This window comes from Pedobacter sp. R20-19, assembly GCF_000708265.2.
Taxonomy (GTDB): Bacteria; Bacteroidota; Bacteroidia; order Sphingobacteriales; family Sphingobacteriaceae; genus Pedobacter.
The window spans coordinates 57,672-173,014 of the sequence record NZ_JCKI01000008.1; the positions used below are offsets into that span (position 1 = coordinate 57,672).

Here is a 115,343-nt window from a genome sequence, read left to right on the forward strand (position 1 = left end):
AGAAACGGCAATTCCTAATTATGCGGATGAAGATCATATTCGGAGCAGCGAAGATTTTATCACGCTACAAAACTTTTTAGGTAAATACAAAAACGGCACATTAATTACTGGTATAGAAAGCATTAAAGTTTATGCCACAAAAAAAACGATTACATCAAAATATGATGAACGCCAGGGGCTGTATTTCGACAATTTCAATACAGCTATGCAGGTAGAAAACTCAGCAAATGTTCAGTTTTATCATAAATCGAAATTGGTTCCGGGTGTAGAGAAAATGCCTTTCCCGAAATTATTTTCCTTCCTTGATGGTGTTTTTGCTCAATTAGGCGGAACAGTTGGCGGATGGGGTTGGCAAGAAAAACCTAGTGTATTATATGCACAAAGTGGAATCGGCGCAGCACCTGTAGTATGCTATGAAAGCTTGTGGGGTGATTGGATAGGACAGCAAGTTAAGGAGGGGGCACAATTTATTGCAATCATCACCAATGATGGTTGGTGGGGTAACACTTCGGGAAAAGACCAACATGCCATGTATGCCAAACTTCGGGCCATTGAAACACATCGCGATATTGCAAGATCTGCCAACACCGGGATTTCCTGCTTCATTAATCAACGTGGCGATGTAACCCAAAGCACCAAATGGTGGACAAGAACAGCACTAAAAGGCAATATCTACCTGAATGATGAAATTACGTTTTATGTAAAAAGTGGTGATATTATTGCAAAAATTTTAAGTTTTATGGCAATTTTATTGGTATTGATTATACCATATAAAAAATGGGTAAAGAAATAATAATTCTTTGTATAGTTGTTTTATGCTTTGACTGTTCAACTGAAAATACACAAATACATTAGGATAGTTTGTCGGTTATTCCACCCATGCAAATAACTAATGATTCTTATTAAAAACATATGCAGTACCATAAAAACTTTACCAGATTTTCCCTTATCGTTTTCCTAATCTTAAATATTGCAGTAGATCAGATTTCAAAATTCATTGTAAGATTGGAGATTTCTGATTACGAACACATTGCATTGATAAAAAATATTTTTACGCTTACAAGGGTTGAAAACAGTGGTGCTTTTTTAAGTTTAGGCGATAACATGCCTTATATTTTCAGGCTAATTATCTTAACAGGATTGCCGCTTTTATTTCTGGGTTATGGCTTATACTATCTATTTTCAAAACCTAACCTGCCAGGTAGTATGCAAATTGCATTATGTTTTTTAATCGGTGGCGGCATTGGTAATTTATACGACCGGATTGTACATGGATCAGTTACTGATTTTATGCATTTGGATTTTCATATTTTTCAAACAGGCGTATTTAATTTCGCCGATATTTTCATCATGATTGGCGTAGGGATTTTACTTTTACTATCCATTACTGCAAATATGATCAAAAAGAAAACTGAATAGTTTAGGAGTTTTTATCGTTTGGCTTTAAATACATCAGAAATATCGCAGTAAAATTAATATATACAGCTTTGTATTTTTTATACTATATTTACGATAGTAATACACGTCATTACGATAAACTAAAAGCTAAACTATGAAGACTCTAATTAAAAACCTCGCATCAATTGCGATACTCTCTATTTTCATTATTTCCTGTTCTAAAAAGAATGAAATGCCTCAAGATCCTCAAACTGAAACCACTCAACCGAATAAGGTTTTGGCCTACATTAAAAAGCTTGGATTTTCAGATGCACAAATTGTGGATAAAGGAGACAATTATATTGTTGACGGAGATATGGTATTCAGCAAAAACATGGAAGTTCCTGCAGATAAGGGAAATCAGATAACCGAGCAGTATTATAATGGATATATTGTAACTAACAGTAGAAATATACGTGTTAAAATCGATCCTTCAATAACCAGTATGACCAGTGAAATCAATGGTGCAATTAATCAATGGAATACAGTACCCAACGCTAATCTTAGATTTGTAATTACCACAGGTAGCGTTTACGATATTCTGATTAAAGTAGATAATACCATTGGAAGTTCTACATGCGGACAGGCTTATCTGTCAACATCTAACGGCTTGGCAGGCAATACCGTTTGGATTAATCAGGCATTGATTCAAAACAATTCAGCTGCACAACGTCAGAGAACAATAGCACATGAATTTGGGCATACCATTTCCTTCAGACATACCAACCAATCTACAACAGTTAATGTACCTGGAGTTGGAGGAACAGATGCTCAATCATTAATGAATGGCGGACAATGTGGAAGTGGCGCTACTGTTTTATCAACAAAAGATAAACAGGCTACGGCAGCATTATACCCATTGTAATTAAAAAATCAGATAAGTAACCTAAAAGATCGTAATGACATGGAAGCTGTTTCTTTGAGACAGCTTTTTCTTTTAAGAATATGATTACCTCGGGGCTTGAAGCTGAATTAACTTCAGGTTTCTTAACATAGAATTGTCACCCTTAAACAAACATATATTTATATTTAGGTGTTAAACAATCTAGAAATAATCAAAAAAAACCAATCATGAAAAGAAATGCAACAGCCGTATGGCAAGGTTCAATAAAAGAAGGAGCTGGTCACATTACCACACAGAGTACCACGCTAAATAATACGCAATATTCATTCAACTCACGCTTCGCTGAAGGTGTTGGTACTAATCCAGAAGAGTTAATAGCTGCAGCGCACTCAGGTTGTTTCACCATGAAACTATCAGCCAATCTAGCCGAAGCTGGATTTACAGCAGATAAGCTGGAAACTAAATGCGACATCAATTTAGATCCTTCAAAAGGTGAAATTGTTGAATCTCACCTAACTTTAACCGCAACTGTTCCAGGTTTATCTCAGGAAAAATTTGATGAATTGGTTGCCGATGCAGAGAAAAACTGCCCGATATCAAAGTTGCTTAACACATCAATTAAAGTTGATGCAACATTAGCTTAAATTTCCATAAAACGTTGACAACTTTAATAAGCTTTATGCCCAAAAAGTTGTCAAAGTTTTTAGTTATATGCTAACATACTTATATGCGTATGTTTTATATTACAGCATGTATTTTCCAACGATTGGCATTCTTCTTCCCATTCCAAACGCTTTTGATGAAACCCTTAAAATTGGTGGCGTTTGGTAGCGTTTAAATTCTGCTATATTAACCATCTTCAAGATCCGTTGAACTAAAGCCTCATCAAAACCCTGTGCAATGATAGACTTCGAGCCTTGTTTCTCTTCAATGTGGTGATACAAAATTTTATCTAAAACATCATATTCAGGCAATGAATCTGAATCTTTTTGATCTGGACGAAGTTCTGCAGATGGTGGCTTAACAATAGTATTCACGGGTATCAATTCTCTTTCCTTATTGATGTATTTTGCCAGTTCAAAAACCTGGGTTTTATAAACATCGCCAATTACGCCTATTGCACCGCACATATCGCCATATAAGGTACCATAACCTACCGCACATTCACTTTTATTGGAAGTGTTTAGCAAAATATAACCAAATTTATTGCTCATAGCCATTACAATGGTACCACGGGTTCTGGCCTGGATATTTTCTTCTGTCAGATTAAAAGGCAAGCCCTTAAATGCTGGTGATAAAACAGAATCAAATGCACTTGCTACTTCCTTAATCGGGATGATTTCATGCATACAGCCAAAATTATTCACCAAATCAATTGCATCCTGAACAGAATGATCAGAAGAAAATTTAGATGGCATTAAAACAGCCATTACATTTTCTGCCCCTAATGCACGGCAAGCCAGCGCACAAACTACAGCAGAATCAATTCCGCCAGATAAGCCCAGTACAGCTTTGGTAAAACCGGATTTTTTAAAATAATCCTGAATACCAAGCACCAATGCATCATGTATTTGCTCGATATCCGTTAAACGTTCCGGCTGCGGATATTTATTGCGGACGTTTTCAATTTCTTCCAGATCGAAAACCTGAAGATCTTCTTCAAAGTATTTCATTTCTGCCTTTATCGCACCATCTGCATCAAAAACGAGAGAGCCTCCGTCGAAAATAATTTCTGTTTGTGCCCCTACCTGATTCACATAAAAAACAGGAAGATGATACTTTTTTGCATTATCAGACAGTACTTTTATGCGCTCATCATCATGGGTATATGAAAAAGGTGAGGCTGCAATATTAATCATTACATCGGGTTCCTCTTTAATCAACTCATCCATTGGGTTTGAAACATACAGTGGATTATCATTGATATTCCAAAGGTCTTCACAAATAGTTAAAGCAATTTTCTTTCCGTTAAAATCGATACAATTAAAAGTTCTTGATGGTTCGAAATATCGGTACTCATCAAAAATATCATAGGTAGGTAACAATGCCTTTTTTGCAATCGCTTTAACTTGCCCTTTTTCGATAAAATAAGCTGCATTATACAAATCCTTTCCTTGTAAAATATGATTTTTAACAGGTAGGCCTACAATACAGGCAATTCTTGTACAATGTGTCGCAATTTCTAATGCTGCCGCCTCACACAAGGATATAAATTCATCAAATTCTAAAAAGTCTCTTGGTGGATAGCCACAGATTGCAAGTTCTGCAAATACAACAAGATCAGCTCCTTTATCTTCTGCGAGTTTAATATGATCTATGATTTTTTGCGTGTTCGCCTCAAAGTTTCCAATGTGATAATTAAGTTGAGCTAATGCTATTTTCATATTTGTTTTGTCAGGTAGCGGGTATTAGAAAATGATCTATTAATTAAAAGAATACACCAAAGTTTAAGGCCAGATAATGATTTCTTACATCCCTATTTTTATCAGTAGTAATATTAGTAAAACCATTATTAAAGGTTAAACCGGCAACAATGCTTGTATTTTCTGAAATATCAAATTCACCACCTCCACCAATTACCAGCCCTGCACGATAAAATTTAGTATCATCTGTAATTTTAACATTATCTAATTTAATGGTGCTACTGACAGCATCCTGTTTAGCACTAAGCAAAAATGAATTCGACAGACCAAATTGCCCATAATATCTCCGGCCATTATCTTTTACCGTTTTTAATTTTATGGTTAATGGCAACTCCAGGTATTGAACTTTATATTTCAAGTCATATGCCACAGGAATGCTTTTGTTGGCGCCAAGATCTAGGCTTTTGATATATGTAGGATCAACCTCTGTACTTTTTCCATTCATGGAAGTAATGGTTAATGCCGTAGAAAAGCTGTAATTAGGTGCAAAGTTAAAGTCACCTATCAATCCATAAGAGAACCCTAAAGCTATCCCATCGCTTTTGCCTTGTTCAGGCTTAACCCAGCCAATGGTTGGTGATGCCGTTAAACCTAAGCGGAAGCCATAACTGGTTAGTTGTGGAAGTTTTGGGATTTGTGCAAAGGCACTAATACTAAAAAGAGATAAAATAAAAATCGTTGATATTTTTTTCATGCTGATGTGTTTATATTTGTTGAACATGATTGATAACGTAAAACACAGACAAATTTATCTAATTTTTCTCTTTGCTATCGCATTTATTTCTTGCAAACAAGATAACAGGCCGGATGTGAGTCATATAAACCTGGATATTAAAATTGATCGTTTCGATAAATCCTTGTATGCAGATAAATCAAAAAATCCGTCGGAGGTTAATATGCAGATGGCAAAAAGTTACGGTTTGTTTTATGATGATTATATCCACCGCATGATTGGCTCTCCGGAATACAGCAATGATGAAGTACTAAAAACTTTATTTAAAGATCAGGCTTATAAGGATTTAACTAAAGATGTTGACAGTGTTTTCCCTAACCTGAAATTACAGGAAGCTGGTTTAACAGAAACATTTAAATACATTAAATACTACTATCCGAAGGCTAAAATTCCAAAATTCATTTCATTTGTATCTGGCTTTGCCTATCAAATGCCTGTGGGCGACGACTATCTTGGAATTGGTTTAGATATGTTTTTAGGGAAAGACAGTAAGTTTTATAAAGCTATTGTTCAAAGTGTTCCGCTGTATCTGTCCAGACGTTTTACACCTGAATATATTGTACCTCGTGTTGCCGAAACCTATGCGCATGAAGAACTTTTTGAGGAGCCAGATGAAAACCATACGCTGCTCTCAAAAATGATCTTCCAGGGAAAAATTCTCTATTTTCTTGATCAGGTTTTGCCAGAAAGCACCTCAGATTCTATTAAAATTGGATATAGTAACGAACAGCTAGAATGGGCCAAGCAATTTGAGGGCGACATCTGGGCATATTTTTTAGAGAATAATTATCTTTATGAAACCGACTATCAGAAAATTCAGGTCTTTTTATCCGAAGGGCCATTTACGCCTGGTTTAGGTGAAAATAGAAATTCGGCTCCAAAATTAGGCACTTGGACAGGCTGGCAGATTGTACGAAAATACATGGAGGAAAATCCAAACGTTACTTTACAACAATTAATGGCTGATCAGGATGCACAGAAAATTCTTAATCAGTCGAAATATAAACCCAAGCAGAAATAGCATGCTAAGTTGGTGAAACAATAAACATTTTAAATAAAGCTAGATGCTTATCGCAACAATTATTCAATTTAGCCATCTAACTATCTATTAATCTTATCATTTTATGAAAGTCGGCATTGTTTTATCAGGAGGAGGAATAAGAGGTATTGCTCATTTAGGTGTTTTAAAGGCCTTTAGCAACTTGGGGATTACCTTTAGCCACATTAGCGGAACAAGTGCTGGTGCAATTGCAGGTGCATTCTTTGCTGCAGGAATTGACCCTGAAGAGGGATTAAGTATTTTTCTTAAAACTAAATTATGGCGCTTTGTAAGGCCTGCTGTTGGCTCTCTGGGTTTAATTAATATCGAAAATACAGCTATGATTTTGAAGGAATACTTTCCTGAAAATACCATTGAAAAACTAAAAATACCATTAACTATTGCAGCTGTAAATTTTAGTGAGGGCCGTTTGGTTTATTTTACCAAAGGACCATTAATTAGGGCAATACATGCATCAAGCTGTATTCCTGGTATTTTTAAACCGATTATGATTGATGGGCAAATGTACGTTGATGGCGGCATTTTAAATAATTTCCCTGTTGAACCTTTAATGGAAGATTGTGATTTTATTATCGGTTCATCATGTAATCACCTCAAGCCGGTAGATAAAATTACGGGGATCACCAATTTAATGGGACGGGCTGGAATTATGTCTATTAACCATGATATGGAAAGAAAAGCAAAGTTTTGCAATGTCTTGATCGAGCCGAAAGGCTTAGGTGCTATTAGTACTTTTGATATGAAACGTGCTGAAGATATTTATTGGTTAGCGCATGAAGAAGCTTTGATAACCATCAAAAACAACCCGATAATTTCTCAACTAATCACAAAATAAATTGGCCATCATTTATAAATGAAACAGCTCTACTAAAGTTAATCTGATAGAGCTGTTTAATCTCTATGCATTTAAAGCGATTAGCTTTTCACCTACTAATACAGGGATTGCCTCACAAATATTCATTTGTAAACAGAAAACAACATCTTCTTCTATATTAAGCTGAGCCAGGCGATTGCTATGAGATGATTTGTGTAAGTATTTCCTTAAATCATCTTTTGCTAAAGCATACAAATCTTCAGCGGCTACACTAGAATCATCAAAGTGATTAAAATGCTGGCGGAGTTGACCTACCACCGCCCCAGCAAATAAAGTATCTTCTAGATTAAACTGATCCTTCCAGCCAGCACATAATAACAACACATTTTTATCCTGACTTTTTAAATAGGTGCAAAGTGAATCCAGATTAAGGAATGAACCAATTACAACCTGATAGGCACGTTTTTGTGCCAGGTAAAGTGCTTTGGTTCCATTAGTTGTCGTCAATACAACCGTTTTGCCTCCTACTTTTTCTTTTGTATAAGAAAAAGGTGAGTTCCCGAAATCATAGCCTGTTACCACTTCCCCATTCCGTTCTGCAGCTAGCAAATAACCTTTATTGGCATAAGTTAAACAATCTTCCACATTGGCTACCGGAATAATGGCTTCGGCACCATTGCTTATACCGTAAGTTATAGATGATGTAGCTCTTAAAATATCAATTACCACAACAATACTTTCTTCAATATCGTATAAATCGATTAAGGCCGGTGTTAAACAAACTTCTATTTTTTTAGACATATTCTGAGTATCGAGTCTTAAGTATCAAGTATCAAGATGATTGTCTCGATACTTGATACTCACTTCTTGCATCTATTTATAAAAAGGAAACTTAACCACTTGAGCTTTGATTGGCGTATTCCTGATGTTGATAAAAATCTCTGTTCCTTCTTTTGAAAAATCTTTTGTAACGTAGCCCATGCCTATTGCCTTTTGCAAAGAAGGTGCTTGCGTTCCGGAAGTCACTTTACCAATAATATTTCCTTCAGCATCGGCTATTTCATAATCATGACGTGGAATACCACGGTCGATCATTTCAAAACCTACCAGTTTCTTTTGAATACCTGCCTCTTTCTGTGCTTGCAAAGCTTCAGAATTGGTAAAAGATTTAGAGAATTTAGTAATCCAGCCCAAACCGGCTTCAATTGGCGAAGTGGTATCATCGATATCATTTCCATATAAGCAGAAACCCATTTCTAACCTTAAAGTATCACGTGCACCTAAACCAATTGGTTTGATGTTGTATGATTGGCCAGCTTCAAAAATAGCATCCCAGATTTTGTCTGCATGTTCGTTTTCAAAGTAAATTTCAAAACCACCAGCGCCTGTATAACCCGTTGCTGAGATCACTACATTATCAACACCTGCAAATGTTCCCTTAACGAAAGTATAATACTCCATTGATGCTAAATCTACATCCGTTAAAGTTTGTAATGCATCAGCAGCTTTCGGGCCCTGAATAGCCAGTAAAGAGGTTTGATCAGATATATTATGCATTTCAACACCATTGGTATTAAACTGCTGAATCCAGTTCCAATCCTTTTCTATATTTGATGCATTTACCACCAGCATATAGGTTTTTTCATCTATACGATAAACTAAAAGATCATCAACAATTCCACCATCACGGTTAGGTAAACATGAGTATTGAACTTTTCCATCATATAATTTTGAGGCATCATTACTGGTTACCCGTTGAATTAAGTCTAAAGCATTTTCACCTTTTAAAATGAATTCACCCATGTGGCTTACATCGAAAACACCAACTCCGTTACGCACAGTTGCGTGTTCTGCGTTAATGCCTTCGTAAGTAACAGGCATATTATAGCCTGCGAATGGAACCATTTTAGCGCCTAAAGCGATATGTTTTTCTGTTAATGCCGTATTGTTCATGCTTAATCTTTATTTGCCGCAAAAGTACTAAGAAAACACCAATGTTTAATGTCTAATTTAGGGAGATGGATAGCTGCTGTTATAGATGAATTTACCCATGGAACAAGTTGTAAAGAGCAAACCAGCTGGTTATTTAAAAACTTAGTACAAAAACAATCTTCAAAATAAAATCAGATTGCTAAACATGTAAATTTCTTATGTAAATTCAACATCAATATAAGCGCCTATTATTATGAGTACTGGAACAAAATTAACACCAGAGGAAACGGTAACACTGATCAATATATTAAAAAACCGTTTCACTGCAAACATGAACCGCCATGCGGATTTAAAATGGGCTGATATAGAAAACAGATTAAGTAAAAATCTACAAAAGTTATGGTCGCTGAATATGATGGAAGAAACGGGCGGTGAACCAGATGTGGTTTTGTTCGATACCGCCTCAGATGAATACCATTTTATGGATTGCTCGCCTGAAAGTCCAAAAGGACGCAGAAGCCTATGTTATGACCGTGAAGCACTGGATGCCAGAAAAGAAAACAAGCCGCAAAACAATGCGGTTGATTTAGCTTTAGAAATAGGAATTGAACTTTTAACGGAAGAACAATATCGATATTTACAAACACTTGGCAAATTTGATAAGAAAACATCAAGCTGGATTAAAACGCCAGAACAGATCAGGATACTTGGTGGTGCAATTTTTGCAGATTTTAGATATGATACTGTGTTTGTTTACCACAATGGTGCACAATCTTATTATGCCACCAGAGCATTTCGAGGTTTAATTAAAATTTAACGAAATTTAAGATATGCCTTTACGTACTGATTAACTCTTTATAAATTTCCATCATTTTTGATGAAATTAAATAAACGCCATGATCAGTTTCTACCGTTTTACGGGCATTTTCACCAATTTCCATCCAACGCTTAGGGTTAATGATACATTGTAGAATAGAACGATAAAATTCGTCTGCAGAATCTGCAATCAGAATATCATATCCATGCTTATAGTTTATACCCTCTGCTGCGGTTGTGGTAGCTATAATGCATTTTTTCATCGCCATGCCTTCAATAATTTTCACACGCATTCCTGTTCCGGAAATTAAGGGTACAATCATAATCGCCTTCGAATTCATAAAATCCACGGCATCAAATACTTCGCCTTCTACAATCAGGTTTTCAGAATCATATTCAAAGAAATGCCTTTGCATATTTTTTCCGGCAATATAAAAGCGTAAATCCTTATTTAACTTTTCAATATCAGGCCAGATATCATCAAGAAACCACTCTAAACCTTCCTGATTTGGCCGCCAATCCATTGCGCCAAGGTGAAATAATGTCGGAAAGCTTGTCTTTGTTTTATCAACCTTATACCGATCCAAATCAATGGCCACAGGAAAAACAGTCATAGGTACTTCGCAGCCGAACCGAAGAATACTCTGCCTGTCGGGCTCACTGATCGCAAAAATCTGATGAAAGCGATTTATTTGGTCCGTTTCATAAGCCTTTAACCGCTGTGAAAGGAAGGCAAGATATTTTCTGCGCAATAAAAAAGTTTCAGAATGAGCTAAACGCTCCCACAAAGTAAACTCAATATTATGGGCCCTGTAAATAAGTTTCGCGGCACTGTTTGCTTTAACAATATCCAGATACGGAACTACAAAAAGGCCTTCAAACTGAATGATATCAAAAACATTTTCACGAAGAATATTTTCGAGTTGACGGCCAGCCTCATCACTATAAAACCTGGAAACGTTATAAGATTGATTGGTAAAAATATTAAAAAAGGCAGACCAGACATTTACATCTGTATCTAAATCAACTGTATGATGCTTGATCTTTTCAAAAACGGGATCATAAATATCCTCAATATCAATCTTTCCTTTTGATGGATTTAAACTAAACAAAGTAATCTCTGCACCAAGATGTAGCAGACCTTTTATGGTATTGTAAACCACAATTGGATAACCACTATTTGGCGGAAAAGGAACCCGCTTAGTTATTAGTAAAATCTTCACAATGCTGTGAAAATACTAAATTTTAAACGTTTTTTGAAAACAAATCTAATTGCGGATCGCGAACATTAAATGTTTTGCGGTGAAAAGGAGAAAGCCCAATTTCCATTACTGCCTTTCGGTGTGCAATGGTAGGGTAGCCTTTATTTTTTTGCCAGTTGTAATGCGGATAATCAACATGTAAATTGGTCATAAATTCATCGCGATGCGTTTTTGCCAATATAGAAGCCGCTGCAATATTTAAATATTTACCATCGCCTTTTATTATGCAGCAATGTGGAATTTGAGGATAAGCTTTAAAACGGTTTCCATCAATAACCAGGTATTGTGGTGGCGTATGTAATTTCCCTATGGCGCGGTGCATTGCTAAAAAAGATGCATTCAGTATATTAATCTGATCAATCTCTTCATGATCACAAGAAGCGACTGCCCAAGCCAAGGCTTCCCTTTCAATAATTGGGCGTAACAAATCACGTTGATTGTGGCTTAACTGCTTAGAATCATTTAACCCTTCCAAACAAAAACCTTTCGGGAGAATAACTGCTGCGGCAAATACCGGACCAGCTAAGCAACCTCTACCGGCTTCATCACACCCCGCTTCTAAAAATTCTTCCTGATAGCAACTTAATAACATCTACTGTGATTATTATGATTTAATGAGTACTATGATTAAACAACACCTACTATGATTAGTATGATTTAATGAATACTATGATTAAATAATACCTATTATGATTAGTATGATTCAATTAGCAATATTATAGATCTCAATTATTATACAAAGATAACTCCTAAAGATAAATACCTGTAATATTTTATCTAATTTGTAGTTGACTATACTTTAAAAGTGATGATTGATACTCAATATGCTGAAAGCGAATTGACTGGAAGAATAATCGGTTGTGCAATGGAAGTATAAAGCTTTGGGTAATGGCTTTCAGGAAAAGATTTATCAGAAAGCTTTTGCAATAGAATTAAATAATCAGCGTATAAATTTTGTACAAGAACATGAAATGAGCATATACTATAAAGGCCACTTTCTCGGTAAACGGAGGGTTGATATGTTCATTGAAAATAAAATTATGGTTGAATTAAAGGCCGTAATTTTACTGGATGATGCTCACTTAGCGCAAGCAATAAATTACTTAGAAGCATCCGGTTTTAAAATTGGCTTGTTAATTAATTTCGGTAGCAGGAGTTTGCAGTTTAAACGGGTGATGAAACCAGGTACAAAACTATAATTTAGAAAGCTATATGATATAAACTAATAGAATTATTGAATCATAGTAATCTAATAAAAAAAAATTGGAATCTATCCTATCCTCAAAAATCATAGCCAATCATTTAATCATGAAAATCATAGTCTTACACTGTAACATTCTGCCCTTTCACATCAAAAGCATCTCTTAAGCCAATGGCTAAAACATTAAAGGCATAAACCGTAAGCATGATGGCTAAGCCTGGCAAAACAGCTAAATAGGCTGCATCCATAATAATATAACCATAATGTTCTTTAATCATGCCACCCCAGCTCGGCATTGGCGGCTGTGCACCAAAACCTAAAAAGCTTAAGCCGGTTTCAAGTAAAATTGCTGATGCAAAATTTGATGAGGCTACTACAAGAATTGGTCCGGCAATATTGGGTAAAATATGTTTAATAATTGTTCTGCCTGTACTAAAGCCAAGGGCCCTGGCAGCCTCTACAAACTCTACCTCTTTTAAGGCCATTACCTGACCACGAACAAGCCTGGCCACATCTACCCAGGTGGATAAACCAACGGCAATAAAAATCTGCCAGAAACCTTTCCCTAAAGCAAAAGAAATAGCAATAACCAACAATAATGAAGGCAAAGACCAAACCACATTCATGAACCAGCTAATGGAATCATCAACTTTACCCCCAAAGTAACCAGCAATGGCACCTAAACTTATTCCGATAAAAAGAGAGATAAATACGGCCATCAACCCTACAGATAAAGAGACCCGAATCCCTAAAATTAACCGACTTAATAAATCACGACCATATATATCTGTACCCAATAAAAAGGTTTGCTCATAGATATGGTGCTTTTCAAAAACTTGTTTAACAGTTTCCAACTTATCTAATGATGAACAATCATGGCAAAGTTCATTCAATTGATAAATTGATTCTTTACTGGTTTCTTCCTTTCCAATATACTCATGAACCAAAACCTGATTCTTGATAATTTTGTAAGATGTTATCGGGATGCTTTTAAATTGTGGCTTTTGCCCATAAAGCATTTTTTGTAAAAAATTAACTTTTTCTACATTTGGATATTTTTGGATAATCAGAAAGGTGAATTTACTTCCCGGAGGCACTTTGCTGATTTGAACCATTTGCGTATTGGCATCGGGAGAATCAACTGGTGTAATGAGGTATCCTAAAATGCCCATCGCCATTAATAATAGAATAAAGATCAATCCTGCGAATGCAAACTTATTCCGTTTAAATTTTAACCAGACTTTTCTCGAGGGGCTGTTATCCATTACCTAACCATTCTACCTTTCCAATTGTATTTACCACTATTTCCTGCAATGCCGATATAAACCATATAAAAAATATGTACAACAGTTAAAATCGGCGTTAACAAAAGCAGGCTCCGTCTCCTTGCGAAGCCAGTAACATCCCATAAAAATAAGCTTTCTAAAACCAATTTAATGACCAACTGAGAACAGGTGATTAATAAAAGTTCTGGAATAAATAAGCCTGCAATAAAATTCGCTAAAATACTTACGTTAAAAACCCATACAAAAACGCCTAAAACAATAATGGCTTTATTTTTATACCGGGTACTTTTTGATGCCCATCTTTTCCGCTGTTGTAGAAACGAGTAGAGATTCTCCTTTGCATGGGTATACACAATCGCATCTCTGTTTTTCAAAAAGCCTATTCGATCTGGATATTTTGCAGCAATTTTATGAAGCAACAGTTCATCATCACCAGATGCCAGATCATCGATTCCCTGAAAACCACCAACCTCATAAAAACTTTTTTTCTCATATGCTAAATTAGCACCATTACATGTTGACGGCTGCTTATTCCCTATTGTTGATGCGCCTAAGCCAATCAAGTAAAGAAACTCCAGAGATTGCAACCGTTCAAAGAAGCTTTTTTCTTCAAAATAGGCCACCGGAGAAGAGATCATTTTATAATGCTTCGTTTCGTAATAATTTACAATAGTAGCCAACCAGTTTTCGCCCATCCGGCAATCTGCATCGGTAGTAATAATAAAATCGCCTGAACAGGTACCTATAGCAGTTTGAATAGCTTTTTTCTTGTAAGAATTAAGTGCCCGGTTTTCATTAAGCATGATTAATCTCACTCCCTGATCTGCATAGCTTAAAACAATCTCTGCTGTTCGATCGGTTGAATGATCATCAATAAAAATAATTTCTGTTAAATGTTTAGGATAACGTTGTGCAACCAGGTCTTCAATTGTTCTGGTGATATTTTGTTCTTCATCTCGTGCAGCAACAATAATCGACACCTTTGTTTTAGGGGTGCTTTTATTCGGACGAAAATTGACTAATTCATGCCAGCCTCTTAAAAAGGTGAGTACAAGAAAACCATAAACCAAGGTTAATATAGCGGATAATAGATTAGTGAGATTTAGAAATTCCAAAAAAATTGAGTTTAAAAACGAAATATGTGCCTAATATAGCAGGAATAATAATATTTATCAGCCAAATACTTGCTGTGCAAGCAATCACTGCCACGTGTTGATCTGTAATGTGCTTAAATAATTCTACCGCAGTAATACTTCTGATCCCCACATCAAAGAGATCCAAAGAAGGTAATGCAGATTGAATAAAGAACAACAAACAAGTCATCATTACAATATCCAGATAATGTAAGCCAGGAATAAGCCACGCAAAGAGAATAAAATATTGTGAGCTAAAAACCGCATAACGTGCCAGACAAAAAAGTATTATTTTAAAAAGCTCTGCCTTTCTGTACCGACCTAAAATACTATAGAACTTTTTATATTTCCTGGTAAATTTAAAGGATAACAATATTCCATTTAACCAATGAATATTGAAATAAAAGACGATAAAAAACAGGCAAAAAACTGAAGCGAGTACAACAAAGGCTGTGAAAACCAAGTAATCTATCGGCACAAACTGATAAACGAAAAAGCACGCTGCAATAGCACCAAAAACATTGGTAAGTACCAATTGACCGATATTTCCAACTGTCATAGCTACAATACCCACAATCCGTCTTTTTGGAGAAAGAAAGAAAACACGTCCCCCATATTCTCCTAAACGATTTGGCGTAAATATAGCCAGTGTTAAACCACAGAATACTGATTCTATTGCTCGATAAAAACTAATCCTTTCAATATGATTCATCAGTCTTTTCCACTTGGCCGCTTCCAATAACCAATTCACCAGCATCAGCAATAATACCAAGCCAATGATAACAATGATTTCTATCTGCGAGATACCAGTTAAAAGTGTTTTAAAATTGCTTAGGTTTTTATTGGCCACGAGCTTATGGTAAATAAACCAGAAAGCAAAAACAACAATGGCCGCTTTAATTACAATAGATAATGTTTTTTTATTCTTGTCTGTCAAGATTATCATTTTAGTTTGCAAATATGCTTAATATTGCTGTAATGTTGAATGAAAAAAAGGAACGGGTAATTATGGGCATAGATCCCGGCACGGCGGTGATGGGTTATGGGATCATTTTAGAAAAAGGAAATAAAACAGAATTAATCAGCATGGGTGTTGTAAAAATGACACATCTTGATGATCCATTTCTTAAGCTTCAGCGCATTTTCGAAAAAACCGTTGTACTGATTGATCAATATAAGCCAGATGTTTTAGCTATAGAGGCACCATTCTATGGCAAAAATATACAAGTGCTTTTAAAACTCGGCCGGGCGCAGGGAACAGCCATTGCAGCAGCACTCTCCAGAAATATTTCGGTTACCGAATATTCGCCACGAAAAATTAAACAATCCATTACCGGAAGTGGTAACGCAAGCAAAGAGCAAGTAGCAGCCATGTTACAGCGCTTACTTAACTTTAAAGAAACACCAGAATTTTTAGATGCTACAGATGGGTTAGCCGTAGCTGTTTGTCATTCATTTCAAAAAATTTCTACAGGTGGAAAATCTAAAACCTATTCAGGCTGGGAATCTTTTGTAACGGATAATAAAACAAAAGTGAAGGGTTTAGCTGTAAAAACAAAGAAGTAAATTCTTTATCGGTCGACGTAGTTTCTTAGTTGTTCTAAAGATTTTAATTTGTCGATTATACTCCCAACAGAAAGCTAACTGCCCCCACTAAATTGGAGAGGGCAGTTAGCTGTATATAATACTGATTGGTCTTCCAAAGAAACTATGCTATAATATCAACCGATCCATAAAAAAGCAATAAAAAGATTATTGAGCAAGCTGCTTGTTAAATTAAGCGAGTTTAATTTCTCAACTTTGGTGATTAACCAAACTTCTGGTGGCATTTGCGATCTTAATTTTATCCTTTCTAATAAAATGTCTGATGAGGAAAAATGCGCCAATTCCTAATAAAATTAATGCCCAAACATTAGCCAAACCAATAATTAGCTCTTTAAAGATCGTCCATCCATTGATGATACCCATCCATAATCGATTTCCAAAAGCTGGCTTGTAATCATAAATATCATCATTAGCCACAATGGTTGTTTTAATGGTATTGTCCTGATAAAATTTAAGTGTTATGGTGCTATACTTCACCCGATTATCTATAGATAGGTTTTGCATTTTTTTATCTACATAATCATCTTTAAAATTAAGGGAAGTTTCTACATTTGAGCTTTTCTTGCCTGCAATATTATTCATCTGACTTGCAGCTTCTATCCTATTGTTTGCCTTCATTCTATTCCCCAAATAGGTCAAACTCTGGTCATCCAGCTTTAAATATTGGTTATCAACAAATACAGCCATTTTCGCAACTGTGTTGGTAAACTCATCTAATTTTTCGGATGGAACTTTTGCAACAAGATACCCTTCTGTACGATATGAGGTAATTTCTTTAAGGGAATCAACAGATTGTTTGATTTTTTGAGATTCCTGAATAATGCTTTCAATTGAAAACTCAGCAACTGTGCCACCTTGTGCTGTAATGGTTTGACTTAACTGCTCTTTGGTATTTTGAACGTTTTTTACACGAAAACGCATATCAGCAGTTTTGATAATTTTAGGTTCGGCTAACGTAGCTACTGTATCAGTTGCTATTATTAATTCTTTAGCTTCAGCACTTTCATTGTTTTTATTTGCGTTGTTGCAGCCGAATATTGTTAAAATAATGGCAATAGCAATTATATTCCTTTTCATGATTTTTTGGTTCTAATAAATTAATCATTTTAAATATTTGCTTCAAATGGCCATTTAAAGTTTCGACGTTTTTGGTTAGTCAGTTACATCGTATTTTCTCTTTATACAAAAAATAGATTAAGGTAACCCAACTGGTAAAAGCGTTTATTTACTGATGATTTTTTTAAGAAAATTCCATAAAGCTATTGAAACTACATTTCGGTTTTCAAATTAATTGTTAATCAAACCCTTTTCAACAAAAAAGCCAATTATGTATTTAACATAATTGGCTCTTGTATTTAGAGAGAAAATATTTTATGCGTCTAATATTTTGAATACACCTTTAATGGCAATAATTGCACCAATAAACAAGATAATCCATGAAACCAAAGATAAAACCCAAGAGTCGAAAGCGAAACGTAAGTAAGTACCTAATATGGCAACAAGTACACCAAAAATCATTAGTTTATAAATTCCCGGCTGATTTGCCGTTTTCATACTCTCTGTATTATGCTTTAATTCGTTGTTCTCCATAATGTTTATTTCTATGATGCAGCAAAAGTAATATATATTGCCGAATAAATTATAATTTTAATAACTTTTTAATCGTTCTAAACGTTGTTTTGCTTTATCCTGATCACTTGATTTTTCTCCCTGATAGAGCGGCTTTTCCCAATCGCCATACATTGGATTTGGCAATACAATATATTTAACTCCAAATAAGGTTTGATTTGCGTCAACCTGCTCAATGATACTTTTATTTTCCCGGTAAAAAACATTACTGAAATCACTTAAATTATCACCACACAGCATTAAAATATTATGGGTATCTGCAATTTTTTGTCTACGCGGTTCTTTATCTGATGTTCCTTTCGAAACCACTAAATGGGCATCATTGGCATAAGGAAAACCAAAGGTCTGAAGGTTTTTTAATGTAGCAGCATAATCCTTTTCATTGCGGTTACTGACATAAAAAGTTTCGATATTTTTTGATGCGGCGAATTTTAAGAAAGCCAATGCGCCTGGAACAGTATCGGCACGAGCCAAGCTTGTCCATTCGGTCCAATCTGCTGCATTATAACTCAGACCTTTTTTAATTTCATGCCCTTGAAAGGCAGAATTATCCAAAACCGTTTCATCAATATCAACAATAATGCAGTTTGGCTTTTTACTGGTATCAGCCCATAAAGCTTCTTTTAATGATAGGCGAGCAAAATTATAAGCTTGAAAGCATAGTGCCCTATACTCACCTGAAGTTTGTTGCCAAAGCACGGCATTGGTATAATCTCTGGCAGGGTTTTGAGCATTTGCTAAAAATGGAATCAACGCGAGCAATGTAAATATGTATTTTTTCATTTTTTTTAATTAAATAACAAATGTATTAACTCCTTTTTAAGCATAGTGAATTTATTATGATTTAAATCAATTCGTTATCAACCCTTTACACTTAAGACACAAATTAATTACACGAATAAGCAAGCTTTTAATTTTTTAACATAGAGGTTTTACTATTTTTAAACACACACAAATAAAATCATTAATATGAAAATCAAAAATTTACTTGGACTTGCTATGGCCTTAATGTGCCTTATTGCCTGCAAGAAAGAAAACCCCGTAAAAGAGCCAACTGAACCTCCAACCGTTCAGAAACCAGACCCTTTAGAATTATTGAAAGATTCAATATCATACATCATTGATGGGAATCAAATGATACAAATGGAAAGTATAAACAAGGGATTAATTAACGCAGAGCCAAATAAAAAATTAGATTCTTTAGTTAAGCAAAAAGAATACACATCAGGAGACAGAGACTCTGTTATGTTTGGAAGATTTTTTAAATTTTCAGATCAGAACAGAAGTGGAATCACAATATCTTTCTTAAAAAAATACCATAAAAATCAAGCCCAGCCAGCCAATAATCAAACTTCTTTGTTTATGCCTGTGAATAAACTTGAATTATTTACTGTAGGCGAACGTAAATTTGCATTGGATTTTCAAAGAAACAATTCACAAAATGGAATCGTTTTAGAATTACAGGGGGATAATTATGGATTCCAAACAAATGGATATCCAAGTTTAGTTTACCATGCGCTTTTAAAACCAGAACTACAAAGTCAATCTAAATTTGAGATAACCAATTTGCAAAAGCTAAAATCGGGCAAATATATCCTTGAAGCAAAATTTAATGCGTCAGTATATTGGGGAGACGGTACTCACCCTAGAAAAATAGATAACGGTTATATTAGGATAAAGATCAATCCAGAAAGCATTTATTTTTAAATTAATAAAGCCCGTTTCAACGTTGAAATGGGTTTTATTGTTGAGCAATCTAATTGTTTAAAAAACCTCCTCTATCTACTTTAGACAAGATCAATGTTTCCGCTTCTGGATAAGCCTGAGTAAATGTAGTTGGTATTTTATTTTTACTTCTTTCATTCCATTTAAATTCAACAGCCAAAAGTTGATTAGCGCTTTTTTCAATGTAATCTATTTCCTGCTGTTGTGTTGTGCGCCAAAAAAAGCAATCAGCCTCCATTTGATTTTGGTGTAAAAATTTAATGCGTTCTGCAATCATGTAATTTTCAAATAAGGCACCCACGTCGTTTCTATTGGTTAATGGATTGAAATTTCTGGTAATGGCATTTACGATTCCAGTATCATAGAAATAAATTTTCTTATTTTTTTTAATCTCATTACGTACGTTACCTGAAAAGGCAGGCAAAGTAAAAACTACAAAAGATTTTTCGAGCAGACTAATATATTTATCAACTGTTTTCTGATCGGCTTTAACCAATTGAGCCAATTCTGAAAAATTAACTTCGCTTCCTATTTGCAAGGCCAAAGCCTTTACAATTTTCTCGAAAAGCAGTGGCTTTTTTACCTCTTCGAGTGCAAATAAATCTTTATATAAATAACTATCTGCCAATAACTTTAAATGTTCTTCAGCATTTTTAGGATCATTAATGACTTCGGGATAAGACCCATAAATTAAACGCTGCTCTATTGATCGCTCTTCTGTGATGAAATCTGTAGCATTTACCAATTCTGCATAGGAAAAAGGCAATAGCATCATTTCATATTTACGCCCCGTTAAAGGCTCATTAATTTTACCTGATAATTCAAAGGCTGATGAACCAGTAGCAATTACCTGAACACCTTTAAAACGATCTACAATAATCTTTATGAGTAACCCAACATCATTTATGCGCTGGGCTTCATCTAAAAAAAGTACTTCATAATCTCCAAGCATTTTTGCAATCTGGCTTGCATTGGGTTTAGCCAATGTTTCTCTAACATCCGCATCATCGCCATTTAGATATAATGTTCTTTTATTTACTCTTGCTAATAACTGTTCTACAAAAGTGGTTTTTCCAGTTTGCCTCGGTCCAAAAATGATAAAGGCTTTGCCTTTAAAAAGTCTGTCGATGGCATAATTTAATTGGCTCCTTACAATCATGTTTAATAGGTATTATACAAATATATAATAATTCTGGATTACAATCCATAAAAAACATAATAATTTTGGATTAAAATCCATAAAAAATATAATAATTTTGGATTATAATAAATTTAAATATTAAAAAAGCTCATTTCAATTAAGAAATGAGCTTTGTATTTAATCCCTGGATAAACTCAGGATGACAATTTAGATTATCCGTTCAATGCTGCTGCACCGCTTACAATCTCAGTTAATTCAGTTGTAATGGCTGCCTGACGGGCTTGGTTATAAGAAAGTTTTAAGGCTTTCAATAATTCACCTGCATTTTCTGTTGCTTTATCCATTGAAGTCATACGTGCGCCATGCTCAGATGCATGAGAATCCAATACTGCTTTGTACAATTGTATTTTAATTGATTTAGGAATCAATTGCTCAACGATTTCTTCTTGAGAAGGCTCTAGAATATAATCAACGTTAGAAGCTTTGGTAAGCTCTTTAGCGGGCTCCTCAGCCTTTGGTAAAGGAAGTAATTGCTCTGTTGTGATAAATTGCACTGCAGCATTTCTAAAACGGTTATAAACTACCTCAACCTTATCGAAATCGCCTTTAATAAAACCAGCCATAATCAAATCAGTAATTTTGGTAACATTTTCGAATGTTAAGGCTGCATATACTTCATTATTGTTTCCAATAACGTTGTATTTACGTTTCTCATAAAAATCCTGAGTTTTCTTACCAATAGAAATAATACTTACATTACCGTTTTTCAATTGCTCACTATATTTTTCAGCAATTAAATTATTGGCCGCTTTAATCACGTTCATGTTAAATGCACCTGCCAAACCACGGTTGGAAGATACAGTTACAATTAAAACTTTATTGGGCTCACGCTCCTGAATAAAAGGTGATGAAGATCCTTCTAAACTTGCTGAAAGATTTTCTAAAATCTCTTTAAGTTTAGTTGCATAAGGACGTAAAGCGATAATTGCATTAGTAGCACGCTTCAACTTCGCAGCCGAAACCATTTTCATAGCTTTCGTAATTTGCTGTGTTGATTGTACCGATGCAATACGGTTTCTTACTTCTTTTAAATTAGCCATTTTTTATTTCGTGAGTATCAAGAATCGAGTATCAAGTATTAAGATAAAGTTCACACTTAATCTTAATACTTGATACTAACTACTTTGATACTTATTAATATTTACTTGAAATTTCTTTTGCTACTGTATCTAAAACGCCAGTGATGTTATCATCAAATTTACCAGCTTTTAGTGCTGCTAAAGTATCTGCATGACGCATTTCAAGTTGAGTTAAAAATTCAGTTTCAAATTCTTTAACCTTGTTAACTGGTACATTACGCATTAAGTTTTTGGTACCAGCATAAACAATTGCAACTTGCTTTTCTACGCTGAATGGAGAAAACTGTGCTTGTTTTAGCATTTCTACGTTACGTGCACCTTTATCTAAAACAGATTTTGTTGCAGCATCTAAGTCAGATCCAAATTTAGAGAAAGCCTCTAATTCGCGGTATTGAGCCTGGTCTAACTTTAGAGTACCTGCTACTTTTTTCATCGACTTAATCTGAGCATTACCACCTACACGTGATACCGAAATACCTACGTTAATTGCCGGACGAATACCAGAGTTGAATAAATTCGACTCTAAGAAAATCTGACCATCAGTAATTGAAATTACGTTAGTTGGAATATATGCAGAAACATCACCTGCCTGAGTTTCGATAATTGGTAAAGCTGTTAATGAACCACCACCTTTAACGATATGTTTAATCGATTCTGGTAAATCATTCATGTTTTTAGCGATATCATCATTCGCATTGATTTTAGCAGCTCTTTCTAACAAACGACTGTGTAAGTAGAAAACATCACCTGGATATGCCTCACGGCCCGGTGGACGACGAAGTAATAAAGATACTTCACGATAAGCTACAGCTTGTTTAGATAAATCATCATAAACAATTAAAGCTGGTCTACCTGTATCACGGAAAAATTCACCAATTGCAGCACCTGCGAAAGGAGCATAGAATTGCATTGGAGCAGGATCTGCAGCCGAAGCAGCAACTACTACAGTATATGGTAAAGCACCGTTTTCTTCTAGTGTACGTACAATGTTAGCAACGGTAGAGTTTTTCTGACCAATAGCTACATAAATACAGAACACAGGCTGGCCTGCTTCATAAAATTCTTTCTGGTTAATAATGGTATCAATACAAACAGCAGTTTTACCAATCTGACGGTCACCAATAACCAACTCACGTTGACCACGACCGATTGGAATCATGGCATCAATAGCTTTGATACCAGTTTGTAAAGGCTCATTTACCGGCTGACGATAAATTACACCTGGTGCTTTACGCTCTAAAGGCATTTCGTAAGTTTCACCTAAGATTGGACCTTTACCATCTAAAGGTTCTCCTAATGTGTTCACTACGCGGCCAAGCATACCTTCACCAACTTTAATAGAGGCAATTTTTTTGGTACGTTTAATGGTATCACCTTCTTTGATTTCGTCTGAAGCACCCAAAAGCACCACACCCACGTTGTCTTCTTCAAGGTTTAATACAATGCCTTGGAGGCCGTTGGCAAATTCAACCAACTCTCCCGATTGAACTTTAGTTAAACCGTAAACACGGGCAATACCGTCGCCCACTTGCAACACGGTACCAACTTCTTCCAGTTCGGTTTCTGATTTGAAGCCCGCCAATTGCTGTCTGATAATTGCCGATACTTCGTCTGGTCTTACCTCTACCATAATTTTACTTTATCTCTTTTTGTAAATGTTTAGTGCTTGGCGCATGGCGGTTGGCGTTCAATGCCACACGCTTAGCGCATCCTTATTTATTATAGCCATTAATAATTAGTTATTATACTGCTTACCTGGCAAATTATGTTCTGTTTTTCCGGTTTGGCTTGCTATTAACGCTTAATGCACTAATGCGCCAATTCTTTTTTAAGCTTATTTAAACTGCTGGCAATACTGGCATCAAATTGCTTATCTCCAACTTTTAAAATGAAGCCACCAATTAATTTATCATTAACTTTTTCATTAAAGATAACTTCTTTAGCACCAAGTTCTCTTTTTACGGTAGCAACAATTTCTTCTTTTGCTTCATTACTCAATGGCGTGGCGCTAATTACATCAGCAGTAACGATTCCTTTAATTAGGTTATATTGTTGAACAAATTGCTTGGCTGTAGCAAATAGTATAGATGAACGACCTTTGCTCACTACAACTTTGAAAAAAGTAAGGGTTAACTTGCTCACCTTATCTGTAAAGATACCATTCAAAATACCTATTTTTTTATCAAGAGGTACAATTGGGTTTTTAAGTATCGCTTCCAGTTCAGGGGTTTCATCAACCACTTTTTCAAACAAAACCATATCATTATAAGATTCAGCTAAAGCGTTGTTTTCAACGGATAGATCGATTAATGATTTGGCATACCTGCCTGCAACTTTAATTTCTGACATATTTTTAGGTGTGAGACGTGAGATGTGAGATGGAAGACGTGAGACAAATCTCAAATCTAATATCTAATGTCTCCAATCTATTTTCTCAAAACTAGTTTAATTCAACGTCCTTTAACAAATTAGCTACCAAAGCTTCTTGCTTCGCTTTATCATCTAATTGATTACGCAGTATACGTTCGGCAATTTCTAATGATAATGTAGAAACCTGACCTTTAACTTCTGCTAAAGCAACTTTCTTTTGGTTTTCAATTTCGATTTTAGCTTTTTCAATCAATTTAGCACCTTCTATCTGAGCTTGTTTTTTAGCTTCGTTTAGAATACTATCTTTAAGCGTTTTAGCTTCCTTCAAAATTTCATCACGTTCAGCACGTGCCTGTTGCATTAAATCTTGATTCTGCGCAGTCAAACGCGTCATTTCCTGCTTAGCCAATTCAGCCTTGTTAAGGGCTTCATCAATACTCTGCTCACGATCGTGGATGGCACCTAAAATAGGTTTCCATGCCAGTTTTCTAAGTAATACTAATAAGCAGATGAATGCAAGTGCCGTCCAGAAAACTAATCCAATGCTTGGGGTTACTAATTCCATTTTATATATTTTTTTACTTAATTTCTTATTAAAACCGGGAAAATAACCAATCGTTAAATTCCCGGTTTATAATTCTGAATTGCTATTATACGCCTAAGCCTAATAAAGCAACTACTACACCGAATAAAGCAGCACCCTCAATAAGGGCTGCAGCGATAATCATTGCAGTTTGAATTTTTGATGCAGCCTCTGGTTGACGAGCAATACCTTCCATTGCTTTACCACCTACATGACCGATACCGATACCTGCACCAATTACTGCTAAACCGGCACCAATTGCCGCGATTGAACCTACCATAACTAATTTAATTATATAATTTGTAAAAAATAGTTTTCCGTTAATGATGCTCTTCTACCGCCATTCCGATAAACAAAGCAGATAATAATGTAAAAATAAAGGCTTGTAAAAATGCTACCAGTAATTCAAGCACATCCATAAATAAAACGAATGCTACTGAAACTGGCGCAATAGCCAATGTTTTAAAAATAAATATTAATGATATTAAACTTAATACGATAATGTGACCTGCGGTAATATTGGCGAACAAACGAACCATTAAAGCGAATGGCTTTGAGATAATACCAATTAACTCCACCGGAATCATAATTGGATATAACCACCAAGGCACATCTGGGGTAAGAATGTGTTTCCAATAATATTTATTACCATTTAAGTTTACCACTAACATGGTTGCAGTAGCCATTACAAATGTTAAAGCAATATTACCGGTTACATTTGCACTTCCTGGAAATATTGGAACTAAACCTAATAAATTGTTAAATAAAATAAAAAAGAATATCGTTAATAAATACGGCATGAACTTAGCATAAGTATGGCCAATATTTGGCTTGGCGATATCATCTCTAACGAAGATAATTACTGGCTCAAAAAACGATTGTAAACCTTTAGGTGCTTTACCAACACGTTTCTTATAACCAGCCGCAACAGCTGAAAAAACAATCACAATTAAAGCTATGGCAATAAACATGGCAGCAACGTTTTTAGTAATCGAAAAATCAATTACGGTATCTGATGCCGCTTCATCAATTTGACCATCAGCGCCAACTACTTTAATGTTCTTGTTGAACATATCTTTAGTCATGCTTTGTTTCAAACCAGTAACCAGGCGATATTTATTATATTTACCTTGATAATCATGCTCTCCATGATGAAAATTAGCTGAAGAGAAAACTTCCAAACCACCTGATGTATATAAAATAACCGGAAGAGGAATAGAAGTATGTCCCCATAAATGCCACACATGCGAATCAGCAATGTGTTCCATAATCACTTTAGTCGGCTCAAATTTCTCTTCTCCATGCTCAGTCGCACCGTGTTCACCTGAAACAGCATGAGCTGATTCTGCAACAACACTATCAGGAGAAACAGCACTTTCAACTTGAGCAAAAGTATCATTTCTGATAGATAAAAACGCGATTAAAAGCGTAAAAACAAAGATTACCTTCTTAACTTTCAACACAAAAACTTGGTTACAATCCATTTATTGGCAGTTTTTTACTTTAAATTTTGGTGGCGCAAGTTACGTAACAAACAGTATATTTCAAAGGCAGTAAACAATAAATACACAGAAAAAAAATTAAGTGCAAAAAGCAACCCTTGTCCCTTTGCTTTTATACTGTAAACCAGCACAAAAGCCATACAAAAAATCATCTTTACAGCAATCGATCCCATTATTGCCATTACTCCAACCTCAGGATCCCTTTTTATTCCAATATCCACCAACATGTATGCGATGTAGGTAATCCCAGCCATGAAACCGAATAACACCCAAAAATTCTTTACAAATAGTTGTTGTGCCGGAAATATGAATGGCAAAAATGCTACAATAGCGATTAAGATACCAACAAAAATGAAATAGATGCTTGTAAATTTGGTTAGCGTCAATGGAACAATTTCTTTACGAATAAAAACTTTTGCAAACATAAGGTTTTTGGCATCAAGTATCTAGTCTGCAGGAGAATTATTGTTGGATTTGTTTATGGATTAACTTACAGAAATTGCTCTATTGTGGATGATTAAATTGTTATCAACCTGCTAAATTTGTAACCAGAATATATTGTTTAATTTCTTGTTTTCACACCAGAATCGAAAACTTAAAAAAATAACTACTTCATTATTAAATAGTTAATTGTTTAAAGAAATTTATTAATTCTTCTACCTATCTCGTCACTTGTTTAATAGCCTGATAAAGGGCAATGCCAACACCTACAAGTGCAAAAGCTGCTGTAATGATTTTGCTTTTACTGTTTCGGTGTTCATCAATCTTATAACCAATAAAAGTTAATAACCCTATTGTGGCAATCATCTGGAAGCCTATAGCCGAATATTTTGCTGCTGCATTAACCTTTTGACCTGGATTTTCTTCTTTAGGATTTTCCATTATTTAATAAGATAATTAAATTAACTTTGAATAATTAAAATTTGTTGCCAAATAAATATTTTTCTATATATATTGTTTACGATATCAACTTAAAGAGATTTAGCATAATTGAAAAAAAACGCAAACAAAAACTTAAATCCCTTCATCCTACTTTTTAGCTCACTTCTTATTTATGGCTGTGTTGCAAATAAAGATACCACAATAGACCGCAAGTTTCAAAACTTAACGGCAAGGTATAACTATATCTATAATTCAAAAGTTTTGCTTAATGAACATAATGAAAGTTTATTACAAAATTATACCGATAATTACGAAAAAATCCTACCTGTTTATCTTGATCCAGAGCCACAGGTAAATTTAGTGCTTACACCGGGCGTTGCCAACAAACAGCTCGACGAAGTAATTACAAAAGGTCAAACGATCATCAATGATAAAAGTTTTAGTAATTATATTGATGATGCCTACATGCTTTTGGGTAAAGCAAACTACCTTAAAGGAAACTATTTCATCGCATCAGAATATTTTGATTACACGGCTAAAACATACAGCAATGATCTGAAAACTTTCATCATGGCCATGAATTGGAAAGCGCGTAGCCAGATGGAACTTAATAATATGGTATTTGCAGATAAAATTCTGGACACCATGTTGCGTGCCGAAGACTTACTAAAAAAAGATCTGGCAGAGCCTTTGGCCACGACTGCCCAAATGAGGATTTACCAGAAAAGAAATAAAGAGGCGATTTTACTTCTTGAAAACGCAGTTAGAATTGGAGATGATAAACAATTGCGCATTCGCTGGAGATACATTTTAGCGCAGCTGCAGGAACAGGAAAACGATCTCCAAAATGCTTTCACCAATTATACCAAAGTTGAAAATAGCAATGCCCCTTTTGAAATGTACTTCCATGCCAATCTTCAGCGCATCAAGTTAAAGGCGTTAATTAGTGGTTATAAAGTTGATGAAGATGCCGCATTACTAGCGCTATTAAAAGATGATAAAAACTTTGACTACACCGATCAAATATATTATCAGGTTGGAGAGCTATTTTCAAAAGAAGGCAACTTCACTAAAGCAGAAGAAAATTATTTAAAGTCGATACAGAAAAGCACTAAAAATCAAACGCAAAAAGCGTTATCATATTTAAAGGTTGCAGATTTAAATTTTAAAAAGTTCAACAACTACATTAAAGCCAAGCTTTATTATGATAGTACAGTAACCATATTGCCTAAAAACTTCCTTGATTACGACAACATTGTTAAAAAAGCAAATAATTTACAGTATCTGACTGATCGATTCACCATTATCTCCAGAGAGGATACTGCACAAGCCTTTGCTAAACTTCCTTTGAATGAAAGGGAGGCTAGAGTGAAAGCGCATTTCACTAAAAAAGTAGAAGTAGCCACAGCATCAACAACTGGTAATCAATTTTTAGACAATCCGGATTTCCCTAATCAGTCTTTAAATTCGGCCATAAGTAGCACTGGAAATACTTTTTATTTCAATAACAATGCAGCCATCAGTAATGGTTTTTCAGATTTTAAAAAACGTTGGGGAAACAGGCAGCTGGAAGATAACTGGAGACAAAGCACCCGATCATCAGCTCAGGAAAATAACCAGGTAATGTCTGGTGGTAAAGTTGCCAATGAAATTACGCCAGCAAATGAAGCCAACACGCAAACCGATCAGGACCAAACTTCTTTAGAAAAACAGTTCCTGAGTGCTTTACCAACCACTCCTGAACTTATGCTGGCTTCAGATCAAAAAATAATTGATGCCTATTTTGAAATCGCCAGCTTTTATCAGCAAGAATTAAATGATAAAGCAGAAGCAAATAAAATTTATTTAATCTTACTAGCCAGATATCCGGAAAATAATCACCTGGCTGCCATTTATTATAGTTTATACCTTAATTTCCGTGGGATTGATGAAAACAAATCCAATGAATACAAACAATTGGTGCTGACTAAATATCCACAAACCAATTTTGCTAAGATTCTTCTTGATCCTTCCTATTCTGCTAAACAAAGCGAACTTGAAAATATTTCCATTAACAATTACAATGTTACGTTCGATGCTTATGCAAGAAAAGATTATCCAACGGTGATCAATCAGGCAAACGTTAACATTTCAGCATCACCAGAGAATGGACTGGCACCACAATATGCTTACCTTAAAGCAATTGCCATTGGACGAACATCAAAGTTAGATGCTTTATTGAAGGAGTTTAATTCGATCAATACGAATTATCCGAACGATATGATCATTACCCCACTGGTACGTGATCACTTAAAATATATTGAAGCAAACCTGGAAGAATTTAAACAAAGACCAGTGGCATTAATCGATTTTGATTCTAAAGAACCGCGTTTTGTGAGTCAGGCCAAACCTATTGCCGTTCCAGCCAAGCCGTTAAATACAGATGTAAATGCTGCCATACCAGCTATAGAGAAGCCAAAGGTTAATGATGCCGAAAAAACAACGGAAGTCAAACCTGCTGATGTAAATAAGCCGGCAAGTATCTTCAGTGATGCAAAATCTGAAGAATATTATTATGTGATTGATGTGGCAGATGCCACTTTAACGCTTAGCTCTTCACGCTTTGGAATAGGCCAATTTAACCGGGGTAATTATCCCGACAATGATTTGGCGCATAAATTGATTGAGTTGGATAACGATCAGTTAATCTATGTGACTAGCTTTATTGATTTGGAAGACGCCAAACTATATGAATCAAGCATTTCAGGCCAATTGAAGAACATTATGAAAGTTCCGGCCAGTCTTTATAAAGGATTCATTATCAGCAAGGAAAATTTCGAAAAGCTTACCAATAGGCAACGTATCAGTGAATATCTGGAGTTTTTAAAAGACAGTTATAAATAGAACCTTTCAGCTTAATAATAAGCAGAAGGTTCATTTCTTTAAAAATTAATAAATTTGCAGCTTAAAATCGGCCTGGCATCAAGTCTGTTTTGAACTAATTATAACACAAAATGAATAAATCCCTTTCTGAACAAGAAACAAAAAAATATAGTTTAATCATCTGGAAAATACTCATCACAGGAATAGCCCTATTTGCTATTTTTATTTCCATGATTGGTTTAGGTCTTTTCGGTGAACTACCTTCTTTCCGAGATATTGAGCATCCAAAAAGCAATCAGGCATCAGAAATTATTGCTGAAGACGGCCGTCCACTCGGAACTTATTTCGTACAAAACCGATCAAATGTTACCTATAAAGACATTTCTGAAAACGTAATTAATGGATTGATCGCTACAGAAGATACGCGTTTTAAAGAACACTCCGGAATTGACTTTAAACGTACATTCACCATTATTGGTTATAACCTCATTGGCAAAAAACAAGGTGCTAGTACCATCACTCAACAGTTAGCAAAAAACCTTTTTCCGAGAGAGTCTAACCTTAACTTTTTTTCATTGGTACTCACCAAATTTAAGGAGTGGATTGTTGCTGTTAAACTGGAGAGAAATTACACCAAAGAAGAGATTATCACCATGTATTTAAATACAGTTGATTTTGGTAACCAGGCCTATGGAATAAAATCAGCTGCGAGAGTTTATTTTAACACTACCCCTGATAAACTGACTTTAACTCAAGCTGCTACCCTTGTTGGGATGCAAAAGGGAATTACGATGTACTCTCCTACCCGGCATCCGGAGCGATCAAGAGATCGTAGAAATACCGTAATGGCCATGATGGTGAAATCAGAATTATTGACTCAGCAGGAATTTGAAGAACAAAAAGATAAACCTCTGGGCTTAAAATTTAACGCAGCCACTGTTAACGATGGCATTGCACCTTATTTCAGGTCCGTTTTAAAAAATGATATTAAAAACATCTTTCAGGAGCAAGGCATTACCAAGCCTGATGGATCAGCATATGATTTGGATCGCGATGGATTAAAGATTTATACCACGATTAATTACGATATGCAAAAATATGCTGAAGAGGCACAAAAAGAATACATGAAAGTTTTGCAGGCACAGTTTTTAGCAAGTTGGAAAGGTAGAAATCCTTTTAAAGGCAAAGATTTACAAATTCAGCAAGGTATCAAGAGGTCTGACCGATATAAATCTTTAAAGCTGGAAGGTAAATCTGATGACGAAATTAAGGATGACTTCAACACCAAAACAGAGATGACCATCTTTACCTGGAAAGGTAATGTAGATACGGTAATGAAGCCAATTGACTCTGTTCGTTATTATAAAATGTTATTGCGTAATGCCATGATGACCATGGATCCAACCAATGGCCATGTTAAAGCCTGGGTTGGTGGAATTAATTATGAGCACTTTAAGTATGATCAGGTTAAAATGGGAACAAGGCAGGTAGGCTCTACCGCTAAACCATTTACTTATGCAGTGGCTATTGAAAACGGATATTCGCCATGTTTTACAGTTGCAAACGTTCCGGTAACTATTGATGGTTATGGCGAACCCTGGACACCAAAATCTTCAGGAAAACCACTTGCAGGTACCATTACACTCCAAAAAGCATTGGCGTTTTCTCAAAACTATGTTACTGCATACTTAATGAAACAGGTTGGTCCGGTTGCGGTTTCTACTTTAGCCACCAAAATGGGCATTCCGAATGTTCCGGCTTATCCTTCCATTGCATTGGGAACCTTCGATTCATCGATTTATAATATGGTTGGCGCTTATGGCGCATTTGCAAATAAAGGCGTGTATACCAAACCTATTTATCTGCTTAAAATTGAAGATAAGAATGGCGTAGTTTTATTTTCGCAAAAAGAAATACCTAAGCCTATTATGAGTGAAGAGGTAGCTTATGTGATGACGAGAATGCTTAAAGGTGTTGTTTCTGGCGGTACAGGTTCCAGGTTAAACTATAAATATAAAGTTAATGCACCAATAGGCGGAAAAACAGGCACCACACAAAACAACTCAGATGGTTGGTTTATGGCCATTACGCCTCAGCTGGTAACTGGTGTTTGGACAGGCTGTGAAGACCGTGCCTTTCACTTTATTAGTACCAGCCAGGGTGAAGGTGCCAATACAGCACTACCAATTTTTGCAGGCTTTATCAAACGGGTTTACGCCAATCCTGCTTTAAAAATAAGTCATGCAGATTTTGATGTACCTAAATCGGGTGTTTCTATTACTTATGATTGTAACCAGTATCAGCAACAACAGGAAGAAACAAACCCTGAACTGGATGAAAAATTAGGTTTTTAACGCCTCACTGTGTATGCGTTTAAAGTATTAATAAATGCTATAATTGCCGAACAAAATTAATTCCTAATCCGTTTTTAGGTAAAGTTTTCCCTTTAACTCTATTATTGAAAGCATGAGCAGTTTCGACCATAAAACAGCATTAATGGCTATTCCTCATAAACCAGGTGTTTACCAATACTGGGATGTGGATGGGAAGTTAATGTACATTGGTAAAGCAAAAGATCTCCGAAACCGTGTTGGCTCCTACTTTAATAGCGACAAGCAACAGTTTAACGGGAAAACGAGGGTGTTGGTTTCTAAAATCAGGAAGATCACCTTTACCATTGTTGATACTGAAATTGATGCCTGGTTATTGGAAAACAGCTTAATTAAAAAGCATCAGCCAAAATTTAATATCAATTTAAAGGATGACAAGACTTATCCATGGATTATTGTTAAAAACGAACCATATCCTAGAATCTACTGGACTAGAAAAGTAATCAAGGATGGGTCTACCTATTTTGGACCTTACGGATCAATTGGAATGATGCATACCATTTTAGATCTGATTAAAGAAACCTATCCGCTAAGAACATGTACCCTGCCTTTAAACGATAAAAATATTGCTGAGGGAAAATTTAAAGTTTGTTTAGAATACCAGATCGGGAATTGTAAAGGACCTTGTCAGGCTTATCAAACAGAATCTGATTATGATAAAAACATTGGTGAGATTAAAGAAATTCTGAATGGAAAAATAGGCAATGTGATCCGTGATGTTAAAGGAATTATTAAATCTGCATCTGAAGATTTAAATTTCGAACTAGCACATCAATACTCCAGGAGGCTACAAGTTTTAGAAAAATACCAAAGTAAATCGACCGTTGTAAACAGTGCCATTACCAATGTGGATGTAGTGAGTATTGCTTCCGATGAACGATATGCTTTTGTCAATTATCTGAAGGTAATGAATGGGACTATTATTCAAACCCAAACCATTGAAATTAAGAAATTGCTGGATGAAAGCGATGATGAATTATTAATTACGGCGATGCTGGAATTCAGGACAAAGTTTAACAGCACATCCAAAGAAATCATTGTCCCGTTTGAGCTTTCATTAGAGGATGAAAACTTAAAATTTACGGTACCCAAGCTGGGAGAAAAAAAGAAGTTGTTGGAACTTTCTCAAAAGAATGTGCTGTTCTTCAAAAAGGAAAAGCTAAATCAATATGAAAAGCTAAATCCGGATTTAAGGACTGACCGTATTCTCACCACCATGCAAAATGATTTACGGTTAACCCAACTACCAAAACATATTGAGTGTTTTGATAATTCCAACTTCCAGGGCAAATATCCGGTTTCTGCAATTGTGGTATTTAAAGATGCCAAACCATCCAAAAAAGATTACCGCCATTTTAACGTGAAAACGGTTGAAGGTCCAAATGATTTTGCAACGATGGAAGAGGCCGTTTTTAGGCGTTACAGAAGAATGTTGGAAGAAGATCAACCCTTGCCACAATTAATCATCATTGATGGTGGTAAAGGCCAGCTCTCATCTGCTGTAAAAAGCCTTAAATTGTTAGGAATAGAAAATAAAGTTACCGTGATCGGTATCGCTAAAAGACTAGAGGAATTATTCTATCCTGGAGATTCCTATCCCTTATATTTAGATAAAAAATCGGAAACCTTAAAAGTTATTCAACAGCTTCGTGATGAAGCACACAGGTTTGGCATCACCTTTCACCGCAAGAAACGGGATCAGGGCACTTTGAAAACAGAACTCGAGCAGATTGATGGTATCGGCAAGACAACCGCAGATAGGTTATTAACTCATTTCAAATCAGTAAAAAAAATAAGAGAGGCTACAGAAAAAGAGCTGTCAGAAATTCTGAATAAAAAGCAAGTTATTACTTTGTTAAATCACTTTAAGGAAGCATAAATTTAAACTGTAAACCACAATGTCTCTGAGCTAAAGATTAACACAATCTTAATCTTACCTTGGTTTCACTTCCATATTTTTTCTTTAAATTAGGCTTGTTAATATCAGTAAACATCATCCCTAATTTTACATGAATAACAACATCCTGGCTATAATGACCAAACTTTTATTGGGTGCATTATACTTTACTGAAACGGAAAGTCCTTTTACAGTGGCCGACTGGGGCAAAATTCCTCCTACAGAATTATTATCAAAAGTTGCCACACATTACCATGCTGATCTTGCTAACTTAAAAGAGGTTCAACCAACTGATTTTTTCGACCATTTAATTTCTAAGGTGGATCCATCTGATGCACCCATGGTTGAAAATGCAAAAAAAATTCAGACCATCTATACCCTCTTAGAACAAAATCTATCCAGCCTTAAAGTAATCAGAATAGAAGGCGCCAGCAGAATTCCTGTTTTAATTACCGGCTATTTGCCAGATGGCACTTGCGTGGTCATTGAAACCCTCGCAGTAGAAACCTAAGAAATCAATTCCATCCAAAACATATCCCAAACAAAATGAAAGCACTAAAAAAATTAAGCTTAATGGCCGTATTGTGCCTTGGCCTGGCTGCCTGTAAAAAAGAAAATCAAATTCAGCCAGAAACAACTCTATTTGAACAAAAATTAAACAACAAAGCAGCTACAGGCAGTGCTCAGGCAATTGCTACTGGTTTTCCGGAAGATTTTGAATCCGGTTCAAAAACAAGCTACACAACAGCATCAATCACTTTAAGTAGCGGAAGCTGGAGCCTTAATGATGCCTTAATCGGTAACCTGGCTGCAGACGCAAAGAATGGTAGTCAATCAGTTCGCATCCGGAATACTGGCATACTAAGTATGAATTTCGATGTAAATGGTGCTGATGTAGTGAGTGTTGCCCATGCTAAATATGGTACAGATGCAACCAGTACCTGGCAGCTTTGGTATTCAACAAACAGTGGTTCCAGTTGGCAACAATCTGGCAGCACAGTTACCAGTAGTGCCACAACACTGTCTACGATAACCTTTAACACGGCAATCTCTGGTAATGTCCGTTTTCAAATTCGTAAAATTAGCGGAGGTACAGCACGCATTAACATAGATGATTTCAGTATTTCCACTGGTGGCGGCACAACTACCCCCCCTACTACTACAACCCCTGGAGATAATAGCCATCTTTTACTGGGAAATCCAAGCAATGCGGTTGCCAGTACCTCTTACCCTGAGAATTATTTAATGGAACGCACTTATTATACCAGTTCTTACAGCAAAAGCAGGGCTACACCAAACTGGGTGAGCTGGCATATCGGGTCATCTGATTTGGGTTCCGCATCTCGTCAGGATGATTTCCGCGCTGATAACACTTTACCCTCAGGCTGGTACCAGGTATCAAACAGCAGCTATTCAGGTTCTGGTTTTGATCGTGGCCATAACTGTCCTTCGGCAGATAGAACATCTTCAGTTACCGCAAATTCTTCTACTTTTTTAATGAGCAATATGATGCCACAGGCACCTAATAATAACCAGGGTCCATGGGCTGATCTGGAAAATTATACCCGTTCATTGGTAACAGCAGGCAATGAGGTTTATGTTATTTGTGGTTCTTACGGATCAGGCGGTACAGGAAGCAATGGCGGAACTACTTATACCATTGATAATGGACGGGTTAATGTGCCTTCCAACACCTGGAAAGTTATTGTAGTATTACCGAATGGCAACAATGATTTAAACCGAATAACGTCTGCCACAAGGGTAATTACCGTAAATATGCCAAATACAAATGGCTTAAATACAAACTGGAAAACTTATCGTACAAGTGTTAATTCGATAGAAACTGCAACAGGTTATGATCTTTTATCAAATGTGCCTGTGGCTATCCAAAATGCAATTGAATCTATAACTGATAATCAATAGCAATCTTTAAGGATCAGAAAAATGAAAGCATATCAATTATGCAAACAAATAAATTCATTTCTATTCACTGAGTTTTATCTCAAAACGAGATAAGAGTGCAACAAAAAAGGCTTCGAAAATTTCCGAAGCCTTTTTTGTTTAGTATTCCCAAAGTCCCTGTTCGTAATCCAGAACAGACTTTTTAATTCTTTCAGACTCGTATAACCTTTGTTTCGGATCTGCAATAATATCTCTGAGCTTGTTATCGCCAGGATTAGATTCTTTAACAATGTAACTGCTAAATAAACGGCGAATAAAAAAATCATCAAAACTTAAGGTAGAAGCATCATTGTTGGTGTTTACCAAACGTTTCTTGGTTAAAATTTCTCTTGCTTCAGGATAATAAATCCAGAATACTGGTTGCCATTGTTTGGAAGATTCAATGAATTTCATTGGAGCAATACCCACAATACGAGGCTCGAAAATAGAACGCTTCACATCGAAAATCCAATCTTCTTTGATTCTAAACTTTAAAAAAGATTCAGGATTAAGATCATTAGCAACTGTGGTAACTGTACCTGCCTTTGAATCCGTAACCTCTACAGTTCCCGCGGCCTGCATCATTGCTGAATCTGCTGCTAAAGGATTTGTAAAGGCATCATCCTCATTATTTACGCTGTCAAAAGGAGAATAGGCTGTAAGCTCTTCTGCTTTAACTGCAGCAATGATCACATCTATTAACCGTGATTTTGGGGATCTTAATGCAGAATTTACGGTATCACGTAAATCAATTTCTCTCCAGATGCGTTTAGCATAAAAAACATCCTCTTCACGTACATCAGCTAAAGGCACCATTTCCGTACTGTCTATATCCTTACGGGCATAAAAACCATCTTTAGGTGGAACCTTTAGTTTTTTCTTTGCCGTTTTTACAGGTGCTTTTACTGTATCTGCTACATTTACAGCAGCTACAGGAGCAGCTTTTTTTGGCGCTAGTTTAGTTGGTTTCTTTTGTGCAAAAGCCAGTGTTGTAAACAGCGCAAAAACAGCAATAATTAAAATCCTTTTCATCTTATTCTTATTTAACCGTAAATGCCAATGAAGGTAACACATTCTGACGACCATCTGGACCTACAGAAACAATATCTTCAAAAAATACTCTTGTTCCTGGTGTAATAGAATTTATTGCAGCTCTAACCGGACCAGCAAAACTTCCGCCACTGCCTGAAATTGTAATCGCATCCGAACGTGGTTTAATAATTGTTAACTTATAACGTTGAATTTTAAACTTCACATCAAAAGGAAAATCATCAAGGTCTGCTTCAATTTCGCTTTCACTTTTCAACTGAACTGATGCCACATCACCACCCGATCTTCCACCAACTTTTGCAATTGGTTTTGGAATGGCCTTAACTCTGAATTTTTGAGAACCCAGACTAACGGTCTTACCTGCATTAGAAGCACTTACATTAATTGAAACTTCCTGACCAACCTGGCTACCCGCAAGATTAACGTTATAATTTCCGTTTGAACCAGACATTGAACCAGATGAGATCGATGCCTTAATACTTTCTAAAGGGAAACCTGCTGCCGAAACCGTAAATGGATTCGGAATACCAGCATAAATCACATTCATTTTTGTAGATGATACCGTTGCAGATGGTTTCGCTACCTGATATTTTTGAGGTTGCGTTTTGTATTCTTTCACTTGTCCATCAGTTTGACGAACACGAACCGTACCCACCCACGTAAATTCACCAACACTTCCTGTTCCACCTGAATAAGTTCCTTTTCCTTCTTTAACAGACAATTTGTTTCCATTTACAGTGATATCTGGTGTAGACCTGGAATCACTGGCAGTTAAAAACACTTCAGCTGTATAAGGTTGCCCCTGGATAACATATGAGGTTGGTGCCACGGCAACTGCTGCGAACTGATCAAGATTAACCTGAGCCTTATCCATATTTCCGAATAACTTTTTAACCACTTCAGCTTCCGCATTTTTAGTATCAGCCTGAAGTTTAGTTAAAACAGTCATTGCTGCTGTTAAAGGTGTACCTTCTCCAAAATAAGTGGCCTGCCAGTTACCCTTTCTTTTTCTTTCCGGATCTTTTGCTTCCAGTGAAAAAGCAACATTGGCTCTATCAGCCGGATCAAGCAAAGAGATTAATTTCTCACGTGTAGCATTAATTTTTGCTTTTAATTTATCCGCTTCACCCTTATTGATCATGATATCCTGAGCAATATCCAGGTTATCTCTGTTAACAAGGTCACCGGTTTCTGGATTAATACCATCACCAGCTACTGTAAATTGTTTTTTAATTCCTTCAATATAATTATTCAACTCATCTGCAGCAACCTTAGCTTGTTGAGCCTTTTCATAAATAGGCTGTGCACGTGCTGGCTCTTCTTTCAATTTTGAATTTTCAAAAGCTGAGAAAAGTTGATTAATACTAGAGTTTACATTGTTTTTTGACGTGTCCAAACTATCATTGATATTTTTGAATGCATCTAAAACAGTATCTGATACGTTTAAGGCCAGCATAGCCAACAATACCAAATACATGATATTGATCATCCGCTGCCTGGTTGTTTCTTTTCCGCCTGCCATATTGGTGTAGCTTTTTCTTTAAGATTAAAAACTAAACAAATTATAGACGTGGGCCATTCATAGCCGATAGCATATTGCCATAAATTGCATTTAATGATGACAGGTTTTTAGCCAGCTTGTTCACTTCTTCTTTGAACTGTTTAGAATCTTCCATTGATTCATTAAAGTTCTGCATGGTTAGTGATAAGTTGGAATAAAATTTATTCATTGATTTTAAATGAGCGCTAGAATCCTGTAATTCTAATTCATAAACGGCATTTAAAGCTGATAAATTTTTAGATAAGTTATTTACCTGTTCATGATAAGCCTGAGAATCTACATTACTCTCGCCCATTGCTTTCAAGTTAGCCGTAGCTTTTTCGAAAGATGCACTTAAGTTGTCGAAACCAGCAGAAGCTGTTTTTACTTTGCTTGTAAATTCATTCGTTGCGGTAGAGGCATCAGCAACATTGGATATTGCGGCCACCTTATCCCCAAATGTACGCAAACCATTACCTAAGCTTTCGATTAATTCAGGTCCAACTTTAGCATCAGATAACATTTTATCTAGCGCAGCAGTATTTGCTGGACCAGAAACTGTAGCTACTGGCCTGGCCGATGCTTTTGGCAATTCTCCAGTAAAATCTGTTCTTAACTCTGGATAAACCCTTTCCCACGCTGGTTCTGGCTCTGGTGGAAAAAACCCTGTTAAAAAGAATAAAATTGCTTCAATACCTAGCCCTATTCCAATCATGTAACTACCGAAGATTCCACCGATGTGCAAAATCTTAAATAATGCGCCAACGATTACAATACTTGCTCCCCATGAAATCGCTACGTGTAACCACCCCGGTTGTTTTTTTGCTGCCATAAAATTGATGTTTTTCTTTAAGTATTAGTTTGTTTGGTTTAGTTTCTTAAATCGGTACCAGGGTAAGATGAAACGCATCTGAAACCGATATATGATCGTTGTGTATCCTGATATTCATAAGTAGATACTGCATTTTGAAGAAAATAGCCTGTATCTTTCCATGAACCACCTTTTACTACTTTTCTTTTCAGGTATTTACTATCATTAGGTCCCGCAACATAGGTAAAGTTCGGGTTTAAATCATGTAAAAGCGGTGCGGCACTCTTGTTGTAAGCTGTTAGTGTCCATTCGGAAACATTTCCAGACATATTATATAGGCCATAATCATTTGGGAAATAAGATTTTACGCCTACAGTGTAAATACCACCATCACTAGAATAATCTCCACGTCCGGGTTTAAAATTGGCCTGCAAGCATCCTTTAGTATTTCTGATATAAGGGCCTCCCCAAGGATATTTTGTTTTAGTATTTCCACCTCTTGCAGCATATTCAAATTCCGTTTCTGCAGGTAATCTATAATCAGATCTTGATCCGGCAGGCATTTTCCTAGATTGCGCAACACCATCGTATAACCTTGTTCTCCAGTGAGAAAAGGCTTTAGCCTGTTCCCAGCTTACCCCAACTACCGGATAATCATCATATGAAGGATGGTTATAATAACCACGTACCATCGGATCGTTTTGAGAATAAGAATAATCTGTTTTCCAAACCATGGTATCAGGATAAATGGCAATGTTATAACGATCAATATAATCCTGACGTTTGCTATTTGGATTTTTATGTCCTAAAGCGGCCTTATCCATATTTAGTTCCGCATAGTTGTATTCAAATTTACGGACATCAAATTCTTTTCTTCCAGGTAATGCATCTAAACCGGAATAATACATTCCATCTAACTGAGCAGTTTCTGCACCAGCACCTTTACCTTTATTACGCCAAATATTAGCTCCATTTACGCCAACAGCCTTCCAATTGATATATTTCTCGCCACCAAGCGCATCAGCTGCACCTTTTCCTTTTGGATTCATCATGAATTTTTGAGGATTTCCCATCATCGAAATGGCAATAGAATCTCTTACCCAGTTGGTAAACTGACGATACTCTGCATTAGAAATTTCGGTTTGATCCATAAAGAATGCACTTATCGTTGTCATTCTGCTTGGCCCATTCTGAGAAAAAGTAATATCTTCATCCGAACCTCCAAGTGGGGTATGGCCTGGTGGGATATAAACCATTCCCAAAGGAATTCGGTTATTTTTAAATTTTCGGTTGTAAGCGCCCACTAACTCGCCCTGGCCTCCATGACCACAACTCGCAAGAAACACTGTTACACCAACAATGGCCAGAAGGTAGATTTTCTTCATACTTTTTATAGCGTGCAGAGCACAATTAGGAGCAATTTTATCAAAAATCACTACAATAATCAACAAATGCAAATATTTAGTTAAATAGTTTATACTAAAGTTTACAACCCAATAAATTGTGCTTAAAACCTTATTATACCTACTAGGATAGAGATGTAACTTTTGCTATAACTGAAAAGTTATATATTTATTGTGAGAACTTTAAAAAAAATAAATTTTCTTATTTATTAGATGTTTTAATATAGTTTTCGATAGCCATGGTCATGGATGGAACACCAGGAGTAGGCGCCGCAATATCAACAATTAAACCCATATCTACACAAGCTTTACTCGTATTTATTCCGAAAGCTGCGATCCGGGTATTATTTTGTTTAAAATCCGGGAAATTTTTAAACAATGACTGAATACTTGATGGACTGAAAAAAGCAATCACATCATAGAAAACTTCAGCCAAATCTGATAAATCACTTACCACTGTTTTGAAAAGAACCGCAGGTGTAAAATCATAACCACTTTTTTCTAAAAACTTCATAGTATCTTCCGTAGCAACATCAGAACACGGATACAAAAACTTTTCATTGGCATGTTTTTTCAAAACCTCTGCCAAGTCTGCAGCAGTTTGTTTACCAAAGAATATTTTTCGCTTTCTGTATTGAATGTATTTTTGAAGATATAACGCAATCGTTTCAGAAAGACAGAAATATTTTAAATCAACAGGAACATCATAACGCATTTCTTCACAAATTCTGAAGAAGTGATCTGCTGCATTTCGGCTGGTAAAAATTACTGCAGTAAAATCGCCCAAATTGATTTTATCTTTTCTAAAGTCTCTGGCTGGCACGCCTTCAACATGTATAAAAGACCTGAAATCAACTTTTAGATTGTGTTTTTTAGCCAAATCATAATAAGGAGATTTTTCTGATTCAGGTTTTGGTAGTGTAACCAAAATACTTTTCACTTTGCGAATTCTAGAGTCGTTCTTTTCTTGCATTTTCGTTGTTCGTGCTACAATCCTATCGTCTTAATTAGTATTAAAATAGGACATATTTCGAGGGCGCAAAAGTACAGAATTAAATGCATTTTAGAAAACTTATTATTAGAAAGTATGGTAACCCCTGCCCTAAGCAACTGAAATGCAAAGATTACGCCTAAAAGCAAAAAAGCCAATGCAATATAAACTACTCCATATTTTAGTGGCGATAATGCAAAGGCTACAACCAAAGGAATGAACAATAAAGATGCATTAAAATAACTGAGATACAGAATAGAGATATATTCACCAACGGGTTTTTGAACATTAAAGAGGTAACCTATAAATCGTAATATCAATAGTTTTAAAGCGTAAAACACAATAATGGTAATCGATATAGTGAAAAAAAACTTAAATCCATGTTTGGCCTGATACATATCATAATATTGCGCCACCAGGAAAAAGAACATCCCTAAAATGAACCCAAACTGAATAAATAATAGCAAGAACGGCCATGAACTGAAAAGGTTATCTTCTTTGTTGATATTATTCAGTATCCGGTTGCTAAAAAATGATTGTACAATAGCTGAAAGCTGCTTTGAAAAGGCATTTTTTAGAATGGCAAAGATGATCAGCATAGCAAAAATAAACCCCAGCAAACCCACATTTCCTTTTGGAATTTGCTTACCCAACTGATATGGATTGGCTTTCTTTTTAAATTTTGCGTATTTCTTTTGCCAGCCTAACAAATCAAGTTTAGGAAACAAAAATGCTTTCTGAACACTATCCATCATCGCATTTTTATTAATCATGCTATCCGGTATAATCCAGGTATTTCGAAGAATAGAATCAGTAACCGTCTTTTGCCTCGCAAGCGTAGCTGAATCCAAGCGGTAACGTTTGAATTTATACGGATTAACCACTTTTGCACTATCAATAGCAGCAGGAATTTCTTGTGCCGAAGCAAAGTTTGCTAGCCAAATGATGGTAAAAAAAGTGAGAATAAATTTCGGCATGCTGTACATCAAAGCTTATGGATGCAAAAGTAGCTGAATAATCATTGTTTACCTAAAGAAAATAATTGCATTTGGAATATGCTGTATCTTTGCTGCTATGTCCGGTATTTATATCCATATCCCATTTTGCAAAAAGGCTTGTCATTATTGTGATTTTCATTTCAGCACTTCATTGAAATATCAGACTGAAATGGTTGATGCCATATGTAGGGAAATTAAGATGAAACAAGATCGAATATCTGGTCAGGTGGGTAGTATTTACTTAGGCGGTGGAACACCTTCAATTTTACCGGAAAGTGCTTTACAGCAGATTTTTGACACCATTAATCATACCTTTTCTGTTGATGCACATGCAGAAATTACCATCGAAGCTAATCCTGATGACCTGACTGCTGAAAAACTAAAAACCTTAAGACAACTTCCCATAAATAGATTTAGTGTGGGGATTCAGTCCTTTTTTGATGAAGATTTAATTTGGATGAACCGTGCTCATCATGCGATGGAAGCGGAAGATTGTATTAAAAGAAGTCAGGATGCAGGTTTTGAAAATCTTAGCCTCGATCTTATTTATGGCTATCCGCTGCTGAGCGATTCAAAATGGCTTTACAATATCCAAAAAGCAATAACATTACAAGTACCACATATATCCGCTTATGCACTAACTGTAGAACCAAAAACAGCATTGGCACATGCCATCAAAAACAAGAAACAAGCGCCAGTAAGCGACCATCAAAGCGCTGCCCAGTTTGTCATGCTAATGAATGAATTGGTAACTGCGGGCTTTGAGCATTATGAAATTTCTAATTTTGCTAAGCCAGATCACTATGCGGTACACAATACCAATTACTGGCGAGGAATAGAATACATTGGCATTGGCCCATCTGCACATGGTTTTGATGGACAAAACAGGTATATGAATCCTGCTAACAATGCTCAATACATGGAAGTGTTGGCGCAGAACAAACTCCCGGAAATAGTGGAAGAATTATCATTGAATGATCGGTTTAATGAATATATAATGACTTCATTACGAACCATGTGGGGTACAGATTTAAAAAAGATCGAATCAGATTTTGGCTCGGAGTTTTTAGCAGAAACCAATTATAATTTGAAAGCTTTTGAAGATAAGGATTGGTTGATTATCCAGAATGAGCAAATTAAACTAAGTGAAAGCGGTAAACTTTTCGCTGATCATATTGCTTCTGAATTTTTTATAGTAGAAAATGAAGGATTGAATTAATGAATTAGAGATTGATTGAATTAAAGATTGAGTGAATTAAAGATTGAGTGAATTAAAGATTGAGTGAATTAAAGATTGAGTGAATTAGAGATGAATTGATTTTGCGGGTTAAAATAACATTTAAACATTCAAAACTCATCATTCTACACTTCTATCATTCAAAATTAATTAAATAATATATGTCAAAAATAGTATGGATTACGGGTGCATCATCTGGAATTGGAGAAGCCCTGGTTTACGAACATTTTAAAGCAGGTGATAAACTTATTATTTCCGGCCGTAACCGTGATGAACTGTTTAGGGTGAAAGGAAATTGTCAAAATTCTTTTAATGTTCATGTGCTGCCATTTGATTTAAGTGAAACAGAAATATTGACAGCAAAAACAGATGATGCCATTCGCATTTTTGGAACTATAGACCTTTTAATCAATGCCGGAGGTATTAGTCAACGTGGATTAGCACTTGCCACAAGCTTAGAAACTGAACAGCAGATTATGAATACCAATTTCTGGGGAACTGTAATTTTAAGCAAAGCAGTTTTACAGTTAATGATTAAAAATGGCAATGGTCAAATTGTTGTGATCAGCAGCCTGGTTGGGAAATTTGGAACCAAATTACGTTCAGCCTATGCAGCATCTAAGCATGCTTTGCATGGATATTTTGATTCTTTAAGATCAGAAATTAAAAATCCGAATATTCACATTACCATTGTTTGCCCAGGTTTTATTAAAACCAATGTTTCTGTTAATGCTTTAACAGCAAATGGTAGTAACCAGGGAACTATGGACGATGCGCAAGCAAACGGAATGAGCGCAGCAGAATGTGCCAAACAAATTGTAATGGCGGTTAAAGCAAAAAAAGAAGAAGTATATATTGGCGGCAAAGAAACCAAAGCCATTTTTTTAAAACGGTTTTTCCCATCCTATTTTTCAAAAAAAATTAAAAATGCAAAGGTAACGTAGTCAAAAAAACAATTCATTTACAATAAATTTACCACCTATAGTTGTAGAATAATTATCAATTTTTCTACAATCATTTCGAAAAAAAAACAATTTTAAATAACTATAAATCAGTACTTTAATATAAATTTTCAGATTTTAAAAAACCAAGTATCTGTGATGTGTCGTAAATGAAGGCAAATAACAAAAACTTAAAATTTAAAATAATGAAAAAATTAATCTTATCGGCAATTGCAGTAGTTACTATGGCAGTTACCACTCAGGTTTACGCACAAAAAAATCCTATGGTTGGTGGTGCGGCAATGTATCCAACTAAAGACATTGTAGACAATGCGGTAAATTCTAAAGACCACACTACTTTGGTTGCAGCAGTTAAAGCAGCAGGTTTAGTAGAAACATTAAAAGGCGCTGGTCCGTTTACTGTTTTTGCACCAACAAATGCAGCATTTGATAAACTTCCTGCAGGCACTGTTGCCAATTTAGTGAAACCAGAAAATAAAGCAACCTTAACAAAAATTTTAACTTACCACGTTGTAGCAGGTAAATTAGACAGCAAAGCAATTGCTGCAGCCATCAAAGCTGGTGGTGGTAAAGCAGAACTTACAACGGTAGAAGGTGGTAAACTTTGGGCCTGGATGGAAGGTAAAAAATTGGTTTTGAAAGATGAAAAAGGTGGAATGAGTACTGTTACAATTGCTAATGTGTATCAAAAAAATGGTGTTATCCACGTAGTTGATTCAGTTTTAATGCCAAAATAAAACATAGTTAAAATTGAATATTAAAAATGCTTTTGCTACGGCAGAGGCATTTTTTTTATCCTTTTTTTGCCTTTAGACCTTCATTGCATTATTCTATTTTTAGTAAATAATTTGTCAGCCGTTTTTCAGGATTTTGATTTTTAGAGAGTTGTCGAGAATTACTGCTTAATTTTATCGCAAATTTACAAATGAAAGCGGGGCTAAAAATTTTGGTATGGCAAGTTGTTGATTGCACTTACTTACCTGTCGATCATTCAAATATGAAAACATGCATCCTAATATTTTAAAAATCAAGGAAAACATTGAACCGCTTAGAAAGCAGATTATAAACCATAAGGTATATAACGCCATTAGTGAAATAGAAGATTTGCAAATTTTTATGGAGCATCACATCTACGCCGTTTGGGATTTTATGTCGCTGCTTAAATCTTTGCAAATCAATTTAACCTGTACCACATTACCCTGGTTTCCGGTAGGTGATGCAGTTACACGCCAACTCATTAATGAAATTGTGGCTGGTGAGGAAAGTGATATTGATGCAACTGGGAATGTTAAAAGCCATTTCGAACTGTATTTAGATGCGATGGAGCAATGTGGTGCAAACGTAGATCAAATAAACAATTTCTTAATTTCATTAAGAAATGGAAGAGATTTTAACATGGCTTACGAGTCAGCTAAAGTTCCTCAGGCTGCCAGAGATTTTATGAATGCTACATTCGAAACTATTAATAGCGGCAAAACGCACTTACAGGCTGCCAGTTTCACATTTGGCAGAGAAGATTTAATTCCGAATATGTTCTTTAGTATGGTGAATGATTTAAATAGTACTCAACCAGACAAGGTTTCGATTTTTAAATATTACCTGGAACGTCATATTGAGGTAGACGGCGACCACCATAGCCATTTGGCTTTAGCCATGACAGAAAAGTTATGTGAAAAGGAAGATCACTTTTGGGCAGAAGCTGAAGAAACAACTAAAAAGGCTTTACAAAACCGGATAGATTTGTGGGATGCTGCTTATGCTGAAATTGTTAAAAGCAAAGTTCTGTCTTAGATGATCAAATTGTTATCATCCTGTTAAATTCAAATACGTGATTTAAGTCACATTTAATCCATAAACTACTTTTTGTAAAATATAATTTACATTTTTGTTGTTCGGCACAAATAACCGATTTTAAACGCATGAGTTTCATTCTAAAACCTGTTGATATCGTGGAGAGCATTACTCCTGAAGATTTCAAAAAAAATTATTTGAAAACGAAACGTCCACTTGTCATTAAAGGTCTTACCAAAGACTGGCCGGCAAGAGAAAAATGGACTACAGAATACTTAAAAGAAATCGGTGGGGAACTTGAAGTTCCATTGTATGATAACTCCAAAGCAGATCCATCTAAACCAATAAATGCGGCAACTGCTCACATGAAGTTTGGTGATTACCTTGATTTAATTAAACGTGAACCAACAGAATTAAGAATCTTTTTCTTTAATTTATTTAAGAAAGTTCCAAGTTTAATTCATGATGTAAAAATTCCGAAAGATTTAATGGGCGGCTTTATAGAAAGCATGCCTGCGATGTTTTTTGGTGGATCAAACTCAGTTACCTTTTTACACTACGATATCGATTTACCTCATATTTTCCACACGCATTTTGGTGGTAGAAAGCACATTATTCTTTTTGATAATAAATGGAAAGACAGATTGTATTGCCTGCCGAACGCCACTTATGCATTAGAAGATTACCAGGTAGATCATCCTGATTTTGAAAAATTTCCTGCCTTAAAAGGTGTTGAAGGTTATGAAGTGTTTTTAGAACACGGCGATACTTTATTTATGCCAACAGGAATGTGGCACTGGATGAAATATCTTGATGGTTCATTCTCTTTAAGCTTACGTGCCTGGGATCAATCCATTAGCAGAAAAGTAGCCAGTGTTTGGAGTTTATTTACACATGGTGCAATTGATAGTTTAATCAAAATGACTTTCAAAGAAAAATATGCCAACTGGAGAGAGAAAAAAGCAGTGAAGATTGCTGAACGCGCTTTAGCTAAAGGCAGACCGTAACATATTAATAAATACATTGCAACGGGGCGTCGGTTACGATTAGCCCCGTATTTTTTTAAATTTAAAATTTATGGATATCAACCTACTTACCGAGAAACAAAAAATGCTGGCGGGTAAAGCTTACCAGGCTGGGGATGGAGATCTAGCTAAAGACAGATTAAAGGCACGGGAAGTTGTGTTTGAATTTAATAACCTTGCGCCAAAATTCGTTAAGCAGCGTAAAGAATTAATTAAAAAGCTGTTTGGTAAAACAGAGCGCATGTTTTATATCGAACCACCCTTTCGTTGTGATTATGGCTACAACATAGAAATTGGTGATAATTTTTATGCAAACTTTAATCTGGTCATTTTAGATTGCGCTAAGGTATCCATCGGGAACAGTGTTTTTATTGCACCCAATGTGGCCATTTACACAGCAGGCCACCCTATCCATGCGCATCTCCGAGATCAGGAGTATGAATGGGCACAAGAAATAACCATTGGAAACAGTGTTTGGATTGGCGGAAATGTAGTAATTAATCCAGGGGTACAAATTGGCTCAAATGTAGTAATTGGCTCAGGAAGTATTGTTACCCGCGATATTCCAGATAATGTTTTCGCTGCCGGAAACCCTTGCAGAGTGATCCGCCAGCTTACCGATGAGGATAAGGATTATTATTATAAAGATTTTAAATTGGGCGAATAGTTTTTAACCAATAAGTTATCGCAGATCGTCATTTCGTCCGAAGTAGAGAAATCTTTTTAACGGGATGAGCTTTCTGTTCAGCTGTGATCCAATATAAATAAATATTTATCACAGAACGTCATTTGCAGCAAAGCAGAAAAATGATGTTGTATTAGTTCAGAGATTTCTCCATTACGCTGCGCTCCAATCGAAATGACGATAAACACGATATTTATTTTTTAGCTGGAGTGGTCTACAAAGATTTTCCACTCGCCATTTAATTTCTTAAACAATAAAGTAAAATATCCTTTGGGTTCATCCTTTTCTCTTTTCAAATGCCAGCTTCCCAACACAAATGCTACATCCTGATTTAAGAAATCTACTTTCTTTATTACGAAAGTAAGCATACCCATCCCCGCTTTACCAGAATAAGTTTTTTTGTAATTATCCAATGTTTTTTGCCAGCCATAAGTGGGCCCACTACTTCCAACAAAGAGTAAGCTATCACTTTTAACATAACCTTGCATAAAAGCCTCTAAATTCCCTTTATTCCATTCCGTTCGTTGCATTTCCAACACATCGAGAATAGCCTGTTTATCCTTTGGAGACTGTGCAAATGCACTTACTGAGCATATCATTAATATGGTTAATATTTTTATCTTCATTGTTTTCTGGTCTTATAGTAAAGATATGAAACAAATTATTCCAATCCATGTATAAAAATTGTTTCTTTACGTCACAAATAATCAGGCATGAAAAAAACGGTAATTTCAATAGGCGAAATATTGTGGGATGTTTTCCCTGAAGGAAAAAAAGCAGGTGGATCAAGTATGAATGTGGCTTTGAATCTTCACAAACAAGGGATCAACAGTAAATTTATCAGTGCGGTTGGAGAAGATGAATCAGGAAAAGAGCTGATTGAATTTTTAAAGGATCAAAACTTTGAATCAGATTTAATTCAAATTAATAACCTGCCAACCAGTACAGTTGAAGTAAAATTAGATGAATCTCACCAGGCAACTTACACCATTATAGAACCTGTAGCCTGGGATGCAATAAGCCTGAATGAACATGCGCTTGAAGCGGTAAAACAAGCAGATGCCTTTGTTTACTGCAGCTTAACCTGCCGAAATGAAAAAAGCAAAGACACCATTCTGGCTTTACTGAAACAGGCGAAACTTAAAATCTTCGATATTAATCTTCGTCCGCCATTTTACAACATAGAAACCTTAAAAACCTTATTAGGTGAGGCCGATATTTTAAAAGTAAACGAACATGAACTGATTTACCTGAAAGATGAACTTGCCTTAACCGGAAATAACGATGAACAACTACTAAAGCAGATTAGCCTCAACTTCAATATTGAAATTATTTGCTTAACCGTAGGTGAGAAAGGTGCATACGTACTTCAGGATGGTCATTTATATCATCACAAAGGCTACCAGGTTGAAGTTGCAGACACAGTTGGTGCCGGCGATTCATTCTTAGCTACCTTTATTTCTAGTTATCTCAACGGCTACCCAATTAATACAGTTTTAGACAGGGCCTGCAAAGTTGGTGCCTTTGTCGCCTCGCAACATGGAGCAAACCCTGACTATGGAGATGAGGTTTTCAGTTAACAGTTTTAAGTTCACAGGTAACAAATGAACCAATGACTATTGAACTAATGAACCAAGATTACTTAAAAACCACTTCTGTTGCGCCGTAGCCAAATTTTTCTTTACGGGCATCCATATAGGTTTTAATGTGTGGGTTTTTACTGATTAGCTTATGAATTTTATCTCTCAAGGTACCATTTCCTGAGCCATGAATAAAAACCATCTTATCAAAATGGTGAACAATCGCTGCATCGAGTGAGTTTTGGAAATGATTTAATTGAATCTGAAGAATTTCATCTGGTTCCAAAAAGTGATGATCATCTCTTAATTTTTCAATATGGAGATCAATTTCTTTAGCTGGTGCATCTACTGTTTTCTTCTCAGCAGGTGATTTGAAAAAGCTTTCTTTTAACTTTTGAGCATCAATAGTTATAGGTGCCAAATCATCCAGACGAATTAACCAGCCCTTGTTTTTAGCTATGGGCAGTTCCTTTTGTTCAGAAGAAAAATCTTTCGCCCTGAATTTCTTACGAATGACTAAAGGGTCAACAGGCTTTACATCCGTTTTAGCAGAAATTAGAATCTGGAAGCTAAATTCTGGCCATAAATCAAGATCTGCTAATGAGGCAGAATAGACTAATGCAGATTGGTAAGCTTCAATTATACCATGAAAAGCACCAGCGTATTTCTCTTTCCTTTCAGTAGTTAAACTTACCAAAAGAACACCTGGAGATTGATTTTGCAAATGAAAGTGAACCACATTTCCCGCCTTATTATCGGTGGCAACGGCAACATAAATTCCATTTTCTATTTTACTTATTAATGGAACATTTACCTGAACGGGCTTAGGGGCATCATGTTCCTCTGCAACTGCACCATGGCCATGTACAGAAGTTAAATTACTAATGGCTACAGGAATTTCAAAACCATCCTCATCCGTTACTCCCAATGTTTGTGCATCAATTATCTTCGTTACATAACCCTCACGTTTTTCATCGACAAAACGAACAAAATCTCCTAATTTGAATTTCATATGTACCCCCAACCCCCTGAAGGGGGCTTTTGACTTTCTATAGTTTAAACAAAACGTTATTTTTTTTCACTCTGCAGCAAGCTTTTCCACCTAGCCTTTCAACTCCCCCTTCAGGGAGCTGGGGGGCTAATGCCTGGTATCGTTGCCATGATAAATACTCAGGTAACTTTCATACCTTGAAACGGCTATTTCATCATTATTTACTGCTTCAATTACAGCACAGCCTGGCTCATTCACGTGTCGACAATTATTGAAACGGCACTGATGTGAAGTTTTAAAAATTTCTCTAAAGAAATGCCCTAATTCTTCCTTTTCGATATCAATTACACCAAGTTCCCGAATGCCAGGAGTATCTACTATAAAACCACCCTGAGGTAACTCAAACATTTCTGCAAAGGTTGTAGTATGCTGCCCTTTGTCGCTCCAGTCAGAAACTTCGCCTGTACGCAAATCCCGGTCGGGCAAAAGTGCATTAATTAAACTTGATTTTCCTACACCTGAATGGCCGGAGATTAAAGTGATTTTATCTGTAATTAATTCCTGAATAATTGGAATATTGATGCCCTTCAAAGCAGAAACCTCATAAGTAGCATAACCAATATTTTCATATATATCTTTAAACTCCTGAAGAATTTCCAATCCCTCTTTACTGAATAGATCTAGTTTATTAAACACGAGAACAGTAGGTACATCATAAGCTTCGGCAGTTACCAAAAACCGATCAATAAATCCTAATGAAGTTCTTGGTGAGGCTAAGGTTACTACCAAAATGGCCATATCCAGGTTGGCAGCAAGAATTTGGGCTTGTTTACTCAGGTTAATAGATTTACGGATAATATAATTTTTCCGAGGCAACAGTTCATCGATGATTCCCTGGTTGCTGTCACGCTCAAGATCAAACTTCACACGGTCTCCAACAGCAATTGGGTTGGTGGTTTTGATTCCCTTCATCCTGAACTTACCCACAATACGACAGTCGTAACGTTCGCCATTATCGCCTAACACACTGTACCAGCTCCCTGTAGATTTTATAACTAATCCTTGCATACTTTGTACAAAGGTAAGCATAAGGGATGGGAAAATGGATAATGGAAGCTCATGCATTTTCTAAAAAATAGAAGCTAAAAGTTATTCAACAAACAATATCTTCGTTTAAAATCTAAATGATGGAAAACTTCAAGATAATCGGGATATCGGTTCAAACAACCAATCAAAACAATCAGGCGGCTACAGATTTAGGACAGCTTTGGGGCAGGTTCTATCAGGAGGAAATTAGCAAACAAATCTCCAATAAAGAGAGTGATGATATTTATGCCGTTTATACTGATTACGAAAGTGATTATACAGGAAGCTACACCGCCATTATTGGTCATCGTGTAAGTGCGCTGGATATTATCCCTGATGGTTTAACAGGACTGGAAGTTAAAAATGAAAAATTGTTAAGGTATATCGCCAAAGGTGAAATGCCAAATGCTGTTGTTGAAACCTGGAAAGAAATTTGGGCCAATGACATTGCCTTATACCGTACCTATCATGCTGATTTTGAGGTTTATGGTGAAAAATCGCAACAAAGTGGAGATTCAGAAGTGGAGATTTATATTGGCGTGAGGTAAGTTAAATAACCAACTCGCCTGTGAGCACCCTTCCTTTAAAAAGAAGGGGAGTTGAAAACCAATAACAGCACTTTGTACATCGATCTGAATTTTCAAAACAAAGTATAGAATTTATCACGCCCTCACATTCCTTAAATCTAACTAACAATAGAAGCACGATGCGATAAATAAAACCCACTCGGTTTCCAGTTCAAAAAATGCTTTTATTTCATTCACTTAAACGTTTTATTAAAAATTAAGAAAGAAAATTTAAAAAACATTTGCATTTTAAAAAAATAATCTTCTACTTTACGGTGTACAAAGTACACGAAGAACACATGAATTTTACATCATCAATTATTACAACGATTATTATTACCACCGGGATAAACCAGCGGGGCTAATTTGTTGTAAATTGAATTAACATAAAAACACAGAAAGCGTCCCGACAAAAATCGGGACGCTTTTTTTTTAAACCCAAACCACTTAAACTGTACTAAAACAAAACAATTAACAAGCAAAAATGCAGTTTTAGCTAAAACCAGAACTAATGAAAGTACTTAAATTCGGCGGCACATCCGTAGGTTCGGCCGAGAACATTAAAACGCTACTGAATATAGTAGCCAAAGAAAAATTACAAAGCAATCCGGTAGTTGTATTATCGGCAATGAGTGGTGTAACCAACCTGCTTACCGATATGGCAGAACGGGCTGAACGCGGAGAAGATTATGACGCTTCTTTAAAAGAAATAGAAGCAAAACATTTTGCAGTAATCCGTTCGCTTTTGCCAGCAGCAGCGCAAAACCCGGTATTTACCCGTTTAAAGATCTTCTTTAATGAACTGGAAGATTTATTACAGGCCGTTAGCAATTTGCGGGAATTAAGTTTACAAACAAAAGATCAGATTCTGAGTTATGGCGAACGTTGTTCTTCATTTATGATTGCACATATTGCTGCTCAAAATATCAGTAATGCAGTTTACGTAAACGGTGCTGAGTTAATTAAAACCGATAATAATTTCGGGCAAGCTAAGGTAGACACCGATTTAACGGAAATATTAATTAATGATTTCTATCAGGCCAATAAAGACAAGGTACTTTTTGTTACCGGATTCATCGCAAGCAATACTGCAGGAAGGGTAACTACCTTGGGCCGTGGCGGTTCTGATTATACGGCTGCCGTTTGGGGTTCAGCCTTAAATGCAGAAGAAATTGAAATCTGGACGGATGTTAATGGTATGATGACTGCTGACCCACGGATTGTTAAAAAGGCATTTTCTTTACCAGAACTGAGTTATACTGAAGCAATGGAACTGAGTTATTTTGGCGCAAAGGTAATTTATCCGCCAACGATGATTCCTGCCTTCATGAAGAAAATCCCCATTGTCATTAAAAATACTTTCGAGCCTGATTTCGGTGGAACTTATATTAAAAGTGATGTCAAAACATCCAGTCTGCCTATAAAAGGCATTTCATCTATTGATCACATCAGCATCATCAATCTTACCGGTAGTGGAATGGTTGGAAAAGCTGGCTTTAGTGGACGCTTATTTTCCCTGCTTTCCCGTGAACAGATTAATGTGGTGTTGATTACCCAATCATCATCTGAACATAGTATCACTTTTGCTGTTAAACCAACTGATGCTGGCCAGGCGATTGCCTTAATTAAAAAAGAATTTGAGCTGGAATTAGATGCTAATAAACTGGCTTTACCAGAAGTAGAAAACAACCTGGCAGTTTTGGCCATTGTAGGTGAAAACATGAAACATACGCCAGGGATGAGCGGTCGTTTATTTGGAGCTTTAGGCCGTAACGGAATTAATGTAAGGGCAATAGCCCAAGGATCTTCCGAATACAATATTTCAGTAATCATCAGCGCCGCTGATTTATCTAAAGCGGTTAATGCTGTTCATGATGCTTTCTTTACCGATCTAAAAAGAACACTGAATATTTTCTGCCTGGGAACAGGGAATATTGGCAAAACGTTATTTAACCAGCTGAAGGAACAAATGCCTTTTCTTGCTGAAAATAATGATTTGCAGGTTAAAGTTACCGGCATTTGTAATACCCGTAAAATGGTGTTTAATGCAGATGGCTTGTCACTTGAAAATTGGGAAGATGATTTAAATCAAAATGGCGAACAGGCAGATCTGGCTGGCTTTGTTGCTGAAATGAAGGCAATGAATTTGCCAAACTGTGTGTTTGTAGACAATACCGCAGCAGAAACACCTATTGAATTTTACCAGGGTGTTTTTGAAAGCAGCATTTCTGTAGTTACTTGTAATAAAAAAGGAAATTCTGCAGATTTTGCCCAATACAAATCATTTAAAGATACCGCCCGTAAGTTTGGCGTAGATTTTTATTACGAAACCAACGTTGGCGCAGGTTTACCTATTATTAGAACCTTAAAAGAGCTGATGATGAGTGGTGATAAAGTAGCGCGTATTGAAGCCATATTATCTGGAACAATCTCTTACATCTTTAATAATTTTAAAGGTGAGGCTGGTTTTTATGAAACCGTTAAAGAAGCACAAGAGTTAGGTTATACTGAGCCTGATCCACGGGATGATTTGAACGGAAAAGATTTTATGCGTAAAATGTTAATTCTTGCCCGTGATGCAGGTTATCCATTAGAAGCAGCCGATGTAAAAATTGATAATATTTTACCAGAGGCTTGTCTAAATGCCACATCTGTAGAAGATTTTTATGCTGAATTACAGAAGAACGCAGCCTATTTTGAAGATTTAAAAAATCAGGCAGCCAACACTGGAAAGGTTTTACGTTATATTGGAAAACTGGAAGATGGGAATGTAGAAATTAGCTTGCAAATGGTTGATGAAAGTCACCCTTTCTATATGCTTTCCGGAAGCGATAATATCATTTCATTCACAACAGATCGGTATAAATCCCGTCCATTGGTGGTGAAAGGGCCAGGCGCTGGTGCAGAAGTTACTGCTGCAGGGGTTTTTGCAGATATTATAAATGTAGGTAGCTTAAGCTGAAAGCGAAAAGCTTAAAGACTAAAGTGGTTTTAAAAAAAAAGATAGCAGTAGGAAAGCTAGAGATTTGGTCTTGATGCTCACTATTTGATACAAAAAAAATGAAAGATAGTATAAAAGTTTTCGCTCCGGCAACCGTAGCCAATGTGGTATGTGGCTTTGATGTACTGGGTTTCGCTGTAAATGAACCTGGTGATGAAGTTGAAATGTGCTTAACAGATACGCCTGGCGTAATCATTAAAAGCATTAGCGGTGATGATGGCCGTTTGCCATTGGATGCTGCAAAAAATACGGTAAGTGCCAGTGTGCAACATTATTTGCAACATGTAAACCGTTTAGATGTTGGTGTTGAAATTGAATTGCACAAAAAAATGCCCATTGGGAGCGGGTTGGGCTCTAGCTCAGCCAGTACTGTTGCCGGTTTATATGCCATCAATAAATTAATGGGTGATTTGCTAACGGCAAAAGAACTGGTTCCTTTTGCTATGAAGGGTGAAGAACTTGCCTGCGGCTATGGCCATGCGGATAATGTTGCACCAGCGATTTTAGGTGGTTTTGTACTGATAAGAAGTTACGAACCACTTGATGTGATTTCCTTACCAACTCCAGCCGGAATGTATGCCGCCATTGTTTACCCAGAAGTAGACGTGCCCACTAAAGATGCCCGTCAGATGATTCGCAGTAAGGTATTTTTAAAAGATGCCGTAACCCAATGGGGAAATGTAGCCGGTTTGGTTAGTGGTTTATTTATGAATGATTTTGACTTAATCGGCCGCAGCATGAAGGATGTTTTGGTTGAGCCTACCCGCTCTATTTTAATCCCAGGTTTTGAAGAAATGAGAGCCATTGCAATGGAAAATGGAGCTATTGGATTTGGAATCTCCGGCTCAGGCCCATCTGTATTTGCCCTGACCAAAGATGAGGAAACTGCAAAGAAAATCACCAAAGCACAGCAACAATATCTACATAAAATTAATATCAATAGCAAAGCCTACGTTTCTTCTGTTAATGCCGAAGGACCAAGAGTAATGTAAGAAAGGCGTAAGATTCAAGGTAAAAGGCGTAAGGTTAATGCGCCCGAACCTCTAGACCCTAAGCCCTAAACCCTAAACCACCAATGAAACTATATTCAACCAACAATAAAGATTTACGTGTTTCCTTTAAAGATGCTGTTTTTAATAGCATGCCTCAAGATAAAGGTTTATATATGCCTGTTGAAATCCCTAAACTGGATGCAGATTTCATAGCGAATATCGAGAATTATTCCCTGCCAGAAATTGCTTTTAAAGTTGCCTCTACATTACTAAAGGATGAAATTCCAGCCGAAGATTTAAAGGCTTTAATTGAAGACGCCATTAATTTTGATGCACCTGCCGTAAAACTTGATGATAAAACTTTTGTACTAGAGCTTTTTCACGGACCATCATTGGCTTTTAAAGATTTTGGTGCCCGTTTTATGAGCCGGGTAATGGCCTATTTCCTGAAAGATGGAGAGCAATTGCTGGACGTACTGGTAGCCACCTCTGGCGACACAGGTGGCGCCGTTGCTTTGGGCTTTTTAGGTGTACCTAATACAAGAGTTACTATTCTCTACCCAGAGGGAAAAGTAAGTCCAATTCAGGAGCTACAGCTCACCACCAACGGACAAAACATCAGAGCAATTGAAATTAAAGGAACTTTTGATGATTGTCAGGCTTTGGTTAAACAGGCATTTGCTGATCCGGAACTTAATCGTAAATTCAGATTAACATCTGCTAACTCCATTAATATTTCAAGATTAATTCCTCAAACCTTTTATTATTTCAATACTTATGCACAATTGAAAAGAAAAGGGATACAGGATGTTATTTTCTCTGTTCCAAGTGGAAATTTTGGTAACATTGGCGCTGGCTTATTGGCTTATAAACTGGGGCTACCTGTTAAACAGTTTATCGCAGCAACTAATATCAATGATACCGTTCCCCGTTTCCTTGAAAGTGGTGTTTATGAAACGAAACCTTCAACACAAACCTATTCTAATGCGATGGATGTAGGGGCACCAAGTAACTGGATTCGTATCATGGATTTATTTAATCAGGATATAGATATACTAAAAAAAGTGGTTACTTCTTATCGTTTTAATGATGAGGAAACCCTTGCTGGCATTAAAGACATTTATGCTAAATTTAATTATGTTGCTTGCCCGCATACGGCAATTGCTTATTTAGCTATTGAAAAATACAGGCAGGAAAAACCAGCTGACCATAGTGCTGCTGTATTTTTATCTACTGCTCATGCTTGTAAATTCCCTGATATTTTCCCTGCAGATATTGCATCCAGAATAGAAATACCTGAACAGGTTACAGCCTTAACAGGAAGACCAAAACAGGCTGATCAGTTAAGTATAAATTTTAGCGATTTTAAACATTATTTGCTGAATGGGTTGATTGTGGATTAGAAATCCACAGATAGACAAGTCCGGAAAATATTTCCGGACTAACTTTACGTTGGTCGGGATCTATAATCCCGACCAATCTTCCTAAGGATTTTTAATCCTTAATTAACCCTTAAAATCAAATTTATCAAGTCTTTATTTTAATCTAAACCGATCAATAAAGCAGTGGATTAGAAATCCACAGATACATAAGTTCGAAAAGTATTTCCGTACTAACTTTACGTTGGTCGGGATCTATGATCCCAACCAATCTTTCTAAGGATTTTTAATCCTTAAAAGAATATTTTATATTTATTAATGGGTTCTAAATATAAGGTAGCCGATGATAACGGCATTTATTTCATAACAACTACAGTTGTCAATTGGATTGATGTTTTCACCAGAAAATAACTTGCAGAAGTAGTGATAGAAAGTCTTAAATATTGCCAGAAAGAGAAAGGATTACTTATTTACGCATGGTGCTTAATGCCTAGTCATTTACATATGATGGTGAGTGCTGATGAAGGAAAGAAGCTTCCGGATATCATACGTGATTTTAAAAAATTTACTTTCAGGAAAATCACTTCAAGTATTAAAGAAATTAATGAAAGCAGAAATTGGTTGTTAAACAAATTTTCATTTGCTGCCAAAATTCATGCTAAAAGTGATGAATTTAAGTTTTGGCAAGATGGCTATCACCCCATTTCCGTAGAAACTAACTTATTTAAAAATCAAAAACTTAACTACATCCATCATAACCCTGTGGAAGCTGGGATTGTTTATGAGCCAGAACATTATGTATACAGCTCTGCCATTAATTATAGTGATGCAATGGGCCTGATCGAAGTCGTTTATCTATAGGCTTAACATAAGAAAGTCCGGAAATATTTTCCGGACTTTCTTATAAAATATTTAAAATTTCAGCAAATATTAATGTCCGCCTTTAACACTTGTTTGTTCAATTCCTTTTAAATGCTTAGTGCAATAGATGCCAAAGTATAGTATGAATAAATAACAGATTAATGGAAGTATAAAAGAGTAATGTACGCCAATCTGATCAGCTACAGCTCCCTGAACTAAAGGCAAAACTGCTCCACCCAGAATAGCCATTACTAATAATGAAGATCCCTGACTGGTATAAACACCTAATTTTGCAATCGACAGCGTGTAGATGTTAGAAAACATAATGGAGTTGAAAATTCCAATACCCAAAACACTGTACATCGCTAACTCACCCTTATTAATCATTACCGAAATTAAAAGCAGTACATTAATGGTAGAGAAGATGGCCAAAGTTCTTGCAGGAGCTGATTTCCCAACCAGGAAGCCAATAAAGTTTAACACAATAAAAACAAGGAAGAAACTAATCTGTGCGAAGGTTAAATTTACAATACTAAAAATCAGGGCAAATACCAAGATTGCCGTTCCCAGCATATAAATAATCTTTTTGGTCTGACTTAATGAATGATTTAGAGAGATTGCACCTAAAAAACGACCTATCATTGCACCACCCCAATATAATGAAAGGTAATTTTTACTCACGGCTTCTTCCAGCCCGCTAATTTCTGGAAGGTGTAAAAAACTGATAATGAAACTACCTACAGCTACCTCAGCACCTACATAACAAAAAAGCGCTACAATACCTCTTGTTAAATGCGGAAATTTAAGCACACCTAAACCTTTCGCCTGCTCCTCTTCTTCCGGTTTGAAAGATGGTAACTTAACAAAAAAAATGAGTAAACCAACCAAAAGCAATATTGCTCCAAAAATCAAATAAGGAATCCGGGTAGCTGAAGCGCTGAAGCTTCCATCAGCTTCAGAAAAAAACTCGAAGATTAAATGACCACCTAAAATAGGCGCAATCGTAGTACCAAAAGCATTAAAGGCCTGCGTTAAATTTAGCCTGCTAGAAGCGCTGTCTTCCGGACCTAGTAAAGAAACATAAGCATTAGCCGTGATTTGTAGAACAGTAAACCCCAATCCCAAAACAAATAGTGCACCTAAAAACAATGGATAGATCGAATAGGTTGCTGCCGGAAAGAAAAGTATACACCCAATAGCCGCGAGCACAATACCAAATAAAATTCCTTTTTTATAACCCACTTTGTTAATCGGATCACCTTTGGTGTAAGAAATTAAAAAGTAAATGAGTGAGCCCACAAAATAAGCACCGAAGAAACTGAACTGAACCAGCATGGATTCAAAAAAAGTCAAACTGAAAAGCTTCTTCAGGTAAGGGATTAGAATATCGTTCATGCAGGTGATGAATCCCCACATAAAAAACAAAAGGGTAATGGTAATAAGCGGAACGGTGTAATTAGATTTTGGTTTCGTTTCTGAAAATTTGATGTCCATTGAATATATAAGAATTAGCAACTTAGAAATGCAGATACCATTGATAGATGCCTGATCTCAATGTATCAAAGAAACGGAATTTTCGTTTTTTAAAATGCTGTATTACATGGATGGTACAACCGTCATCAAGACGTGTATTCTTCCGTTTAAACGACTGAAAAAACTAACAATCAATCGATTAAGGTAAATCGATTTACAAATACCCTTAAGAGCATAGAAGCGAATGATTTAAAATATGACTTTCAAATTTCATATGATAGTTTTTTTTTGAAGAACAGGCTTTAAAATAAACAGTAAAGGCCCCGATTTTCATCGGAGCCTTTACTCGTTTTTACTTGGCACTGCCAGACTTAAGTGATTGTATTTCTTGTCTTAAAGCGTCAATCTGCTGTTGTTGTTCTTTAATACTTCCAACTAAAAGCGGAACCAGGCTTTCATAATCTACTTTAGTTATCGTAGCAGATCTATAAGCATTTTTACCCGCCGCGTAATCTTTAGCCTGTACAGTTACTAATTCAGGAACATGAGTTTTGGCATCCGCTCCAACAAAACCATATTGTGGTCTTGCAGATATTTTTAATTTTTCTGCCCAGGTTTTATCATAGTTAAAACTAACAGGTTGAAGTTTTGAAACCATTTCAAGTGAATTATTAACTGGCTTTACATTATTTTGTATTACCTCTTGTGCACGAATTTGTGATGATGTGACAATTAAAAATGCCGCAAACGAAAATAAAATTGCTCGTTTCATATGATTATAAATTTAGATTAAAAGAAAATTTCTGCATCGCCAGAAAGCGATGCTAATTAAAAACTAGAATAAAGTAAGATTATACCAATGGTGGTGGTGTTAATACCTTAGGGAAATAGGTCATTTTAAAGGAATGATCGGGAATAATGACCTTCTTATCTGTTTTAAAGAATAAGCCAGCATGTGGATTGGAATAAAAGTGATGGATCAGATATTCAGATTCTATTTTTTTTTCCTCTTTTTCTGTAGCATCATCATTAACAGATGAATACGCTGTTTCAGCATTTGAATATCTTAAATACGATACCGCATTGCTCACTTTAAGAAATAAAGTAGCAGCTATGCAGATGATTAGTAGATATTTAAAACTGATTAAATTCATTGCTACAAATATAAGTTGTACAATCTGTTTAACAATTTATTGGCGTTAAAGTTCTGTCAGAATTTTGTTAACCACATAGTAGTCCTTTTAAAAAATTGCCTTTGCTATCTGCTTTGTTTGTTCTGGCCTGCCCATGGTGTAAAAATGCAATACTGGTGCACCAAAATCCATCAATTCTTTACACTGTTTAATCATCGCTGCCGTTCCAATTTCCTTTGCCTCTGCATTGTTCTTTGCATGCGATAAGGCATCTGTTAATTCATCTGGCAAATCAATATGGAAAATTTTAGGTAATACATTTAATTGTGTTAAAGTACTTATAGGCTTTAAACCCGGAATAATAGGTACATTGATATCATTTTCTCTGCATTTCTTCACAAAGTCGAAATACTTCTGATTATCAAAAAACATTTGAGTAACGATAAATTCTGCACCCATATCTACCTTTTTTTTCAGGTATTTAAAGTCGGCATTTAAATTTGGAGCCTCAAAATGTTTTTCCGGATAGCCAGCTACGCCGATGCAAAAATCACTTTTAAAGGTTTCAATATCTTCATGTAAAAATTTGCCATCATTGTGGTTTTTAATATGCTGAATAAGATCTGTAGCATAACAATGACCACCCTTTGTAGGGATAAACGAATGATCGGCAGCACGGGCATCACCACGAAGGGCCAAAACATTATCAATACCTAAAAATTGCAGATCAATTAATGCATTTTCAGTTTCTTCCTTAGTAAAACCACCACAAATTAAATGTGGTACCGCATCAATTTTATATTTATGAATAATTGCTGCACAAATGGCAATAGTACCAGGCCTTTTCCGGTAAGATACTTTTTGTAACAAACCATTTTCCTGCTCTTTATAGATATAATCTTCTCTTAAGGAGGTAACATCAATAAAAGGCGGATTAAATTCTAGCAAAGGGTCAATAGCATCATAAATCCATTGGATACTCTGGCCTTTAATGGGTGGTAATAATTCGAAAGAAAATAAGGTTTTACCCTTCGCATTTTTGATATGGTCTATAATCTTCATTAGGAGTTAAAAGTTGCAGGTTAAAAGTTAAAAGTCTGGATGCTTATAGAATATTGCAGATTAAAAGTTCGGATGCTTTATTTAATTAGCGTTTGGTAATAATTTATAAACCCATTTAATAATTTCCGTGTGGTTTCCAGTTTCATTAATATGGCTTTTAAATCCAATTCAGTTATAAAATCTAAGTCATAAGATAGATACAACTGACTTTCAACTTCATAAATAGAACCTCTAGCTATATAGAAGAATTGAATACTACCTTTAGGATAATTTCTTCCACAGCCTTCTGCAATATTTGATGGAATTGACACTGCGGCTCGTCTGATTTGACTCGTTAAGCCAAATCTTTCGTCCTTAGGGAATTGAGAAGATGCCAGATATATTTCTTTTGATAAAATCCTTGCTTGCTTCCAAACCTCTAAATCAATATAGTTTTTCTTTTGTTTTTCCATTTAAACCTCTTATATAGATTATTATGTTTTAATATCCCAGACCAATAACCTTTAACTTTTAACCTGTCACTTTAATAAGCCAAATTAGGACTCAACCACCTTTCCACTTCTTCTATTGACATATTTTTACGTAGGGCATAATCTTCAATCTGGTCTTTGGTAATCTTTCCTAGTCCAAAATACCTGGATTCAGGATGTGCAAAATAAAAACCACTTACCGCAGCTGTTGGATACATGGCATAACTTTCTGTAAGGCGTAAGCCAATTTTATTTTCAGCATCTAACAATTCAAACAAAGTACCTTTTTCGGTATGTTCCGGGCAGGCAGGATATCCCGGTGCCGGACGAATACCAGCATATTCTTCTTTAATTAATTCGGTATTGCTTAAATTTTCATCTTTGGCATAACCCCAGTATTCTTTTCTTACACGTTCATGCATCCGTTCTGCAAAAGCCTCAGCCAAACGATCGGCCAATGCCTTTGCCATAATGCTGTTATAATCATCATGATTGGATTCGAATTCTTCTACCAAAGCATCTATTCCAATACCTGTAGTTACAGCAAAACCACCAAAATAATCCTGAATACCACTTTCTTTAGGTGCAATAAAATCAGATAAGGCGTAATAAGGTTGCCCATCTACTTTTTCTGCCTGCTGGCGAAGGGTGTGTATGGTTACCATTTTGGGGTTTGGAGTTTGGAGTTTGGAGTTTCCCAACTCTGTACGCTCAACTCTCAACTCAATATCGTCTCCAACTGCATTAGCCGGCCAGAAACCAATCACCCCCCGGGCGGTCAGTAATTTTTCATCCAAAATTCTTTTCAATAATTTTTGGGCATCATCGAAAAGCTTTCTGGCTTCATCACCAACATTTTTATCATCGAAAATTTTCGGATAGCTTCCACGCAATTCCCAGGTATGGAAAAATGGCGTCCAGTCGATATAAGGAACCAATTCTTCCAATGGATAATTATCAAACACCCTTGTTCCGGTAAATTCCGGTATGGGAAGATCAGGTTTAAAATCAATCTTAAATTTGTGTTCACGCGCTTGCTCCAGTGTTTTAAAGCGCTTGTCAGAACGTTTATTTAAATGTGCTTCACGGGCCTTTTCATACTCTGCCTTAATTCCAGCAACATAATCATCCTTTGTTTCAGGATTCATTAGCGTGCTGCAAACCGTTACACTTCTGGAAGCATCCAATACATGAATTGCCGGACCAGAGTAGTTTGGCGCTACCTTAACAGCGGCATGAATTCTTGATGTAGTTGCGCCACCAATAATCAATGGAATAGTAAAACCCTCACGTTCCATTTCCTTAGCAAAGTGAACCATTTCATCCAATGATGGCGTAATTAATCCACTTAAACCAATAATATCAGCATTTATTTCTTTGGCCTTTTTAATGATTTCCTGTGCCGGAACCATTACGCCCATATCTACAATTTCAAAGTTATTACAAGCCAATACCACGCCTACAATGTTTTTACCTATATCGTGCACATCGCCCTTTACAGTAGCCATAAGCACCTTTCCAGCTGAAGAACTTTGATTTTGATCCGGGTTATCTAATTTTTCCTGTTCGATAAAGGGCAATAAATAGGCTACTGCTTTTTTCATTACACGGGCAGATTTTACTACCTGTGGCAAAAACATTTTTCCTGCTCCGAACAGATCCCCAACAATGTTCATCCCATCCATTAAAGGGCCTTCAATCACCTGAATTGGTCGGGCATATTTCTGACGTGCTTCTTCCACATCATCATCTAAGTATTCTACAATTCCTTTTACCAAAGAGTGAGATAACCGATCTTCAACAGGCCCTTTTCTCCACTCCTCATCTTTTACCACTTCCTTACCCTTTGATTTTACGGTATCGGCATACTCTACTAAACGCTCTGTTGCATCATCTCTCCGGTTCAGCAATACATCTTCTACCCTTTCTAAGAGTTCTGGTGGAATCTCTTGGTAAACTTCCAGCATCCCGGCGTTTACAATTCCCATATCCAAACCCGCCTGTATGGCGTGGTAAAGAAAAGCAGAATGCATCGCCTCACGAACGGTATTATTCCCCCTGAATGAGAAGGAAATATTGGAAACTCCTCCACTTACTTTTGCGTGTGGCAGGTTTTCTTTGATCCAACGGGTAGCATTAATAAAATCGACCGCATAATTATTATGCTCTTCTAATCCCGTTGCGACTGTTAAAATATTAGGGTCGAAGATGATATCTTCAGCAGGAAATCCTATTTCATTTACTAAAATATCATAACTTCTTTTACAGATTTCTTTTCTCCGTTCGTAATTATCTGCCTGCCCCTGTTCATCAAAAGCCATTACTACAACCGCAGCGCCATATTGCATAATCTTCCGGGCACTTTCACGGAATTTATCTTCTCCTTCTTTTAAGGAAATCGAATTCACGATTCCTTTTCCCTGCAAACATTTTAAACCATTTTCAATTACAGACCACTTTGATGAATCGACCATGATGGGCAATTTCGCGATGTCAGGTTCAGAAGCAATCAGGTTTAGAAATTTAGTCATGGCCGCTTCCGAATCCAACATTCCTTCATCCATGTTTACATCAATGACCTGTGCACCGCCTTCAACTTGTTGAAGGGCTACGGCCAGGGCAGCTTCGTAATCTCCACCTAAAATTAATTTTGAAAACTTAGGCGATCCGGTAATATTGGTTCTTTCGCCAACATTAACAAAAATACTTTCAGGTGTGATGGTTACAGGTTCCAAACCACTTAAACGCATATAAGGTTGAATCACCGGGATTTTTCTTGGCAATGCCTTTCTGGCATTCGCTGCAATGCAGCCGATGTGTTCTGGAGTGGTACCACAGCAACCACCCACAATGTTTACAAAGCCAGAAGCAATAAAATCATCTACCAAATGCGCTGTCTCATGGGGTTGCTCATCATAAGCGCCAAATTCATTCGGTAAGCCTGCATTTGGATAAGCGGAAACATAACATCCTGCTTTTGCGGCCAGTTCTTCAATGTGTGGCCGCATTTCTTTAGCTCCAAGCGCACAATTAAAACCAATACTTAATGGCTTCGCATGCATTACCGAGTTTAAAAAAGCTTCCGCTGTTTGTCCGGATAATGTTCGACCGGAGGCATCGGTAATGGTTCCGGAGATCATAATCTCCAGTTTGCGACCGATTACTTCTTCATATTTTTTTATGGCTACAATAGCAACTTTTGCGTTCAGGGTATCGAAAATAGTTTCAATTAAAAGCACATCTGAACCGCCATCTACCAAGCCACGAACTTGCTCATAATAAGCGGCTTCTAATTCATCGAAATAAACCGCCCGATAGCCAGGATCATTTACATTGGGAGACATGGATAGGGTTCTGTTGGTTGGGCCAATAGCACCTGCAACAAAACACTTGCGATCAGGGTGAGCCGCCATAAACTCATCGGCAGCTTCTTTGGCCACCCGGGCACCTTCAAAACTTAATTCATACGACAAATCTTCCATCTGGTAGTCAGCCATGGAAATTCTTTGTGTACTGAAGGTATTGGTCTCAATAATATCAGCTCCTGCGCCTAAATATTCAAGATGTATGGCTTTAATAATATCCGGACGGGTGATGTTAAGCAAATCATTATTTCCTTTTACATCGCAAGGGTGATCTTTAAACCGTTCACCTCTAAAATCCTCTTCCGTTAAAGTATAACGCTGAATCATCGTGCCCATAGCACCATCAATCACCAAAATACGTTTTTCTAATTCTTCTCTTATGCTCATTGTTGTTTAGTAGCAAGTAGTTAGTATCGGATATCAAGATATGCTTGATGAACGACCTAACCCCAGATATAAGCAAAAAGTATAGTTATTATCTTTATTGATACTTACTGCTTTATACCTGATACTTAAAAAAGGCTTATTCAAAAAGTTGGCACATGGATCGTACTTTCTAAACTTATCTTTCTCCCGGTTAACCGAAATTAGAATGTAGCACCTTGTTGGCACAGGTTGCTAAGACTTCGTTGGGTCTAATCCCTCCGTCTTTCTTAATAAGCATACAAAAATGCAACAAAGCAACATCATTTCCAAAAATTATCGCTTTGCCGCCAAATAAAATTACAAAGGCCATGCAAAAATGCACGGCCTTTAAAATAATGTTTTGTGGTTAACCTTAAATCATTAAAATTTGATGACCAGGTTTTATTGAATTATCTTCTGTTTCCGAAAAGACGTAGTAGTGAAACAAATAAGTTAATGAAGGTGATATAAAGTGATAAGGCACCCATTATGGCTAATTTTTTGCTATCGGCCAATGCAATTTCATTCCCGCTCTCATCCAAACCTTCGCCAATTCTTTTAATTTCCTGAACTTTGTACGCCGTAAGTGCTGTAAAAATTGCCACACCAACAAAGCCTAAAATATAGTTTAAAGTTTCGCTGCCGATAAAGAAGTTGATCAGACTTACGATCACTAAGCCAATTACACCAGCCATCAGGATTGGTCCGAATTTACTTAAATCAACATCTGTTGTATATCCCATTATGGCCATAACAGCAAAAATAACTGCTGCTGCAACGAAGCAAATTGCGACAGATATAGAAGTATAAATTAAAAGAATAAAACCTAGCATAACACCCGTTAACAAAGAATATAGCAGAAAAACCCCCACTAATGCAGGGAAAGATAATCTTTGCATTGCGGCACCCATCAGCATCACTAAACCCAGTGGTGCAAAAATGGTAATGTATCCAAATATGGTAAATCCTTTTTCACCGACTAAGTAGGATAAAATTCCTGGCGAATTTGCCAATACAAACGCAGAAACGCTTGATACCAACAGCGCAACGAACATCCATAAGAATACGCTGGCAAAGAATTTTTTAGACACCGAGTTTTCCTGTACGAAAACACTATTGCCTTGATATTGATAATTTTGTTGTTCCATTTTTATTTGTGTATTTAAATGATTTTAAAAATAATACTTTAATTCAGTCTTTTTGTCAGCATTTCTTCAACTTTCTTAAAGAACTGTAACGGTTTTAATGTACGCCAGGGCAGGTTATCAAAAGCGCCACCAAAGTTGATATAATAATCAATGTTGTTATCTCTAAACTCACTGATTACATGTTCCTGAAAGTTTACCCCAACAATCCAGCCATCTTCTACCTCCTGAAACCATTCTTCATAATAACTGTCATCTGAGGAATGAAAATTCAGCACATTTTCGCCAATTAAAATGAATTTGTTAATTCCTTCATCCATCATTAGCTCCAGAATATCGCGCTTAAGCAACATGATATCATTGTTAATGGCATCGTTCCACTCTCCGATAAATTCTATAATGGCATAGCTGTGATCATAATCAGCATACAATACTTTCATGTATAATGTATTAGAGCCAAACTCATCCCACTGTGGGTGAAGCAAAAAATTATAGATTTGCTTATCAAAGTATAGCTCAGAATATTCGGTATTATAAAATGGCGAACGCTCATCTTCTGCCGAGATATAATCATCTCTCCACTGGTAATACGGCTCTATCTCGTGCATGCTCTTTTTTTAATTATTGAATGAGAGAATTTTGAATGAGTTAATGAATGTTGAGTGAGTGAATAATTGAATAAATGTATAAGTTTAAAATCTATGAATTACCTAATACCAGCGCTAAATTCAATCATTCTCTAATTCTGTTATTCTGTTATTCTCCAATTCTATCATTCTCTAACTCAATCCTTCTATCCTTCTCACATTCAGTCATTTCTAATGTTGTCCGGCTTCTACAGCTTTTCTAACACTTCCATGTTGTGTTAATAAGTCTGCGGCTTCATCATAAGCGATATTTAATTCATCGGCCACCATTTGTGTACCACGATCTACCAACTTATGATTAGTTAACTGCATATCTACCATTTTGTTTCCAACTACACGGCCCAATTGAACCATTACAGTGGTACTCAGCATATTTAAAACCAATTTTTGTGCCGTGCCAGATTTCATGCGTGTTGAACCCGTAATAAATTCCGGGCCAACCACCACTTCTACAGGAAAATCAGATGCTGCAGCAATTGGTCCGCCAGCGTTACACACGATGCAACCTGTTAAAATGCCATGTTTACGGGCGGTGCTTAAACCACCTACTACATATGGCGTAGTACCTGATGCGGCTAAACCAACCAGACAATCTTTCTCATTGATATCAAACTCCTGCAAATCCTTCCAGGCCTGTACGGCATCATCTTCGGCAAATTCTACAGCTTTTCTAATGGCCGTATCGCCACCAGCAATAATGCCGACTACCCAATCAAAAGGAACACCATAAGTGGGCGGACATTCAGAGGCATCTACAACACCTAAACGGCCACTGGTGCCAGCACCAATATAAAAAAGACGACCACCTTTTTTCATTCTATCAGCAACGGCCGAAGTTAATTTTTCAATCTGAGGCAAAGATTTTTCAACAGCAAAGGCAACAGTTTTATCTTCATTATTGATCCCCTGCAAAACTTCCATTACCGACATCTGATCAATGTGGCTATAGTTTGATTCTTGCTCGGTAACTCTATTCATAAATTTATTTTTGATAAAATTCGGTAAATCTTTTCTAAAATCTACCCTAAAAAATTAAAAATATAGATCATCTCACTTTGACCCATCAGTTGAACCGTTAATTTATGTGAAATATTATAAACAAAAGACAAGAAATTGCAGTTAAAAATATATCAACCCGCTTATTTTCATAAATTTGCCTAACGCCAATGAAAAAGAATACCCGTAAAAACATACTGATTGCCATAAGCTATTCTGTCATTTTGATAGCAGGCATGTATCTGGGTATTAAGTTCATTAAAGATCAGGGATTTGGCGTGATCAGAAGACCTCAGCTGGCCAGCAACAGTGACGAAAAACTGGAAGAAATTCTGCATATCATCAATAAAAATTATGTGGATGATATCAATACCGATTCATTACAAAACTTACCTATTGATAGTGTGCTTCACCAATTAGATCCACACAGTGTTTATTTGCCTCCAACGGATGCTCAGGACATGACTGATAACCTGGAAGGAAACTTTGAAGGTGTTGGCATTGAGTATTACATGCTCAATGATACCATGATGGTTACCGGCGTGGTGAAGGATGGACCGGCATACCAGGCAGGCATTAAATTAGGTGATAAAATTCTGGCTATTGATACCACTATAGTAAGTGGCAGAAATTTACCCAAAGAACAATTAACCGGAAGATTCAGAGGAAAAGCAGGAAGCGGTGTTGGTGTAACCCTTTTACGCAGTGGTACACAGGTTCAAAGCCGTTTAATGGTCACCCGTGGTAAAGTAAACATTAGCAGTATCGATGCTTCTTACATGATTAACCCGGAAACTGGCTATGTTAGGATTAGTAAATTTGGCGCCAATACAGACAGCGATTTTGCCATTGCAGCTGCAAATCTCAAAGCAAAAGGCATGAAAAAGCTGATTCTGGATTTACGCGATAATGGTGGTGGTTATTTTTCTGCAGCTACGGGTTTGGCCGATCAGTTTCTACCCGAAAATAAATTAATTGTTTACACTCAGGGTAAACACGAACCTAGAACAGATTATTATTCTACCGGAACTGGGGCCTTTCAGAATGGCAAGCTGGCGATATTAATTAATGAAAATACGGCATCGGCGAGTGAAATTGTTGCCGGAGCCATTCAGGATCTGGGTCGTGGAATTATAGTTGGCCGCCGGTCTTTCGGTAAAGGACTTGTACAAGAGCAATTTGCTTTTGGAGATGGCTCAGCATTAAACTTAACCATTGCCCGGTATTACACACCTTCAGGACGCAGTATTCAAAAATCATATAAAAAAGGGTATGATGCTTACAAACATGAACTTGATGAACGCATGATTGATGGAGAGTTAACGGGCGACCATACTTCCTTTCAAGATTCAATAGAGAAAAGTGAAGGCGTAAACCTTCAGCAGCATAAACGGGTCAAAACCATTGGCGGGATTCAGCCTGATATATTTGTAAAGCTGGACACTACCGGATACAATAAATTCTACGCGAATCTGGTGAGCAAAAAAGTATTGTCTGATTACGTTTTTAATGTATTAACCAATCGATATAATGCTGGCTTTATAGAACAGAATATTAATAATTTTACATTGGGTGATAATGACTTTAAAGATTTTATCGGTTACCTCCAACGTAAAAATGTAACCATAGACCGCATGCAACTTTACGGATCAAAATCAGTGATTTTAAATGATTTGAAAGCATTATTATGCCGCTATTACCTGGGTGATGTTGGCTATTACCGCTCTATAAATCAAACTGATAACGCAGTAAAACAGGCGCTAGCCAATCTTCAATAATTAGAAGCCCCGCTCCTATTAAATTTTGATTTCAAATAAGCTTAGGCTTATTCCCTCATAATGCTTTGGTAAACCATCTGTTTTTTCCATTGTAACTACACCAACATAATCAAAGCCGCAGCCAGTATAATACTCCAATAGCTTTTCATTATCTGCCCAGGTATCCATTCTGATATACTTAAGGTCATTTTCTGATGCAAAAGCGCTAGCCCACTTAATAATTTCCTTAACAAAGGACAGGCCTCTAAAATCCGGATGCGTAACGATCCGATGAATGTAGATGGCATCATGATCCCGATCGCCCCAAATAAGTTGATCGTTAAACGTGACTGCAAAAACACAAGCAACTTCATCATTAACCAAAATTTTATACTGGCGATTTTCAGCTATTTCAGTTTCCACCAATTTTTTACTGAAACCTTGCCAGTGTTTATTGAAAACTTTTTTCTGATGGGCAACAGCCATATCATAGAATTTGAAAATCATATCCAGATCTGATGGCTGGCTGTTGGCTACTTGGATTTGCATGCTGCAAAGGTAATAGAATCTTCTTTTAGTGATTGGATGAATATCAGCAGGGTATTCAAATTCATCCAAAGGCTATTTCAGCAAAAAAGCAGGTTTGCAAATAAATGCCAACCTGCTTTCGAATGATAAGTTTATAAATTTCGATCTTTATTGCCTGACCTATTTTTGTCTGAAGAAAATCTGAATCGGCGCACCGGAGAAATTAAAATGCTCTCTCAATTTATTTTCAATAAAACGTTTGTATGGATCTTTAATATATTGAGGTAAGTTACAGAAGAAAGCAAACATAGGTGATGTTCCGTTGATTTGCGTAATGTATTTAATCTTGATGTGCTTTCCTTTTAATGCCGGTGGTGGGAATTTCTCAATCAGCGGTAACATTACATCATTTAATTTTGATGTAGGAATTTTCTTACTTCTGTTTTTAGCTACCTCTAAAGCAGCCTCTATCGCTTTAAAAATTCGCTGTTTATTTAATACAGATGTAAATACAATAGGCACATCAGTGAATGGACGAATACGCTCATGAATCTGCTCTTCAAAAGCCTTCATCGTTTGTGTATTTTTTTCAATCAAATCCCATTTATTTACCAGAATAACAATACCTTTTTTATTTTTTTCTGCTAAGTGAAATATATTGATATCCTGGCTTTCGATTCCTTCTTGTGCATCAATCATTAACACCACTACATCAGCTTCTTCCAAAGCCTTAATGGTACGCATAACCGAGTAAAATTCCAGATTCTCTTTAACCTTGGTTTTTTTACGTAAACCAGCAGTATCGATCAACATAAATTCATGACCAAACTGGTTGTAATGAATTTTGATTGAATCGCGGGTAGTACCAGCATTCGCCGTTACAATGTTTCTTTCTTTACCAATCAGTGCATTAACCAAAGATGATTTACCTACATTCGGGCGACCAGCAATAGTAATTTTTGGCAATTGATTTTCTTCTTCTGGAATATCTTCGAAGTGTTTAACCACATCATCCAATAATTCTCCAGTGCCAGAACCAGTCATGGAAGAAAGGGGATAAATTTCACCCAATCCAAAACCATAAAAAGTACTGATTTCACTATATAAAGCGGTGTTATCTACTTTATTGGCACATACAAAAACAGGTTTATTACTGCGGCGAAGCACCTGAGCAATATCATCATCTAAATCGGTGATACCTGTGGTTACATCTACCATAAAAACCAAAACACTGGCTTCTTCAATAGCGATCATCACTTGCTCGCGGATAGCAGCTTCATAAACATCTTCAGAGTTGGCTACATAACCACCTGTATCAATCACTGTGAATTGTCTGTTCGTCCACTCCCCTACACCATAATGCCTGTCGCGGGTTACACCGCTAACATCATCTACAATGGCTTTACGACTTTCAGTTAATCTATTAAAAAGGGTGCTTTTGCCTACGTTTGGCCTGCCTACGATGGCGATAATATTACTCATGGGTGTTCAATTGATAGTTAATGGCTTATAGTTAACGGTCATGGTGCTTAAGCAAGCTGCTTAAACTATTTGGCTATCAGCCATTGACTATCAACTACTAACCGATTTATTTCGGGCTGCAAAGGTACGGTTAATTATCGTAACCAAAGCTTTTTAAGTAGTTCTTTTTACTTCTCCAATCTGGAATCACTTTAACAAACAGTTCCAGAAACACTTTGGAATCTAAAAATTTCTCAATTTCTATCCGTGCTTCTGTACCCACTTTTTTCAGCATGCTGCCGCCCGTGCCAATGAGAATATTTTTTTGTGAATCGCGTTCAACCACAATTTCAGCACTAATCCTCACCATTTGGCCTTTGCCATTTTTAAGCTCTTCATGTTTAAAACTCTTCACAATCACCTCGGTGCTATAAGGAATTTCCTTTTGATAATTCAGGAAGATTTTTTCCCGAATAATTTCCGAAACAAAGAAACGCTCAGAACGATCTGTTAAATCTTCTTTATCATAATATGGTGGATGCTCTGGTAACATTTCTAAAACGCGCTCCAATAAGCCATCAACGTTATGCTTATGCAAAGCCGATATGGCATAAATGGAAACAGGATTTAACTTTTCCTGCCAGTAAGCAATTTTCTCATCAACCTGCTCCTGTAATGCTTTATCTATTTTATTAATCAGTACAATGGTTGGAATATCTCTGTTCAAGATTTTATCAAGCACATCGTCTTCATCATGCGTCTCATTGATATCTGTTACAAATAAAAGTACATCTGCATCGGTTAAAGAACCATTTACAAAGCTCATCATACTCTCCTGCAAGCTGTATTTTGGTTTAATGATACCAGGTGTATCAGAAAAAACAATTTGATATTCTTCCTCATTTACGATACCCAGAATACGATGCCTTGTGGTTTGCGCTTTAGGGGTAATAATGCTAAGTCGCTCGCCTACAAGCACATTCATGAGGGTGGATTTACCTACATTTGGTTTACCTATTATACTAACAAAACCTGCTTTATGCGCCATTAAAATATTTTTTAAAAAAAATTTGCAGCACAAAGAAACGAATTATATCTTTGCATTCCAATTCGGAAACAGAGTTAAGGATTTAATTCACAGAAAAAACGAATTGTATATAATGCGGGGTGGAGCAGTTGGTAGCTCGTCGGGCTCATAACCCGAAGGTCGCACGTTCGAGTCGTGTCCCCGCTACCAAAAGGTAGTCTAAAGTCGTCAGTACCAAGTCCAAAGTCATTAGACTCCAGACTAAGAACTAAAGACTCAGGACTTATTTTAATGGCCCGTTCGTCTAGGGGTGAGGACGCCAGATTTTCATTCTGGAAACAGGGGTTCGATTCCCCTACGGGCTACACTAATAATAGAAAGTTGATTTGAAGCGATAACGCCGACGATCAACTTTTTTTCGTTTATTGGTATTTGTGCATTTAAGAACTTTTATCCTATGACATCTATCCTTCCAAAGCGAACTAGTATAACATCAAGCTATTCTAAATTTACTGAAAACTTTAAAGCGTTACTAGATTTGAGATGATGGATGCTTCAATCAATAGACATCTTTAGAAACAGAGAAATTAGATTTTCTACCCAGTAAAGCAATAATCTATTTTGTAGTGCCTGATTTACCCACACCTCAATTTTGATGCGGGTAAACAGGGCTTTCAATCAACATAACTAACCAAAAATTATAATAGACTGTGACATTAGCTTAAAAAAATAAAAAATGTAAAATTATTATTATTTAGACTAATTATAAACAAAATAACGGATTGAAGATTATTATTCCAAAAATTTAGAGGTAAAATTGATTTTGATCCAAGGATAAGCATACAAAATACTGATAATCAATTATAAGATCATTTCTTAAAAGTTCTTCAAAGATTCAGATTTTAAAAGACTGAAGACACCTATCAAAAATATTTTAAAATTTCTTGGTGTATGATTTGCAAGTATCAAAACAATTCATACCTTTGCACTCCTTCAAACAAAGAAAATTTGAAGATATAGAGTGCGGGGTGGAGCAGTTGGTAGCTCGTCGGGCTCATAACCCGAAGGTCGCACGTTCGAGTCGTGTCCCCGCTACCAAATTAAGCTGGAAGCTTAAGGCAAGAAGTGTAAAGCTGTGGTCTTTTAGCTTTAAGCTTAGAAAAATGGCCCGTTCGTCTAGGGGTGAGGACGCCAGATTTTCATTCTGGAAACAGGGGTTCGATTCCCCTACGGGCTACAAAAATCAATGTCAAATGATGTCAAAAACCTGCAAATCAAACATTTGCAGGTTTTTTTTATTAATATCAAAAACCTGCCTTATTCATTTCTGATTGTAAATTGTCACCTCGGTGGCACGGGCAGATTAATAGGTGTTGCTTCATTCATCAAACTCAGCGCATCTACCTTATTGGATGCAATCTAACGATAAGCAAAACGGTCGAAATTCGACATCATTGGCTGCACGCTGTGCTGATTAAAACTTACGAGCCAGCAACAAGCTTTTTTTTCATACCTGTAACTATTGGTTGATAAGTGCCATCGCTTTTAAAGCGGCTTTGTCGCCGTTAAAAAGATCCAGGTCTACCTGACCGGCCACGCCCGTTACCGTCCCGGCTCCAGAATATTGCCAGATGCGATACTCCTGCCATGAACCAAATAATCCCGGCGGGTTTGATTGATAAGATGGCACCCATAACGGGTAATTTGGAAAAGAAACGCCGTTAAAATATTCAGACCAGAACGATTTTGCGGTATAGATCATCGGTGTGCGACCAGTTGCAGATGAAAGTTGGCTGAGGCAGTCCTGAATCAGCTGCACGCAGGCGTTCTTATTGTTCAGGATGTACTGGTTCATGGCCTGGCTCTGCGCATCATTAGATCCGACCTGCCATTCGATATCCAGCACCGGCGGTAAAGTACCCGTGACAGTAAAATCAATGCCGCAGGATAAAAAATTCTGCATCTGTGTGGCGGCAGAATCCTGAAAGGTTAAAAAATGATAGCCGCCAAATATCAGTCCCTGCTGCCTGATGGTTGCCATATATTGCGCCAGTGTAGGGTCTTTAAAGCCTGCACCCTGACTAGCTTTGCAATAAATAAACTGGATATGCGGCGATAACTGGCTCCAGTTGATGTTGCCTGTAAAATGGCTGATATCCATGCCTTGCGGCACCAGCTCATCCAGCATGGCCCAGGTTGCCGGCCCGGCAATGCCGTCGGCACTCAACTGATGGTCCTGTTGAAATTGTGTAACGGCGGCCTGCGTACCCGGGCCAAAGTTGCCATCGATAGAGAGTGAATAATGGAGAAACGAGAGTGCTCTCTGTAGCATAAAAACCTCGCTTCCTGATGAGCCGATTGAAAGTGTTTGCATAAGATAAGATTTAGATGAATAATATATTAAGTTTTAACAGGTTGCAACAGCTATCCATAAAATGCATTGCCGCCGCTATTGGCATAAGCCTGTTGGGGAGGGGCTTGCGAAGCCGGGGGAGGCTGATATGGATGAATTGGAGATGCTGGCGCCGGCACAGTTGGCTGATCGGCAACAAGGGTTTTTGTTGCCGCCCCGGGATCATTTTCTTTTGACTGGATGGCTACAAAGGTGGCACTACTGATGCCCATGAGTGCAAGCAGTGTATTACTCAATTCGGGCATGACGCAACTTGTTTTAATTTCCCCCATTTGATACAGGTATGCAATGATGCCAACAAGGGTCCATACCACATGCTGAAACCGGTGAATGCTGATGCCTAGATCATCTGACAAGATATCGGCAAAGAAGCCCCTCGAAGGGGTATTCTGGTGCCTGGGCCGCTGGTCTTTTATTTCACGTTTATCAATAATCTTTGAGCTCACCGCAGTGCCCGAGAAAATGCCTAAAAGCACCAGTGCCGTTTGGTTAATTTCGGTATCTGCACAAGCACCTTTAAACAGTGCCAGGTAAAGATAAGAGGATGATATCACCATTGTCCATACACCCAGCTGCACTTTGGACAGGCTGAAAGGAGATGCCGGGCTTACTGGTTTGCTCAGTTTAAGTTCCTCCTGTTGCCGCTTATTGTGAAATTCCTGGTGATTACTGATCTCTTCCCGCAGCAGCGATGTCCATGCAGCTAAACAGATAAAGATGATTAAGGTTAGCACCATAAAACCGACCGGAACAAGCACCGGGTAAACGGTTGCATTTAGCAGGAAACAAATCGGGCTCATCATAATGATTGATAAATTTATTAAAAAGTGAAGGGATTAATCTGCTTGTCTTACATCCTCGATCATCTGATTGTACTCCAGATCTTCAATGGTATAATTTTTTGTCTAATTTGGCGCTGATGAATGGGCTTAAGAAACGACGATCAGAAGAATTCCAAGCCCGCTATCTTGATAATAGCCTGCTTTGCCGGGATGCTCTTCCGAATATACTTTCATTTGGGCTTTAGCCGCTATACTAAAGCCTATGCCGACTACATATTTTGACAATTTCACGTCGCTTCCTTTTACCTCATAATAGGCTATTTTAGCCACATCTTTTAAGATGCGATCCATAAAGGGCTTAGTTTTGGTTGCACTCTCCACTTTCATCTCAATAGCATAATATTCCTGATTATGGCCGATGGTTATATCAAGACGGGATCTATCCCATGGCGAAGGGTAAGGTAATTCACGGGCACCGCTGTATCCCTGCCCTGCCGCTCTTACTGCAAGAATTAATTCTACTTGAAGCCAAATTTCCCAACCCGCCCCGGTGCTAATTGCGTTAACGATTTGCGGTGCTTTTGATTTAAAAAAAATAAATAATTCATCTGCTGTCATAAGTTTTAGTTTAAGGTTAAGGATAATTAAGTCGAAAACATTGATGATGATGTGCTCAAAGGATTAGGGGCAAATGGACCAAGTGATGTAGACGCTCCAAATGATGGTCCTACTTCCATCTGGGTGTATATGTACTGTGCCCATAGCTGTACTTCTCCATCCCCTGCAGTTGTAACACAATTTAAACCAGCAGCCTCAAGTGACGATTGAACTTCGGGCGCGAAATTAATTGCAATGACAACCGTTTGACATCCTCGGTTATCCATCGATATATTCTCCTGCTTTAATTTACGTTGGTCTTTCTGAATCCCCGCTATAAACTTTTTCAATTCAGTACCTGGGCTTTTAACATTTAATATGCCGCCTGATAAGCATTTAATCTCAACAGCTATTCTTTTTCGAGGGTTTGGCGCATCTCCGTTAACCAGCCAATCAACTCTTTTTTTCGGGTCCGTATAAATTTTCTTTTCACGATAAAGCGTTACTTGAGGTGCATTGTGTTGTAAATACGCGGCAAAATCAACCTGAACCCAGCCTTCCCAGCCGCCGTTGAGTGGCCAGTAGTATTTAAATTCATTATAGCGTAATTCGCACCAGTTTTTAAGTGCTGACTCGAAAGTTTGATAATCTATTTCCATAACTTTTTGAATTAGTTTCCGGCGTTTTGCTGCGCTGGATTGTTTATAATACTTTCGGCATTTTGTACACTTTGCTGGGCAGCCAGCATGGCCGCATCAACATTGGTGTTTACAGTATTTATGGCTTGCTGAATAGGGTTGATTACGGGTGGTGCCACCGGTGTAACAGCTGCTGCGGCTTGAGGCTGTGCCTGGTCATTAACCATTTGCAAACTACTTGCGGCCAGTGCCTGGAAACTACTATCAACCTGCGATTGCATCGCTTGTATAGCCTGTTGTTGAATGGTGGCAATCTGCGATTTAAGATCGCTGATTTGTTGCTGCATGACCTGATGAGGCGACATTGATGGTGCCGCGGCTGGCTGATTATCGGGCACAACTGGTGTGCCCCCTATATTAGGAGAATCGCTTTGCTCTTGCATAGTAATGTTTTTTAAGTGATTGGAATGAGGACAGCACCTGTTTATGGTGCCGCCCCCTTTAACCATTTCCGTTCCTTTTGGATCCGGTGTAAAGACGGCTTAAGAGCCGAAAATTTGTTTGGTACCCACGGCATCAGATGCCGTATCGATTGAATACAACATGGTTACACCCATAGTAGTAGCTGCCTGTGCGGTAATATTACTCTGTTGCTGGCTGCTGGTGGCATTGTGCGCCGCATTGGCCAATGCCTGTGCGGTGGCCTGGTATAAATTGCCCATTGCAATGGCCGGAGCATCACCCAATACTTTGGTGTTTGCCTGGGTTACAGAGTCGGTGATCTGATCGTTTACTGAAGTTGGAAAAGCCATGATAAAGTTGTTTTAAATAATTAATTCGTTTTGGTTTTATTGCCCAAGTACTTTACCCGGAGCATAGATTTTTTTGGTACCCACGGCATCAGAAGCGGTGTCGATAGAATACAGGGTGGTTACGCCCATGGTGGTTGCCGCTTGCGCCGTAATATTACTTTGCTGCTGACTGCTGGTGGCATTGTGTGCCGCATTGGCCAAAGCCTGCGAGGTAGCCTGGAAAAAATTGCCCATCGCGATAGCTGCCGCATCACCCAATACTTTGGTGTTGGCCTGGGTCACCGAATCGGTGATCTGACTGTTTACTGCTGTTGGAAAAGCCATAACTGTTTAGATTTAAGGTTAAATTATTGATAAATCATATGGGTGCCCACGGCATCTGATGAAGTATCGATCGAATAAAGGGTGGTTACTGCCGAGGTGGTAGAGGCCTGCGAGGTCATGTTCGTTTGCTGCTGACTGCTGGTAGCATTATGCGCCGCATTGGATAATGCCTGTGAGGTAGCCATAAAGAGATTGCCCATTGCCATGGCCGGCGCATCGCCCAGTACCTTGGTGTTGACTTCGGATACCGAATCGGTGATTTGACTGTTTACTGCTGTTGGAAAAGCCATAACGGTTTAGTTTTAAGGTTAAAGACTGGATTATTGATAAATTTTACGGGTACCTACCGCATCCGATGAAGTATCTATCGAATACAGGGTGGTAATGCCCGATGTGGTGGCCGCCTGTGCCGTAATGTTGGTTTGCTGCTGACTGCTGGTGGCATTGTGTGCCGCATTGGATAATGCCTGCGAGGTAGCCATAAAAAGGTTACCCATTGCCATTGCCGGCGAATCACCCAAAACCTTGGTGTTAACTTGCGATACCGAGTCGGTGATCTGGTCGTTTACTGCTGTTGGAAAAGCCATTTTTGTTTGAATTTAAGTGTGAATTTATGGTTGATTATTTTTAAGCGAATATCTGTTTCGTACCTACCGCATCAGAAGCGGTGTCTATTGAATACAAAGTAGTTACACCCATGGTGGTTGCCGCCTGCGCCGTAATATTACTTTGCTGCTGACTGGTTGTGGCATTATGCGCTGCGTTTGCCAGTGCCTGTGCGGTTGCCTGAAAAAGATTGGCCATTGCGCTCGCCGGAGCAACGCCTAATAACTGTGTGTTTGCCTGGGTCACCGAATCGGTGATCTGACTGTTTACTGCTGTTGGAAAAGCCATAATTGTTGTTTTTTATTGTTATTAATGATTAAATTTTGATGGAATATATAAGTGCCACACCCTGGGCAGTTACCGCCTGCCCCAGAATATTGGCCTGCTGCTGTGCTACCGTTGCATTATGAGCCGCATTGGCCAAAGCCTGTGCTGTTGCCTGATAAAAATTGCCGATAGCAATAGACGGCGCACTGCCAATAACCTCAAGGCTTGATTCGGTGATGGAATCGGTTACCTGACTATTTACTGTTTCTGCCATTTTGGGGTTAAGCTTATCTTAAAATCTTAATTGCTGGTATGGTTAGGATCAGCAGGTGTTCCACTTTCGGATGCTGTTGATGCGTTTGTTGTTGCTCCCGTTGTCAGCGCCCCGGGCGTTGCTTGCGGTGATGTTGACGGATCAGTGCCCGCTGCAGGAGTTGGCACAGTAGCCGGAGGAGACGTTGATGTTTCTCCACCAGTGCTGGCAGCTGACGGGCCTGGTGCAGGCGGTGGTGCAGGTGCAGGAGGTTTCGCCCCCATCACAGATAGTATACGTGCGCAGGTAGATGTAGTGGTTGCCGAATTAAGCATTTGCGCATTATGCTGTGCGGTGACCGCGTTATGCATGGCCATGCCTATGGTTTCTGCCATTACATTATTCAACATCGCTATTGATTGCGAGTCAGCGTTACCCTTGAGCAGTTGCTGCACATCTGTTACCGAAGAAAGAATATAATCATTTGCCATCATTTAATATTTAATTTAGGTGAGTAATCTTGGTATCTGGCAGCAGGTACACAGTACCTTCTCGATCAACGCCAACATCTGCAATGCCCTGGCCGGATTGAAATTTGAATGAAGCAGTGGCACCATCCTGAGATAAGTTATTGGCCGTTACCGGCGTAAAGCTGATGAGGTTCTTCACGGCAGCCAGGTAATTGTTGATCGTCATGGTCAAGCCACCTGCAGCGAGGTCGTTAAAGGCAATATTTTTTATCAGGTTAAGCATTGCAGAACTGGCCGTAGTATAACCAACAAAATTATTTGCCCTTGCCAACTCCTGAACGGATTGCGCCAGGTTTCCGCCCTCGGCTGTCATATCTGCTGAAGGTGTGAATAAATAGGGCTGCACCGCTGCTTCAAGCTGCGCATAAAGGGCCTGTATTTCGCTGTTTTGAGTTTGAGGGATCAGGTTGTCGCCCAACAAGTTTTGTTGTGCATGCTGAAAGAAAAGCGACAGGTTAACAAAATCAGATACAGTTGCCGCGTTTGTGTTTGCAAATGCAGCCGATTGTGCCTGCAATTCAGGGCTGACATCGGCTTGTGTCGTAACAAAATCAGTGAGTATCAGCATTTCTTCGAAGGAGATAACCTGAAAAAGATCCGGCCGCTTTTGAACGAGCTGGGCAATTATATCGGCCGTTTTAGCCATATCTCCATAACTGAGCATGTTATTTTGCTGTAGCAATGCCGCCAGGTTAGACTCATTATCATTTGCACTACACTGAATATCAGACATTTGGGCAATATCCGGTTCAGGTAAAGACAGTATTTTATTAATAGCCGCCCTGAATGTATTGAAACGGATATAGCTATCGCCTGTTAAGCCGTTTTGTATCATTTTAAGCAGCTGATTTTCGCTGGCAGCGTTGATGTTGGTAAGGTTTGTATCAGCCATGCATAAGCTTAACCACTTCTGCCCTCCGGTGATCATAGAAAGTACCGCTTGCGATTTAGTGCTTAGCCCGCCAATAGAATGGAGTAGTTGTCCGTTGAGATAAATCATCTGATCTTAAATTTGGTTAAAGAATTTATTTTGATGGAAAGCCGTTCAGTATTGTTGCAGCGTTTTGCCCCACCACCAGAAAGTTGGCAGCTGCAGTAGTGGCCAAAGCCTGGGCAGCAGTTACAATCGGTGTATATTGTACAGCATCAGCCGGCACTGCCAGCATTTGCGCCATGGCAACACCAATGGCGGTAGAACTGATGGTATTAACGTTTCTGAGATTATCAACCGCATCCTGTACAGCGAGTGCTGTAGATTGAGCAATTGATTGAAAGGCCTTAACTGTCCCTTCGTCTTGCATAATTTGCGGGGTAATGCTACCGTCTGATGTTGTTAAACTTGTATTAGGCATAATAATTTATTTTAATTGTGCTATCCGTTTACCAGGTGATGATTAAGCCAGCTAAAGCTTTAATAATGAAAATCAGCTTTTCCCTGGGCTTTCCAGTATTTGTTTGCAGCAAACAGACAGGCAGGCCGTGGCGATAAGTTGTCCGCTTCGCTGATTGGTGCTGGCATTGTGCATGGCGATCCCCATAGATACGGCCATGCTTTGAAATACGATCTGTAAAGAATCCATGTCTTATTATTTATTACAAATATAATCACTATAAATATACTTGACTTGTATAAAAAAGGCAATCATTTAACAATTTTATCTGTCAACTTTTCTCTCAGCCATGACACTGGCATTTCATCCATATTTGTCTGCTTAAATGATGATGGGAATGTTCCAAAAACAGTTTTAAAACAACGGCAAAAATGCGAATGATCGAAAAAACCGGCGGTTACTGCAACCGCTGTAATCGTTTCCGAACTGCCAAGTAATTCAGAAGCGTACTGTAACCTTAAATCCCGTACAAACCTGGCCGGTGTGATGAGATACAACGTTTTTAACTTACGGTTTAAAGTTGAAGGGGTGATATTTAATAACTTTGCAAGCTGAGGAATCGATTCTGCATGATGAAAATTTTCTGCTAAAGCATAGTCAAGGAGCCTTTGCAGCCATTGATGCTGCATGGCCTGGTTTAATAAAATTTTAGCTTCGAACATATTTATAGGTATTTTCCAACAGGTTGCTGAATGCTGGTGAACATCTTGGCTTTCCCGGTATGTAGACGGGCTTATTTTGTATAATTTTATAAAACTTCTGCAAAAGTTGGTCTGGGATTGAAAACCTGTCAGCCATGCAATACTTTTAATTTGTTCATTGCTTTTTGATAGTAAATAGCAGGCCATACCCAAGCGGTAATGAAGTATAAGTTTAGCGGGTGTATGCCCGGTAAATTCAAATACCTTTCGGGTTAACTGTTGTACGGTCGTATTCATTAACCTGGCGAGTTCAGCTACGCAGAAATTTACATCCTGATAATTTGATTTCATACAGTTTTTTATCGAATCGATAAACTCCTGTTGCGTTTGTACCATTATCGTAGCCATAGAAGCAATCGGAGAAAGACGTTTTGAGCGTGGCGCAGGATTTAAATTCATGAGTGCTGTTAATGAATTGATATAACTGATATTCTATATCAAAGAAAGGTTATCATTAAACCCTTATAAAGAGCGTAAACATGTGTTTTTGTAAATGAGGGTTAAACCTTCACTACCAAGGGCAAACCCTTGGTAGCCGTTTCAGAATTGTTTCTGTAAAATTTAGGAGACAATACCTTGATTCGTTATTGCACAGCATATTTATCTATATATGAAGACGCTTATGCAACGACAAATTTGTATTTTCGATAATTATTGGAGGAGTATGATTTAACGTAACAATGCCTGCAGCCATTCCCATAAAAACGATTATCACATAAAAATAAATTTTCATTTACCTGTTTTTATTATTTACATAATGAACAATCACCATTACCAGTCCAATACTGCGGGCTTAGAAGATTTTTATACTATTTCAGAGCTCCAGTTTCTCGAATATACGCTCAATTGGACCAAACAGGTCTCAGGTACTGAAATGTCATGGAAAGTTTTTACTGATGAGCATAGTATTGTTGAACAGATATTGGTACAGGTTTACTTTAACGATGCCACCATACAAAGTTTATTGTCTAGTGTTGGGGTTAAGCACATTCATGCAAGATTTGCGATCGTTCATGACTATCATCCTTACAAAATCAAGTTACCCACTTTTACGATCATACTATATGCTACTGATCACCTGGGGCAAAAGTGTTCGGCTTATCATATCGGTAAGCCACAGTATCATGACACCATTACTGTGGCTAACAGCAAGCCCTTAGAAGGTATAGGAAACTTTATTTCGAGCCGACTCGCACAGGAATGGATAAGCGAATGGAAAGCGGTATGTGATAATATAAAAATACCAGCATTGTTAAGCAAGATGTTTCTGACAAACTATGGATACCTTACCGGGTATAACTACATCATGTCGGACTTTATGTATTCGTTGTTCCCACCAGGAACGCGCAAAGAATGTTATGATGTGGTTATATTGCCGGTCATACATAAACATGTTGCTGATCACCTCCATACACAGCGAACCTGGAACCGTACCTTCGGCCTGGTTTTAGCCGGCGTTCAACTCATCACAAAGGGTAGAACAGGAGATGAGGATGAAGAGGTAAACTCCTTTTACGATCTTTCTCTTCCAACACCACCTACCCACGGTGCATTTTAATCTCGGGATACTTAAATATTCTGGTAATCTACGTACAAAGCAACTGCTGGAATAAAATTTTGAATAAAGATCCAATGATGCATTTTTATGAATGGTGCTTCTCAAACCTTTTTAATCTATTCCTCTGTTGTGGTAATCGTACCCTTTTTATTCGCTGTTATGCGATTTAAAAAAATGGAACAGGCATGGCGGTCTCTGGCATTATTAATTTTTTTTGATTTCTTAGTAGAAGTCATTAGCCATGTTTTATACTTTTTGGAAATCAGCAATCATTTTTTGTGGCCAATTTTTATACTGATTGAATTTACACTGCTGGCCAGGATTTATAAATCCGAGTTTAAAAACATGGCAATTGGACGTTTCATACCTACTGTAACACTATTGTTTATCACTTATGTAATTGCTGACTGGTTGATGGCGCCCAAAGACGACCTGAGTGCTATTCCTCATTTTATTGAAGGCGTGCTGATATTGTTGCTAGTGCTATGTTATTACTATAAAAACCTGAACTCACTTATAGATACACAGTTGGAACGTCAACCTATGTTTTGGTTATCCACCGGTCTTTTTATTTATTTCTCGGCCAATTCAGTGATCTTCATTTTCAGTAATTATATTCAAATGTTATCACTGCAATTCTTTAATCTCATCTGGTTTACCCATTCCATATTTAATATACTTTTATACATTTTTTATACTTTAACGGTGTGTCTGATCCCAAAGAAACTGAATTACAACATCTGATATTTGGAAGTGTTTTGGTCATGCTACTGCTAGCTATTGCGATCATTACTTTTTTCATTGTATATCAAAAACGGCTACTTAAAGAGCAAAGGCGTTTACAAAAAGTGAAGGATGACTACCAAAGACAATTACTTAGTTTCAGCATTAGTATTCAGGAAAAAGAACGGGTAAGGATAGGGCAAGATATGCACGACGAAATAGGATCCGCTCTTTCAGCTATTAAAATGCTCGTAAATCAGCTTCCATACACCGATGTTGAAAGCAATCAGTTGATTTCGGGTATTAAAAATGGATTGAGCAATACGATAAGTGATGTAAGAACGATTGCGAACAACCTGTTCCCGTCTGTATTGGCAAAATTCGGATTAGCTGATGCGTTACATCACCAGGTAAAGGTATTATCTGTCAGCAATACCTTAAAGATTGACATGATGATAGACGCAAAATTTGAGCTTAACTATGAATATGAACTAGCCATCTATCGTATTATGCAGGAGTTAATCAACAATGTCATCAATCATGCAGATGCAAAAAACCTGTTAATCATATTGAATCAAACCACTGATTGTATATTAGCTACCGTTAAAGATGATGGCTGTGGTTTTGACGCTGATATAATAGAAGATTTGATACAGACGGGGATAGGTATTAAGAGTATCCAAACACGGGTAGCAGCAATGCAAGCTACTTTAAAAATAACCTCCAAAAAAAATGCCGGTACATTAATTGAAATACATATCCCTTTAAACGATGGAAAAGATCAAAAATAGGCTAAGCAACCTACCTTCAAACCGAATTAAAATAGGTATAGTTGATGATCACAAACTGTTTAGACATGGACTAATGCAAATTTTAGGAAAGATTAAACACTTCTATCCTATTTTTGAAGTAGGTAATTATCAGCAATTAGTAAGAGAATTGGAACTGCAAGTGCCCGATATTATCCTGATGGATATTGAAATGCCTGGAACAGACGGAATAGACGGATGTAAACTAATTATAGAAAAATTTCCGGATGCAAAAATAATTGCCATATCCATGCATACCGCTGATAATTTTATTTTTTATATGATGAAAGCCGGTGCACGGAGTTATTTACCTAAAGATATAGATGAAGAAATATTATATAAAGCCATTGAAACAGTGCACGCAAATGGATTCTATTTTACCGATGCTGTTGCCGCTGCCATGTTAAACGGCGTTAAAGATAATTATAGCAGAAGGTCGACTTCAAAGCATGGTGAGAGCCCACTTACCAAAAGAGAGCTTGAAGTATTGACGCTCATTTGTAATGGCTTAACTACGGTAGAAATTGCACAGAAATTATTCATCAGTGTAAAAACTGTGGAGGGTCATCGCAAAAATTTATTGGAAAAATCAGGTATGTCCAATGCAGTGAGCCTGGCAGTATATGCCGTTAAAAGCGGAATTCTCGATGAACGATAATAATAAAACAAAAAAACCTCGACTTTTCCAAGTTAATGCTTTTGTTGCGGAATGGAGAGAAAACTCGTCAGATAGCTACTTGTTAGCCAAAAACTAATACTGATAAAATATCGACAAAAAGCATGTTTCGGCATTTTATGGATTAACTGAATAGAACAAAATGTAATCGGTCGACAGTCTGTCACTCGCAATATTGGTTGCCGGAATATATCAGCTTGTTTTACATGTTTAAAATAATGGTTTCACTTTTTGTGGAATTGACCTGAACAGTAGCCATAGAAAAAATGAAATTACTAAAGCTATGCATCAAATCATTTAGTGGTCTTTCAAGAAATTAAGATCAACACATTCATTTCAATCACCATCATTTTAACGCATATTTGGGTGTAGTTCAGCGTGGAGCCTATTGGAGTCCTAGTGCAGTCCTAAGGAAGGATAGTTGCATTTTAATGCATGTTTAGTTTAATATTATAACCTGGTAAATGTATTTTTTTAAGTTTTGATAAATAGCCAGAAACTTACTATCTAATTTAATGTTTCCTATATTAATTAGAATATTTAATCATAGCACAATATTAAAATAGTCTGACTATTTTAATAAAAATTAAACCCGATGATCAACAATTACCGGTGTTTTACCCGTAGTTTCGTTAGTATAAAGTTGGAGATCGGCACCAGCTAAAACCGCTAAATTTTTCACTTCATAACCAAATATTTCATAGAGTTTTTGGAGCTTTAGTTCAACGTATTCTTCCTTTTCCATATTTGTTAAATCGGTAATTAACAAAAACTTCAATATGGTATGCCCTTCATATGGCATGATTTGGATTTGAAACCTTTCTACATCTGCTAAAATAATACTAAAATCATCCAGCTCATAGTTGCACTCATTAAACATGAAAGATTTCTTTTCCCTCCCCTTTAATTCAAGATAAGGTATTCCGTCGATTTTAACCCACCTACCCACATCACCAGTGTTGTACCTAAAAACAGGAAAACGCTTACGGAATAAATTGCTCACTAAAAGACTGCCATAGCCATCGTTATCAGGCATATTTACTTCAACAACCAAACCATCAATCACCCTGAATAAAGAAGGAGACTGACTGTAGTCACACCAAGCCCATATCCCTGTTTCTGCTGAGCCATACAGCGAATAAATTTGCTGGGTCCCAAATATTTTCTCAAATACATCAATGTGCGATACTGGTAAAAATTCACCTCCAAACAAAAGATTTTCTATAGATAAACTAAGTTTATTTTTCTTAAGATATAATGCAAACAGATATAACTTGGAAGGCGTACCCAATAATAAATTAGGTTTAAAATTTTGAGCCATATGATAGGCATCTTCATAAGGTAAGCTGGCGCTGGCCACCAAAGTAGTTGCACTACATCTTTCCAGAAGGTCATCCATAATTGCAGCAGTGCGATACATATCCATGTAGCCAAACATGTTCAGCGCAATGGTTTTCGGGGTGAATACTCCGGCCTGTTTTAACGCGACAGACAATACGGCTCGTTGCTCCAGGTTTTCGGCAATATCTACTGGAAAAACCAGCGGCTTTTGGGTAGACCCTCCAGAACGCACTAAATAAACACCACTTTTCTCGCGATGCAAATCAAAGTGATCATTTAACTGACTGATTAATTCTTTTTTGCCCATAAGCGGCGCATTTTTATAATCTTCATAATCCTGATAGAAGAATTTGAAAAGTTCCGACTGCCGGACAATCTGATAGTACTGTTGAAGAAGCGTATCGATCATGACCTAACATTCATTTTAAGGAGCAGATAACCCAGATAAGTTGTCAAAAACCGGCGATGATGCCACATGAAGTGTAATTTTTGATGATTAGAGGTCAAATTTTGTAAGGCATGTTTGTACCAGCGTTCACCAATCATCCCCATCAGTAAACGATCATGCATATCGTTACTCTTGATATACCTTGAAATTACAGGTGGCAATTCGATCTGTTTGAAATGGGTATAGTTTTTTCTAGATAAACTACCAGGTACTTCATTAACATAAAGATAACCACCGGTTTGAAGTGCAATTTTTCCAGGCACGTCATTCATAATTCCTTTAAGCACCCTATACCAGAAATCAATACCTTCGTTTAGTTGTGCTTCAGCAATATATTCGTGACCGATAATCCATTTTCTTCTGGTAATGACATTACTCCCCACCCCCATAATAAAATGTGGCGAACTCACGGCACTTAAAGGGTTTTTAATCAGGTAAAGATCAGCAACAATGGGTTCAAGGTATTTTTTCAAGGATTTCAGATCTGGATATACTTCCCGGCAGGGCATAAAAGTAATATCGAGCACCATAAAATCAAGATCGTGATTGCTGAATGCCTCGGCAGCAATTTCAAGCAAGCTCGGGTGATATTCATCATCTGCATCAAGAAAGCTAATTAGCTCACAACTGCTGGCAGCGAAACCAATGTTACGTGCATTGCCCGGACCTTTATTTTCACTCAGTTCAATCACTTGTATCCTGCAATGTCCAAATTCAGCTGCATGATTACGCAAAAATTCATGAGTAATGGAAAGGCTGTGATCCGTACTGGCATCGTCAACAATAATCAACTCCTCCGGCATTTTGTGCTGACGGAGGAGTGAATGAAGCGTTTGAGCAATATAACTTGCTTTATTAAATAAGGGGATGATAACGGTATGCGTCATGTTACGATTCAGACATCATGGCTGGAAAAATTACCCCCCTCCCCTGGTGAACGTTAACTACATGCTCTGCCGATCCACGGAATAATCCCGGACCATAAGATTGATCATTATAGCACAATAACATGCCTACCAGATTAATTAGTGAACCTTCCAAGCCATTGTCATGCTTAAACCAGCGTTGTGGTACATATTGCTGCACCATATATTCCGCCCATTGTTTCGTAATAATATCAATCCATAAGGAAGCCTCACAATCACTTTTGACATACATATCAATCCCACGGCCACCACTATTGCGTTTTAACACCCAGTTTAATGGCGAGTGACTTACTTCTACTCGTCTTTCTGAAGTATGCAAGGCATAAGTTGGAATCAGAAAAGATCGTAAAAAAGAGTATTCCTCTTCAGAAAGATAGTTTCTCATGATTTCCTCATTGTACAAAACAGCCAGTATGCGTTTGTCATGAACCAGAATCAGGGTGCGCACATCATTAAAGTAGTTCCCTTTGCAGATGATCAGCTTCAATACTTCAGGATCAAAATTGCGTAGTTCTTCCCGATCCATTTCCAGAATAAAATGACTCACAGGCTTACCGTTTAACATGACTTCACCATTTTGATGAGTGAATTGCGCCGGACTTGCAGAAACATAATCCAAACCCCGCTTACCAAACTCATTTAATAAGTAAAAGACCTCGGTACCTTTTTCTTTTTCATGTACCAATACAATAGGCTCACTACTATTAAAACGATTGAAAATAGTTTCAATGAAATCTTGTTGAGCAGGAACAGCTTCCAATGACGGTGAAGCTATTGTTTCATTCTCCTTAGTAATCACATTCAGGTAATAGCTGATCATCCATCCGTTAATGGGATACCTGGCCCCTATTTCACAAATTTTGATTCCGCCATCTTCCGCCTGTAAAAAATCAGGCCGATACATGCCCACCTCATAAGGTTGTGCTTGTGCCATGCCTAATATGCGGTTTAAATCTTCATCGAAGTTATAAATGGAACGGATGCTTTCATCATTAAAATAGGCATTTACAACACTGGCTAATGCTTTGTTTAACACTTGGCATAACTTTTCCATTCTGGCGATTTCCTTCCGTTCCACCACAACAGGTACCGGCGAAAAAGAATCTGCACCGTTGCAGGGGATTTCGCCCAGATATTTCAATAGCAATTCATTCAGCACATCCTTACTACAGATGGGATGTGCTTCTATAAGCTCACCCGTCATCGTTATTGGAATTCTTCAGCCATAACCGGATCCAAACCAGCACTAATTACTTCCATTACCGATGCTTTTTTACTTAAATAATCAGCAACAATTTCACTAAGGTCGTAATCAGCCAGGTTTACATTCATGGCTTTTACATAGTGATTGATGGCATTAACGGCATAAAAGAAATGGTTTTTTTCTGTTGGACCGCAATGTACGGTAATCCATGCCAAAGTATGTTTTAAGGTATCTTTATCAAAACCATAGTCATCTTCCAGCCAGCGTGTAAACTTAGGCAGGATAAATTCCACTTCGCCGTGTGTATAAATTTCATGCACCAATGTAGTTAAAAGACCAATTAACAGATCTTTGTTGCGCAATGAATTTTGGTCTTTCCAATATTTAAAGGCCCGGGCGCTTGGATCAAGGTATTGTCTTAACAACCAACCATCATCACCACAAGTATTAGTCGCCATGGTATAAAAGAGATCAGAATGCAATACTCTTCCCACAACAGCCAAATCTTCATCAACGATTCTATTCAGGTTTGCTACCGATCTGAACAGTTCGGCTTCATCCGGCACGAATGTATTTTTATGGATCAGCATTGTCATGCGATTACTTAATCCGGCAACAGTAACAGCGCTATTATTGGTTTGGCTCCAGCTATGAAAAAAGGGCTTAAGCTGATCTCTGTCGTGAGGGATTGCCGTTAGCTTGGTAAAACTTTTTTCTACTGTAGCAAAGTGTTCTGCCTGTTGCGGAAAGTACGCTAAGAGTTGGTGCTTGAGTGGCGATTCTTCCATTCCTTCAAGCACCGGAAGGATAATTGATAGTAAATTTTTCACAATTGATTGAGTTAAATTAGAAATAAAAAAAAATAGATAACTATATAAACTAGAAGATCTTATTTTATCTGAAAGCAATAAACCTAAACGAAAAGCAGCTTATTATTAAAGTATAAATCGATTGTATATCAAGATTAATCGGTTATGATCCATAACGAAAATCAAATAACAAATAACCAACAAACAGAATCTTACGTAACAACAAGATAAAAGTAACTTGAATGCATTTTTGGAGCTGGTGAAGAGTGAGCGTGTTGCATGGAGTGTGAGCGTTTAATTTGAGTTACAAATAGATTTGTTACACATATTTACGAACTTATTTGGAAATAACAAAATATTTACAAAAAATGTAAGTAAAATTAAGATTTGAATGTATAGCTAATTTTATAGATTTATTCTATTTACCTGGTTAGGCAATTTATAGAAATAAGCGTAATCAAACTAAAAAGGCATCTTTTTAGTTTGTTGCTAACCAAATCTTTCACTAATAACCTGTTCACACAATCCAAAAGATAAGGTCATGCCATTACCACCTAAACCATTAATGATGGTAACCCCTGTTTCTGGTTGGAGGATAAGTTCTGTTTCTCCGTTTTTCATTTTAGGGTAAATGCCATTCCAGGTTTGGATAATACTAGTATCTTTAAAATCGGTAAAAGTTTTAAGGTATTTGATAATCATCTGGTTGATGAAATCTTTGTCGAAAGGATCGTGAACCAATCCATACTCATGTGAATCGCCTATGGTAATTTCTCCGGTATGGTTTTGAGCAGCCATCACGTGGATTCCCCATTTCAGATATTCGGCATATTCTTCTTCATAACGTTTACGCAAGTCAGATAGAGATGGTGTGGCATGAAAGCCAGGATAATGAATCATACTTAAACTTCCGCAAAGCGCAGGTCCAATCCGCCAACCGTTGGGCTGACTAATGATGCGTAACATTTGCAATTTGCATTTGGTAATTTCCTGCCTGATAAAAAGTTCGGGGTATAGGGTTTCAAATTCGGCACCACTACAAATGAAAATTTCATCAGCCTGCCAGCTTCGTGAACCGGATTTTACGGTTGAATTTTCTACCTGACTGATGGCAGTATTCCAGTAAAAATCTACCGCATGCCTTTCTTCCAGGTAGCTGGCTATTTTACCAATGGCCACGCGGGCTTCTACAATCATTTCAGTTCCACTCCATAAGGCACCCTTCAATTCAGCAGGATTTACACCGCTTGATTTGGCTAAAGCTTGCTTCGGCGTGAGTAATGAACATTTGCGATAAGCCTGATTCATTTCTACGTATTCGGTCATCACCGCAAGTTCATCATCGCTATTGGCAATGTGCAAGGAACCTACCTCATCGTGCCAGATATCGGCCTCCTGGCAAATTTGCTTCCAGATACTGCGAGATAACATTGCACGTTCAAAAAGTGGCCCGGTTGGCTGCCCTATTGGCCACACCATACCAAAGTTGCGGATTGATGCACCAACAGCACGTTCGTTACGTTCAAACACAGTTACTTTAAATCCCCTTATGGCGAGTGCCCGGGCAGTTGCCAAACCCACAATACCCGCTCCGATTATAATGGCAGATGGTTTATTCATATAGTAGAAAATTTTAATGGTGTTGCCGCAGCAGTATTTCCTTTGCGTGCAGACTGGAAAAAATAAATTAAGGATAAGATGCCGCAAAGGCCACCAATTACGGCCACCAATATGACGCCCTCTCTAAAAAAATTACCCCAGCTAATATCTGGCTTCCCAAATTCTTTAACGATTAATACACTTACACTAGCCAGATAACCAAGAGAATCGGCCAAATACATCACAAAGCCTACATTACTTTTATAATGGAATGTGGCGATCATACGTTCAAAAAAGATAGCGTTATAAGGTACATAGCCCAGGTAAAGTCCTAAACCAGCTATAGTCATCCAGGTCACAGGGCTAATCATATGATAACTAAACAATAGGGTAGATACTCCAATTAAAATGCACCCACCGATAATTAACAAGTGGATAATACTGAAGGCTCTTAAATTTCTTTTGATCAGAAAAAGTAAGCTCATTGCAATAAGTACAATGATGGAAATGCGGCTATCTATCTTTGCATAAATATTCTTATCGGTAATACCGAGGCTATTCCAGATTTCTACTTCAAAGTTATCACGCACATCACGCATTACAGTAAGCAATACATAAATCACTAAAGTCAGGATGATTCCAGGCAAAAACCGACTGATAAATTGTTTTCTCTCCAAAGCCGTCATGGGCTTACGTTCGGTGCGCATGAGCTGATCCTTTTCTGTAGGTGGCGGCATGAGTTCAAGCAGCAAAACAAAAAACATGATCGGGATTACAAATAATGCACCCGTTAAAAACGGCATCATATATTCATTTACATGGTAGGAATGTAGGAGCGTTTGACCAACCGTTTTTACGAAACCTGAACCAAAAATAAGGCTAATGGATAATACAGCAGCCATAAACTCGGTAGAACGGCGACCTTCCAGATAGCCAAATACCAGGCCCCATATTAAACCCAACGGGAAACCGTTTATAAATAAAAACACCATATTGTATGGTGCCGGAACGAGCGCAAAGCCCAGCAAAGCCAGCCAGGAAATGCCCACAAGCAGAAATATGGTTGCTCCCCTACGCTTCCCTTTAAGTTCTGCAATAAAACGGATGCCATAAAATTTGCTTAACGTGTAACCCACAATCTGAAAAATAACCAGCCAAACTTTATAATCTATATGTAGATATTGTTGGCCGGAATAAGTACCCGCAGCAAAGGCTTTGCGGAAAGCATACATAGAGGAGTAGGCACCAAAAGCAGCTAAAGCCGAGATTACAGCAGTTAAGGCATAAGGCCAATTGGCTATTTTTGCCTTTAATTTTATTGCTAAGCCCATAGCCATTATCTATAAAACGATGTTCAGCACTTCAGCGATGTTATCAATAATATGTGTTGGGTGATAGGGTTCCAGCTCAGCACGCGTGAAAGCGCCTGTGGTTACTGCAATCACATATTTACAACCTGCATTTTGTCCTTCACGGATATCAACCTCTGTATCGCCAACCTTTGCCACTTCATCAGCTTCAGAAATACTGGCCAACTGTCTCAGTCGGTTAATCATCCCTGGATTAGGCCGCCCTTCGGCTACTTCATCCGAACAAACCAGATAATCAAACACACCTTTCTCCCGCCATTCCAGTCTTTTAATAATAACTTCGGCAATGTCTTTTGAAAAGCCAGTATTGATACCAATCTGAATGCCTGCCTTCTTTAAGGCTAACAGAGTAGACTCTGCATTTGGTAAGGCTTCCAAAAAATCAGCCTGCTGATAATATTCAATCATCAGGGTTACAAAGGTTTCATGAATCTGATCAATAAGATGTGGTGTAATCTTTAATGCATCAGCTTCATACAAGTGGAGCATTTTAGTAATCGCCACTATTTTTTTATAGCCCATTAAAGGATTAATGATGTGGTCAGGAACATCATAACCATGCTTTTTTAAGGCATTTTTAAAAGTTTGCGTAACTTTATTTTCATCTTTGACCGTGGTACCGGCCATATCGAACACTACGAGTTTAATGGACATTGCTAAATCTTTTGTTTAGCAAAATTAAACTTAGTTTATTATTACAAAACTACCTTAATGTTAAGATAAATTTAATTTTAGCTATTTTCTTCAAAGAAATAAATCACCAGCATGCTGGCTTTATCCTTTCCTGAATTTGTTGGAGTATGTGGCATGCGGCCATCGAACAACATTGAATCACCTTGCTTTAAGTGATATACCTCATCTCCGAAATAATAGTCGATGGCACCATTTAAAATAAATTTATACTCAAAGGCTTCAGTTTGAATCTGTGGCCTTTGCGCATTAGGTTCAAGTTCGAGAATCACCACATCTACAGTAGATTTTTTAATGGATTGTGTAAATATACGTTGGTAACTAAAACCCGCAGCATCTTCTTTTTCAAAATGCTCGTAATCTTCCTTTCTGCGGATGAGAAGCGGAAAATTCCTGCCATTGTATTTAATATCTTTAAAAAATACATTTAAGTCAATCTCTAAAGATTTAATAATATCAATTAGTACAATTAAGGATGGTACGGTACGGCTATTTTCAATTTGCGAAATTAATCCCTTACTTACATTCGCCCTGGAGGCCAATTCCTGCACCGTAATGTTCTTCTCACGTCGCCTGTCTTTAATCCGGTTACTGATCTGTATCAGTACATCATCTTCCATTGATCTGATTTTTGTTAAAGGCGGAAATTAGAGAATAAATTTTAGCGTGGCAAGGCTTTTAGCATATTTTAGAGATTAGCAAGAAGATCACAAAAACTTAATTCTGACCTAACATGAATTACTTTTATTTGCATTTTTTTAAGATCACATAATGGAAAAATCCTTAAGTCCGCAACTTATTGTTGATGAAGTGTTCGCTTTATATGAGGCACATGGAAATGATGATTACATTGGAGAACCCGTTTCCCAGCTTGAGCACATGTCTCAGGCAGCAAACCTTGCTCTTGCAGAAGGCTATGATGATGAAGTAATACTTGCAGCATTCTTTCATGATATTGGACATTTATGTGCAGCTGGTTCAGCAGTTGGCAGCATGGATGGAATGGGCAATTTGAATCACGAACAGATCGGAGCAGATTACCTGCTGGCACGTGGTTTCTCCACCCGTGTAGCCAAACTGGTAAACGGACACGTGATTGCAAAACGCTATCTTACCTATAAATACCCTGAATATTTTGATAAGCTTTCTCCGGCCAGCCGCGTAACTTTAGGGTTTCAGGGCGGACCCATGAACGCTTTGGAAGCAGCAGCATTTGAAACCGACCCTGATCTTGATATCACCATCCGCATGCGCTTTTGGGATGATGAAGCTAAATTAACAGAGATACCAGTAGACAACATGAATCAGCTCAAGGCTATTGCTATAGCACATTTGAGCAATCACGAATAGGCATTATTGCTTTCATGTTAAATCATTTTAATTTAATTGTATTGATTTAGTTACCAAAACTAAAAACTGTTAATAATCAGTAAACATATTTTTAAAGTTTAAATAACCTAAAATTAGTTTACAAATAATAAACAAAGTTTAGTATTGCCAAATAATCTTAACTCAAATTATTTGGCAATTATGGATGCTTTTTACCCCAATTTAAAAAGGATTGCACTCCTGGTGATGTGCTTCCTTTCTCCGCTAATTTTACTGGCACAAACCAAGATTTCCGGCGTCGTTAATGATGAGGCTAATCAGCCGCTTCCCGGTGTAAGTGTAATGATCAAAGGTTCTAAAACCGGAACAACCACTGATAATTACGGACGCTTTATCCTATCAGCAAATATCGGGCAAACACTCCAGTTTCAGTTTGTAGGCTTCATCAGCCAGGAAGCTACCATTGATCAAAATATCAACCCGATTACCATTACTTTGAAAGGGAACAATGAAACACTTAACGAAGTAGTGGTAACTGCTTTAGGTGTAAAAAAGGATAACCGCAAAATTGGCTACGCCGTTTCTACCGTACAGGGAGATGACCTTACCTTAGCCCGTGATCCCAATCCGGTAACAGGGCTCATTGGGAAAGTAGCCGGATTATCAGTAGGTCCCTCTGCCGAATTATTGGGGGCACCGAATGTAGCCATTCGTGGAAATACCATCTCTTTATATGTAGTAGATGGTTTTCCGATCAATACAGATACCTATAATATAAGTCCGGATGATATTGAAACCTATACCGTATTAAAAGGCCCTGCAGCAGCTGCGCTTTATGGAAACAGGGCATCTTATGGTGCCATTCTGATTACCACAAAAAAAGGTAACAAAAACAAAAAAGGCTTAACTATTGATGTAAATAGCAGTACTGTCATTAACAAAGGTTTTTTAGCTTTTCCAAGAGTACAGCATGCTTATGGAGCAGGTGAAAATACTTTTTATCAGTTTGTTGATGGTAAAGGTGGTGCACCGGGTGGTGTAGATGCTGATTATGATATTTGGGGGCCATACTTTAACGGACAACTAATTGCCCAGTATGATAGTCCTATTGTGAATGGTGTACGTCAGCCAACTCCCTATACAGCGCGAGGTGCAAATAATTTAACTAACTTTTTACGCACAGGGGTTCAAACGAACAACAACATCGCCTTAACCTCCAACGGCGAAAATCATACCATCCGCTTTTCTGCTTCGCAACAACACCAGGACAGTTATATTCCTGAGCAATACCTGGATATTGCCAATGCCAATATGTATGCTTCATTTAACCCAAGCCCACGCTGGAAATTTGAAGGTAACATTAACTTCAACCGTCAAACCACCGATAATTTTCCAGATGTACAATACGGACCAAACAGTTTGATTTACAACCTGGCCATTTGGACAGGTGCAGACTGGGATGTTAATGCACCAGATATTAAAGCCATCTGGCAACCTGGCAAAGAAGGGATTCAACAGCAATTTGCAGAGTATACCCGTTATCACAACCCATGGTTTATGGTGAAAGAATGGACCCGTGGTCACTATAAAACCAATACAACAGGATACCTTTTAGCGAATTACAAAATTAATACAAACCTGAATGCCACCTTACGCTCGCAGGTTGATACCTACAATATCCTGCGTACCGAGAAAATGCCTTTTTCTGCTCACCCTTACGGACGTGAAGGCAATGAGGGCGATTATCGTGAAGATCGACGCGATTTATTCGACAACAACACAGAGTTAATGTTAAATTACGATTATACCGTTAAAAAATTCATCAACATTTCTGGTTTGATCGGTGGAAACATGCGTAACATGTCTTATAATTCCAGCTGGACTTCAACCGATTACCTGAATGTTCCTGAAGTTTATGCTTTCAGTAACTCTAAAAATCCAATCCAGTCTACCAGTTTCAATTCTGGCATGCGCGTATTAAGTGCCTATTACTCATTGGATTTAAGCTTAGGCAAATATGCAACCATTTCAAGCACAGGCCGTTTAGATAAATCTTCTGCTTTTCAGGTTCCAACAACCTATTATTATCCAAGCTTATCAGTGGCAACCGTAATATCCGATTATGTTAAAATGCCAGCGTTTATCAGCTTTTTAAAAGCAAGGGCATCGTATTCTAATATTCGTTCTGATGCCACTTCTACAACCATAGGCCCTGCCCCTTTCAGTTCAATTACAGCTTTAGGTGGTAGCACTGGTGCTTCACTTTTTAATAATCCATTGGGCTATGGCACTACTTATAGTTCTCCATACAATGGCCCGGATTATTCACTAAATACTTCTTACGCTACCAGCAAACCTTATAACAGTCAAACCGCAGGTTATGCTTCTGATTATTTATATCAGAATGGGATTAAAACATCAACCCGGGTAAATTATGAGGAAGGTTTTGACATCAGGTTTCTTAAAAACAGATTAACCTTTAGCGGAACAGCTTTCCAGTATATTGATGGTCCAAGAATTTTACCAAATGCCATTTCAACGGCTACAGGTTACACCATCGAATACCTGAATGCACTTAAAACTAAGAAAACAGGATACGAAGGTTCATTAAGTGGTGATGTTTTTAAAAGAGCAGACGGCTTTAGCTGGAATATCTTAACCAATATTTCTACTTACAAAGAAGTTTACAAAGAGCTTCCTCAAGGTCAAAGCATTTATGCCACATTCTTTAAAGCAGGAGACCGTACAGATAAATTATACGGAAGCGCGTTTGTGAGAACACCTGATGGAAAAATTATCAATGATGCGGCAGGTAAACCACTGGTTAACCCAACAGCGCAGTTTCTGGGTAACGAAATTGGTAGATTTAACTGGAGTATTTACAATAAATTCCAATATAAAAACCTGAGTTTGGGAATACAGTTTGATGGTAATGTAGGTGGTGTAATTGTTGATTATATGCACAACAAAACCATGCGTGGTGGTTCTAATGCAGAAACCGCAGAAGGTGCTTTAGGTGCTGCCAGATATCAGGATTGGTCTAATTTTGGAAAGACAGGTTATAATGGAAGCTATGTTGGAGAAGGTGTTGTAATTGCAAACGGAACTTCAATTAACTACGATTCTAACACGGGCGCCGTGCTTAATTATGCTGCCTTACAATATGCTCCGAATACCCAAGTAGCCTTTGTACAGGATTATGTAAGTAAATACTATGGAGTAGATGAAGCTAACCTGATGAGTAAAACATTTACCAAGCTACGCGAAGTAACCCTTGGATATGAGTTTTCTAAAGAATTACTGGAAAAAACCTTTATCAGAAAAGCTTCATTATCCATTTATGGCAGAAATTTATTGTACTTCTACAAAGATAAACGCTTTAAGGATGTAGATCTTGATCAGTACAATTATGCAACGTCATCAACTGGTTTGCAATCGCCAACTATCCGCAGTTTTGGTATTAACCTAAACGCTTCTTTCTAACCTTGATAACACAAAAAAGATCATGAAAAAAACAGCCCATATATTCCTGCTGCCTCTGGTGCTCATCACCTTGGTAACAGGCTGTAAAAAAAGCTTTGAAGAGCTAACTCAAAACACCAATAAACCAAATGCCGTTTCTGCAGCCCTTTTGTTAAATGGCGTATTAAATAATTTACCAGACCTGCCAGATGGCTCAAAAGAAACCTATAGCCAATATTACCTGAACAATTATGATTACTATGGCAATAACCGTTATGATTTAGGTGGCGGCGATGACTATTACACTACACTTAAAAACGTAGTAGAGATGGAGCAACGTGCTGCAGCTACCGGTGGTGCCAGCATAAACCCTTATGAGGCTTTGGGTAAATTTTTTAAAGCTTACTTCTTCAGTAAAATGAGTTTAGAAATGGGCGATATCCCAATGACCCAGGCATTAAAGGGACTGGATGCATTAGAGCCTGTGTATGATTCGCAAAAAACGGTTATGCAGCAATCGCTGGCCTGGCTGGAAAGCGCCAACAGCGATCTGGATCAGTTAATTAAAAACCCGGCTAATTTTGGTACCGGTGCTGGCGCAACACTCAGTAACGATATCTATTTCAACAATGACTTAAGCAAATGGCAAAAGACGGTAAATGCATTAAGAATCAGACTATTGCTTCAGTTAAGCAAAAAAACAGGTGATACTGATTTGAATGTGGTTACGCAATTTGCAAGTATTATCGGCAACCCTACTAAGTATCCCTTAATGACGAGTAGTACAGATAACTTACAATATACTTTTGTTGCCCCAAATAATTACTATCCTCAAAACCCAAATAATTTCGGACAAAGTGGATCCAGAAAAAATTCATCAGCAACTTATATCAGTTTACTTACCCGTTTAAAAGACCCTAGGGTTTATGCCACTGCCGAACCAGCTAGAGATTTAGTGGATAATGCGAAGCAAAGCGCTACAGATTTTGCTTCTTTCGTGGGTGCAGATGCAGGCCTGGATTTAGGTGTAATGTACAATAATGCAGGTTTGCAAAAATATTCCTTCATCAACCGTAAACGTTTTTATTCTACTTATACCGGTGAGCCAAGTATACAAATCGGTTATGCAGAACTTATGTTTAACATTGCCGAAGGCATTAACAGAGGATGGGCAGCCGGAAATGCTGAAACCTATTATATTGCAGGTATAAAAGCCTCGATGAATGCTTATGGCATTCCTGAAACTGGCAACTATACGGCCTATTTTTACCGCCCGGGATCAACAGATGTAACCAACTCATCTAATTATGATACCTTCATCATCCCGGTAGATTTTAACACTTATTATAACCAGGCTACAGTAAAGTATACCGCTGGCACTACAGGCATCACACAGATTTTGCAACAGAAATACCTGGCCTTGTTCAGACATTCTGGTTTAGAATCTTACTTCACCTACCGCCGTACAGGAATCCCAACCTTTACAACGGGCCCCGGAACCGGAAATGGAAACCGAATTGCCCAACGATTTAAATATCCTTCGGCAGAACGCACCGCAAATGCTAAAAATTATCAGGCAGCCATTACCGCACAGTTTAATGGCAATGATGACATCAATGGCATCATGTGGATTTTAAAATAATAGCTGTTCAGGCAAGGCCCAACCATTGGCCTTGCCTTTACCCTCCCAACCCATCATATGAAAAAGTTAATATTAATTATTGTCTTAACCATAAGTGCAACATATTCCTTTGCACAAGCCAGAAAAACAAAAAACCTGTTGATTGTTACCCTTGATGGAATGCGCTGGCAGGAAGTATTTAGAGGGGCTGATTCTGCTATGATCAACTCCAAATACACTGAAGATAAAGATGAAGTGAGAAAAAAATACTGGACTGCCACTCTGGAAGACCGAAGAAAACTACTTTTTCCTTTTTTATGGAATACCGTAGCAAAAGATGGGCAAGTTTATGGCAACCGAGATCTAGGCAATAAAGAGGAGCTATCAAATCCTTATCGTTTTTCATACCCAGGATACAATGAAATTTTCACAGGTTTCCCTGATGTGAGGATGAATACCAATGATGCCATTGCCAATCCCAATATGAATGTGCTTGAATTTCTGAATAAACAAAAAGGCTTTGAAGGTAAAGTCATTACGTTTTCATCATGGGAACGTTTTCCACAAATTCTAAATACCGGCCGCTCTGGTCTGCCAGTATACTCTGGCTATGCAGATTTGAAAAACAATGATGCAAATGCACGATTAAAATATCTGAACGAATTTCAACATCATGTTCCGCATTATCTTGGTGATTCTACCAGATTGGATTTTATTACTTATGAATTTAGTAAGGAATATATCAAACAGTATAAACCTAGGGTCATGTATATGGCTTTTGATGAAACAGATGACATGGCACATGCGGGCAATTATAAATTTTATCTCGACCGGGCCAAACAGGAAGATGGCTATATTAAAACCCTATGGGAAATGATACAGGCAGATCCGTTTTACAAAAACAACACTACATTACTTGTCACCTGCGATCATGGTCGTGGAGATGTACCAATGGATCAATGGCGTGACCATGGCGCAAATGTTAAAGGTGCTGAAAATACCTGGTTTGCCATTCTGGGACCAGACACACCTGCAACCGGAGAATTAAAAACATCTACAACGATTTACCATAAACAACTGGCACAAACGATTTCTAATTTGTTAGGTTTTGATTTTAGAGCCGTAGCCGGACATGAGGTTGGAGATGCCATCAAAACAGTGTTTAGATAAGCGGATAGTCATCGGATGACTATGCACTAAATGCGGTGCTAAATCTTTAACCAAATAATCAAGACTTTGAACTGATGTTGAATAAAATCGTTAAACTTCATCCGATGTCGGTCCTATGTTTAAAACCTGATTGAATAAACTTCTCCGGTTTACTTCCGAACATTTCCTTAAGATTGATGGTTATGATGATGTACTAACCGAATACAGATCATGGCAAAAGAAAAGAAGAAAAAAACAACAAAGAAAAAAGGTGGCAAAAAGAAAGATAAAAAGAAAAAAGGCAGCACTAAGAAGAATAAACTTGGTGTAAAAAACTCCCTGGTAAATAATATCAATGCACGCAAAAAGAAGGGAAAATCCCGTTCGAAGAAAAAATCGAAAGTTAGCAGAAAGGCCTACAAAAAAATGAAAGAGGGCTGGAAGAAAAAATAAGCTAATTGATTGTGTTATCTTAAGCTCACGCAGAAGATAATACACCAAAGAACGATGAGATTAAATCATCACACCGACTAAAAATTTGAGATATCAAAAGGTCAATTAAAACGTAAAAACTGATAATGATTATTTTAGGCTATCTTTGTAGAAAATAAATTCGATGGCGGTATTACATAAAAAAGAAGAAAAAATTCAGGCAGTGCTGGGTAGGTTGCCTAAAAAATATACAGATGAACAATTTGTTGAAATGTTTATCAGACTGTACTCTAAAGATTGGGGTAAAATCAAATCCGCTTATATTAAACAATCTCAGGATAAAGAACCTGGATCTATAATAAATATGCCAAAGCCAGAAATTTATTTGAAACAGATTTTGGCTAACTATTTACAAAATGCAGATTCCCCAAAGGCAGCTGAAGTTAAAAAAGAAGAAGCTAAAGAACCTGTTGATGAAGTAAAAAAATCTAAAACAGCAGCAAAAAATAAGGTTGAAGTCGTAGAAGAAATTGCTGAACCTGAAAAAGTAAAGGCTCCAGCGAAAAAGAAAGCTAATGCTACAGCCGAGCCAGTTGCAGAGGTAAAGAAAACAAAAGCCCCGGCTAAGAAAAAAGTTGAGACTGCAGATGAGCCAACAGCCGAAGTAAAAAAAACTAAAACGCCGGCTAAAAAGAAAGTTGAAAAAGTAGAAAATGCCTCAACTGAAACCAAGCCAAAATCAGCAAGCAAGAAGCCTGCAGAAAAAAAATAAAAAAAATTTTCACTCACATATACTAAATCATCCTTTTGATTGTTTATGTATATGAGAGCGTTAATTTAGATTACGGGGATAGGTCGGTATGATTTATCCCCGTTCTTTTACGTTAGGATTTAAACATTCCCATAACTGTTGGATTGCCCACCATCAATAGCTATAGTTTGGCCATTCAAATAGCTGCAATCTTTACTTAATAAAAAGCAAACCACTTTAGCTACTTCCTCCGGCAATCCAAGCCTTTTAGTAGGATTTGCCTGTGCATACTCCTTCTCTGCTGCTTTGGGATCATCAGGATTTATTTGCTTAAAAGCTCCTGCAACCATTGGGGTAAGTATGGCTCCCGGTGCTATAGCGTTTGAGGTAATTCCATGCCTTGCATATTCTAAAGCAGTGTTTTTGGTCATACCAGAAACTGCATGTTTACTAGCCACATAAGGCATTTGATTCATTACGCCACGAATGCCTCCAACAGATGCCACATTAACAATTCTACCATAATTTTTTTCCTGCATATGTGGTAACACATAGCGTAAGCCGTAATAAACGCCAAGTAAATTAATATCGATCACCTTTTTAAATACATCAACATCATATTCTGTAATGGGTGCTTGTTTGCCTTCAATACCAGCATTATTATAGAACCCATCTATCTGTCCAAATTTTTCAATGGTTTCAGTTACATAAGCTTCAACCTCTTCTTCTTTTGATACATCAGCTTTAATGGTTAAAATTTCAACCTCAGGATAGTCATTTAATAAATCAGACTTTGTTTTTTGCAGGGCCTCTTCATTATAATCAACCAGCACCAGCTTTGCCCCTAAAGCAGCAGCTTCCATTGCCGTTGCCAATCCTAAACCCATTCCCGCTCCTGTAATCAGGATTACATTTTTTTCTAAAGTTTTCATGTTCTTTATTTTATAATTATAATCAAATCAATCCGCATTGCAGATTCATCTATGATCAATAAACGCTTGCTTAACGAACGCAGGGCGATGGCTAATGTTTGTCAGTAAATTTTAATAAACCGGAAAATATAGAACATCCAATTGTAACTTTCTACATTATAATTGGTATATCGGGAAAAGTCGATATATATTTGCTTTATGGATCAAGTAGAAATCTTTAAAGCCTTATCAAACAAAACCCGTTTACAGATTTTAAATTGGCTTAAAGAACCTGCCGTGAATTTTCCAGAACAACTAAATCCCGATTTTGAAAATACTGGCGTTTGTGTAGGTCAGATTCAAATGAAGGCCGGTTTATCTCAAAGTACCATTTCCGAATACCTTTCCATTTTACAGCGTGCAAATTTAGTTACCGCCACACGTGTTGGCCAATGGACATACTACAAACGCAGTGAAGAAGGAATCAAAATGTTAAATAAAATTATTAGTACAGAATTATAAAACAGAAATATATGAACACAGATAGTTTATTTAAGCCTTTTGGCTTAAAAACATTAAACACAAAAAATAGAATTGTAATGGCCCCGATGACGAGGTCTTTTTCTCCTGATGGCGTTCCAACTGATGCCGTTGCAGCATATTACGCCAAACGGGCAGCCGGAGAAGTGGGATTAATTTTATCTGAAGGAACAGTAATTAATCGCCCGTCATCGTCTGCAGATCCAAATATTCCACATTTTTATGGCGATCAGGCATTGGCTGGCTGGCAAAAAGTGATTAATGACGTTCATGCCGCTGGCGCACAAATGGGACCTCAGATCTGGCACCAGGGCATCATGGAGAACCATGCATCAGGCTGGACACCTAGTACACCTTTCGAAGGCCCGTCTGCTTTACAAAGAGCTGGTTTTGAAAACGGTGTTCCTATGACTGATGCTGCAATTGCAGATACCATCGCCGCTTTTGGTCAGGCTGCAGCTGATGCCAAGGCTTTAGGTTTTGATACGGTAGAGATTCATGGTGCACACCAATACTTAATTGATCAGTTTTTCTGGGATGCCACCAATAACCGTACAGATATTTATGGGGGTAAAACCCTTGCTGAACGTACGCGTTTCGCTGTTGAAGTAATTAAGGAAGTTCGTAAACGCGTAGGTGAAGATTTTGCTTTAATTATTCGTTTATCACAATTTAAACCTGCTGCTTATGATTTCAAATTAGCCAAGAATGAAGCCGAAATGGAGCAATGGTTAACGCCATTAGTAGATGCCGGAGTTGACATTTTGCATTGTTCACAACGTCGTTTCTGGGAACCAGAATTTGAAGGATCTGATTTAAACTTTGCCGGATGGGCGAAAAAAATAACCGGTAAAACCACTATATCAGTAGGTTCTGTTGGTTTAGATGGTGATTTCTTTGGTGCATTTGCCGGACAAAGTTCTCAACCAAGCTCATTAGATGAATTGGTCCGCAGAATGGATCGTGGCGATTTTGATTTAATTGCTGTTGGCCGTCCATTATTATCCGATGCAAACTGGGTAGAGAAAATAAAAAATAACCGTACAGATGAATTGAAGGGCTTTAGTAAAGAGGCTTTAGCTCAATTGGTATAAGTTCTTCTATTATAAGGCAGAAAGCACCTCAGAAACGGGGTGCTTTTTTATTTTATTGTCATTGCGAGGCACGAAGCAACTGTTAGTGAGATTGCTTCGTGCGTCGCAATGACGACTCTTTTAAAGATTTTTATTAAATTCACTTCTCAAAATCAAGCATCTCATCATGTCAAATATCTCCCTAATAATAGAAGAACGTCCGGCCAATATTGGCAATTTTATGGTGGGCAGGTTATTGCCATTTAGAGAAAAGCGAATGGTTGGCCCTTTTGCATTCATCGACCATATGGGACCAGTAGCCATGAGCGATCATGAAAATTTAGATGTACCACCACATCCACACATTGGTTTATCTACACTCACCTTTCTTTTTGAAGGGGAGATTGAACACCGCGATAGCATGGGTACAGATGTCATCATTAAACCTGGTCAGGTAAACTGGATGACATCTGGAAGCGGCATCGTACATTCTGAAAGAACACCCGCATATCTTCGCCAGACGGACAAAATGCTTCATGGCTTACAAATTTGGGTGGCCTTGCCCAAAGGGCTGGAACAAATGGAGCCAGAATTTTTTCATGTGGAAGAAACCGACATCCCGAGTTGGGAGCAGGATGGTGTAAATATAAAATTGATCGCTGGAGAAGCATTTGGTAAAAAATCGCCAGTTCCGGTTTATTCTCCACTTTATTTTATCGAAATCAAAAGCAATAAAAGGCAAAAGCTGAATATCGGAGATAATTTATTTGGTGAAAGTGCTCTTTATATTTTAGAAGGCGGTATTGAAAGCGATGGACATTTATTTGAACCACGACTTATTTTAATTGCCAACGATGCTAAACTTTGTGAGTTTACCATGCTGGAGAATACGACGGTTTACATTTTTGGCGGTGAGCCTTTTCCTGAAGAAAGATTTATTTACTGGAATTTTGTGGCTTCGGACAAAGCTTTAATTGAACAGGCAAAGCACAATTGGTTAGACCAAAACTTTAAACCTGTTCCCGGTGAAACCGAATTTGTTCCTTTACCCAATCAAAATCCCTATTTGAAAAAATAACTTACGGAAATCCTTTTATAGCCGTCCTCCTGAATTCATTTCAGGATCTTCTTTTGAAGAGATTAGGACGAGAGATTGCTTCCCCGAAAGGTCGGGGCAGGCTGTCGTGCCTCCTCGCAATAATGACAATTCATTTGATCGTCCTCCTGAACTTGATTCAGGATCTTTTTTTTGAAGAGTTTATGTAGGGGATTGCTGCGTTATTCCTCCCCGCAATGAGGATAGATCATCTGATATTATTCTTCCAACAAAGCCTGTCTGATTTTTTCAGCAGCTTCAGCCAGCTCTTCCTGAGTTGGGCTTAATTTTTCTTTACTAAAGTTCATATCGCTCACATTATTCATGGGAATCAAATGAATATGCGCATGTGGAACTTCCAAACCGATTACCGAAACGCCTACTTTTTTACAAGGAAAGGCTGTTTTCACACCTTTTGCTACAATTTTAGCGAACATCCAAAGACCAACAAAAAGGTCTTCATCCATATCAAAAATGTAATCCACTTCAATTTTTGGAATCACTAAAACATGGCCAGCAGTTAAAGGCTGAACATCCAGAAACGCTAAATACTCTACTGTTTCAGCTACAACATGTGCGTTGATTTCGCCAGCAACGATTTTTGAAAAGACGGTCATAAGTAAGTTGTAGGTTGTGAGTTATAAGTTACAGGTCTGGTCTTACAACCTGCAACCTATAACTCGTAACATTTTTATCTTGATATTTCTAAAACTTCAAACTGCATTTTACCTGCAGGCACTTCAATTTCAGCAAATTCACCAACAGATTTACCCAATAAACCTTGAGCTATTGGAGATTTCACGGAAATTTTTCCAGTTTTTAAATCTGCTTCAGTTTCAGCAACTAATTGATAAGTCATGGTTGCACCATTCTTTACATTTTTGATCTTTACGATAGACAGTGCCAATACTTTTGTTAAATCTAGTTTTGATTCATCAATTAAACGGGCATTCGCCAGTGTATTTTTTAATTTGGAAATTTTCGCTTCATGCAAACCCTGAGCCTCTTTTGCGGCATCATATTCTGCATTCTCCGATAAATCACCTTTATCTCTTGCTTCAGCAATTGCTTTAGATATTAGCTGACGCCCTGTGGTTGTTAGATAATGAACTTCCTCTTTTAATTTATCTAACCCCTCTTGTGTATAGTACGTTACCTCTGTCATTGCTCTATTAATTTTTTTTCAAACGCTATAAAAAACAAACAAGACTACATAGTTGGTTACTACATAGTCTTGCTTCAATTATAACGAAGATAAAATCTGAAAATTACAAATGCAAATAAATGCACATGATTTTTGTGATTTAACGATTTACAAGATGCTGTTATGACGTTGATAACATATTTGAGCAACATATCGCATATTTGAATCTAAGCATTCTTTCATTCAATAATTCATCCATTATTTTTTACTTTTAGCTCAAATTATTCAAAAAATGAAAAAGTTATTCTCACTAGCCCTCTTATGGGGTATAAGCTGTTACACCATTTCTGCCCAAGAGCTTTATATGCCAAGAAATATCAAGGCTGCTTATCAAAAAGGAACACGGTCTATTACTGGCCAACCAGGCCCTAATTACTGGCAAAACCATGGTCAGTACAATATGGATATCAAGGTAGATGCAGAAACGAAAATAGTAAGCGGACAGGAGGAGATATTATATAGTAACAACAGTACTGATACGTTAAATGTGTTAGCTATTCGTTTCGTAAATAATCTGCACAAACCTACCTCACCAAGAAGCGGTGCGGTTAGCGAAGATTTTTTATCCAGCGGTTTAAATATTACCTCTTTTGTTGTTGATGGAGAAACTTATAAGGTAGACAGTAAAAGCTGGGGAACAGTTGGAAACGTAAAATTGAAAAAGCCATTAAACCCCAAATCGAAAATTACCGTAAAAATTCAGTGGGATTACCCGTTATCAAAAGAAAGCGGCCGTGAGGGACAAATTGACCCGAATTCATTTTTCGTAGCCTACAGTTATCCCCGTATTTCGGTATATGATGATTACAATGGCTGGGATCGGATTCCCCACACAGACAGGGCAGAGTTTTACAATGATTTTAATGATTATATTTTTTCTGTTAAAGCACCAAAGAATTATGTTGTCTATGCCACTGGCGATTTTTTAAATCCTGATGAAGTGCTTCAGCCAGAAATTGCTGCACGTTTAAAAAAATCATACGACACGGATGAAGTGGTACATATTGCTACCGCAGAAGAACTAAAAGATGGAAAAGTAACTGCTCAAAAAGATTGGAACACCTGGAAATTTAAAGCTGATCATATTACTGATGTTACATTTGCATTGAGCAATCATTATGTTTGGGATGGCGGAAGCGTAATTGTTGATACCAAAACAGGCCGCAGAGCCAGTGCGCAGGCAGCTTACAACCCAACTACCGGCAAAGATTTTATAAATTCGGTAAAATACAACATTAATGCCCTATCGTGGTTTTCGAATAACTGGCCTGGCATTCCATATCCTTATTTAAAAACCATCGCTTTCCAGGGCTTTGCGGACATGGAGTTTCCAATGATGGTGAATGATTCCAACTTTGGCGATCCGGTTTTTGCCCAATTGGTTCAGGATCATGAAGTGGCACACACCTATTTCCCTTTCTACATGGGCATTAATGAAACCCGCTACGCTTACATGGATGAAGGTTGGGCAACTACCTTTGAATATTTGATTGGCATTGCAGAACATGGGAAACAGGCGGCAGATGATTTTTACAAAAAGTTCAGGGTAAATAACTACATCAATGACAAATCAGCGGAAGAAGATCAGCCCGTAATTTCTATGTCTGATCAGGTTTCAGGCGCAGGATATGGTAATAATTCTTACGGCAAGGCATCATTATCTTACCTGGCATTAAAAGATATGCTGGGTGATGTTCTTTTTAAGAAAGCATTGCACCATTATATGAATACCTGGAATGGTAAACATCCTATTCCATGGGATTATTTTAATTCGATGAATGCAGGCGCTGGTCAAAACTTAAATTGGTTTTTCCAAAATTGGTTTTTCACCAACAATTATTTGGATTTAGCTATTGGAAAAGTTGCCGCAGCTAAAGGAAAATCGTTGGTTACTGTTAAAAATGTTGGGGGCTTTGCCATTCCTTTTGATGTAGTGGTAATTTATGCTGATGGTAAAAAAGAAACCCTTCATCAAACACCTGCTGTATGGAAAGTCAATCAAAAAGAAGCGGTGATCAATATCCCGTCAGCAAAGAAAATTACATCGGTTACTTTAGATAATGGTATTTATGTAGATGCAACACCAAAAGATAATGTTTATGTTGTAAAATAGTTGACAATTAAGGTTGGCAGTTTTCAATTTGCAAACTGCCAACTTTCTATTCTCTATTTCCTGTTCCCTATTCTCTGTTTAAAGGTTAACCGTTCTCCGCTTTAAAAGTCGCTTCGTGTTTAACAGGAAAATTAAGTGAATTGGCGATGAAACACATTTTATTGGCTTCTTGATGTAATGATTCTGCAAGTTCAAAATGAGCCTTATCGGCAATTAAAACCTGAGGATTTAAGGTTACTTCTTTAAACTTCCCACTCCCATCTACCAGTTCCTCCATGGTTCCAACGGCCTTATCCTTATAATCTATTACTACAATTTCATTTTTCGAGCACAGGTGCAAATACCAAAGCATATGGCAACTGGAAATGGAAGATAAAAGCAGATCTTCAGGATTATATTTGGCCTTATCACCCAGAAAGGCAGAATCTGATGAACCTAAAATATCGGCTTTGCCATCAACTGATATAGTATAATCGCGATCGTATGATCTATAATCCATTGTTCCGGAACCTTTATTTCCAGTCCATGTAATTGTTGTTGAATATAAATGATCTTTCGGCATGATATAATTTATTTAGATTTTATAACTCAATTTATGAATTTTGGTCTGAATTCTTGAACAAGAATCCAAACTGTTTTTAATATGTATATTGATCTCATTTGTAATCAGTATGAGAGAAAACAGCAATTTTATCGTCTCAACTATTACCTTACTTCAAATCTACTTACGAAAACCCCTGCAACTTATCTGCAAGTACTTCCGAAATCTTCCGGTAAGAATCAAAAGTCCATCCGCCTACATGCGGAGTTAAAATAATCTTTTCATTCGCTTTTAATTCATCATACCAATCTTGTTCGCCTAATGCAGGAAACTTTTCTGTTTGCAACACATCTAAACCAGCGCCTAAAATTTTACCAGATTTAATGGCATTTAAAACAGCTTTTGTACTTACTATCTCTCCCCTCGCCGTATTGATAAAAAAAATTGGTTTTTTAAAATGGAAAAAATATTCATCATCAACCATTTGCCTGGTTTCTGCAGTGAGTGGAATGTGCAAGCTTAACACATCACTATGTTTTACAATCTCTTCCATACTTACCTCACGAGCAAAAGCATCACTAAAGCCTGTTTTATATTTATCATAAGCCATTACATCTACTTCAAAGCCTGCAAGTTTTTTAGCAAAACTTTGCCCCATAAAGCCATAACCTATAATCCCTACCTTTTTACCCTTCAACTCATAACCCCGATTGCCTTCACGATCCCAAATTCCATTTCTAATTTCCTGATCAGCCTTGCGGAAATTATTCATTAATGATAATAACAATCCGGTAGCATGTTCTCCAACAGCATCACAATTTCCTTCAGGAGCATTAATCAGTTCAATATTTCTTTCAAATGCGATTTTATCATCAATATTATCTAAACCAGCACCTGCTCTGGCCACAAACTTTAAATTGGGCGCAGCCGCAAAAACCTCAGCATCAATTCTAAACTTGGTACGCACGGCAATACCTACATAATCCTTAATTTTCTCTAACGTTTGCTGCCGTGTAATTTGCGGCTCATCATCAACCACATAACCCATTGCAATAGCCCGCTCCTTAAAAACAGGATGTAAATCATCAACGATTAATATTTTCTTCATTTGTAAATTTTATTTTCGACGTTTTGGAGATCAAACAAAAGTAACATTTTATAAAAGGCTTCCGCATCTCAAAATCCCTTATTTATTTAAGTTTGCCAGCATCATTAAGACTCACAAAAATATTACTATAAAACCGCTGTAATAAAATAGTTACGCCATGCTTATTAAACTTAGTTGCTGTTACTTTGTCTCCCTTTACAACACACACACAAATTTTAATTTTTAATGAGACTTTTACAATTACGAACATTACCTATAATCCTCCTCCTTTTAAGTTTAACTTTTAATCTTTTTGCCCAAACTGGTAGCAAAGCAAAAATTATCGGCGTATTAAAAGATGCCAAAACTCAAGAAACCATCCCTTTTGCCACGGCTGTTTTAATAGACAAGACAACAGCAAAGAACGTGAAGATAGCACAGACCGATCTGAACGGAGCTTTTGTAATGTCCGATTTACCTAAAGGAAATTTTACCTTTAAAATCAGCTTCGTTGGCTATCAAACTATGGTGAGAGACAATATTGCCATTACCGCAGCAACAGGCACTTTAAACTTCGGCGACATTAAAATGAATGCAGCCAAAGGCAATATTTTAAGTGAGGTGACCGTAACAGGCCAGAAACAGGGTATGCAGATGGGAATTGACAAGAAAATATTTTCAGTAGATCAGAGTGTGATTAGTGAAGGTGGTTCAGCTACTGATTTATTGCAAAATGTTCCCTCCGTTTCTACTGATATGGATGGCAATGTGAGTTTACGTGGTTCTACAGGTGTAAAGGTTTTAATTGATGGTAAACCTTCACTAATTGCAGGCGGAAATGTAGCGCAGATTTTAGCTTCCATTCCGGCAAGTTCAATAGAAAGTGTAGAGGTAATCACTAATCCTTCAGCTAAATATGATGCAGAAGGTCAGTCGGGCATTATCAACATTGTTTTAAAGAAAAACACCAAATTAGGTTTTAATGGTTCAGCAGCCATTACTGCAGGTAACCGTGATAATTATAATGCCAATACCAATTTAAGTTTTCAAAACAGTAAAGTTAACATTTATGGAAACTACAGTTATCGTTATGGAAACCGTGTTGGAGGAGGTTATCAGGACATTACCTATAAATCAGACTCGGCAAGAACGGCCTTTACCAATCAGGCAACCACTTCAAATACTTTGGAGAAAGGGCATAATGCCAAGGCTGGGTTAGATTATTATCTGGCGCCTAAAAGCGTGATCAGTTTATCAGGTGGTTTCAATTCAAGAGAAAACGAGCGAAATGAATTATTGGATATCAGACAATTGAACCGTGTACAAACACCTGTTTCTTTGAGCAACAGAACCAATTTAAATGATGGCTATGGAAGTAGTTATGATTTAAATTTGGATTACGTACAGAAGTTTAAAAAACCTAAAGAAGAATTGACTTTTAATTTTGGTTATTCAAACGGAGATAACAATAATGATCAAACTTATAGTACCACTACAACCAATAGAAACAATGTTCCGATTAACGAAAACTTAAGCTTGCAA

The 115,343-nt window shown here is 37.4% G+C and carries 114 protein-coding genes, 4 tRNA genes and 1 riboswitch (2 of these 119 cut by a window edge); of the genes, 47 read left to right on the forward strand and 71 right to left on the reverse strand.

What is annotated here, in order from left to right:
* The 4 genes from lnt to AN34_RS17045 form a co-directional block, all read left to right on the forward strand.
* A protein-coding gene (lnt, locus tag AN34_RS17030; protein ID WP_029287353.1) for an apolipoprotein N-acyltransferase crosses the window boundary here: on the forward strand, window positions 1-793 show its 3' portion. 824 nt of this gene lie to the left of the window's left edge; the window shows 793 of its 1,617 coding nt (coding positions 825-1,617); its start codon lies beyond the left edge, outside the window; the stop codon is at window positions 791-793.
* 119 nt (window positions 794-912) lie between these two features.
* Complete coding sequence (lspA, locus tag AN34_RS17035) at window positions 913-1,419, forward strand: signal peptidase II (protein WP_029287354.1); 507 nt, start codon at window positions 913-915, stop codon at window positions 1,417-1,419.
* Window positions 1,420-1,552: 133 nt separating this feature from the next.
* Window positions 1,553-2,302 (forward strand): M57 family metalloprotease, encoded by a 750-nt coding sequence (locus AN34_RS17040; RefSeq protein WP_082468457.1) that lies wholly within the window; start codon window positions 1,553-1,555, stop codon window positions 2,300-2,302.
* 206 nt (window positions 2,303-2,508) lie between these two features.
* The gene (locus AN34_RS17045; RefSeq protein WP_029287359.1) at window positions 2,509-2,925 is read left to right on the forward strand and encodes an OsmC family protein; all 417 of its coding nucleotides are present in this window, start codon (window positions 2,509-2,511) and stop codon (window positions 2,923-2,925) included.
* A gap of 99 nt (window positions 2,926-3,024) precedes the next feature.
* Here AN34_RS17045 and AN34_RS17050 read toward each other — a convergent pair whose 3' ends face one another.
* Window positions 3,025-4,665 carry an NAD+ synthase gene (locus AN34_RS17050; protein ID WP_029287361.1) on the reverse strand — a complete coding sequence of 547 codons (1,641 nt, stop codon included), beginning with the start codon at window positions 4,663-4,665 and terminating at the stop codon, window positions 3,025-3,027.
* A gap of 43 nt (window positions 4,666-4,708) precedes the next feature.
* Window positions 4,709-5,398 carry a porin family protein gene (locus AN34_RS17055; RefSeq protein WP_029287363.1) on the reverse strand — a complete coding sequence of 230 codons (690 nt, stop codon included), beginning with the start codon at window positions 5,396-5,398 and terminating at the stop codon, window positions 4,709-4,711.
* A 25-nt stretch (window positions 5,399-5,423) separates the two neighbouring features.
* Here AN34_RS17055 and gldB point away from each other — a divergent pair, with 25 nt between their 5' ends.
* Both gldB and AN34_RS17065 read left to right on the forward strand, forming a co-directional pair.
* Window positions 5,424-6,458 carry a gliding motility lipoprotein GldB gene (gldB, locus tag AN34_RS17060; RefSeq protein WP_029287365.1) on the forward strand — a complete coding sequence of 345 codons (1,035 nt, stop codon included), beginning with the start codon at window positions 5,424-5,426 and terminating at the stop codon, window positions 6,456-6,458.
* A gap of 103 nt (window positions 6,459-6,561) precedes the next feature.
* Window positions 6,562-7,332 (forward strand): patatin-like phospholipase family protein, encoded by a 771-nt coding sequence (locus tag AN34_RS17065; protein ID WP_029287367.1) that lies wholly within the window; start codon window positions 6,562-6,564, stop codon window positions 7,330-7,332.
* 63 nt (window positions 7,333-7,395) lie between these two features.
* Here the strand turns inward: AN34_RS17065 and AN34_RS17070 are convergent, their stop codons facing one another.
* Both AN34_RS17070 and gcvT read right to left on the reverse strand, forming a co-directional pair.
* Window positions 7,396-8,112, reverse strand: a complete 717-nt coding sequence (locus AN34_RS17070; protein ID WP_029287369.1) for a 2-phosphosulfolactate phosphatase — start codon at window positions 8,110-8,112, stop codon at window positions 7,396-7,398.
* A 72-nt stretch (window positions 8,113-8,184) separates the two neighbouring features.
* A complete protein-coding gene (gene gcvT / locus AN34_RS17075) occupies window positions 8,185-9,264 on the reverse strand; it encodes a glycine cleavage system aminomethyltransferase GcvT (protein ID WP_029287371.1) in 1,080 nt (359 codons plus the stop codon).
* 232 nt (window positions 9,265-9,496) lie between these two features.
* On the opposite strand from gcvT, the gene AN34_RS17080 reads away from it, so the two are divergent.
* Window positions 9,497-10,060 (forward strand): DUF4256 domain-containing protein, encoded by a 564-nt coding sequence (locus tag AN34_RS17080; RefSeq protein ID WP_029287373.1) that lies wholly within the window; start codon window positions 9,497-9,499, stop codon window positions 10,058-10,060.
* Window positions 10,061-10,079: 19 nt separating this feature from the next.
* Here the strand turns inward: AN34_RS17080 and AN34_RS17085 are convergent, their stop codons facing one another.
* Both AN34_RS17085 and AN34_RS17090 read right to left on the reverse strand, forming a co-directional pair.
* On the reverse strand, window positions 10,080-11,282 hold the full coding sequence (locus AN34_RS17085; protein ID WP_029287375.1) for a glycosyltransferase family 4 protein: 1,203 nt from the start codon (window positions 11,280-11,282) through the stop codon (window positions 10,080-10,082).
* Between the two features lie 22 nt (window positions 11,283-11,304).
* Window positions 11,305-11,913 carry a ribonuclease HII gene (locus AN34_RS17090; RefSeq protein WP_029287377.1) on the reverse strand — a complete coding sequence of 203 codons (609 nt, stop codon included), beginning with the start codon at window positions 11,911-11,913 and terminating at the stop codon, window positions 11,305-11,307.
* 268 nt (window positions 11,914-12,181) lie between these two features.
* Here AN34_RS17090 and AN34_RS17095 point away from each other — a divergent pair, with 268 nt between their 5' ends.
* Window positions 12,182-12,520, forward strand: coding sequence for a GxxExxY protein (locus tag AN34_RS17095; RefSeq protein ID WP_231625579.1), 339 nt, complete (start codon window positions 12,182-12,184; stop codon window positions 12,518-12,520).
* A 124-nt stretch (window positions 12,521-12,644) separates the two neighbouring features.
* Here the strand turns inward: AN34_RS17095 and AN34_RS17100 are convergent, their stop codons facing one another.
* From AN34_RS17100 to AN34_RS17110, 3 genes are read right to left on the reverse strand one after another with little or no spacing between them, the layout of a single operon-like run.
* A complete protein-coding gene (locus tag AN34_RS17100; RefSeq protein ID WP_029287380.1) occupies window positions 12,645-13,787 on the reverse strand; it encodes an ABC transporter permease in 1,143 nt (380 codons plus the stop codon).
* On the reverse strand, window positions 13,787-14,923 hold the full coding sequence (locus AN34_RS17105) for a glycosyltransferase (RefSeq protein ID WP_029287382.1): 1,137 nt from the start codon (window positions 14,921-14,923) through the stop codon (window positions 13,787-13,789). Before AN34_RS17105 ends, AN34_RS17100 begins: the two co-directional genes overlap by 1 nt.
* On the reverse strand, window positions 14,901-15,878 hold the full coding sequence (locus AN34_RS17110) for a lysylphosphatidylglycerol synthase domain-containing protein (RefSeq protein WP_029287384.1): 978 nt from the start codon (window positions 15,876-15,878) through the stop codon (window positions 14,901-14,903). The genes AN34_RS17105 and AN34_RS17110 overlap by 23 nt, the downstream gene beginning before the upstream one ends.
* Window positions 15,879-15,919: 41 nt before the next feature.
* Between AN34_RS17110 and ruvC the strand changes: the two genes are divergently transcribed.
* A complete protein-coding gene (gene ruvC, locus AN34_RS17115; RefSeq protein ID WP_029287386.1) occupies window positions 15,920-16,507 on the forward strand; it encodes a crossover junction endodeoxyribonuclease RuvC in 588 nt (195 codons plus the stop codon).
* Window positions 16,508-16,735: 228 nt separating this feature from the next.
* On the opposite strand, the gene AN34_RS17120 is transcribed toward ruvC, so the two are convergent.
* The 3 genes from AN34_RS17120 to AN34_RS17130 form a co-directional block, all read right to left on the reverse strand.
* Window positions 16,736-17,623, reverse strand: a complete 888-nt coding sequence (locus AN34_RS17120; RefSeq protein WP_051666697.1) for a DUF4349 domain-containing protein — start codon at window positions 17,621-17,623, stop codon at window positions 16,736-16,738.
* Window positions 17,624-17,917: 294 nt separating this feature from the next.
* On the reverse strand, window positions 17,918-18,136 hold the full coding sequence (locus tag AN34_RS17125; RefSeq protein ID WP_029287390.1) for a hypothetical protein: 219 nt from the start codon (window positions 18,134-18,136) through the stop codon (window positions 17,918-17,920).
* A gap of 57 nt (window positions 18,137-18,193) precedes the next feature.
* Window positions 18,194-18,958, reverse strand: coding sequence for a 5'-nucleotidase, lipoprotein e(P4) family (locus tag AN34_RS17130; RefSeq protein ID WP_029287392.1), 765 nt, complete (start codon window positions 18,956-18,958; stop codon window positions 18,194-18,196).
* A gap of 186 nt (window positions 18,959-19,144) precedes the next feature.
* Here AN34_RS17130 and AN34_RS17135 point away from each other — a divergent pair, with 186 nt between their 5' ends.
* Window positions 19,145-19,882 (forward strand): hypothetical protein, encoded by a 738-nt coding sequence (locus tag AN34_RS17135; RefSeq protein WP_029287394.1) that lies wholly within the window; start codon window positions 19,145-19,147, stop codon window positions 19,880-19,882.
* Between the two features lie 49 nt (window positions 19,883-19,931).
* On the opposite strand, the gene AN34_RS17140 is transcribed toward AN34_RS17135, so the two are convergent.
* The 9 genes from AN34_RS17140 to AN34_RS17180 form a co-directional block, all read right to left on the reverse strand.
* Window positions 19,932-21,059 carry an ATP-binding protein gene (locus tag AN34_RS17140; protein ID WP_029287396.1) on the reverse strand — a complete coding sequence of 376 codons (1,128 nt, stop codon included), beginning with the start codon at window positions 21,057-21,059 and terminating at the stop codon, window positions 19,932-19,934.
* A 194-nt stretch (window positions 21,060-21,253) separates the two neighbouring features.
* Window positions 21,254-22,141: an ATP synthase F1 subunit gamma gene (atpG, locus tag AN34_RS17145; protein WP_029287398.1), complete on the reverse strand. Its 888-nt coding sequence runs from the start codon at window positions 22,139-22,141 to the stop codon at window positions 21,254-21,256.
* Between the two features lie 94 nt (window positions 22,142-22,235).
* Window positions 22,236-23,810 carry a F0F1 ATP synthase subunit alpha gene (gene atpA / locus AN34_RS17150; protein WP_029287400.1) on the reverse strand — a complete coding sequence of 525 codons (1,575 nt, stop codon included), beginning with the start codon at window positions 23,808-23,810 and terminating at the stop codon, window positions 22,236-22,238.
* A 179-nt stretch (window positions 23,811-23,989) separates the two neighbouring features.
* Window positions 23,990-24,529 carry an ATP synthase F1 subunit delta gene (gene atpH, locus AN34_RS17155; RefSeq protein ID WP_029287402.1) on the reverse strand — a complete coding sequence of 180 codons (540 nt, stop codon included), beginning with the start codon at window positions 24,527-24,529 and terminating at the stop codon, window positions 23,990-23,992.
* A 91-nt stretch (window positions 24,530-24,620) separates the two neighbouring features.
* The gene (atpF, locus tag AN34_RS17160; protein ID WP_029287404.1) at window positions 24,621-25,115 is read right to left on the reverse strand and encodes a F0F1 ATP synthase subunit B; all 495 of its coding nucleotides are present in this window, start codon (window positions 25,113-25,115) and stop codon (window positions 24,621-24,623) included.
* Window positions 25,116-25,200: 85 nt separating this feature from the next.
* Window positions 25,201-25,413 (reverse strand): ATP synthase F0 subunit C, encoded by a 213-nt coding sequence (atpE, locus tag AN34_RS17165; protein WP_029287406.1) that lies wholly within the window; start codon window positions 25,411-25,413, stop codon window positions 25,201-25,203.
* A 40-nt stretch (window positions 25,414-25,453) separates the two neighbouring features.
* Window positions 25,454-26,617 (reverse strand): F0F1 ATP synthase subunit A, encoded by a 1,164-nt coding sequence (atpB, locus tag AN34_RS17170; protein ID WP_029287408.1) that lies wholly within the window; start codon window positions 26,615-26,617, stop codon window positions 25,454-25,456.
* Window positions 26,618-26,631: 14 nt separating this feature from the next.
* Window positions 26,632-27,060: a hypothetical protein gene (locus tag AN34_RS17175; protein WP_231625580.1), complete on the reverse strand. Its 429-nt coding sequence runs from the start codon at window positions 27,058-27,060 to the stop codon at window positions 26,632-26,634.
* 235 nt (window positions 27,061-27,295) lie between these two features.
* Window positions 27,296-27,517 (reverse strand): AtpZ/AtpI family protein, encoded by a 222-nt coding sequence (locus AN34_RS17180; RefSeq protein ID WP_029287412.1) that lies wholly within the window; start codon window positions 27,515-27,517, stop codon window positions 27,296-27,298.
* A 108-nt stretch (window positions 27,518-27,625) separates the two neighbouring features.
* On the opposite strand from AN34_RS17180, the gene AN34_RS17185 reads away from it, so the two are divergent.
* The 5 genes from AN34_RS17185 to AN34_RS17205 all read left to right on the forward strand — a co-directional run bounded on the left by AN34_RS17185 (window position 27,626) and on the right by AN34_RS17205 (window position 36,589).
* A complete protein-coding gene (locus AN34_RS17185) occupies window positions 27,626-30,400 on the forward strand; it encodes a hypothetical protein (protein ID WP_029287414.1) in 2,775 nt (924 codons plus the stop codon).
* Between the two features lie 110 nt (window positions 30,401-30,510).
* Window positions 30,511-32,733, forward strand: a complete 2,223-nt coding sequence (locus AN34_RS17190) for a transglycosylase domain-containing protein (RefSeq protein WP_029287416.1) — start codon at window positions 30,511-30,513, stop codon at window positions 32,731-32,733.
* A gap of 112 nt (window positions 32,734-32,845) precedes the next feature.
* Entirely contained in the window at window positions 32,846-34,648 is a 1,803-nt protein-coding gene (gene uvrC, locus AN34_RS17195) for an excinuclease ABC subunit UvrC (RefSeq protein WP_029287418.1), read from the forward strand.
* Between the two features lie 130 nt (window positions 34,649-34,778).
* Entirely contained in the window at window positions 34,779-35,177 is a 399-nt protein-coding gene (locus AN34_RS17200) for a nuclease A inhibitor family protein (protein WP_082468458.1), read from the forward strand.
* Between the two features lie 35 nt (window positions 35,178-35,212).
* Window positions 35,213-36,589 carry a DNA/RNA non-specific endonuclease gene (locus AN34_RS17205; RefSeq protein ID WP_029287422.1) on the forward strand — a complete coding sequence of 459 codons (1,377 nt, stop codon included), beginning with the start codon at window positions 35,213-35,215 and terminating at the stop codon, window positions 36,587-36,589.
* A 138-nt stretch (window positions 36,590-36,727) separates the two neighbouring features.
* On the opposite strand, the gene gldN is transcribed toward AN34_RS17205, so the two are convergent.
* From gldN to AN34_RS17235, 6 genes are all read right to left on the reverse strand, one after another.
* Window positions 36,728-37,639 (reverse strand): gliding motility protein GldN, encoded by a 912-nt coding sequence (gene gldN / locus AN34_RS17210; protein WP_029287424.1) that lies wholly within the window; start codon window positions 37,637-37,639, stop codon window positions 36,728-36,730.
* 7 nt (window positions 37,640-37,646) lie between these two features.
* Window positions 37,647-39,179, reverse strand: coding sequence for a gliding motility protein GldM (gene gldM / locus AN34_RS17215; RefSeq protein WP_029287426.1), 1,533 nt, complete (start codon window positions 39,177-39,179; stop codon window positions 37,647-37,649).
* Window positions 39,180-39,219: 40 nt separating this feature from the next.
* Window positions 39,220-40,029, reverse strand: a complete 810-nt coding sequence (gene gldL / locus AN34_RS17220; RefSeq protein ID WP_029287428.1) for a gliding motility protein GldL — start codon at window positions 40,027-40,029, stop codon at window positions 39,220-39,222.
* Window positions 40,030-40,067: 38 nt separating this feature from the next.
* Window positions 40,068-41,393 carry an SUMF1/EgtB/PvdO family nonheme iron enzyme gene (locus tag AN34_RS17225; protein ID WP_029287430.1) on the reverse strand — a complete coding sequence of 442 codons (1,326 nt, stop codon included), beginning with the start codon at window positions 41,391-41,393 and terminating at the stop codon, window positions 40,068-40,070.
* 220 nt (window positions 41,394-41,613) lie between these two features.
* Entirely contained in the window at window positions 41,614-42,384 is a 771-nt protein-coding gene (locus AN34_RS17230; protein ID WP_029287432.1) for a uroporphyrinogen-III synthase, read from the reverse strand.
* 14 nt (window positions 42,385-42,398) lie between these two features.
* Window positions 42,399-43,379, reverse strand: coding sequence for a DUF4271 domain-containing protein (locus tag AN34_RS17235; RefSeq protein ID WP_029287434.1), 981 nt, complete (start codon window positions 43,377-43,379; stop codon window positions 42,399-42,401).
* A gap of 97 nt (window positions 43,380-43,476) precedes the next feature.
* On the opposite strand from AN34_RS17235, the gene hemW reads away from it, so the two are divergent.
* The 6 genes from hemW to AN34_RS17265 all read left to right on the forward strand — a co-directional run bounded on the left by hemW (window position 43,477) and on the right by AN34_RS17265 (window position 49,082).
* Window positions 43,477-44,619, forward strand: coding sequence for a radical SAM family heme chaperone HemW (hemW, locus tag AN34_RS17240; RefSeq protein ID WP_029287436.1), 1,143 nt, complete (start codon window positions 43,477-43,479; stop codon window positions 44,617-44,619).
* Between the two features lie 179 nt (window positions 44,620-44,798).
* Window positions 44,799-45,581, forward strand: coding sequence for an SDR family oxidoreductase (locus tag AN34_RS17245; protein ID WP_029287438.1), 783 nt, complete (start codon window positions 44,799-44,801; stop codon window positions 45,579-45,581).
* A gap of 203 nt (window positions 45,582-45,784) precedes the next feature.
* Window positions 45,785-46,336: a fasciclin domain-containing protein gene (locus tag AN34_RS17250; RefSeq protein ID WP_029287441.1), complete on the forward strand. Its 552-nt coding sequence runs from the start codon at window positions 45,785-45,787 to the stop codon at window positions 46,334-46,336.
* A gap of 268 nt (window positions 46,337-46,604) precedes the next feature.
* Window positions 46,605-47,390, forward strand: a complete 786-nt coding sequence (locus AN34_RS17255; RefSeq protein WP_029287443.1) for a DUF3050 domain-containing protein — start codon at window positions 46,605-46,607, stop codon at window positions 47,388-47,390.
* A gap of 128 nt (window positions 47,391-47,518) precedes the next feature.
* A complete protein-coding gene (locus tag AN34_RS17260) occupies window positions 47,519-48,397 on the forward strand; it encodes a cupin-like domain-containing protein (protein WP_029287445.1) in 879 nt (292 codons plus the stop codon).
* Window positions 48,398-48,467: 70 nt separating this feature from the next.
* Window positions 48,468-49,082 (forward strand): sugar O-acetyltransferase, encoded by a 615-nt coding sequence (locus AN34_RS17265; RefSeq protein WP_029287447.1) that lies wholly within the window; start codon window positions 48,468-48,470, stop codon window positions 49,080-49,082.
* Between the two features lie 218 nt (window positions 49,083-49,300).
* On the opposite strand, the gene AN34_RS17270 is transcribed toward AN34_RS17265, so the two are convergent.
* A complete protein-coding gene (locus AN34_RS17270; protein WP_029287449.1) occupies window positions 49,301-49,726 on the reverse strand; it encodes a DUF4440 domain-containing protein in 426 nt (141 codons plus the stop codon).
* 87 nt (window positions 49,727-49,813) lie between these two features.
* Here AN34_RS17270 and AN34_RS17275 point away from each other — a divergent pair, with 87 nt between their 5' ends.
* Window positions 49,814-50,680: a carbohydrate kinase gene (locus AN34_RS17275; protein ID WP_029287451.1), complete on the forward strand. Its 867-nt coding sequence runs from the start codon at window positions 49,814-49,816 to the stop codon at window positions 50,678-50,680.
* A 58-nt stretch (window positions 50,681-50,738) separates the two neighbouring features.
* Here the strand turns inward: AN34_RS17275 and AN34_RS17280 are convergent, their stop codons facing one another.
* Complete coding sequence (locus tag AN34_RS17280; RefSeq protein ID WP_029287453.1) at window positions 50,739-51,692, reverse strand: Smr/MutS family protein; 954 nt, start codon at window positions 51,690-51,692, stop codon at window positions 50,739-50,741.
* Between the two features lie 126 nt (window positions 51,693-51,818).
* Window positions 51,819-52,739: a ribosome small subunit-dependent GTPase A gene (gene rsgA, locus AN34_RS17285; RefSeq protein ID WP_029287455.1), complete on the reverse strand. Its 921-nt coding sequence runs from the start codon at window positions 52,737-52,739 to the stop codon at window positions 51,819-51,821.
* A gap of 116 nt (window positions 52,740-52,855) precedes the next feature.
* On the opposite strand from rsgA, the gene AN34_RS17290 reads away from it, so the two are divergent.
* The 5 genes from AN34_RS17290 to AN34_RS17310 all read left to right on the forward strand — a co-directional run bounded on the left by AN34_RS17290 (window position 52,856) and on the right by AN34_RS17310 (window position 59,556).
* Window positions 52,856-53,305: a GyrI-like domain-containing protein gene (locus AN34_RS17290; protein ID WP_029287457.1), complete on the forward strand. Its 450-nt coding sequence runs from the start codon at window positions 52,856-52,858 to the stop codon at window positions 53,303-53,305.
* 529 nt (window positions 53,306-53,834) lie between these two features.
* The gene (gene thrA, locus AN34_RS17295; protein ID WP_029287459.1) at window positions 53,835-56,285 is read left to right on the forward strand and encodes a bifunctional aspartate kinase/homoserine dehydrogenase I; all 2,451 of its coding nucleotides are present in this window, start codon (window positions 53,835-53,837) and stop codon (window positions 56,283-56,285) included.
* 98 nt (window positions 56,286-56,383) lie between these two features.
* The gene (locus tag AN34_RS17300) at window positions 56,384-57,316 is read left to right on the forward strand and encodes a homoserine kinase (RefSeq protein ID WP_029287461.1); all 933 of its coding nucleotides are present in this window, start codon (window positions 56,384-56,386) and stop codon (window positions 57,314-57,316) included.
* Window positions 57,317-57,399: 83 nt separating this feature from the next.
* Window positions 57,400-58,719, forward strand: a complete 1,320-nt coding sequence (gene thrC, locus AN34_RS17305) for a threonine synthase (RefSeq protein ID WP_029287463.1) — start codon at window positions 57,400-57,402, stop codon at window positions 58,717-58,719.
* 399 nt (window positions 58,720-59,118) lie between these two features.
* Window positions 59,119-59,556: a transposase gene (locus AN34_RS17310; protein WP_231625581.1), complete on the forward strand. Its 438-nt coding sequence runs from the start codon at window positions 59,119-59,121 to the stop codon at window positions 59,554-59,556.
* Window positions 59,557-59,625: 69 nt separating this feature from the next.
* On the opposite strand, the gene AN34_RS17315 is transcribed toward AN34_RS17310, so the two are convergent.
* The 9 genes from AN34_RS17315 to murQ all read right to left on the reverse strand — a co-directional run bounded on the left by AN34_RS17315 (window position 59,626) and on the right by murQ (window position 70,234).
* Window positions 59,626-61,050, reverse strand: a complete 1,425-nt coding sequence (locus AN34_RS17315; RefSeq protein ID WP_029287465.1) for a sugar MFS transporter — start codon at window positions 61,048-61,050, stop codon at window positions 59,626-59,628.
* Window positions 61,051-61,381: 331 nt separating this feature from the next.
* Window positions 61,382-61,801: a tail fiber domain-containing protein gene (locus AN34_RS17320; RefSeq protein ID WP_029287468.1), complete on the reverse strand. Its 420-nt coding sequence runs from the start codon at window positions 61,799-61,801 to the stop codon at window positions 61,382-61,384.
* Window positions 61,802-61,880: 79 nt separating this feature from the next.
* On the reverse strand, window positions 61,881-62,183 hold the full coding sequence (locus AN34_RS17325; RefSeq protein ID WP_029287470.1) for a hypothetical protein: 303 nt from the start codon (window positions 62,181-62,183) through the stop codon (window positions 61,881-61,883).
* An 87-nt stretch (window positions 62,184-62,270) separates the two neighbouring features.
* A complete protein-coding gene (locus tag AN34_RS17330) occupies window positions 62,271-63,224 on the reverse strand; it encodes a methylenetetrahydrofolate reductase (protein WP_029287472.1) in 954 nt (317 codons plus the stop codon).
* A 77-nt stretch (window positions 63,225-63,301) separates the two neighbouring features.
* Entirely contained in the window at window positions 63,302-63,676 is a 375-nt protein-coding gene (locus AN34_RS17335; RefSeq protein WP_029287474.1) for a four helix bundle protein, read from the reverse strand.
* A gap of 71 nt (window positions 63,677-63,747) precedes the next feature.
* Entirely contained in the window at window positions 63,748-67,446 is a 3,699-nt protein-coding gene (gene metH / locus AN34_RS17340) for a methionine synthase (protein ID WP_029287476.1), read from the reverse strand.
* A 172-nt stretch (window positions 67,447-67,618) separates the two neighbouring features.
* Window positions 67,619-67,722, reverse strand: a riboswitch (SAM riboswitch).
* Between the two features lie 152 nt (window positions 67,723-67,874).
* On the reverse strand, window positions 67,875-68,612 hold the full coding sequence (locus tag AN34_RS17345) for a Bax inhibitor-1/YccA family protein (RefSeq protein WP_029287478.1): 738 nt from the start codon (window positions 68,610-68,612) through the stop codon (window positions 67,875-67,877).
* Between the two features lie 38 nt (window positions 68,613-68,650).
* The gene (locus tag AN34_RS17350) at window positions 68,651-69,217 is read right to left on the reverse strand and encodes a hypothetical protein (RefSeq protein WP_029287480.1); all 567 of its coding nucleotides are present in this window, start codon (window positions 69,215-69,217) and stop codon (window positions 68,651-68,653) included.
* A 210-nt stretch (window positions 69,218-69,427) separates the two neighbouring features.
* Entirely contained in the window at window positions 69,428-70,234 is an 807-nt protein-coding gene (gene murQ / locus AN34_RS17355; protein ID WP_029287482.1) for an N-acetylmuramic acid 6-phosphate etherase, read from the reverse strand.
* Window positions 70,235-70,422: 188 nt separating this feature from the next.
* Here murQ and AN34_RS17360 point away from each other — a divergent pair, with 188 nt between their 5' ends.
* On the forward strand, window positions 70,423-72,030 hold the full coding sequence (locus AN34_RS17360; RefSeq protein WP_029287484.1) for a S41 family peptidase: 1,608 nt from the start codon (window positions 70,423-70,425) through the stop codon (window positions 72,028-72,030).
* 18 nt (window positions 72,031-72,048) lie between these two features.
* Here the strand turns inward: AN34_RS17360 and AN34_RS17365 are convergent, their stop codons facing one another.
* The 3 genes from AN34_RS17365 to era all read right to left on the reverse strand — a co-directional run bounded on the left by AN34_RS17365 (window position 72,049) and on the right by era (window position 75,046).
* Window positions 72,049-72,558 carry an N-acetyltransferase gene (locus AN34_RS17365; RefSeq protein ID WP_036677554.1) on the reverse strand — a complete coding sequence of 170 codons (510 nt, stop codon included), beginning with the start codon at window positions 72,556-72,558 and terminating at the stop codon, window positions 72,049-72,051.
* 159 nt (window positions 72,559-72,717) lie between these two features.
* Window positions 72,718-74,019 (reverse strand): ribosome biogenesis GTPase Der, encoded by a 1,302-nt coding sequence (gene der, locus AN34_RS17370; protein ID WP_029287488.1) that lies wholly within the window; start codon window positions 74,017-74,019, stop codon window positions 72,718-72,720.
* A 130-nt stretch (window positions 74,020-74,149) separates the two neighbouring features.
* On the reverse strand, window positions 74,150-75,046 hold the full coding sequence (gene era, locus AN34_RS17375; RefSeq protein ID WP_029287490.1) for a GTPase Era: 897 nt from the start codon (window positions 75,044-75,046) through the stop codon (window positions 74,150-74,152).
* A 113-nt stretch (window positions 75,047-75,159) separates the two neighbouring features.
* Here era and AN34_RS17380 point away from each other — a divergent pair.
* The 4 genes from AN34_RS17380 (at window position 75,160) to AN34_RS17395 (ending at window position 76,262) form a co-directional block, all read left to right on the forward strand.
* Window positions 75,160-75,235: transfer RNA gene (locus AN34_RS17380), tRNA-Met, on the forward strand.
* 83 nt (window positions 75,236-75,318) lie between these two features.
* A tRNA-Glu gene (locus tag AN34_RS17385) sits at window positions 75,319-75,390 on the forward strand.
* Window positions 75,391-76,047: 657 nt separating this feature from the next.
* Window positions 76,048-76,123, forward strand: a tRNA-Met gene (locus AN34_RS17390).
* 67 nt (window positions 76,124-76,190) lie between these two features.
* Window positions 76,191-76,262 (forward strand) — tRNA-Glu (locus tag AN34_RS17395).
* 282 nt (window positions 76,263-76,544) lie between these two features.
* Here the strand turns inward: AN34_RS17395 and AN34_RS17400 are convergent.
* The 16 genes from AN34_RS17400 to AN34_RS17470 form a co-directional block, all read right to left on the reverse strand.
* Window positions 76,545-77,399, reverse strand: a complete 855-nt coding sequence (locus tag AN34_RS17400; protein WP_029287492.1) for a GH25 family lysozyme — start codon at window positions 77,397-77,399, stop codon at window positions 76,545-76,547.
* A gap of 50 nt (window positions 77,400-77,449) precedes the next feature.
* On the reverse strand, window positions 77,450-78,238 hold the full coding sequence (locus AN34_RS17405) for a hypothetical protein (protein WP_029287494.1): 789 nt from the start codon (window positions 78,236-78,238) through the stop codon (window positions 77,450-77,452).
* Between the two features lie 129 nt (window positions 78,239-78,367).
* Window positions 78,368-78,838 (reverse strand): hypothetical protein, encoded by a 471-nt coding sequence (locus AN34_RS17410; protein ID WP_029287496.1) that lies wholly within the window; start codon window positions 78,836-78,838, stop codon window positions 78,368-78,370.
* Window positions 78,839-78,864: 26 nt separating this feature from the next.
* On the reverse strand, window positions 78,865-79,476 hold the full coding sequence (locus tag AN34_RS17415) for a hypothetical protein (protein WP_029287498.1): 612 nt from the start codon (window positions 79,474-79,476) through the stop codon (window positions 78,865-78,867).
* 11 nt (window positions 79,477-79,487) lie between these two features.
* The gene (locus AN34_RS17420) at window positions 79,488-79,898 is read right to left on the reverse strand and encodes a hypothetical protein (RefSeq protein WP_157263347.1); all 411 of its coding nucleotides are present in this window, start codon (window positions 79,896-79,898) and stop codon (window positions 79,488-79,490) included.
* 99 nt (window positions 79,899-79,997) lie between these two features.
* The gene (locus AN34_RS17425) at window positions 79,998-80,267 is read right to left on the reverse strand and encodes a RebB family R body protein (RefSeq protein WP_029287502.1); all 270 of its coding nucleotides are present in this window, start codon (window positions 80,265-80,267) and stop codon (window positions 79,998-80,000) included.
* 36 nt (window positions 80,268-80,303) lie between these two features.
* On the reverse strand, window positions 80,304-80,549 hold the full coding sequence (locus AN34_RS17430) for a RebB family R body protein (protein ID WP_197285555.1): 246 nt from the start codon (window positions 80,547-80,549) through the stop codon (window positions 80,304-80,306).
* A 65-nt stretch (window positions 80,550-80,614) separates the two neighbouring features.
* Window positions 80,615-80,881 carry a RebB family R body protein gene (locus tag AN34_RS17435; RefSeq protein WP_029287505.1) on the reverse strand — a complete coding sequence of 89 codons (267 nt, stop codon included), beginning with the start codon at window positions 80,879-80,881 and terminating at the stop codon, window positions 80,615-80,617.
* A gap of 30 nt (window positions 80,882-80,911) precedes the next feature.
* Window positions 80,912-81,178, reverse strand: coding sequence for a RebB family R body protein (locus tag AN34_RS17440; protein WP_029287508.1), 267 nt, complete (start codon window positions 81,176-81,178; stop codon window positions 80,912-80,914).
* 40 nt (window positions 81,179-81,218) lie between these two features.
* Window positions 81,219-81,485: a RebB family R body protein gene (locus AN34_RS17445; RefSeq protein ID WP_029287510.1), complete on the reverse strand. Its 267-nt coding sequence runs from the start codon at window positions 81,483-81,485 to the stop codon at window positions 81,219-81,221.
* Window positions 81,486-81,513: 28 nt separating this feature from the next.
* Window positions 81,514-81,738, reverse strand: a complete 225-nt coding sequence (locus AN34_RS17450) for a RebB family R body protein (protein ID WP_029287512.1) — start codon at window positions 81,736-81,738, stop codon at window positions 81,514-81,516.
* A 26-nt stretch (window positions 81,739-81,764) separates the two neighbouring features.
* The gene (locus AN34_RS17455; protein ID WP_051666698.1) at window positions 81,765-82,211 is read right to left on the reverse strand and encodes a RebB family R body protein; all 447 of its coding nucleotides are present in this window, start codon (window positions 82,209-82,211) and stop codon (window positions 81,765-81,767) included.
* Between the two features lie 7 nt (window positions 82,212-82,218).
* Entirely contained in the window at window positions 82,219-83,247 is a 1,029-nt protein-coding gene (locus AN34_RS17460; protein ID WP_157263348.1) for a hypothetical protein, read from the reverse strand.
* Window positions 83,248-83,272: 25 nt separating this feature from the next.
* Window positions 83,273-83,599: a hypothetical protein gene (locus tag AN34_RS17465; RefSeq protein WP_029287518.1), complete on the reverse strand. Its 327-nt coding sequence runs from the start codon at window positions 83,597-83,599 to the stop codon at window positions 83,273-83,275.
* A 72-nt stretch (window positions 83,600-83,671) separates the two neighbouring features.
* Window positions 83,672-83,827 carry a RebB family R body protein gene (locus AN34_RS21475; RefSeq protein WP_082468459.1) on the reverse strand — a complete coding sequence of 52 codons (156 nt, stop codon included), beginning with the start codon at window positions 83,825-83,827 and terminating at the stop codon, window positions 83,672-83,674.
* A 62-nt stretch (window positions 83,828-83,889) separates the two neighbouring features.
* On the reverse strand, window positions 83,890-84,738 hold the full coding sequence (locus tag AN34_RS17470; protein WP_029287520.1) for an AraC family transcriptional regulator: 849 nt from the start codon (window positions 84,736-84,738) through the stop codon (window positions 83,890-83,892).
* A gap of 358 nt (window positions 84,739-85,096) precedes the next feature.
* Here AN34_RS17470 and AN34_RS17475 point away from each other — a divergent pair, with 358 nt between their 5' ends.
* The 4 genes from AN34_RS17475 to AN34_RS17490 all read left to right on the forward strand — a co-directional run bounded on the left by AN34_RS17475 (window position 85,097) and on the right by AN34_RS17490 (window position 88,087).
* Window positions 85,097-85,897, forward strand: a complete 801-nt coding sequence (locus AN34_RS17475; RefSeq protein ID WP_029287522.1) for a hypothetical protein — start codon at window positions 85,097-85,099, stop codon at window positions 85,895-85,897.
* Window positions 85,898-86,056: 159 nt separating this feature from the next.
* Window positions 86,057-86,641: a hypothetical protein gene (locus AN34_RS17480; protein ID WP_157263349.1), complete on the forward strand. Its 585-nt coding sequence runs from the start codon at window positions 86,057-86,059 to the stop codon at window positions 86,639-86,641.
* Window positions 86,605-87,411, forward strand: coding sequence for a sensor histidine kinase (locus AN34_RS17485; RefSeq protein WP_157263350.1), 807 nt, complete (start codon window positions 86,605-86,607; stop codon window positions 87,409-87,411). The genes AN34_RS17480 and AN34_RS17485 overlap by 37 nt, the downstream gene beginning before the upstream one ends.
* Window positions 87,392-88,087, forward strand: a complete 696-nt coding sequence (locus AN34_RS17490; protein ID WP_051666699.1) for a response regulator transcription factor — start codon at window positions 87,392-87,394, stop codon at window positions 88,085-88,087. The genes AN34_RS17485 and AN34_RS17490 overlap by 20 nt, the downstream gene beginning before the upstream one ends.
* A 604-nt stretch (window positions 88,088-88,691) precedes the next feature.
* Here the strand turns inward: AN34_RS17490 and AN34_RS17495 are convergent.
* The 8 genes from AN34_RS17495 to AN34_RS17530 all read right to left on the reverse strand — a co-directional run bounded on the left by AN34_RS17495 (window position 88,692) and on the right by AN34_RS17530 (window position 97,112).
* Window positions 88,692-89,855: an AMP-binding protein gene (locus tag AN34_RS17495; RefSeq protein ID WP_029287530.1), complete on the reverse strand. Its 1,164-nt coding sequence runs from the start codon at window positions 89,853-89,855 to the stop codon at window positions 88,692-88,694.
* Window positions 89,852-90,781, reverse strand: coding sequence for a glycosyltransferase family 2 protein (locus tag AN34_RS17500; protein WP_051666700.1), 930 nt, complete (start codon window positions 90,779-90,781; stop codon window positions 89,852-89,854). Before AN34_RS17500 ends, AN34_RS17495 begins: the two co-directional genes overlap by 4 nt.
* 1 nt (window position 90,782) lies before the next feature.
* Window positions 90,783-92,024: a hypothetical protein gene (locus tag AN34_RS17505; RefSeq protein ID WP_029287534.1), complete on the reverse strand. Its 1,242-nt coding sequence runs from the start codon at window positions 92,022-92,024 to the stop codon at window positions 90,783-90,785.
* Between the two features lie 2 nt (window positions 92,025-92,026).
* Window positions 92,027-92,854 carry a hypothetical protein gene (locus tag AN34_RS17510; protein ID WP_157263351.1) on the reverse strand — a complete coding sequence of 276 codons (828 nt, stop codon included), beginning with the start codon at window positions 92,852-92,854 and terminating at the stop codon, window positions 92,027-92,029.
* Window positions 92,855-93,322: 468 nt separating this feature from the next.
* Window positions 93,323-94,453 (reverse strand): TIGR03364 family FAD-dependent oxidoreductase, encoded by a 1,131-nt coding sequence (locus AN34_RS17515; RefSeq protein WP_029287537.1) that lies wholly within the window; start codon window positions 94,451-94,453, stop codon window positions 93,323-93,325.
* A complete protein-coding gene (locus AN34_RS17520; RefSeq protein ID WP_231625582.1) occupies window positions 94,450-95,763 on the reverse strand; it encodes a DUF5690 family protein in 1,314 nt (437 codons plus the stop codon). Before AN34_RS17520 ends, AN34_RS17515 begins: the two co-directional genes overlap by 4 nt.
* A gap of 9 nt (window positions 95,764-95,772) precedes the next feature.
* Window positions 95,773-96,456, reverse strand: a complete 684-nt coding sequence (locus tag AN34_RS17525; RefSeq protein ID WP_029287541.1) for an HAD-IA family hydrolase — start codon at window positions 96,454-96,456, stop codon at window positions 95,773-95,775.
* Between the two features lie 77 nt (window positions 96,457-96,533).
* Window positions 96,534-97,112 (reverse strand): helix-turn-helix domain-containing protein, encoded by a 579-nt coding sequence (locus tag AN34_RS17530; RefSeq protein WP_029287543.1) that lies wholly within the window; start codon window positions 97,110-97,112, stop codon window positions 96,534-96,536.
* A 151-nt stretch (window positions 97,113-97,263) separates the two neighbouring features.
* Here AN34_RS17530 and AN34_RS17535 point away from each other — a divergent pair, with 151 nt between their 5' ends.
* From AN34_RS17535 to AN34_RS21805, 6 genes are all read left to right on the forward strand, one after another.
* Window positions 97,264-97,842, forward strand: coding sequence for an HD domain-containing protein (locus AN34_RS17535; protein WP_029287545.1), 579 nt, complete (start codon window positions 97,264-97,266; stop codon window positions 97,840-97,842).
* A 180-nt stretch (window positions 97,843-98,022) separates the two neighbouring features.
* Window positions 98,023-101,304, forward strand: coding sequence for a SusC/RagA family TonB-linked outer membrane protein (locus AN34_RS17540; protein ID WP_029287547.1), 3,282 nt, complete (start codon window positions 98,023-98,025; stop codon window positions 101,302-101,304).
* Window positions 101,305-101,326: 22 nt separating this feature from the next.
* Window positions 101,327-102,925, forward strand: coding sequence for a SusD/RagB family nutrient-binding outer membrane lipoprotein (locus AN34_RS17545; protein ID WP_029287549.1), 1,599 nt, complete (start codon window positions 101,327-101,329; stop codon window positions 102,923-102,925).
* A gap of 57 nt (window positions 102,926-102,982) precedes the next feature.
* Window positions 102,983-104,074: an alkaline phosphatase family protein gene (locus AN34_RS17550; protein WP_029287551.1), complete on the forward strand. Its 1,092-nt coding sequence runs from the start codon at window positions 102,983-102,985 to the stop codon at window positions 104,072-104,074.
* A gap of 210 nt (window positions 104,075-104,284) precedes the next feature.
* On the forward strand, window positions 104,285-104,506 hold the full coding sequence (locus tag AN34_RS17555) for a hypothetical protein (protein WP_029287553.1): 222 nt from the start codon (window positions 104,285-104,287) through the stop codon (window positions 104,504-104,506).
* Window positions 104,507-104,669: 163 nt separating this feature from the next.
* On the forward strand, window positions 104,670-105,257 hold the full coding sequence (locus tag AN34_RS21805) for a hypothetical protein (protein WP_197285556.1): 588 nt from the start codon (window positions 104,670-104,672) through the stop codon (window positions 105,255-105,257).
* 119 nt (window positions 105,258-105,376) lie between these two features.
* Here AN34_RS21805 and AN34_RS17565 read toward each other — a convergent pair whose 3' ends face one another.
* Window positions 105,377-106,168 carry a glucose 1-dehydrogenase gene (locus tag AN34_RS17565; RefSeq protein ID WP_029287556.1) on the reverse strand — a complete coding sequence of 264 codons (792 nt, stop codon included), beginning with the start codon at window positions 106,166-106,168 and terminating at the stop codon, window positions 105,377-105,379.
* Between the two features lie 198 nt (window positions 106,169-106,366).
* Here AN34_RS17565 and AN34_RS17570 point away from each other — a divergent pair, with 198 nt between their 5' ends.
* From AN34_RS17570 to AN34_RS17580, 3 genes are all read left to right on the forward strand, one after another.
* Window positions 106,367-106,669, forward strand: coding sequence for a helix-turn-helix transcriptional regulator (locus AN34_RS17570; protein ID WP_029287558.1), 303 nt, complete (start codon window positions 106,367-106,369; stop codon window positions 106,667-106,669).
* A gap of 11 nt (window positions 106,670-106,680) precedes the next feature.
* Window positions 106,681-107,781 carry an NADH:flavin oxidoreductase gene (locus AN34_RS17575; RefSeq protein ID WP_029287560.1) on the forward strand — a complete coding sequence of 367 codons (1,101 nt, stop codon included), beginning with the start codon at window positions 106,681-106,683 and terminating at the stop codon, window positions 107,779-107,781.
* A 166-nt stretch (window positions 107,782-107,947) separates the two neighbouring features.
* Window positions 107,948-108,838, forward strand: a complete 891-nt coding sequence (locus AN34_RS17580; RefSeq protein ID WP_029287562.1) for a pirin family protein — start codon at window positions 107,948-107,950, stop codon at window positions 108,836-108,838.
* 236 nt (window positions 108,839-109,074) lie between these two features.
* Here AN34_RS17580 and AN34_RS17585 read toward each other — a convergent pair whose 3' ends face one another.
* The gene (locus AN34_RS17585) at window positions 109,075-109,473 is read right to left on the reverse strand and encodes an HIT family protein (protein ID WP_029287564.1); all 399 of its coding nucleotides are present in this window, start codon (window positions 109,471-109,473) and stop codon (window positions 109,075-109,077) included.
* Window positions 109,474-109,547: 74 nt separating this feature from the next.
* The gene (gene greA, locus AN34_RS17590; protein WP_029287566.1) at window positions 109,548-110,021 is read right to left on the reverse strand and encodes a transcription elongation factor GreA; all 474 of its coding nucleotides are present in this window, start codon (window positions 110,019-110,021) and stop codon (window positions 109,548-109,550) included.
* A 271-nt stretch (window positions 110,022-110,292) separates the two neighbouring features.
* On the opposite strand from greA, the gene AN34_RS17595 reads away from it, so the two are divergent.
* The gene (locus AN34_RS17595; RefSeq protein WP_029287568.1) at window positions 110,293-112,173 is read left to right on the forward strand and encodes a M1 family metallopeptidase; all 1,881 of its coding nucleotides are present in this window, start codon (window positions 110,293-110,295) and stop codon (window positions 112,171-112,173) included.
* Between the two features lie 85 nt (window positions 112,174-112,258).
* Here the strand turns inward: AN34_RS17595 and AN34_RS17600 are convergent, their stop codons facing one another.
* Both AN34_RS17600 and AN34_RS17605 read right to left on the reverse strand, forming a co-directional pair.
* The gene (locus tag AN34_RS17600) at window positions 112,259-112,735 is read right to left on the reverse strand and encodes an OsmC family protein (protein WP_029287570.1); all 477 of its coding nucleotides are present in this window, start codon (window positions 112,733-112,735) and stop codon (window positions 112,259-112,261) included.
* A gap of 163 nt (window positions 112,736-112,898) precedes the next feature.
* On the reverse strand, window positions 112,899-113,822 hold the full coding sequence (locus AN34_RS17605) for a 2-hydroxyacid dehydrogenase (protein ID WP_029287572.1): 924 nt from the start codon (window positions 113,820-113,822) through the stop codon (window positions 112,899-112,901).
* Between the two features lie 225 nt (window positions 113,823-114,047).
* On the opposite strand from AN34_RS17605, the gene AN34_RS17610 reads away from it, so the two are divergent.
* Window positions 114,048-115,343, forward strand: the 5' portion of a protein-coding gene (locus AN34_RS17610; protein WP_029287575.1) for an outer membrane beta-barrel family protein. It continues 1,194 nt past the right edge of the window; 1,296 of the gene's 2,490 nt are visible here — the first part of the coding sequence; the start codon lies at window positions 114,048-114,050; its stop codon lies beyond the right edge, outside the window.

Excerpts from the sequence above, each read along its gene's own strand:
- AN34_RS17055 (WP_029287363.1), bottom strand. The coding sequence starts at position 5,398 with ATGAAAAAAATATCAACGATTTTTATTTTATCTCTTTTTAGTATTAGT.
- AN34_RS17230 (WP_029287432.1), bottom strand. The coding sequence starts at position 42,384 with ATGCAAGAAAAGAACGACTCTAGAATTCGCAAAGTGAAAAGTATTTTG.
- AN34_RS17320 (WP_029287468.1), bottom strand. The coding sequence starts at position 61,801 with ATGAAACGAGCAATTTTATTTTCGTTTGCGGCATTTTTAATTGTCACA.
- AN34_RS17140 (WP_029287396.1), bottom strand. The coding sequence starts at position 21,059 with ATGATTGTAAGGAGCCAATTAAATTATGCCATCGACAGACTTTTTAAA.
- AN34_RS17120 (WP_051666697.1), bottom strand. The coding sequence starts at position 17,623 with ATGAAAAGGAATATAATTGCTATTGCCATTATTTTAACAATATTCGGC.
- AN34_RS17255 (WP_029287443.1), top strand. The coding sequence starts at position 46,605 with ATGCATCCTAATATTTTAAAAATCAAGGAAAACATTGAACCGCTTAGA.
- atpE (WP_029287406.1), bottom strand. The coding sequence starts at position 25,413 with ATGGTAGGTTCAATCGCGGCAATTGGTGCCGGTTTAGCAGTAATTGGT.
- atpG (WP_029287398.1), bottom strand. The coding sequence starts at position 22,141 with ATGGCTAATTTAAAAGAAGTAAGAAACCGTATTGCATCGGTACAATCA.
- AN34_RS17450 (WP_029287512.1), bottom strand. The coding sequence starts at position 81,738 with ATGGCAGAAACAGTAAATAGTCAGGTAACCGATTCCATCACCGAATCA.
- gcvT (WP_029287371.1), bottom strand. The coding sequence starts at position 9,264 with ATGAACAATACGGCATTAACAGAAAAACATATCGCTTTAGGCGCTAAA.
- AN34_RS17435 (WP_029287505.1), bottom strand. The coding sequence starts at position 80,881 with ATGGCTTTTCCAACAGCAGTAAACAGTCAAATCACCGATTCGGTATCC.
- AN34_RS17425 (WP_029287502.1), bottom strand. The coding sequence starts at position 80,267 with ATGGCTTTTCCAACTTCAGTAAACGATCAGATCACCGACTCTGTAACC.
- AN34_RS17130 (WP_029287392.1), bottom strand. The coding sequence starts at position 18,958 with ATGAAAAAATACATATTTACATTGCTCGCGTTGATTCCATTTTTAGCA.
- AN34_RS17460 (WP_157263348.1), bottom strand. The coding sequence starts at position 83,247 with ATGATTTATCTCAACGGACAACTACTCCATTCTATTGGCGGGCTAAGC.
- AN34_RS17570 (WP_029287558.1), top strand. The coding sequence starts at position 106,367 with ATGGATCAAGTAGAAATCTTTAAAGCCTTATCAAACAAAACCCGTTTA.
- greA (WP_029287566.1), bottom strand. The coding sequence starts at position 110,021 with ATGACAGAGGTAACGTACTATACACAAGAGGGGTTAGATAAATTAAAA.
- AN34_RS17595 (WP_029287568.1), top strand. The coding sequence starts at position 110,293 with ATGAAAAAGTTATTCTCACTAGCCCTCTTATGGGGTATAAGCTGTTAC.
- AN34_RS17270 (WP_029287449.1), bottom strand. The coding sequence starts at position 49,726 with ATGAAGATAAAAATATTAACCATATTAATGATATGCTCAGTAAGTGCA.
- lspA (WP_029287354.1), top strand. The coding sequence starts at position 913 with ATGCAGTACCATAAAAACTTTACCAGATTTTCCCTTATCGTTTTCCTA.
- AN34_RS17275 (WP_029287451.1), top strand. The coding sequence starts at position 49,814 with ATGAAAAAAACGGTAATTTCAATAGGCGAAATATTGTGGGATGTTTTC.
- AN34_RS17415 (WP_029287498.1), bottom strand. The coding sequence starts at position 79,476 with ATGGAAATAGATTATCAAACTTTCGAGTCAGCACTTAAAAACTGGTGC.
- AN34_RS17550 (WP_029287551.1), top strand. The coding sequence starts at position 102,983 with ATGAAAAAGTTAATATTAATTATTGTCTTAACCATAAGTGCAACATAT.
- AN34_RS17180 (WP_029287412.1), bottom strand. The coding sequence starts at position 27,517 with ATGGAAAATCCTAAAGAAGAAAATCCAGGTCAAAAGGTTAATGCAGCA.
- AN34_RS17585 (WP_029287564.1), bottom strand. The coding sequence starts at position 109,473 with ATGACCGTCTTTTCAAAAATCGTTGCTGGCGAAATCAACGCACATGTT.
- AN34_RS17050 (WP_029287361.1), bottom strand. The coding sequence starts at position 4,665 with ATGAAAATAGCATTAGCTCAACTTAATTATCACATTGGAAACTTTGAG.
- AN34_RS17125 (WP_029287390.1), bottom strand. The coding sequence starts at position 18,136 with ATGGAGAACAACGAATTAAAGCATAATACAGAGAGTATGAAAACGGCA.
- AN34_RS17175 (WP_231625580.1), bottom strand. The coding sequence starts at position 27,060 with ATGTTTGCAAAAGTTTTTATTCGTAAAGAAATTGTTCCATTGACGCTA.
- AN34_RS17410 (WP_029287496.1), bottom strand. The coding sequence starts at position 78,838 with ATGACAGCAGATGAATTATTTATTTTTTTTAAATCAAAAGCACCGCAA.
- AN34_RS21805 (WP_197285556.1), top strand. The coding sequence starts at position 104,670 with ATGGCGGTATTACATAAAAAAGAAGAAAAAATTCAGGCAGTGCTGGGT.
- AN34_RS17605 (WP_029287572.1), bottom strand. The coding sequence starts at position 113,822 with ATGAAGAAAATATTAATCGTTGATGATTTACATCCTGTTTTTAAGGAG.
- AN34_RS17205 (WP_029287422.1), top strand. The coding sequence starts at position 35,213 with ATGAAAGCACTAAAAAAATTAAGCTTAATGGCCGTATTGTGCCTTGGC.
- AN34_RS17600 (WP_029287570.1), bottom strand. The coding sequence starts at position 112,735 with ATGCCGAAAGATCATTTATATTCAACAACAATTACATGGACTGGAAAT.
- AN34_RS17300 (WP_029287461.1), top strand. The coding sequence starts at position 56,384 with ATGAAAGATAGTATAAAAGTTTTCGCTCCGGCAACCGTAGCCAATGTG.
- AN34_RS17335 (WP_029287474.1), bottom strand. The coding sequence starts at position 63,676 with ATGGAAAAACAAAAGAAAAACTATATTGATTTAGAGGTTTGGAAGCAA.
- AN34_RS17565 (WP_029287556.1), bottom strand. The coding sequence starts at position 106,168 with ATGAAAACTTTAGAAAAAAATGTAATCCTGATTACAGGAGCGGGAATG.
- AN34_RS17225 (WP_029287430.1), bottom strand. The coding sequence starts at position 41,393 with ATGAAGAAAATCTACCTTCTGGCCATTGTTGGTGTAACAGTGTTTCTT.
- atpH (WP_029287402.1), bottom strand. The coding sequence starts at position 24,529 with ATGTCAGAAATTAAAGTTGCAGGCAGGTATGCCAAATCATTAATCGAT.
- AN34_RS17500 (WP_051666700.1), bottom strand. The coding sequence starts at position 90,781 with ATGACGCATACCGTTATCATCCCCTTATTTAATAAAGCAAGTTATATT.
- AN34_RS17260 (WP_029287445.1), top strand. The coding sequence starts at position 47,519 with ATGAGTTTCATTCTAAAACCTGTTGATATCGTGGAGAGCATTACTCCT.
- AN34_RS17490 (WP_051666699.1), top strand. The coding sequence starts at position 87,392 with ATGGAAAAGATCAAAAATAGGCTAAGCAACCTACCTTCAAACCGAATT.
- atpF (WP_029287404.1), bottom strand. The coding sequence starts at position 25,115 with ATGGAATTAGTAACCCCAAGCATTGGATTAGTTTTCTGGACGGCACTT.
- AN34_RS17235 (WP_029287434.1), bottom strand. The coding sequence starts at position 43,379 with ATGCCGAAATTTATTCTCACTTTTTTTACCATCATTTGGCTAGCAAAC.
- AN34_RS17080 (WP_029287373.1), top strand. The coding sequence starts at position 9,497 with ATGAGTACTGGAACAAAATTAACACCAGAGGAAACGGTAACACTGATC.
- AN34_RS17420 (WP_157263347.1), bottom strand. The coding sequence starts at position 79,898 with ATGCAAGAGCAAAGCGATTCTCCTAATATAGGGGGCACACCAGTTGTG.
- AN34_RS17325 (WP_029287470.1), bottom strand. The coding sequence starts at position 62,183 with ATGAATTTAATCAGTTTTAAATATCTACTAATCATCTGCATAGCTGCT.
- murQ (WP_029287482.1), bottom strand. The coding sequence starts at position 70,234 with ATGAATAGAGTTACCGAGCAAGAATCAAACTATAGCCACATTGATCAG.
- AN34_RS17065 (WP_029287367.1), top strand. The coding sequence starts at position 6,562 with ATGAAAGTCGGCATTGTTTTATCAGGAGGAGGAATAAGAGGTATTGCT.
- thrC (WP_029287463.1), top strand. The coding sequence starts at position 57,400 with ATGAAACTATATTCAACCAACAATAAAGATTTACGTGTTTCCTTTAAA.
- AN34_RS17100 (WP_029287380.1), bottom strand. The coding sequence starts at position 13,787 with ATGGATAACAGCCCCTCGAGAAAAGTCTGGTTAAAATTTAAACGGAAT.
- AN34_RS17330 (WP_029287472.1), bottom strand. The coding sequence starts at position 63,224 with ATGAAGATTATAGACCATATCAAAAATGCGAAGGGTAAAACCTTATTT.
- hemW (WP_029287436.1), top strand. The coding sequence starts at position 43,477 with ATGTCCGGTATTTATATCCATATCCCATTTTGCAAAAAGGCTTGTCAT.
- AN34_RS17350 (WP_029287480.1), bottom strand. The coding sequence starts at position 69,217 with ATGCACGAGATAGAGCCGTATTACCAGTGGAGAGATGATTATATCTCG.
- AN34_RS17465 (WP_029287518.1), bottom strand. The coding sequence starts at position 83,599 with ATGCCTAATACAAGTTTAACAACATCAGACGGTAGCATTACCCCGCAA.
- AN34_RS17200 (WP_082468458.1), top strand. The coding sequence starts at position 34,779 with ATGAATAACAACATCCTGGCTATAATGACCAAACTTTTATTGGGTGCA.
- gldL (WP_029287428.1), bottom strand. The coding sequence starts at position 40,029 with ATGGCAGCAAAAAAACAACCGGGGTGGTTACACGTAGCGATTTCATGG.
- gldN (WP_029287424.1), bottom strand. The coding sequence starts at position 37,639 with ATGAAAAGGATTTTAATTATTGCTGTTTTTGCGCTGTTTACAACACTG.
- AN34_RS17045 (WP_029287359.1), top strand. The coding sequence starts at position 2,509 with ATGAAAAGAAATGCAACAGCCGTATGGCAAGGTTCAATAAAAGAAGGA.
- AN34_RS17360 (WP_029287484.1), top strand. The coding sequence starts at position 70,423 with ATGAAAAAGAATACCCGTAAAAACATACTGATTGCCATAAGCTATTCT.
- AN34_RS17040 (WP_082468457.1), top strand. The coding sequence starts at position 1,553 with ATGAAGACTCTAATTAAAAACCTCGCATCAATTGCGATACTCTCTATT.
- AN34_RS17135 (WP_029287394.1), top strand. The coding sequence starts at position 19,145 with ATGAAAATCAAAAATTTACTTGGACTTGCTATGGCCTTAATGTGCCTT.
- AN34_RS17290 (WP_029287457.1), top strand. The coding sequence starts at position 52,856 with ATGATGGAAAACTTCAAGATAATCGGGATATCGGTTCAAACAACCAAT.
- AN34_RS17245 (WP_029287438.1), top strand. The coding sequence starts at position 44,799 with ATGTCAAAAATAGTATGGATTACGGGTGCATCATCTGGAATTGGAGAA.
- uvrC (WP_029287418.1), top strand. The coding sequence starts at position 32,846 with ATGAGCAGTTTCGACCATAAAACAGCATTAATGGCTATTCCTCATAAA.
- AN34_RS17400 (WP_029287492.1), bottom strand. The coding sequence starts at position 77,399 with ATGCAAACACTTTCAATCGGCTCATCAGGAAGCGAGGTTTTTATGCTA.
- AN34_RS17515 (WP_029287537.1), bottom strand. The coding sequence starts at position 94,453 with ATGAATAAACCATCTGCCATTATAATCGGAGCGGGTATTGTGGGTTTG.
- AN34_RS17520 (WP_231625582.1), bottom strand. The coding sequence starts at position 95,763 with ATGGGCTTAGCAATAAAATTAAAGGCAAAAATAGCCAATTGGCCTTAT.
- AN34_RS17280 (WP_029287453.1), bottom strand. The coding sequence starts at position 51,692 with ATGAAATTCAAATTAGGAGATTTTGTTCGTTTTGTCGATGAAAAACGT.
- AN34_RS17575 (WP_029287560.1), top strand. The coding sequence starts at position 106,681 with ATGAACACAGATAGTTTATTTAAGCCTTTTGGCTTAAAAACATTAAAC.
- AN34_RS17445 (WP_029287510.1), bottom strand. The coding sequence starts at position 81,485 with ATGGCTTTTCCAACAGCAGTAAACAGTCAGATCACCGATTCGGTGACC.
- gldB (WP_029287365.1), top strand. The coding sequence starts at position 5,424 with ATGATTGATAACGTAAAACACAGACAAATTTATCTAATTTTTCTCTTT.
- atpA (WP_029287400.1), bottom strand. The coding sequence starts at position 23,810 with ATGGTAGAGGTAAGACCAGACGAAGTATCGGCAATTATCAGACAGCAA.
- der (WP_029287488.1), bottom strand. The coding sequence starts at position 74,019 with ATGAGTAATATTATCGCCATCGTAGGCAGGCCAAACGTAGGCAAAAGC.
- AN34_RS17345 (WP_029287478.1), bottom strand. The coding sequence starts at position 68,612 with ATGGAACAACAAAATTATCAATATCAAGGCAATAGTGTTTTCGTACAG.
- AN34_RS17365 (WP_036677554.1), bottom strand. The coding sequence starts at position 72,558 with ATGCAAATCCAAGTAGCCAACAGCCAGCCATCAGATCTGGATATGATT.
- AN34_RS17190 (WP_029287416.1), top strand. The coding sequence starts at position 30,511 with ATGAATAAATCCCTTTCTGAACAAGAAACAAAAAAATATAGTTTAATC.
- AN34_RS17250 (WP_029287441.1), top strand. The coding sequence starts at position 45,785 with ATGAAAAAATTAATCTTATCGGCAATTGCAGTAGTTACTATGGCAGTT.
- AN34_RS17495 (WP_029287530.1), bottom strand. The coding sequence starts at position 89,855 with ATGATCGATACGCTTCTTCAACAGTACTATCAGATTGTCCGGCAGTCG.
- AN34_RS17475 (WP_029287522.1), top strand. The coding sequence starts at position 85,097 with ATGAACAATCACCATTACCAGTCCAATACTGCGGGCTTAGAAGATTTT.
- AN34_RS17580 (WP_029287562.1), top strand. The coding sequence starts at position 107,948 with ATGTCAAATATCTCCCTAATAATAGAAGAACGTCCGGCCAATATTGGC.
- rsgA (WP_029287455.1), bottom strand. The coding sequence starts at position 52,739 with ATGCAAGGATTAGTTATAAAATCTACAGGGAGCTGGTACAGTGTGTTA.
- AN34_RS17555 (WP_029287553.1), top strand. The coding sequence starts at position 104,285 with ATGGCAAAAGAAAAGAAGAAAAAAACAACAAAGAAAAAAGGTGGCAAA.
- AN34_RS17535 (WP_029287545.1), top strand. The coding sequence starts at position 97,264 with ATGGAAAAATCCTTAAGTCCGCAACTTATTGTTGATGAAGTGTTCGCT.
- AN34_RS17505 (WP_029287534.1), bottom strand. The coding sequence starts at position 92,024 with ATGACGGGTGAGCTTATAGAAGCACATCCCATCTGTAGTAAGGATGTG.
- AN34_RS17540 (WP_029287547.1), top strand. The coding sequence starts at position 98,023 with ATGGATGCTTTTTACCCCAATTTAAAAAGGATTGCACTCCTGGTGATG.
- AN34_RS17530 (WP_029287543.1), bottom strand. The coding sequence starts at position 97,112 with ATGGAAGATGATGTACTGATACAGATCAGTAACCGGATTAAAGACAGG.
- AN34_RS17525 (WP_029287541.1), bottom strand. The coding sequence starts at position 96,456 with ATGTCCATTAAACTCGTAGTGTTCGATATGGCCGGTACCACGGTCAAA.
- AN34_RS17070 (WP_029287369.1), bottom strand. The coding sequence starts at position 8,112 with ATGTCTAAAAAAATAGAAGTTTGTTTAACACCGGCCTTAATCGATTTA.
- era (WP_029287490.1), bottom strand. The coding sequence starts at position 75,046 with ATGGCGCATAAAGCAGGTTTTGTTAGTATAATAGGTAAACCAAATGTA.
- thrA (WP_029287459.1), top strand. The coding sequence starts at position 53,835 with ATGAAAGTACTTAAATTCGGCGGCACATCCGTAGGTTCGGCCGAGAAC.
- AN34_RS17545 (WP_029287549.1), top strand. The coding sequence starts at position 101,327 with ATGAAAAAAACAGCCCATATATTCCTGCTGCCTCTGGTGCTCATCACC.
- ruvC (WP_029287386.1), top strand. The coding sequence starts at position 15,920 with ATGTTGAATGAAAAAAAGGAACGGGTAATTATGGGCATAGATCCCGGC.
- atpB (WP_029287408.1), bottom strand. The coding sequence starts at position 26,617 with ATGGATTGTAACCAAGTTTTTGTGTTGAAAGTTAAGAAGGTAATCTTT.
- gldM (WP_029287426.1), bottom strand. The coding sequence starts at position 39,179 with ATGGCAGGCGGAAAAGAAACAACCAGGCAGCGGATGATCAATATCATG.
- AN34_RS17455 (WP_051666698.1), bottom strand. The coding sequence starts at position 82,211 with ATGATGGCAAATGATTATATTCTTTCTTCGGTAACAGATGTGCAGCAA.
- AN34_RS17480 (WP_157263349.1), top strand. The coding sequence starts at position 86,057 with ATGCGATTTAAAAAAATGGAACAGGCATGGCGGTCTCTGGCATTATTA.
- AN34_RS17440 (WP_029287508.1), bottom strand. The coding sequence starts at position 81,178 with ATGGCTTTTCCAACAGCAGTAAACGACCAGATCACCGACTCGGTATCG.
- AN34_RS17405 (WP_029287494.1), bottom strand. The coding sequence starts at position 78,238 with ATGAGCCCGATTTGTTTCCTGCTAAATGCAACCGTTTACCCGGTGCTT.
- AN34_RS21475 (WP_082468459.1), bottom strand. The coding sequence starts at position 83,827 with ATGGATTCTTTACAGATCGTATTTCAAAGCATGGCCGTATCTATGGGG.
- AN34_RS17090 (WP_029287377.1), bottom strand. The coding sequence starts at position 11,913 with ATGTTATTAAGTTGCTATCAGGAAGAATTTTTAGAAGCGGGGTGTGAT.
- AN34_RS17470 (WP_029287520.1), bottom strand. The coding sequence starts at position 84,738 with ATGAATTTAAATCCTGCGCCACGCTCAAAACGTCTTTCTCCGATTGCT.
- metH (WP_029287476.1), bottom strand. The coding sequence starts at position 67,446 with ATGAGCATAAGAGAAGAATTAGAAAAACGTATTTTGGTGATTGATGGT.
- AN34_RS17265 (WP_029287447.1), top strand. The coding sequence starts at position 48,468 with ATGGATATCAACCTACTTACCGAGAAACAAAAAATGCTGGCGGGTAAA.
- AN34_RS17315 (WP_029287465.1), bottom strand. The coding sequence starts at position 61,050 with ATGGACATCAAATTTTCAGAAACGAAACCAAAATCTAATTACACCGTT.